The following is a 113,174-nucleotide window of genomic DNA, read 5'->3' as shown; positions in this document are numbered from 1 at the left end:
CCCCGGAGAGCGTGCAGCCGATGGCAGCGCGTACCTTGCTGCGTGCACCGTCCGCCCCCACCACGTACTTCGCCCGCACCCTGCGGGTGGCCCCCTCGTCCCCGCCGGCGGTCCGCTGGAACGTGACCTGCACCGGGTACTCGTGGTGGTCGTCGACCTCCAGACCGACGAACTCGAAGCCGTAGTCGGGCTCCATCCGGGTGGGCGCGTTCTTCATGAACTCGGCGAAGTAGTCGAGCACGCGGGCCTGGTTGACGATCAGGTGCGGGAACTCGCTGATGCCCGCCGGATCGTCCTCGGGACGGGCCGTGCGGATGATGCGCGAGGAGTCCTCGGGGTCGGGCTTCCAGAAGGCCATCTCGACGATCCGGTAGGCCTCGTCCGTGATGCGCTGCGCAAAGCCGAAGGCCTGGAAGGTCTCGACGCTGCGGCCCTGGATGCCGTCCGCCTGGCCGATGGCGAGCCGACCCGGACGGCGTTCGACGATGCGCGTCGTGATGCCGGGGAACTGCGAGAGCTGAGCCGCGGTGATCATTCCCGCGGGTCCCGTCCCGATGATGAGGACGTCGACCACGTCCGGGAGATCCTGCGGGCGGTCGATCCCGACGCCTGCCGCAGGCTGCACGCGGGGATCACCGGAGACGTACCCGTGATGGTGGAACTGCATCGGTATTCCTCACGTCGCTGTGATGGGGCCGTTCGATTATCGAACATGATGTTCTACTATCGTTCGGCGATGGTAGACCCCGACGGCCACGCGCACAAGAAGTGGAGGCGCCGCCGACCACGGCGAGGAACGCGCTCGTGAGCTACGGGGCCGCATGGATCGAGAGCGAAATCAAGGATCAATGAAAGTCGGCGAAGCCATGGACCGGCCCTAGGCTGATCAGTTGATCCATTCGACCGAAGCATCACCTATTTCCTGGAAAGCGGGCTCGAACGTGACTGGGCAAACCGAGACGAAAGCTGCCGGCACCGTCCTCGAACAACTCCAGGACATCCTCCTGGACAGCGAGGACATCCGTCAGTACCTGCGGCAGCTCTCCACCTACGCCGCTGATCTGCTGTCCAGGCACGGTGTCGAAGTTTTCGCGGCCGTGACGCTCATTCGGGACCGGAAACCGACGACGGTCGCCAGCAGCGGGCCGGAGGCCCAGCAACTCGACGAGGTCCAGTACCGGTTCGAGGAAGGTCCGTGCCTCACGGCGGCGCGCACCGGCCAGACCGTGCACATTCCGCACGTCGCCGATCCTTCCGTTCCCTCCCCCTATCGGGAAGCGATGCAGGCGCACGGCATCTCGACGGTGCTCGCCGTTCCCATCCTCCTCGAGGGGTCCGCCGTGAGCGCCCTCAACCTGTACGCGGCCGAGGCCGAGGTATTCGGCGACCGCGTCCTGTCCTCGGCCCAGAAGCTCGCCGAGGACGCCGCGAAGTCCCTGCATCTCGCCCTCCGGGCTGCCACCCTCTCCGAGGCCGGACACGACCTGCGTGCGGCGATGGAAAGCCGGACGACCATCGACATCGCGGTCGGGATCCTCATGGGGCAGAGCCGCTGCTCCCAGGACCGGGCGATGGAGATGCTCCGCTCCGCCTCCAGTACCAGGAACCTGAAACTGCGCGACGTCGCCCAGGCTGTCATCACCTCCGTCACGGAGGAACCCGTCGCGACGCAGTTCGACCACTGACGTTCGCGGGTACCACCAGGACCGTGGCGGTGTGGAGTGCCCGTCCTCCGCGCACGGCCGGCGGGGGTTCCCACGCGCCGGATTGCTGCCTACAGTGGGGAGAGCGGCCAGTAGTAAGTGTGCTGGTTGTTGGGTTGGTGAACTTCCGACGCGTGGTCCAGCCGCACAGGGAAGTGCGCCGACGCACTGTTTCATCGCGTTCGTATCGGGCGTGATCCCACTCGCACAGTGAAGGATTCTGATGAACAAGAGCATGCGACTTCTGACCATTCCCACCCTCGCCCTCGGGGCACTTGCACTGTCGGGTGGTTCCGCGATGGCCGCGGACGCCTCCTATTCCTCGACCCTGGGGCAGCTCAACGGCACCACCGGCACCGGCACGATCACCGTCGACGTCACGGGTGACACCGCCATGGTGAACCTGCAGGTCAACGGTCTGGCCCAGACCTTCATGGACGGGCCCTACCCGCACGTCCAGCACGTCCACGGTGGGGCGCAGGGAACCTGCCCGACGCCGGCCAATGACGAGAACGGTGACGGCATCGTGAGTACGTCCGAGGCGGCAGCACTGTACGGGGGCATCCAGACCACCCTGACCACCAGTGGCGCCACGACGCCGGCCGAGGGCCTGAACCTCGAGCTCGGCGGCCAGGGTGGCAGCTACACCATTCAGCGCGAGATCCCGCTCGACGCCGCGACCAAGGCCTCCCTCGAGTCCGGCACCGCGGTCGTCGTCGTCCACGGACTCGATCCCGCTACTGCCGGTGTGTCCGAAGAGGTCTTCAACTCCCCCAGCGATCTGAACCCGGATCTGCCGCTCGGCGCCACCTCCCCGGCACTGTGCGGGACACTCGTCGCGTCGCAGATGGGCGCGATGCCCGACGGCGGAGCTGATACCGGCGTCGCCCAGGAGACCGGCAGCACCGCAGGCGCCCTCGCGCTCGGTGGCGGACTGGTCCTGGCCGCAGCAGCCGGCGGCACCTACCTGGTCCGGCGGAACGGCGCCAAGGCCTGATCCAGGGCTCCTGACTGGCCATCGCGCCGATCACGGACACCGCGCGACGATGGATCTCCCACGGCCGCTGCTGGAATCTGCCGGTTCCAGCAGCGGCCGCGGTGATTCACACCTGGCTCAGGGCCCGGCAACGACCGGCGCCGCGGGCGAGCTGCCCGGGTCGAGTGCGCCTAGCGGATACGGCGCCGGGCCAGATCCGACCGCGTGCTGAGGATGTCCCTGACGAGCATGTACTCGTAGTGGACGCCGCTGGCGGGATGCGCCCTCTCCAGCGCTTCGTACAGGCGGTCGACTTCGACACGCAGCTCGCGCATCGGCATGCGCAGATAGTTGGGTGACTCGCCCTGGCCGGCGCCCTGGTGCTGCGCGGGCGTGGTGGTCAGGGTCGAGGACGGGGAACGGGTCGCGATCATGATCTCCACCGAAGTACGTAGCTCGGGCCCCCTGCTGAACCACTGACTAGGCATACTACCCAACCGCCCCCGCGCCTGCTCGTCGTGACGCCAGGATGACCACGTTCCACCCTGACGAGCCTGACGAGAACGCGCGCCTCCCTCGAGCCGGCATGACCACCCCACCGTCGACACGGTCGTCAATGCCTTTCCCTCCTCGGATCGGGGATGCGGACCGGTGCGCCGAACCGGTGAACTGGTAGATGCCGGGTCAATGAGGCCTGGAACCTGATCAGCTCCGAGTAGCGAGGAATGTGCCATGGCCCTGTCCGACGGCGACCGCACGGAATGGAACGAACTCGAACGCATCCTTGCGAACGACCTCGCGGGCGCGCCCTCCAGCGCCGCGGTTCCACCGCGCTGTAGAGGTGCCCTCTCCTCGCCGAGGCGCCGCAGAATTGCACTAGCGACGGTGTTCGTGGCAGGCATTGCGCTGCTCATGGCCGGTGCGTTCGCGCTCGTCCTGCCGCTGGCCCTCGCGGGAATCCTGCAAGCCCAGGGCATGCGGTCGTGAGCCGTACCCAGCAGATGACGACGACCCATCCCCGCACCGACGGGACACCGTCCCAGGACCGCCGCCGCATCGCGGCGATCAGCGCCCTCCTGGAGTGCGCGCAGGTGTGCAGCGTGTGCGCCGACGCCTGCCTTGCCGATGACGACCTGCCCCACCTGATCGCGTGCGTCCGGAGGAACCAGGATTGCGCCGACCTGTGCCGGGTCACCGCGGCGATTCTGCTGCGCCGGACCGAGCCCCATGACGCCGTGATCCAGAAACTGGCACTGACCTGCCGCCTTGCCTGCAGTGCGAGCGCCCTCGAGTGCACCGACCACGAGAACCCCCACTGCACACTCTGCACCAAGGCCTGCCGGGAGGCCGAGCGCGCCCTCACGGAGCTCCTCGAGGCCTCTGCCGCCCCAGGACAGTGAGGCACGGCGCAGGGCCACACTCCGGGCTGATCCGCACCTGCCTCGTCGCCCTGGCCATTTCCGTGACGTGGGAACTCCGGGGTGCCTACCGTCGGAGGATGGGACGAAGAATCATGCTCGTCGTGGGCCTTGCCCTGGTCCTCCCGACGACAACCGGATGCACCACGCACTTCCCGGCTGATCCCGAGGGGACCCTGACGAGTGTCGACGGCGGTACGCTGCGTGTCGGCGCATCAATCAACCCGCCTTTCGTCGAGGAGAAGGGCGAGGAGCTGACGGGCGACGAGGTGGAACTCGTCGAGGACTACGCGCTGACGCGGGACGCGGACATCGAGTGGACCGAGGGCGGTGAGGAGGAGCTGATGAGCCGCCTCGGACACGGGGAGCTGGACCTCGTGATCGGTGGACTGACGGCCAAGACGCCGTGGGCCGGCAAGGCAGGCCTGACCCGGCCCTATACCGAGACGACGGACCGCTTCGGCACCCGCCGGAAGCACGTCCTCGCGGTGCCGCTGGGGGAGAACGCGTTCCTGCTGGATCTCGACACCTTCCTGCACCACCGGGACGGCTCGCAGTGAGGGCCGATCATCGCGAGGCAGAAGGCATGCCGGAGGACGTGGAGGGCGCGCTCCGACGGGCCATCAAGCTGGAGTGGGTGACGATCGGTGTGCTGGTCGTGACCGTCAGCATCATCTTCCTCGTCCTCGGCAACTCCCAGGCGATGAAAACGGCGTGGATCGAGGACATGCTGTCCTTCATCCCGCCCATCGCCTTCCTCGTCGGCGTGCAGATCGCCGGGCGCCCGGCTTCCGTCGAGCGACCCTTCGGGCATCATCGTGCCATCGGGATCGCCCATCTTGTGGCTGCGACGGCGCTGGCCGGCATGGCCGTCTATCTGATCATCGACTCGACGATGAAGCTGATAGCTGCGGAGCATCCCACGATCGGCGGCATCACGCTCTTCGGGCAGACCTTCTGGCTGGGCTGGCTCATGATCGCCGCCATGGTGATCACCTCCGTACCTCCCGTCATCCTCGGCAGGATGAAGCTCCACCTTGCCCCACCCCTGCACAACAAGGTCCTCTTCGCCGACGCCGACATGAACAAGGCCGACTGGATGACCGGTGTCGCCGTCATCGTGGGGGTCCTCGGCATCGGGTTCGGACTGTGGTGGGCCGACGCCGCCGCGGCGATCGTCGTCTCCTTCTCCATCCTGCGCGACGGCTGGGTGAACGTACGCGCCGCCGTGAAGGGGCTGCTCGATGCCAGGGCCACCACCTACGACGACACGGAGCCCCACCCGCTCCTCCACCAGGTGCAGGACTACCTCGACGGGCTCGACTGGGCCGAGGACACGGGCGCCCGTGTGCGCGACGAGGGGCAGGTGTTCCAGGTCGAGGCGTTCGTCGTTCCCCGCCCTACGTCCTCCATCGACATCGACGCGTTGGAGAAGGTCCGGACCGGGCTGAAGAACCTCGACTGGAAAGTCAACGACGTCGTCGTCGCTCCCGTCCGGACGATCCCCGACGTGGCCCGGAAGCGTGACAGGACCACCACGTGACGCCGCGCCGATCGCCGGCGTGACTGGTCACCAGAACCCCGCCGGCCTGCTGGACCTGTTCCGCCAGGGCTGAGCTGCGCCGGCATCACCTTCGCAGGCCTGCTCGACGGCGGTAGGTCCTCAGAAATCTTCGGTGCCCGGGTGCTTCGACACGCGACCCAGGTGGATGTTCCGCGAGAGCCGGATGACCGGTCGGATGAGAAGCTCCACGGAGCCGAGAAGGAACAGCCAGGTTCCCGCGGTCGTGGTGCTCTCGTGGAAGAAGAGGATGCTTCCGACGATGAACCAGACGGCGATGAGGGCGTCATTCGCGATCGACAGTGTCTCGTAGCGGTTGTGCAGCACGAGCTTCCGCCCGCCCAGCTCGACGTCCAGATTCTGTCCCATGCAACTCCTTGGTGATGCTCGTCGGCCCGCGACAGGCGCGGGGAGGTCCAGTGATCACGCCCCGGTGAGTGTGGAGCGCCCTCCAGCCAATCATCTCCGACCCCCGGATGTCCGCGCGCGCCACCGTTCGGGCGTTCCTCACCCCGGGGACCGGCCGGGCAGGGCCACGGTCGGGGGCTAGACTGGGCCGCGCAGGGTAGCGCTTCGTCGGGGGCAGACAGTCGTGAGGCCTCGCAGTCCGACGACGCGTCCGGGCACCTCCAGACCGGTCGACGTCGACCTCCCCCGACTCCACCGGTTCCGCGCGATTGCGGCTGGCGTCCTACCCCTCTCCGAAAGCTGGCATCCCGTGCTTCCCTCCCCCGCTGCAGCCGGCCTCACGTCCGTCCAGGCGCTCCTGTTTGATCTCGACGGCGTCCTGACCCCCACCGCCGAAGTGCACATGCGAGCGTGGTCCCGGCTGTTCTCGGAGTACCTGCGCAGCAGGGGCATCGACCAGCCGTACACCGACGACGACTACTTCACGCACATCGACGGCCGACCGAGATACGACGGCGTCCGTGCGTTCCTCGCCTCGCGGGGCATCACGCTGCCCGAGGGGACGCCCGACGACGCCCCGGACCTCGAGACCGTCTGCGGCCTGGGCAACCGGAAGAACCGGACCTTCAACGACACGCTGGAGGAGCAGGGCGTCGCCGCCTATCCCGGTTCGCTCGCGCTGCTCGATGCAGCGCGGGATGCCGGGGTCGCGATGGCCGTGGTCACCAGTTCCCGGAACGGCACCGCCGTCCTCGCGGCGGCCGGACTCACCGAGCGCTTCGGCATCGTGGTCGACGGCGTGCTCTCCGCCGGAAGCGGCCTAGCCGGCAAGCCCGCACCCGACACCTATCTGTATGCGGCGGAACTCCTCGGCCTCTCCGCCGGGGCGTGCGCCGTCATCGAGGATGCCCCGTCCGGAGTCGCTGCCGGGCGCGCTGGCTCCTTCGCCCTCGTGGTCGGCGTGGACCGCGGCGTCGGCCCGGAGACGTTGAAGAGACACGGCGCTGACATCGTCATCGACGACCTCGCCGAGCTGATCCCTTTTCTCCCTGCCGGCTGACGCCCGCACCCTTTTCCGCTCGCCCGGCCCCATCCAGCACAGGACACCGATGATCTTCCCCGCAGCAGACCCCGTTGACCGAAATCACTTCCCCGTCGACGAATGGGCGCTCGTCGAGACCGATTTCGATGCCGCCCAGGCCGGCCGCAACGAGACGCTCTTCACCGTCGGCAACGGGTACCTCGGGCTGCGGGGCAACCTCGACGAGGGCAGGGACGGCTACGATGCGGGCACGTTCATCAACGGCTTCCACGAGACCTGGCCCATCCAGCACGCCGAGGAAGCCTTCGGGTTCGCGCGCGTGGGGCAGACGATCGTCAATGTGCCGGACGCGAAGATCATCCGCCTGTACGTCGACGACGAGCCGTTCATGGTCACCCGGGCGGACATCCTGCGGCACACGCGGCGCCTCGACTTCGCCGACGGCACCCTCACCCGCGAGATCGAGTGGCGGACGCCGTCGGGCAAGCACGTCCTCATCCGGTCCCGACGCATGGTCTCGTTCACCGACCGGCACCTCGCCCTGATCGACTACGAGGTGGAGATGCTCGACGCCGATGCCTCCGTCCTCATCTCCAGCCAGATCCTCAACCGGCAGGACGGCATGGACGAATACCATGTGAGCCCGGCCGGGGACGGCAGCGCCTTCGATCCGCGCAAGGCGGAGTCCTTCCGCGACCGCGTGCTTCAGCCGCGCCTCAAACGGGCCGACGGACCCCGGTACCTGCTCGGCTACAGCACCACGAACTCCCGCATGACCATTGCCTGCGGGATCGAGCACGAGTTCCGCACGGACAACGAGTGGGACCAGAGCTCGCACATCGAGGACGACCTCGCGAAGCACGTGTACCGGGTGAAGGCGAAGCCCGGCCGGCCCGTCCGACTCCTCAAGACCGTGAGCTACCACACCTCACGGAGCGTGCCGGCGCGGGAACTCGCCGACCGCTGCTGCCGGACCCTCGACCGCGCACGCGAGATGACCCTGGAGGAGCACCTCGGCCAGCAGAAGGACTGGCTCGCCGACTTCTGGGGGCGCTCCGACGTCGCGGTCGAGGGTCAGCCGGCCGTCCAGCAGGCAATCCGGTGGAACCTCTTCCAGCTCGCGCAGTCCACCGCCCGGACGGACGGCGGGGGTATCGCCGCGAAGGGCGTGTCAGGTTCCGGCTACGGGGGGCACTACTTCTGGGACACGGAGGTGTACGTCCTTCCGTTCCTGAGCTACACGGCACCCGTCGTCGCGCGCAATGCCCTCCGGTTCCGGCAGGCGATGCTGGACGCGGCCCGGTCCCGGGCCGCCGAGCTCAACCAGCGGGGTGCACTGTTCCCCTGGCGCACGATCAACGGGCAGGAATCCTCGGCCTACTACGCGGCGAGTACTGCCCAGTACCATATCGACGCCGACATCTCCTATGCCCTCATGCAGTACGTGGCAGCAACGGGCGACGACGACTTCCTGTACCGGGGCGCGGTGGACATCCTCGTGGAGACCGCACGCATGTGGGCGGACCTCGGGTTCTGGCGGAGCAACGGCGACGACAACTTCCACATCCACGGGGTCACGGGACCGGACGAGTACACGACGGTGGTGAACGACAACCTGTACACCAACGTGATGGCGCGGGCCAACCTCCGGTCCGCGGTCCATGCCGTCGATTCCCTGCGGGCCGTGGATCCTGCAGCCCACGCCCGCATGGCGGCGCGGCTCAGGCTCGAGGACGACGAACTCGTCGAATGGACGCTCGCAGCGGAGAAAATGTTCATCCCGTTCGACGAGCGCGCGGGCATCCACCCCCAGGACGCGGCCTTCCTGGACAAGGAACTCTGGGACCTGGAGAACACGCCGCCCACCAAGCGGCCCCTGCTCCTGCACTTCCACCCGCTCGTGATCTACCGCTTCCAGGTGCTCAAGCAGGCCGATGTGGTCCTGGCTCTCCTGCTGCAGGGGCACGAGTTCACCATGGAGCAGAAGCGCTCCGACTTCGAGTACTACGAGGCCCTGACCACCGGGGACTCGACACTCTCGGCCGTGGTCCAGTCGATCATCGCCGCGGAAGTGGGCTACCACGACCTCGCACTGCGCTACTTCCTCTCCTCACTGTTCGTGGACCTCGCGGACCTGCACCGCAACACGTCCGACGGAATCCACGTGGCCTCCACGGGCGGGGTGTGGAGCGCCCTGGTGTACGGTTTCGGCGGCATGCGCGACCACGGCGGGCAGATCACCTTCCATCCGCGGCTGCCCGAGACCTGGACGGCCGTCACCTTCCGGGTCATGCTGCACGGCACGAGGCTGCGGGTGGAGGTCCGGCAGGACGCCATGACGCTGACGGTGGAGACCGGCGGTCCCACCACGGTCTCGGTTCAGGGGCGGCCTGTCGCGGTGGCACCCGGGACCCCGGTGACGGTACCCCTCGACGGCCAGGGTCCGCGCCTCACCGGGACGCCCACCACGAGCGACATCGAGGGCAGCCGTCGCGCCGACGGATCACTGGTCACGGCGTCGATCCCCCGGATCACCGTCAATCCCTGACCTCGGGCGCGGTGGCTCGGCTGCCGCGATACCCGGCGTGCGCCCGGCTGATTGCCAGACTCCGGTCAGCTGATCTCGGCCCGGTCACGGGACGGTTGCGTCTTCGCAACGGATGCCGCTGTTCGTCGCCTCCCGGCTGGTAAGCGTGCTTACGGTTGTGGCTGGCGTAGAACCCAACCACACCGAGACGACGGGCCGGAAGGTGCCGCCGGACCTCACCTATCCCGAGGAGGAGTCATGGGAACGATGACCAGGAGCACCTGGATGAAGAGGGCTGGCGCCCTCGCGATCGCGCCGGCCGCAGTGCTGTCCGTTGCTGCCTGCAGCGACACGTCCGGTCCGAGCAAGGCGCCGACGTCGAAGACGTCGTGGAGGCCGACACGGAGGACAACGAGCAGGTCGCCGAAGGGGACGATGCCTATATCGGCGCCTACGACCAGTCCTGGTACGACGACAACGAGTCCTATGTCGGTGAGGAGGTGACGCTCTCGGCTGACGTCAACGAGGTCATCGATCCGACCGCGTTCACGATCGCCGGCTCCGACGACACGACGGTCGATGAACTGCTCATCGTGCACCCGGAGAACCTTCCTGAGGTGAGCCCCGAACTGACGGTCGCGGTCACCGGGACCGTGAAGGAGGACTTCGACCTCGTCACCGTCGAGGAAGAACTCGGCGTCGACCTCGACGATGCCCTGTACGAGGACCGGGACGGCGAGAACTACGTCCACGCCACCGAGATCGACGACTCCGTCGCCTCCGATTCCTGACCCCGAAACCGCAGAATCACTCGGCGCCCGCATCCGGTGCCGGCCACTGTCATCGCGTGGCCGGCACCGCAGTCACGGAGCAGAGGTGGAGTACGGGACGGCGTCGACGGCCTGACGGGCTTCCGGTTCGGAGGGTCGCCGACGAACCGTCTCGAGCGCAAGGACCCACCGCCCGACGACCGATCGGCACGCGCCGCGCACGGCAGAACGACAATTGAGCAGACCGATCCCCTCACAATCACCAGGAGACGAAGCGCATGATGAACCCATCAACCGGGACGACGACCGGACGAAAGCCTTATTTCACCCTCGCAGCTTCGCTCGCTGTTGCTTCGCTCTCCCTGACCGGCTGCTACTCCGCCGCGGAAGAGGACTGGGACGCGATCGCGGTCGGGGAAGACGGCGTCGTCGGCTCCGTGGAGCTGCGCAGCTTCCTTCTCGTCGCCGAGGACGAAGGCCGGCCCGGACGGCTCCTGGGAACACTGAACAACGAATCGGCGGAGCCCGTCGACATCACCATCACCGATGACGACGACGAAGTCCGCATCACGGTGCCCGCTGACAGCCAGTACCCGCTCGACACCAACGAGGTCATCTTCGAAACCGTCGACGATGCACCAGGGGCGCGGACCTCCATCACCGCGACCACCCCGGACGGCACTGAGGCCCTGTCCATCCCCGTCGTGGACGGAACGCTCGAACGCTACGAGCCCTACCTGCCGAACTAGCTGATCAGCATCAGAAATGAAGGAGTAGCCATGAAGCTCGAGAAGAACGCTTTCACCCGCACGATCGCCGCCGGCGCGGTGGGATGTGCCGCGCTCTGGGGAATCAGTGGGTGTTCCAACGGCGATGATGAGCTTCCGGCCATCGTCGACGTGAGCCAGGGGGCTGATGCTCCCTTGGAGGAGGACTCCGGGTCCGTTGATTCGTTTGGCGACTACACGGGTGTCTACGATCGCGAGTTCTACGACGACGTGGAGTTCTACGTGGGTGAGGAGGTCACGGTCGCGGCCATCGTGGGTGAGGTCATCTCACCGAACGTCTTCACCATCGTCGATACGGCCGGGGGCGGGGAGACGGAGGAGCCGGTCGACCTCGACGAGGTCGTCATCGAACCGCTCCTGGTCGTCCACGAGCAGGCCATTCCAGGGCTCGCCCCCGGCGTGCCCGTCGGAGTCATCGGCACGGTGCGTGAGGACTTCGACCGCGCCACGATCGAGCAGGAACTGGGGGTCGATCTGGAGGACGCTGCGGTCGAACAGGAGGAAGAACGGGCCTACATCGAGGCCACGGAGACGGCCGCTCTCACCTCGGCGGGCTGACGGTCAGTGGGGCGTGCCCGGTTCGACCGGGTGCGCGCCGCGACCGGGTTTCTCGTTCCAGGCCTTCACCGCAGCCCAGCTGACGGCGGTGGCAGGGACGGCCAGAACCGCTCCGATCACACCTCCGAGAAGAGCCCCCGCACCGAGCGCGAGGAGGATCACGACAGGATGGAGTTTGACCGCCCTGCCCATGATCAACGGCTGGAGCAGGTTGCCCTCCGTCTGCTGGACGACGACGACGGCGACTCCCACCGCAATGGCGGTACCCGCTCCACTGGTGACGTAGGCGACGAGGACGGCGAAGATCCCGGTGACTGTCGCTCCGATCACGGGGACGAACCCGCCGAGGAAGATGATCATCGTCAGCGGCAGGGCGAAGGGAACACCGAGGAAGAACATCGCCAGGCCGATGCCCGTCGCGTCGATCAGTGCGATGACCGTGGTTCCGCGGAGATATCCACCCAGGGTCACGATCACCTGGTCACCGGTGTGCTGCGTCCGCTCCAGGGTCCTTCCTGTGAGGGGCCGGGTGAAGAAGATCCACATGCTCCGGCCGTCCTTGAGGAAGAAGAACAGGACCACGATCGTCAGCAGGACCGCGGTGAACGCGTTGGCCAGCATGGACAGCGCTCCGAGGGCATCCCCGACGGAGAACCCGCCGAAGAAGGACTCCACCGCGGATTCCCGGGCCCGTCGGAGGTCGTCCTCGGTGAAGGGCAGGGTTGCTGCGAGCTGGCGCTCGATGCGCCCGAACCCGATGTCCGAATTGACCGAGATCTGGCTCCACTGCGAGGTGATCGAGTGGACGACCGCCCATCCCAGCCCGCCGATGAGGGCGATCCCTGCCAGCAGGGAAAGCCAGACAGCCGCCAGCGTCGGAACGTTCCGGCGCCGCAGGATATCGACCAGGGGGTGGATCGCGGAGGCGAGGAGCAGCGCGACGACCACGGGGACGACGATGAGCTGCAGCCGGACCAGGACCGATCCGATCGCCAGGACCGCGATCACGACGAGGGCGATCAGCAGTGCAGCCACGAGGGCTCTACCCGGGCGGGCGGCCCAGACACTGACGGGGCCCTCCGCGCGAGCGCCTGCCGAGGGTCCCGGGTCGCCCGACATCGGCTCCTGCTCCATCGTCCATCTCCGATCAGCTGTCCCGGTGGTCGGAGACACCAGGTCCGTTCCGGACAGGACCGATGATCGCGCCTCCCGCTTCCTTACCAACCTATCCTCCGGCCACGCAGCAGTCGTGGCTACACGATCTTGCCTTGACCCTCGGCCGTCGACCTGTTCGGCTGGCCACACAATCGTCGTCCACTCCTGTGCAGACAGCACACCGATCGAAAGGCCGCCACGATGAGCTCTTCCTCTTCACCGGGCACACGTTCACGCCCCTCACCCCAGCACGATCGGCAGCCGGATGCCTGGGCCGGGCCACTGGGCCGCACGGCCCATAAAGCCGCCCAGGTCCTCCTGCTGCTGGCCCTCTTCACGGTGGTCGTCTACGCGCTCCTCCAGGTCCGCCTGGTGATCATCCCCGTGCTGCTGGCCCTCATCCTCGCCTCGGCGATCGGACCGCTCGTGTCGTGGCTTCGGCGGAAAGGCCTGCCGAGCGCGCTCGCGACGGCGGTCTCCTTCGTCGCGCTCCTCGCCCTCCTGGGCGCCCTGGTGACGGGCGTCGTCTTTGCCGTCATGGGCCAGACGGACACCCTGGTGGCCAGTGCGGTCGAGGGCGTGGACCAGCTGGTGCAGTTCGTGCGGAACGGGCCGCTCCCGATCGACGACGGGCAACTCCAGGCCGCACGTGACGCCGTGGTGGACTTCGCCACCAGCAGCGCCGCCGGCACCACAGCCCTCGCCGGGCTCAGCGCCGCGACGAATTTCCTCACGGGACTTCTCCTGCTGGTCGTGATCCTCTTCTTCTTCCTCAAGGATGGTGAGCAGATCTGGGCGTTCATCCTGCGGGCGTTCACAGGGCAGCGTCTGGTCAAGGCCCGCCGGGTCGGGGACCAGACCGTCGCCGTCCTCGGCGGATACGTTCGCGGGACGGCGATCGTCGCGGCCGTCGACGCCTTCTTCATCGGCCTCGCACTGGTGATCCTCGGGGTGCCCCTGGCCCTGCCGCTGGCCGCCGTCGTCTTCATCGGTGCCTTCATCCCCATCGTCGGCGCAACGCTCGCGGGCGCCGTCGCAACCCTCGTCGCACTGGTGACCAACGGCCCGGGCACGGCACTGATCGTGCTCGTCGTCGTGATCCTCGTCAACCAGCTCGAAGGCAACCTGCTGCAGCCGGTCGTCATGGGCCACACCCTCAGCGTCCACCCTCTCGTGATCCTCGTCGCCCTCACGGCGGGCACGATCCTCGCCGGCATCATCGGTGCGATTCTCGCCGTACCCCTCACCGCCGTCGCCTGGGCCGGCATCAAGGCCTGGAACGCCGACGGCGGTGGGAGCACCGCCGATGATCCCGTGGCGGATGCGGAGACCCGGACCCTGATGGACGAGCACGGGCACGGGCCCAGCAGCACCCCGGGCAGCGATGCCCCGGACGAGGGGATACGCGACGCGGTTCGCAGTAATCTGCAGACCCTGGAGAACCGGGAACCTGTTGCCTCACGGCAGGACACCCTGGATGCTCGAGGCTCGGAGGAGAACGGCGGCAGCACTCCGGAGCACGAAGCGGACGGCGGATCGGATCGCTGAGAGCCGACCGCTGGTACTCGATCCGGTGCGAGGTGGGGCGAGCGCGGTGCCGGTAGCCGGGCCGTCCGCCGCGGGAGCTTCAGCCCGCGTGGTCCTGGTGCCGGCTCCGTCGACGGACCATGAGCCACTGGACGATGAGCAGGACGGCGGCAGTCACTGCGGTGATGATCAGGGTGAACGGGTCGGATTGCGCCCGGAGGAACAGGAACGGCACCAGGACCGCCAGATCCAGGACGATGGCGACGAACGGGACCCACGGCTTCACCTCGATCTCGTGCCTGAGGTGGCGGATGATGCCCCAGTGGATGGCGATGTCCATGGCGAGGTAGAGGATCGCCCCGAGGGACGCGATCTGCGTGAGATCGAAGAATGAGGCCATCACGATCGCGAGTCCGGCCGTGATGAGCAGCGACTGGTGGGTGGAGTGCCTCGGAAGGCCCGGTGCCTGACCCATGTCGTGGAGCATGTCGTAGAGCTTGGACACGGAGAACAGGCTCGCGATCAGGCCGGAGAGCGTGGCGATGATCGCGATGATGACGGTCAGGGTCACGCCCAGGGATCCGAAGGCCGGTTCGGCGGCCTCGGCGAGGGCGTAGTCCCTGGCGTCGACGATCTCGGGGACGGTGAGACTCCCTGTGACGGCCACGGTGATCAGGAGGTACAGGACGGTGCAGAGACCGATCGCGATCATGATCGACCGCCCGACGTTGCGTTCCGGCTTCCTCAGGTCGGCGCCCTGGTTGGTGATCGTGGTGAACCCCTTGTAGGCGAGGATGCAGAGGGTGACGCCGGCGAGGAACCCGAGCCACCCGGACTCGGGTGGAGTCCGGTCAGCCGTGGTGAAGAGCCTGCTGAGGGAGGAGAGGCCGGAGGCGAGGAGCCCGCCGATGGCGAGGACCGCGATCCCGATGATCTTCAGCGCCGCCGTCACCGTCGCCGATCGCTCCACCCACTGGTTGCCGACCAGGTTCACGAGCGCCGCGGCCGCGATGGCCAGGACAGCGAGGACGGGCACCAGGAGTGCGGAGTCCTGCAATCCGAAGGGCCGGAGGACATAGGTGCCGAAGGTCCGGCCCAGCAGGCTCTCGGCGAGAATCATCGACACGTACATGAACAGGGAGAAAGACCCGGCGATCACGCCCGGGCCGTACGCGGCCTTGAGAAGCATCGCGATCCCTCCTGAGGACGGGTTCGCTGCCGAGTACCGGATGTACGAGTAGGAACTGAAGGCGACGACGATCGCGCCGGCGAGGAACGCCCACGGCACCCAGCCGCCCGCCAGTTCCGCGACCTGCCCGACGAGAGCGAAGATACCGGCGCCGATCATCACACCCGTTCCCAGCGCCACCGACCCGACGAGAGAGAGCTTCTGCTCATCGCTGTTCCCAGCTGGTTCGTCTGGGCCGCCGGCCTGCTGGTGTTCCCGCTGGGACTTCTCGGCCATATGCTTCTCCCTGCATCCGGTGCCAGGCCGTGCTCGGACACGCCGATACCTGACGCGATCCCGGGCCTGCGATTGTCGAACCGGCATAAATCGTAAGCAGGCTGACAATTGATAGGCAAACGTCGTCACCGTATTGCAATACCCGGTGGCGTGGAGACGGTGGCGAGTCCCTCCCGGCGTCGACGGTTGCGTCCGCCGGCAGGGAGTACACGGCGTCGGGCCGTCCGGGCACGACGGCTAGAGCTGGTCCTCCAGGTGGAAGACCTCCTCCAGACGCACGAAGCCCTCATCCGGACGACCGCTCAACGCCACGAAGAACGGAGCCATCTCCGCCTGCCACCGGGCGTTCACCTCGGTCGCTGCCATGGCCGCCTGTGCCGCTGCGAAGTCCTCGCACTCCACATAGCCGACCAGGAGCCCGTCAGGGCGGAGGAACAGTGAGTAGTTGTTCCAGCCGGTGTCCTTCAGCGCCCGCGCCATGTCCGGCCAGATCGCCGCATGGCGTTCCCGGTATTCGGCGATGCGCTCCGGACGTACCTGGAGGTGAAAGCAGACGCGTTCCATCAGTTCTCCTTGCTTGATCTGGTGCCCGGTCAGAGGGTGACGTGGCGGTGTCCGACGCCGAGGAGGGACGCGGCCGCCTCGATGTCGGCGGCGCGATGGCCGACGCACAGGGCCCAGTGGTGACCGATCCCGGTCTGGCTCCACTCGTCGACCCAGAGTCCGGGATCACCGCCGAAGTCCACCCGCGAGGTCGTGTTGCCGATCGCGAGCAGCGGCCCGGGCACCACCGTGCCCTCGGAGGTGATGAAGACATAGGAGCCGTCGGGGTCCTGGCCGATCCCGACGGTGGTGACCGGGCCGTGGCGCACATCGAACTCGACCGAGACGCCCCAGCCGCGCTTGCCGTGGAAGACGCCGAGGCCGCGGAGTAACGGATCTGCGGCACTGACGGCAAGGTGCGCCGGCCCGTCGTGCCCCATCTCCACCACGTTGTCGACGAAGTTGAGTGCCTGGATCTCGGTGAAGGACCCGCCCGCTCCCATGGCCTGCGCAGCCAGCATGGCGATCGACGTCCGCAGCTCGTACTCGCCGGCCATGGGGACTCCGCGAGCCGTGAGGATCGAGGCGCCGAGGATCATGCCGGCTCCGAGGCGCTCGTGCTGCTCGCCGGCGAGCCCGCGGTGGTAGTAGGCGAGGGAGTCGAGGTCGAATTCCGCCACGAGCCGGTCGAGCCCGACGGACACCCTGGCGCCCCACGCGAAGTCCTCGTCGTTCACCGACGCGTCCACGGTGAAGAGGCTCCGGGCGAGGGCCATGCGCTCGCGCGCCTGCTCCTCCGTCACCTCACTCACGAACTCGCGCAGGTCGTCGAGCTCCAGGACCTCGACGTGCGAGCCGAACGTGGTGGACACGGTGGTGAGGTCCGTCGAGACGTCGAGCATCCCGGGGTAGACGTGACCCATCAGGCCGTGGCGTGCATGCCGGAGCCTGCCGCGGACCCCGGCGGCATGGACCCACCGTTCGATACGCTGCCATGCGGATTCCTGCGTGAGATGGCCGGAGACGGACCGGAAGGAGATGCCGGCACGTTTGAACACGTTCGCAACCTCGGGGACGGGGCACTGCCCGCAGTAGGCGAGCCATGCGCCGGTGTCGACGTTCGCGTGATCCATGGCCTCCGTGGGCTGCAGGTCGATCACGAGGACCGGGGTCTGTGACCGTTGCGCGATCGGCAGGACCATCGAGGAGGTCAGGTAGGTGGTGAGGAAGATGACGATCAGATCGCAGTCGGTGCGGCGCAGGGTCTCGGCGGCGGCTGCCGCCTCGCGGGCGTCGGAGACGAAACCGACGTCGGTGACCTCGGCATCGAGAGCTTTGAACCGCTTCGTCACGTAGCGAGCGGACTCCCGGAGCTGAGGCAGGAGCCCCGGGAACTGCGGCCAGTACGCACCCAGCCCGCCGGACACCAGGCCGAGGCGGGTGGGCCTGCGGCGGGCCTGCTCGAGGAGACCCGGGAGGGCCGGCGCTTCGATGGGTCCGGTTCGGGCGTCGGCGGTCATGGCGTCTCCTGCAGGGAAGGGAAAGAGGAAGGCGGAACGGGACGGGGCGCCTCGCGGACGCCCCGCCCCGCCCTACGGCTAGAAGTCGTAGTCGTCGATGTTGTCCGCGTTGAACTGCGTGGGCGGACCGACCAGGACGATCCCGTCCTCGCCGATCTCGCGGTCGCCGAGCTCACCGGCTTCGAACGTGTCGCCGGTCTCGCCGGTGATGTCGCCATCGGCCAATGCCTTGCCGGCGAAGGCCGCGACGTAGCCGAGCTGCGCCGGGTCCCAGAGCGCGAACTCGGTGACGGTGCCGTCCTTGACGAACGGGCGCATCTCGTTGGGCAGGCCGAGTCCCGTGAGCGCCACCTCGCCCTTGTACTCGGAGGTGGACATGTAGCGGGCGGTCGCTGCGATGCCGACCGTCGTCGGGGAGATGATGCCCTTCAGGTCCGGGTACGCCTGCAGCAGCCCCTGGGCCTCCTGGAACGACTTCGTGTCGTCGTCGTCCCCATAGACCTTCGCGACGAGTTCGATGTCCGCATAATCCGGGTTGGAGGCGAGCTCCTCCTCCATGTACTTGATCCACTCGTTCTGGTTGGTTGCATTCGCCGTGGCCGACAGGATGGCGATCTCGCCCTCCCCACCGATCTGCTCGGAGATGAGCTCGAGCTGGATGAGGGCTACATCCTTCGCGTTCACCTGGCTGACGAACAGATCGCGGTAGTCGGGATTGGTGTCGGAATCGAAGGCCACGATCTTCGCGCCGGCGGTGCGCGCCTCCTCGAGGGCGGGGCCGACGGCGTCGGGATCGTTCGCGGCGATCACGATCACGTTTGTACCGCGCTGGGTCTCGGCGTTGATGAAGGAGACCTGACTGGACGCGCTGGCGTCGAGCGGCCCGACCACCTCGGAGGACGCAAAGCCGGCCTCCGCTGCGCCGTCCTCGCCGCCCCCGAGCACCACGTCGGTGTAGGGGTTGTTGAGCTGCTTCGGGATGAAGGTGATTGTTTGTTCGCCGTCTGTGCCGCTGCCACCCTCGGTGGCGTCGCCCTCGGACGCGGCGCCCCCGCCACATGCGCTGAGGACGAGCGCGGCACTGGTTGCCAGGGCCGCGAAGGCCGCCCGGCGTCGGGTGGATCCTGAATGGATGAACCTCATTGTTTCTTCCTTTCGATGGGCGCTGGGGACCAGTCGCCGGGTGCGAACCTAGGGGGACGGCCTAGGACAGTGGTGCGGAACGGACACGCCGGGCATGGCGGGCCCGTCGGAGTGCGGTTGGGATGGTGGGAGCCACCACCGACAGGATGAGGAGGGAGCCGGTCACGATGATGAGGACCACCTCGGACACGCGGTCGAGCTTCAGCGCATAGTTGATGGTGCCGATCAGCAGCACACCGGCGAGCACTCCGGGGATGGACCCCTTACCCCCGAAGATCGAGACACCACCGAGCAGCACCGCGGCGATCACCGCCAGTTCCAGCCCGCTGGCGTTGTCGCTGCGGGCACTCGAGTAGCGCAGCGTCCAGTAGATGCCGGCCAGTGCGGACACCGTCCCGGTCGCGAGGTACAGCAAGAACTTGGACTGGGCCACGTCGATGCCGACGAACGTCGCGGCCTCCTTGCTGTACCCGAGGGCGAACAGTCCCCGCCCGAACGGCGTGAAGTGCAGGACGACGGCGAAAGCGACGATCAGCACCACGACCCCGACCATGACGGTGGGGATGCCGGTGCCGCCGAGCTTCGACGTGAAGAACGCCGTCAGGCCGGGAGGGAAGTTCGCCACCGCGTTGTCGCCGATCACCACGAGGGCGAGCCCTCGGAAGAGTGCGAGAGTACCGATGGTCACTGCCAGGGACGGCAGCCCGAGGTAGGCGATCAGCACACCATTGAAGGCCCCGGCGACAAGGCCTGCCAGGACGCAGATCACGAGGACCAGCGCGATCGGCGTTCCCGCCTGCCACAGCACCCCCATGAGAGCACTGGTCAGTCCCGCGATACTGGCGACCGAGAGATCGATCTCGCCCGAGATGATGACGAGCGTCATCGGCAGCGCGATCAGCAGCGTGGGAATGACGTCCAGGAGGAGGAACCCCACCGTGACGGGGGAGGCGAACCGCGGGACGACGATGCACGCGTAGAAAACGACGACGAGCAACAGGTAGATCATCACGGCGTCACGGCCGAGCAGCAGCCGGGCCGCGCCGGTCCGCCCGGTGGGAGCGGCCTGCGTCGTGGTACTGCCCGGGCTGCGCCGACCGGGTCCCGGGCGGCGCTCCGTCCCTGGCCTGGTACTTCCGGGTGCGGCCATGCGTGCGCCTTTCGCTGGGGTCCGCGACGGCCCGTCGCCCGCGGGGAGTATCGTTCGGGCACCGGTGGGGTCAGACATTGCGGGCCTCCGCGATCCTGAGCTTGCGCGCGGCGCGCGCACCGGCAAGACGGTCGATCACGACGGCCGCGAGGATGAGGATGCCGACGATGGCCTGCTGCCAGAACTTGTCCACCCGCAGCGCGGTGAGGGCGCTCGTGATGGTGGTCAGCAGGAGGGCCCCGATCGCTGCGCCCACCACGGTCCCGCTGCCGCCGAAGATCGCGACACCGCCGACCACCGCGGCGGCGACGACGTCGAGCTCGAGGCCCGTCCCCGTCGTGGCACCCACGGAGTTGAAGCGGCTTGCGTACAGGATGCCGGCCAGCCCGGCCAGTGCGCCGTTGACCACGAAGGCCAGGAGGACGCGCCGGGCCACGGGGATGCCGAAGAGTTTCGCCGCTTCCGGCTCGGACCCGATGGCGTAGAGGTCGCGGCCCGGCCGGGTGCCGAGCATGTAGACCGCCACGACGGCCACTACGACGACGGCGATCAGCGTGATCACCGGGAATCCGAGGACGGTGTCCACGGAGAGGTTCCCGAAGGCGTCCGGCCGTTCGCCTGCGAAGTACTGGGTGCCGCCGGCCCACGCGTTGTTGATGCCCCGGAAGATGTACAGGGTTCCGAGCGTGATGACGAGGGCCGGCACCTTCGCGATGGTGATCAGGAGCCCGTTCACCGCTCCCAGCACCGCTCCGAAGGCGATCCCGATGAGGAAGACGAGGATGATCGGCAGCTCCGGGGCGGCCACGAAGACGCTGCCTGTCCCGAAGGCGACCAGGCCGAGGATCGACCCGACGGAGAGGTCGATGTTCCGGGTGATGATGACGAGTGTCTGCCCGACGGCCAGGATCATGAGGATCGTCGCATTGAGCAGCAGATCCTTGATGCCCTGCTGACTGAGGAACAGGGGATTGACGGCCGCCGTGACGGCGACGAGGACCACGAGCGCCAGGATGACCGGAAGCTCGCGGAGCTTCAGGAAGGAGCCGAGGGGAGAGGGCTTCGGGTGCGCGGCCGGCTGGACGGGGGCGGCGCTTCTGCTGTCAAGGCTCATCGCGAGGACTCCAGGGATGCGGTGGCTGCGTGCATGATGGTCTCGGAGGTTGCCTCGGAACGGTCCAGCCTGCCGGTGATCCGCCCCTCCCGCATGACCAGCACGCGGTCGGCCATACCGAGCACCTCGGGCAGCTCCGAGGAGATCATGAGGATCGCGATCCCCCTGCCCGCGAGTTCGGAGATGAGGCGGTGCACCTCACTCTTGGTACCCACGTCGATCCCGCGGGTCGGTTCGTCGATGATCAGCAGCTTTGGGTCCGTCGCCAGCCACTTGGCGAGGACCACCTTCTGCTGGTTGCCTCCGGAGAGCGTCGAGACGGCGTGTTCGGGCGATCCGGACTTCACCTGGAGCCGCCTGCCCCAGGTCTCTGCCGCCTCGCGTTCCGCTTTCCGGCTGATCAGGCCGAACCGGGCGAGCGAGTGGCGGAGCGTCAGGGCGGCGTTGCGCTCGACCGAGAGCTCCATGACGAGTCCCTGCTTGCGCCGGTCCTCGGGCACGAAGCCGATCCCGGCGTCGATGGCGGCCCGGGGGTCCTTGCGTCGGAGCGCTTCACCGGACATCTCCACCGTCCCGGACTCGTAGCGGTCGATCCCGAAGACAGCCCGGGCAACTTCCGTCCGGCCGGCGCCGACCAGCCCGGACAGCGCGACGATCTCGCCGGCACGCACCTCGAAGTCGATGTCGTGGAACACACCGGGCCGCGTCAGGCCGCTCACCCGGAGGACGACGTCGCCCGCCTCCGTCTCTGTCTTGGGGAAGAGGGCGTCGATGTCACGGCCCACCATCTCGCGGACGATCGCCTCGACCGACGTCGCAGCCGTCTCGTGCGTGGCGATGTAGGCGCCGTCCCGCATGACGGTGATGCGGTCACACAGGCCGAAGACCTCATCAAAGCGGTGTGAGATGAACAGGATGCCGCTGCCGGCGTCGCGCAGGCGGCGGGCCACGGCGAAGAGGCGCTCCACCTCGATGCCGCTGAGGGCGGCCGTGGGCTCGTCCATCACGAGAATGCGGGCGTCGAGCGAGATGGCCTTGGCGATCTCGATGATCTGCTGGTCGGCGATCGAGAGACCCTCCGCCACGCGGTCGGGATCGATGGGCACACCCAACTGATCGAACAGCTCCTCGGCCCGCCGGCGCATCTCGACGCGGCTGATGAGGCCGAAGCGGCCTGTGGGCTGCCGTCCGATGAAGATGTTCTCGGCCACGGAAAGGTCGGGGAAGAGCGTGGGCTCCTGGTAGATCACGGAGATCCCCGCAGCCTTGCTGTCGGCGACCGTACGGAAGCTGACGGGCTCACCTGCGACGACGAACTCGCCTGCGTCAGGCTGATGTACTCCCGCGAGGATCTTCACGAGCGTCGACTTCCCGGCACCGTTCTCCCCGACCAGGGCGTGGATCTCACCCGCCCTCAGCTCCACCGTGCCATCCGCGAGTGCCACGACCGGGCCGAAGGTCTTCAGTGCCCCGCGGAGGGAGAGCACGGGTGTCCGGGCCGGATCGATCGGGTCGGTGGCCCCGCTGCCAGGACCATCCAGGTGCGTCATCGCAACTCCTCAGAAAAATGAATCGTTTCAGAGGAACGATCCATTCCGAATAGTAGGCGTGACACAGATCACCGTCAACAGCTCGAGACCGAGCTGTGATCGACCGGTGCGGGGCGTCGGAAGATCACCCGACGGCCCGCACCGCCGCCGTCGTGCTGCCGCGTTCCACCAGCTCGGGGTCGAAGATGACCTGCCGACGTCGGGAGGAAGGGGCCTCGATCTCCTCGAGGAGCAGGTCAACGGCGGTCCGCCCCATCAGTTCCGTGGGCTTGCGGACACTCGTCAGGGGCACCACGGTGGAGGCGGAGAAATCGATGTCGTCGTACCCGATCAGCGCCAGGTCCTCGGGAATGCGGAGCCCGCGGATCAGGAGCACGGCCTGCATGACGCCGATCGCGAGGAGATCATTGGCGCAGAAGATGCCGTCGGGCAGGCCTCCCGCCGCACGGCGTGCGATCGCACCACCCACGTCGCGTCCGGCGAGGACGGTCATGGCATCCGCCTCCACCACCTCGAGCACGGCGTCGTCCTGCTCCTCCACCGCCTGGCGCGCACCCGCCAGCCGGTCGGCCACCTGCCGGAAGTCCGCCTTCGTCCCGACGAACACGATGCGGCGGCGTCCTGCCGCGAGCAGGTGCCGCACGGCCATGTAGCCGCCGGCCACATCATCCACGGAGACCGAACTGCAGCGCCGTTGTGCATCCACGCGGTCCACCAGGACAACCGGCATACCGCGCTTGCGCAGGGCCTCGACGCGCGGACCCACGTCACCCACGGGCGAGATGAGCATGCCCTGGACGCGCTGCTGCTCGAAGACGTCGATGTAGCGGGCCTCGCGCTCGAGGTCCTGCCCGCTGTCGCCCAGCACCACGGTGCTGCCGTTCTCGGCGGCGCAGTCCTCCGCTGCGCGGGCGAGCGACGAGAAGAACGGGTTGCCGACGTCGAGCACGATGAGCCCGATGGTGCGGCTCTGGCCTGCACGCAGCTGGCGCGCGGCGTCGTTCCGCACGAAACCCAGGTGATCGATCGCGGACTGGACCCGCTCACGCGTGGCGGACGAGACGCGTGCGGGATGGTTGAGCACGTTCGACACGGTGCCGACGGCTACCCCTGCCCGATCGGCGACGTCCTTGATGCTCACGGGTCGGCTCTCCATTGATACCTCGGACTCCTCGGTGCTCGGACCCGCCGAACGGACGAGCGGCGGGCTGTTGACACTCGGTCTGAAGCAAGGATAACTTTGAAACGTACCAATGAAACGATTCAAAGGTGCGGCGATTCCACTTCTCCTCCCGAGCCGTCCCCGGGGCGGGGAAGCGACCCGAGAAACTGCTGTCCGGCCTGTGATGGGGCACCCGGACGCCACACGCTGGAGAGAGTACATGACTGTCATCGACGACATCACGCCGGAGCTGGAGCAGCTCGCCATCGAGGTTCCCTCCTGGGCCTACGGCAACTCGGGGACGCGCTTCAAGGTCTTCGCGACGCCCGGCACGCCACGCACGGTGCAGGAGAAGATCGCCGACGCCGGAATGGTGCACAGGCTGACGGGTCTTGCCCCCAGCGTCGCCCTGCACATTCCGTGGGACAAGGTCGACGACTACGGCGCCCTGGCCTCCTACGCGGCCGACCACGGCATGACGCTCGGGACCGTCAACAGCAACACCTTCCAGGACGACGACTACAAGTTCGGCAGCCTCACGCACAGCGACGCCGCCGTGCGGAACAAGGCGATCGACCACATGTACGAGTGCATCGAGGTCATGAACGTCACCGGTTCGCGTGACCTGAAGATCTGGCTGGCCGATGGCTCGAACTATCCCGGCCAGGCGGACATGCGCTCTCGCCAGGACTGGCTGCAGGACTCCCTGCGGGCGGTCTACGACCGCCTCGGCGAGAACCAGCGCCTGGTGCTGGAGTACAAGTTCTTCGAGCCGGCGTTCTACCACACGGATGTCCCCGACTGGGGCACCTCCTACGCCCACTGCCTGCAGCTGGGCGAGAAAGCCCTCGTGTGCCTCGACACCGGACATCATGCTCCGGGCACCAACATCGAGTTCATCGTGGCGCAGCTCATCCGGCTCGGGAAACTCGGCTCCTTCGACTTCAACTCCCGGTTCTACGCGGATGACGACCTGATCGTCGGTGCCGCGGATCCGTTCCAGCTGTTCCGGATCATGGCCGAGGTGGTGCGCGGCGGTGGGCTGTCCCCCGACAGCGGTATCGCCCTGATGCTCGACCAGTGCCACAACCTCGAGGAGAAGATACCGGGGCAGCTCCGCTCGGTGCTCAACGTCCAGGAGATGACGGCGCGGGCGCTGCTCATCGACCGGCCGGCCCTCACCGCCGCCCAGGAGTCCGGGGACGTCCTCGGTGCAAACGCGATCCTGATGGACGCCTTCTACACGGACGTCCGCCCGGGCCTGGCTGCGTGGCGCGAGTCGAAGGGCCTCCCGGCGGATTCGATGGACGCATACCGTGCCAGCGGCTACCAGGACCGGATCAACAGTGAACGACAGGGCGGCCAGCAGGCCGGATGGGGAGCATGAGCGTGACGACGACGACAGGAACGACCACCTCCACCGGTACCGGTGCGAGCGGCGCATCGACGGTCGCCGATCTCATCGGCCGGTCCAACCGCCTCGGTGCCGACAAGCGGAACACCAACTACGCCGGCGGCAACACGTCCGCGAAGGGCGTCGGCACCGACCCCGTCACGGGAGACGACGTCGACCTGCTCTGGGTCAAGGGCTCCGGAGGTGACCTCGGGACCCTGACGGAGTCGGGCCTCGCCGTCCTCCGCCTCGACCGCATGCGCGCCCTGCAGGGCGTCTACCCCGGCCTCGAGCGCGAGGACGAGATGGTCGCCGCGTTCGACTACACCCTCCACGGCAAGGGCGGCGCGGCGCCGTCCATCGACACCGCCATGCACGGCCTCGTCGACGCCGCACACGTGGACCACCTGCACCCGGATTCGGGCATCGCGATCGCCACGGCAGCCGACGGCGAGGCACTCACCGCCACGATCTTCGGCTCGAAGGTTCTCTGGGTGCCCTGGCGCCGTCCCGGATTCCAGCTCGGCCTCGACATCGCCGCCATCAAGGAGGCCAATCCCGAGGCGATCGGCACCATCCTCGGCGGGCACGGCATCACCGCCTGGGGCGAGACGTCCGACGAAGCCGAAGCGAACTCGCTCTGGATCATCGAGACCGCAGAACGGTACATCGCCGAGCACGGCACGGCCGAGCCCTTCGGGCCCGTCCTCGAGGGCTACGGCCCGCTGCCCGAGGACGAGCGCCGGGCGAAGGCCGCAGCCCTCGCCCCGACCATCCGCGGGCTCGCCTCCACCGACAAGGCCCAGGTGGGCCACTTCACCGATGACCCCCGCGTCCTCGACTTCCTGGCCGCCGAGGCCCACCCGCGCCTCGGCGCCCTCGGCACGAGCTGCCCCGATCATTTCCTGCGCACCAAGGTGAAGCCGCTCGTCCTCGATCTCCCGGCCGGCGCCGACGTCGAGAGCTGCCTGCTGCGCCTGCGCGAACTGCACACGGAATACCGGGCCGACTACGCCGCGTACTACGACCGCCACGCCACGCCGGACTCCCCCGCCATGCGGGGAGCCGACCCGGCGATCGTGCTCGTGCCCGGCGTCGGCATGTTCTCCTTCGGCGCCAACAAGCAGACCGCCCGCGTCGCCGGGGAGTTCTACCTCAACGCCATCAACGTGATGCGCGGCGCCGAGGCCGTCTCCACCTACGCCCCCATCGAGGAGAGCGAGAAGTTCCGCATCGAGTACTGGGCCCTCGAGGAGGCCAAACTGGCCCGGCTGCCGAAGCCCAAGTCCCACGCCGGACGCATCGCCCTGGTGACGGGCGCGGCGTCGGGCATCGGCAAGGCCATCGCCACGCGTCTCGCGGCGGAAGGGGCGTGTGTGGTCATCGCGGACCTGAACATCGACAGCGCGGCGGCGGTGGCCGAGGAGCTCGGCGGTGCCGACGTCGCCGTCGGCGTCCAGGCCGACGTCACCGACCCCGCGCAGGTGCGCCAGGCCGTCCAGGCCGCCGTCCTGGCGTTCGGCGGGCTGGACCTCGTGGTCAACAACGCCGGCCTCTCCATCTCCAAGCCGCTCCTGGAGACCACGGAGAAGGACTGGGACCTGCAGCACGACGTCATGGCGAAGGGCTCCTTCCTCATGTCGCAGGCAGCCGCGAAGGTCCTGATCGAGCAGGACATGGGCGGGGACATCATCTACATCTCCTCCAAGAACTCCGTCTTCGCGGGCCCCAACAACATCGCCTACAGCGCCACGAAGGCCGACCAGGCCCATCAGGTCAGGCTCCTCGCCGCCGAACTCGGGGGCTACGGCGTCCGCGTCAACGGCATCAACCCCGACGGCGTGGTGCGGGGCTCGGGCATCTTCGCCGGCGGCTGGGGCGCCAAGCGCGCCGCGGTCTACGGCGTCGAGGAGGACAAGCTCGGCGAGTACTACGCCCAGCGCACCCTCCTCAAGCGCGAGGTACTGCCCGAGAACGTGGCGAACGCCGTCGCCGTCCTCACCTCGGACGAGCTCTCGCACACCACGGGGCTGCACATCCCCGTGGACGCGGGTGTCGCCGCGGCCTTCCTCCGCTGACGTGGACGAGACTGGAACGGCTGTCTTCGCCGCCGTCGACATCGGGGCATCCTCAGGGCGGGTGATCCTCGGACGGCTGACGGAGAAGGGCCCCGAACTCACCACGGTGCACCGTTTTCCCAACGGCGTACAGGTGCTCGACGGCGCACTCCGGTGGGATGTGGATGCCCTGTTCGCCGAGGTGATCGTGGGACTCCGGTCAGCTGCCGAGACCGCGGCGAGCGCCGGCGAGACAGTGCAGAGCATCGGGATCGATACGTGGGCCGTGGACTACGGGCTGGTCGACGGCGACGGCGAGCTGCTGCACCTGCCCTTCAGTTACCGGGACGGGCGGACCGCTGCGACCATCGACGCCGTCCACGCAGCGGCGCCCCAGGAGCAGCTCTACGCGCGGACCGGGCTGCAGTTCCTGCCGTTCAACACGGTGTACCAGTTGGCTGCGGAGCGGTCACTGGACGGGGTGCAGGCCCTGCTGATCCCGGACCTGCTCGCCCATCGCCTGACCGGCGTCCGCCGCACCGAAGCCACCAACGCCTCGACCACGGGCCTGCTCGACGCCGCCACGGGCACGTGGGCCGCCGACCTCTTCGACGCACTGGACCTGCGTCCGGAGGTGTTCCCGCCGCTCGTGGAGCCCGGCACGGTCGTGGGGCAGCTGCTGCCTGACGTCGCCGCGGCGACGGGCCTGCCGGCGCAGACCACCGTCGTCGCCGTCGGCTCGCACGACACCGCCTCCGCCGTGGCGGCTGTACCCGCCACGGGGAGGGACTTCGCCTACATCTCCTCCGGCACGTGGTCGCTCGTCGGCGTGGAACTCGACACCCCGATCCTGACCGATGAGAGCCGCGCCGCGAACTTCACGAACGAGCGGGGCGTGGACGGGACCATCCGCTACCTCCGCAACACGGGGGGCCTCTGGCTCCTGCAGGAATGCCTGCGCGAGTGGAACGCCGAAGGACCGCTGCCGGATCTGGCCGGGCTGCTCGGCGCGGCGGCGGCCCTGCCTGCCGGAGGGCCTGTCATCGACGCGGACAGCAACGACTTCCTGGCGCCCGACGGCATGCCGGCACGGATCCGGAGCGCGGCGGGCGACCTCCCCACGCGGGAAGCCGTGGTGCGATGCATCCTGGACAGCCTCGCCGCAGGCTACGCCCGCACGCTGCAGGACGCGGCGCGGCTCTCGGGTCGCCGTATCGGGGTGATCCACATCGTCGGGGGTGGCTCCCAGAACTCCCTCCTGTGCCAGCTGACGGCGGACCGTACGGGCATTCCGGTCGTGGCCGGACCTGTGGAGGCGACAGCCCTGGGGAACGTCCTCGTGCAGGCCAGGGCGGCCGGCCTGCTCGAGGCGGGGCACGGCCTCGCCGGCATCAGGCACGCAGCGCGCGCCGCGGCGACTACCGACCGCTACGAGCCCGTACCCCGGGCAGCACTGACGACGGCGGGCTAGCCCCGGACCGGAAGCCTGCGGCAGTCCCTGCCAGTGGGCCGGGTGCCGCCGGTCACCGCGGCCGCCGGAGGGTGACCGGGCCCTTCGCGGTGGACGGATCGACGACGACGCCGCGCTGGATCATCTCGGCGAGCCCACGGTTGACCAGGCGGCGGGCCGCGCTCCTCGCCGGCTCATGCAGCGAGCCGGCGTCGCGTTCGAGTGCCGCGGCCGCCGCCGCCGGGTCCACACCGGACCCGCGGGATCCTGCGGAGAGGTGTTCGAGGAGCCAGCCCTCCAGGGCCGAGTCGACGGCACGGATCTTGCGCGCCCTGCACGCATCGCTGCAGTAGGCGATGTCCGCCCAGTGACGCTCCCACTTCTTCCGGTACTCGATACGGCGCCCGCAGGATCGGCACGTCTTCACCTCGCGCGGCGGCTCGGGGGACCTCAACGCCCCGCCACTCCGGCCGCCACCGCTGCTGCCCGCCATCACCCCACCGTCTTCCACCCGCACAGCGCCCGTCGGTCCCCTCGGGCTGCGGGTACCCACCCAGCATAGGCACCTGCGTGTCGGGGCTGGAGGGCGCGCTGCGCCACTGCCGGGGTCGGGGACTCCTGCGTGCTCCCGAGTCGGCGCCGCCAAACCCTTGAGGCTGCGGACCGGACACGGCAGACTGGTCCTGCCGGTCTCACGCGGCACGTCAGCGCAGTCCATGGTCTCCACGGTGGTCTCGGAACAACTGTTTCGCCTCTCGGCGCTGCCACGATCACTGGGAGCGCGCATGACGAAGCTCGACGCCGCCACGGAGGGTGGTTCGCTGCTCCTCGCACAGGAGCGGGACCTCATCGGCGCGCTCGAGGATGCGGAGATCTGCATCGACCTGCCTCGCGCGGTGGCGGAGGCCGCTGCCATCCAGGCCGTCGCGGAGTCGCTGGGGCGAACCGACGTCGCACTGTGGGCCGAGATCACGAAACTGGATGCGCTGGCTCGCAGTGACGGCACACGGGACGCCGTGGCGCGGGGTACGGGCGTTCTCGCGTGGGCCACCGAGCAGGGTGATGCGAGGCTCGCCAGTCGGTGCCACGCGCTTCTCGGAATGATGAACATCATCGCCGGGCTCTCGGGCGCAGGTGCTGAACACGCGACGATCGCCGTGACCCTGCTGGACGGCACCGAGCGTCCCAGGCTGCGGGCCAAACTGCTGACCCGCCAGGCCGTGGGGCTGTTCGCGGCGGGCCTACCCGGGCATGGCTTCGATGTCTCGCGCCGGGCTATGCTCCTCGCCGAAGACCTCGACGATCTCGAACTGATGGCCCAGCTCGCCTCCAATGCCTACCATGCCGCGATGGACGAGCTGATGCAGGACGAGGCGGACAGCTGGGTCGCGACGATCGATCGGGTGATCGAGGCGGCACCGGAACTGGAGGCCGGACTGAGTGACGTCCTCATCCGCAGCCACGTCGCAGCCGGGCGGCCGGAGGACGCCCTGGTGGTCCTCGACCGGTACGGGATGGACGCGACCCCTGCTTCCCAGCCCGAACTCCGGGCCAGCCGCAAGCTCCTGCTCGCGCAGATCCACCTCGGGCTCGGGAACCTCGACCTGGCCCTGGAGTCCCTCGACGAGGCCCAGGAACTGATCGAGTTGCACGAGCTGGAGGACATCGGGGCCTCCGTCCTGGAGGAGCGGGCGACCCTCGCCGCAGCGCAGGGAGACTTCCAGCGCGCCTACGAACTGCATCGCACGTTCCACGGTGCAGCCCGGAGGCGCTGGATCGAGGCCCGCCGGTCCGAGGTGGATCACCGGTTCGCCGAGCAGAACGTCACCGAGGCGATCCTGCGGGCCGAAGAGGCCGAAGCCGCCGTGGCCGTCGACCCGCTCACCAGGATCCCCAACCGGCGGTGGGTCGAGGACTCCCTCCCGGACATCATCAACTCCTGGCAGGTGGACGGTGGCCCCGCCGGCGCCCTCGCCATCCTCGACCTCGACCACTTCAAGCTGGTGAACGACCGCTACGGACACGCTGCGGGCGACGACGTGCTGGTCGCCGTCGCTACGTGCCTGCAGGAGTGCCGCGGGGTCCGCCACGTCGCCCGTATCGGCGGCGAGGAGTTCCTCCTGGTCCTCGACCGCGACGCCGATCAGCAGGGCGTGGTTCTCCAGGTGCTGGACACACTGCGTGAACTCCGATGGCCGCACATCCATCTCGGTCTGTGCCTGACGGCGAGCATCGGTATCGCCCGCTGCACACCGGGCACGCAGACCGCCGGCCTCCTGCGCGAAGCCGACCGGAATCTCTACCGAGCCAAACGGGAGGGCCGGGACCGCGCCGTCGGGCCCTGGTAGGCCTACGCCCCTGGCCGGGGAGTCGGTGTTCCTCATTCACCCCCCCGCCAGCCGCTAGGCTCTTCCAAGGCCCTCGTGAGGGCGCCCGAGCAGGGACACCGACAGCGGTATCGATTGTGACATCGACAGTGACAGTGACAGTGACAGTGACAGTGACAGTGAAGATTGGCGACCAATGACGCAGGGAACGGCAGGCAGAGGAAGCGTGGACGTCGTCGTCCATGAGTGGCGGCGGATCCGGCTCTTCCGGGCGTTCCTCGTCCTGATGGTGCCAGTGACTTTTCTCAGCGTGACGAGCTACCTCTTGTGGAGGGCCATCGCCCAGTCGACTCCCGACACCTACCCTGACATCCAGTTCTGGTTCTACTTCTTCGACGTGGGCCGCGAGATAAACGTTCCCACGTGGTTCAGCGCAGGTCTGTGGATCGTGATCGGACTGATCACCGGCTACTACGCACGGCATGCGGCGCAGTTCCGCCTGTCATGGGGTTTCTTCTCGTTCCTCGCGATCTTCCTGTCGCTCGACGAGACACTCGAGCTGCATGAACGGCTGGATGTGATCGGGAGCGAACTGGCTCGGTACATACCGTTCACCATCGGTTTCACCTGGGTCATTCCCGGCGTACTGATCGCTACGGTCCTGTGCGCTCTCCTGCTGCGGCTCGTCCTCTCGCTTCCCCGCCCTGCCCTGCTGGGGCTGGTCACAGCGGGCCTCGTCTTCGTGGGTGGGTCGGTGGGCGCGGAGACACTGTCCGGCATCGTCATGGCCGACGAGGGGTTTGCGCCGTCGTTCTTCGTGCTCACCCTCGTCGAGGAGACGCTCGAGATGACCGGGCTCGCCCTCTGCGTGGCGACTCTCCTGCATCTTCTCCAGCACAAGCCTGTGGAGGACGGGATCGCCTACCGCCTCGCTGCGACGAAGAGCCCGACCCCTGCCTCGCCGCCGACGACGTCCCGACGAGACGCGCCCCGGGACGCAGGAGCCGAGCACGTCCGGGAATCACCCACCCAGGAGCCGGACACGAACGCCGCAGGCGAAGCTCCGACCGTCAGGTGATCAGCTGTACCAGAACCAGTGCGGCGGACGCCATCCGTCGGGAACCGCGTGGGCAGTGAAGAGGCCGCACTCCGAACAGCTGTAACTGGCGCTCGCGGGCAGGAGTTCCGTCGAATGGTTCGCCTGCCGGGCGGGGATGAACTCCTCGAAGATCAGGAACTCGTCGGTGTGGCACTGGGGGCAGGAGGGGGATTCACCTGTGGCCGTGAGCGTGGGGGCGAAGGCAGTGGTGTGTAGGCCTCGTCCGTGATCGATTGTTGTCATGGGACTCACCGTTTCCGTCTTGCAACCAACGCTGGTCGCAAGTAGTAAGGGTACTGATTCGTCTACGGTAGGCTCTCCGCCCCCCTGAACGGAAGCAGATTCTCAGGGCTGTCCGTCGTTGCCACGCGCCCGCACGTCTGCTGACACAATGGCCTCATGACCGTTCGGGCGCCACGATCCGCAGCAACCCTCCCTCCGGAATCTGCCGGGCAGCTGCGCCGGGCCCTCTCGAACAGCCGCGACGTCACGGTCTTCGTGGACGGAACCGCGCATCGCCTTCCCGCGGAGGCGCAGGCGGCCGTCGTCGACCTCCTCTCTCGCCTGGGCGACGGCGATGCCGTCCAGGTGACGTCGGTGTCCGACGTCCTGACCACCGCACAGGCCGCGGAGGTGGCCGGCATCTCCCACAGCTACCTGCGCAAGCTCACGGATGCGGGCACGCTCCCCGTCGAGTACCGCGGGTCCCACCGCCGCATCCGCCGGGCGGACGTCGAGGAGTGGCTGCGGGAGCAGCGTGACCGCCGTGCCGCGGTGGAGCGCGATGGAGCACCCGACACGGACGCGTCAGGTCTGCTCGAAACGGGGCCGTGAGCGCCAGCGCCGGGACTTCAGCGCCAGGTGCAGATCCAGGCGCACCGGACCGGCCAGCGGGTCGGCGCCGATGACCGCGCGGACCCGCGCGAGCCGGTTGTACACGCTGCTCCGATGGAGATGGAGGTGGGCGGCGACGTCCTGCACCGATCCGTTCTTGTCGTAGAGCAGCTCGAGGACCGGCAGGAGCTCGTCCATGCGATCTGCTTCGGCCAGCTCCTCGAAGCGGCCGCTGACGGCGGCCGGCGCCTGCCAGCCCAGTGCCGCAAGGACCTGGTACACCCCGGTGTCCGCGTACGCGCACAAGCTCTCCAACTGAGGATCGACGGCGGCGGCCTGAACCGCGTACTGCGCCTGCAGGTACCCGGCGGCGAGATCACGCGGATCGGCAACAGGCTCGCTGAGGCCCAGGATCAACCGTCCGGGAGCGCGCCCCGTCCGCTTGACCACTTCCATCCTGAAGCGCTCGAGAACCTGGTCCAGGGCAGCGCGGCCGACCGCGCCGTCGCAGAGCAGCACGGCGGAATCCGGCGCTCCCGCGCTGAACAGGACGGGCGTGACCCCGACCGTCGCCTGCAGGGCGAGGGTGCGCTGGAGGAGAGCTGCCTCGTTCGGGTCCTCGCCGCGATACGGCGCGGCTGCGCCCGGCCCGCGCGCCCCGCGGTCGCCATGCCACCGGGCCCGGTCCGGCTCGTCGGCGTGTTCGAACAGCACGGCGAGCCGCCAGGGGCCGCGGCCCCCGAGCTCCCGCCAGCCCCGGAGTTCCTCGGCGGCCGCAGCAACACCCCGGCACCCCGCCAGGAAAGTCGCCTCGCGCTGCACCCGTCGCTCCGAGGATGCAGTGTCCGTCTCGAGCAGCAGCTCCGCGAGGTGATCGATGACGGGGCGGACGGCAGGCAGGGTCGCGAGGATGCCTGCAGCAGGATCGTCGCTCGAATGCTGCTGGACCCAGAGGTAGCCCACCCGGAATCCCCGGACGAGGAGCGGCACGCAGACCCGGCCCAGCATTCCCAGCTCCTCGTTGGCCGGCACGGCCACCGCCCGAACGGCCTGCGCGATGCCGTGGCGCAGCTGCCATTCGTTCACGTCGGCCGGAACCCGCTTGCTCAGCAGGAACGCGACGCGGACGCGGTCGGCCGACGTCTGGTGACTGCTGTAGGCGAGCAGGACGCCGTCGGGGTCCTCGAGCGAGAGACCGCGGCCCAACCGCTGGGCGATAGTCTCGACGACATCCTCGATGGCCTGGTTCTGCACAGCCCAAGCGTAGGGGCGTACCCGCCGGCCGGGCGACATTTGCCGCCGCTGGACGCGACATCTGTCGATAGCGCCGCCGGTGCGACCCTGCTAGTGGTCCAGGTCACACGTCAGCCGCCTGCACTCCCGGCGCGGTTTCCCACCTCGCCTGCCGCCGCCCGCCCGCTCCCGAAGGAGGTCGGGGATCGCGGCCTCCTGCCGTACGGGACTGAGCGCTCCTTATCCTTGACCTACCCCATCCGCCCGATCGCAGCCTGGAGAGCCCCATGATCATCGGCGTCCCCAAAGAAGTGAAGAACAACGAGTACCGCGTCGCCATCACGGCATCCGGAGTGCACGAGTTCCGCACCCACGGCCACACCGTCCTCGTCGAGCGCGGCGCCGGGATCGGCTCCAGCATCGTGGACGCCGAGTACGAGGCCGCGGGCGCGGAGCTCGTCGATTCCGCCGACGACGTGTGGGCGCGAGCTGACATGGTGCTGAAGGTCAAGGAGCCCGTGGCCGCCGAGTACCACCGCTTCCGCGAGGGTCTGATCCTCTTCACCTATCTGCACCTGGCTGCCGAGCCCGAACTCACGCGGGCGCTGATCGATGCCCGCGTGACCGCCATCGCCTACGAGACCGTGCAGGACGGCCGCTCCCTCCCCCTCCTCGCCCCGATGTCCGAGGTCGCCGGTCGCCTCTCCGTGCAGGTCGGCGCACAGGTGATGACGGCTCCCGCGGGCGGACCGGGTCTGCTCCTCGGCGGGGTTGCCGGGGTTCGACCGGCGAAGGTGGTGGTTCTCGGGGCAGGTGTCGCGGGGACCAACGCCATGGCGATGGCGGTGGGAACCGGCGCGGAGGTCACGATCCTCGACATCGACATCGCGCGACTCCGCGAGATCGATGCCCGCTACGCGGGCCGCGTGAAGACCGTGGCCTCGAACTCGCTCGAGATCGAGACGTCCGTGCTCGAGGCGGACCTCGTCATCGGCTCCGTCCTCATCCCCGGCGCCCGCGCACCGAAGCTCGTCACCAACGCGCTCGTGGCACGCATGAAACCCGGCAGCGTCCTCGTGGACATCGCCGTCGACCAGGGTGGCTGCTTCGAGGACTCGCGCGTCACCACGCACGAGGAGCCCACCTTCGCGGTGCACGGCTCGCTGTTCTACTGCGTGGGCAACATGCCCGGCGCCGTCCCGAACACCTCCACATACGCCCTGACCAACGTGACCCTCCGGTACGCCGTCGCCCTGGCGGACAAGGGCGTACGGGGTGCGTTCGACGCCGACCCCACCCTCGCCCGCGGGCTGAACGTCGCCGCGGGCCAGGTGGCCCACCACTCGGTGTCGGAAGCTCACGGCCTCGATCTCGCGGAGGATCCGGCAGCGCTCGTCTGATGCCTTGGGCCGCGAGGCGCCGGCGTCCGGGGTGCCGCAGGTGGCTGGGTACCGCGGGCGGCTGGGGCGCCGTCAGGCAGGATCGAAGTGCGCCCGGGGAACGGATCCGTTGAGTCCCGCCACCATTCCGGCAGCCAGCACGCGCAGCTTCACATTGCGGGCGTTGGACGCGCGGCGCAGCTTGTCGAAGGCGTCCTTCTGGGAGCAGTTGTCCTGACCCATGATGATCCCGATGGCGAGGTCGATCTCCGTGCGGGTCTGCAACACGGAATGGAGGTCCTCCGCCGTGGCTGCATGCTGGGCCACCCGGACCGCGAGCCTGAGTGCCTGGGACGCCTGCACCGTGAAAGCCCGCGCGACCCTCCTGTACTCCGGGCTGAAGACGGCGGCGTTCTCCGCGTACAGGTTCAAGGCGGCCCGGGCCTGCCCCTCGAGATCCAGCGGGAGGCAGAACATGGCGCTGACGCCGTTCCGGGAGATGTGCTCCATGAACTCGGGCCAGCGCCCCTCGACCTCGACCTCGGGGATGAACACCTCGTCGTGGACACGAAGCGCATAGAGGCACGGGCCGTCGTTGTGTTCGTACTGGACCTCGTCCATGGCGCGGGCCCGATCGCCGCTGCTGGCGACAGTCAGTTGTTCGTTCGGAGAGCGTTGCAGGGTGATGCCACAGAAGGTCTCGCCCTCCGAGCCGAGCGTGCGGGCCGTGAACTCGGCCAGCTCCTGCAGGAAGGCCCGGACGTCGGGGTGATCCACCAGAAGGTCCTGCAAACGGGCGGCGGACTCCGCAGGAGGGAGGGCCTCGACCTCCTGCGCGACCATGTGGAGCCGCCGGTTCGGTGAGCCGTCGTCGTCACCGCGCCTCGACACGCCTCGCATTTCCTCGGGCAGTTCTTCCATGCAATCACCACCTCGGTCCGCGTCCGGCCGGAACCGATGTCCTGCCAGTATACATGTCAGTCTACAAGGACCGTCCCCCGCCGCTCCGCCCGCTCTCCGGAGCGGGCACGAACTCCCGCACGGACAGCTGTCCCCGTCCCTCGATGGAATAAAAGCGGATCGCAGTCCGCTGGGACGTTCGGGCGCTCACACGTGCCCCACACGCCCCGCCGGCCCTGCCGCGAACCCACCACCCCTGGAGATCCGCATGACCACCACAGTCCTCACCCTTGTCGGAAGCCTGCGCGAGGGCTCCATCAACCGCCAGCTCGCAGAGGCCGCTGCCGAGCATGCCCCGGAGAGCGTGGACGTCCTGACCTTCGACGGCCTCGCCGACATCCCGTTCTACAACGAGGACATCGACAACGACGTGGACCGGCCGGCCAGCGCCGAGAAGCTGCGCACGGTCGCGGGAAACGCGGACGCCTTCCTGCTGGTCTCCCCCGAATACAACGGCACCATGCCCGCCGTCCTGAAGAACGCCATCGACTGGTTGTCCCGCCCCTTCGGCGCCGGAGCGCTCTCCAGCAAGCCCGCGGCCGTGATCGGCTCGGCCTTCGGCCAGTACGGCGGGGTGTGGGCCCATGACGAGGCCCGTCGCGCCCTCGGCGTCGCGGGCGCCCTCGTGGTCGAGGACGCGAAGCTCTCGATCGGCGGGTCCATCACGCGTTTCGCCGAGCTGCACCCGAAGGACGACGCCGAAGTGGTTGGCCAAGTGACGGACGTGCTCGAAGCGCTGGCGGGCGCGGCAACTCCGGCAGGAGTCTGACCCCGCTGCATCAGAGGCCAAGAAGGACGCCGGGCAGCGCGCCGGCGTCCTTCTCTGCTATCGGCGTCCTTCACTGCTATCGGGGATTGAGCGGACGGCTGCACCCTCCGGCCGGTCAGTGCCAGAGGCTGTCCGCCCAGGCGGCGTCGCGCAGGTAGTCCCGTGCCGCGCCGATCTCCCAGAGCTGTCCGTGCGGCTCGAGCACGCCGCTGTCCTGCATCGACGCGACCGCCTCCGACGAGCATCCGAGGGCCTCGGAGAGATCGGCGGGGTCCGTGGCCAGTACGAGGGTATTCCTGGGATTCATGATGGGGTCCTTCGCTCGTCGGTTGCTCGGGAAGCTTCGTCCTCGCACTACAGCGGGTGCCGCGTCGCGGTATGGTCCGCCCCGGGTGTCCAGGTCCGGGCGTACAGCCCGAGTGCCGCTTCCTCGCGCGCCACGAATCCGAGACGGTTGAGGGCCATGTGCGCCTGGTACACCGTCAGATGCTGTGCACTGCGACTGACCCTGACCTTGTCCGCACGGTAGAGGTAGGTGTCGAGCGCGCGGTACCAGCGCCGTCGCCAGTTGTGGACGGCCGATTCCGAGGCCGTGGCGGCCATGAGGGCGTGGAAACCAGTGGCCTTCGAGGCCACCTGGGCCGTCATCGCCTCGCGCACGCTCGCAGCACGGGGGCCGACGTCGGCCGTGCAGGTCCTCAGGTGGCTGTCCCAGTAGAGGTCCCAGGTCAGACGACGGCGATCGGGCCAGCCGGCCGAGCGCGGTCCGCGCATCATGCCCTGGGCCGCGTCGAACAGCACCAGGGCTCCGAGCGCGGAGCGGCTCTGCATGCGGGGGAATCGCTGGTTGGCCCAGAGGGCGAGTTCGGAGCTGAGTTCGAAGACTTCTTCCGCGAGGTGCAGTCCCTCGACTCCACCGTATTTCACCAGGTTCGACTCGAGCTGGGGGTCGGCCATCTCCGACCCACCGGAGTAGTAGGTGTTGCTGGCCGGCGCGGTGTAGTGCTGGCGCACTGCCAGGAGCGGGCGGGCCGTTGCACTGCCGGCCTCGAGGACCCGCTCGAAACCGCGGAGCCGCTCGAGAACACGGGGGTGTGCATGGATGCTGAGTCGGATCTGGCTGACGATCCCCGTGGAGGCATCCTCGCCCCGGGTGAAGTACCAGCGTTTGGCGCCGAGCGCCTGCGCCTGCGCCACCAGCGGGGTGATCAGCTCTTCGACGATGCCGTCCGCTACATCGAAGCCACCCGTGGAGAGGGAGAGATGCCACCACTGAGTGCTGACGACCGTCCGTGAGGCGGTTCGCACGGCTGTCAGCTGACTCATGGCACTCTCCTTCAGGGTCTGTGATCACCCCCGCTGGGGCGGGCTCTGAATGCGGCGTCCGGGCTCTAGTCCGGCGCCGCGTGTCTTACTTGGGCCAGTCCCAGCTGCTCGCCGAGACCGACGCCTTAGGCCAGTCCCAGCTCGCGGCACTGACGGAGTGACCTGCCGGCGCAACAGTTCCTACAAGGATCAGCAGTCCTGCAGTTGTGCCGAGTACCTTCTTCATGAGGATCCTTCCGTGCCCGTCTCCAAGAGGTCGAGCTGCCCACACTGCTGTTCCGCAGCGACCGTGTCCGTCGGAGTCCGTGGATTCCTGGTGACCGGCTCCATCAGAATGTCCGCCTGGTACAGGTAGTGTCCAGCTGTACGAGTGGCCGTTTGCGGACATGACGCGTAGAGGACTCGGAGCGGACGAGGCAGGAGGCGGCGGTCCGACCGGATCGGGTTCCCGGGCCGGTAGATCCGCGGAATTGCACGGAGATGACGGCAATCCTGCTGAGGAGAATTGCCAGGCCGTCCTGGGTGTCATTAACTGGACATGTCATGTTTTTCACCACCTCGTCGGCTGCCGGCGGGTAGGCGGACAGGGAGAGTTCATGCTGGATGCGACGTCGCTCGAGGTCTACCGCTACGCCGTGGGCCATCCGGGCTGGACGCGCTCCGAGGTCTCGGAGGCACTGGGCTTGACGCTCAGGCGCATCGACGACGCCGTCGGCGAGCTGCGCGCCCGCCGCCTCCTCAGCCCGCAGGCCGGCAGCGACGACGGCCTCGTCGCGGTGTCACCCGACGTAGCCCTCGCGGACCTCGTGGATGCCGACGAGCGCGAGATGCAGGACCTCAAGGCACGCATCAGCAGCCAGCGGCGTGAACTGTCGAGCCTCCTTCCCACGTTCCTCGACGCCCGGAAACACGTGCTGGCGAGTACGTCGGTGGAAACGCTCGAGGACCCGCACCTGATCCACCGTGTGCTCATCGACTACGGCCGCGACGTCGCGGAGAAGGTCTACATCGCCCAGCCGGGCCAGGGGTCGACGGCGGACGTCCACGAGGAGAGCGTCCGGAAGGACCTCGAACTGCTCGAGAAAGGCGTGCGACGCCGGACGCTGTACGACACGAGCACGCGCGACCACGTCCCCACACGCAAGGCCGTCGAAGCCATCGCCCAGGGTGGCGGCGAGTTCGGCGTCCTGCCGTTCATCCCGCTGCGCATGCTCATCTTCGACGAGAAACTGGCGCTGGTGGGGCGCCAACTGTCCCGGGAGGACAAGGCTGCCCTGGTCATCAGGGACCACAGCCTCATCAACATCTTCACGCAGCTGTTCGAGATCGCCTGGGAGATCAGCGAGTCCTTCCTCGCGCCGGTGCAGGTGGAAAGCCCACTCAGCAGCCTGCAGCGCTCCATTCTCCAGGGACTCGCGAACGGCCTGTCCGACGAGTCGATCGCACGCCGCCTCGACATCAACGTGCGGACGTGTCGTCGGCACATCGCCTGGATGCTCGAGACGCTGCGCGCCGACAGCAGATTCCAGGCCGCGCTGAAGGCCCGCGATGCCGGCTGGGTGTGACGCGGCACGCAGGTGAAGGCAACAGCCGTTGCCTCTTGGTCAACCCCGGCCTAGACTCTGGGCGTGACGACCTCCCGCGAATCCTCCGACCTCCTGCCTGCCGAGACCGAGACGGCCCTCGATCGCGCCATCGACTCCGCAGCGCGCCACGAAGGCCTGTTCTCCCTGCGCGCGGCCAACATCAAGCAGTCCGCCGTCCGCGACGTGTTCGACATCTCCATTCGCCCGGGGCTCGTGTCCCTCGCGGGAGGCAGCCCCTATCTGAAGTCCCTGCCCCTCGAGGACCTCGGCCGCACCGCCCAGAGGATCATCGCGGAGCACGGGCTCGAGGCCCTCCAGTACGGCGGGGGCCAGGGCATGGAGGAGTTGCGTCGGCTCGTCTGCGACGTCATGGCCGCGGAGGGCATCGAGGGAGCGAACCCCGAAGACATCGTGATCACCACGGGCTCCCAGTCCGCGCAGGATGTCGCGGCGAAGGTCTTCTGCAATCCCGGAGACGTGATCCTCTGTGAGGACCCGACCTATGTCGGCGCACTGAACACCTTCGAGGCGTACGAGGTGGATGTCGTCACCGTCCCGATGGACGAGAACGGCCTGATCCCGGACGAGCTCGAACGGATCATCGGCGAACTGCAGGAGCAGGGCCGCACGATCAAGCTGCTGTACACGATCCCCAGCTTCAACAACCCGAGCGGCATCACGCTGGCCGCCGACCGCCGCCAGCGCGTGGTGGACATCTGCCGCGACAACACCATCCTGGTCCTCGAGGACAACCCCTACGGCATGCTCCGCTTCGACGGCGAACCGCTCGAACCCATGCGGGCCCACAATCCCGACGATGTCATCTACCTCGGGTCCTTCTCCAAGATCTTCGCACCCGGCGTGCGCCTCGGCTGGGCACTGGTACCCAAACACCTCTACCGCCGGTTCTACCTGGCCTGCGAGGCCGTGGTGCTCTGCCCCTCGCCGCTCACCCAGATGCTCGTCACCGCGTACCTCACCGACTACGACTGGCGCGGCCACCTGCAGGCGATGCGCAGTCTGTACCGCGAGCGGTGCGACGCCATGCTCGGCGCTCTCGCCGAGGAGTTCCCCGACGGCGTCCACTGGACCACTCCCGACGGCGGGTTCTTCGTCTGGGTCACCCTGCCCGAGGGAATCGACACCTACCCGCTGCTGTACACGGCGATCGACGCCGGCGTCGTCTTCATCCCGGGCGCCGCCTTCTCACCGTCCGACGAACCCTCGAACAAGCTGCGGCTCGCTTTCAGTGCTGTCTCCCCCGAGGACATCGTGGAGGGCGTGCGGCGTCTGGCACCGATCCTGCGGAGCGCGATCGAGGAGAACCGGGCCTGACCTCCAGCGGCGGCTCGACCGCGGCACTCCGGCCCGCACGGCGACGTCGGGCACCCGCACAGCACCGATCTCGCGCACCCGGCCCGGCAACCCGTCCCGACGACCGCGCCGAGCCCGGACGCTCCCTCAGCGGGATACCCCGCTGGTTCCTGCACGCACTTCTTCGGCCTCGCGGCGTGTCACCCTGCGACACGCCTGGTTTCCGCTCGGTCGGCGTCAAAAGCCGTGCGCGACGACGCAGGCCGCACCACGTGCACGACGACGCGGGCGGCGCCACGTGCACGACGCGAGGCGTCAGCGAGGCGGCCGGCGCTGCTGACGCGCCGTGACGGCGAGGGAGATCAGGGCCGCGATGATCACCAGGATCGACAGGCGAGCCACGGTGCCGAGTCCCGGGAAAGCGATCTGCAGCAGGCTCGACGCGACGAAGCCGATCGCGATGACGAGCAGCAATCGACTCATCGGGTAGCGCGGTCCGGCTCGGCGCTGCGGCTCCTCGCCGGGCGACTGCTGGTTCATGCAACCACCCTAGTCGAGTAGCAGCGCCGGCTCTTCGAGGATGGACGCGACGTCGGCCATGAAGCGGGCACTGAGGTCCCCGTCCACCACACGATGGTCGAAGGACCCTCCCAACGTGGTGATCCAGCGGGGAATCACCTCGCCGTCGAGTACCCAGGGTTTCTGCTTGATGGTGCCGAACGCCACGATGGCCACCTCGCCCGGGTTGATGATGGGCGTACCGGTGTCGATGCCGAGGGCCCCGATGTTGGTGATCGTGAGCGTCCCGCCCTGCATCTGTGCGGGCTGCGTCTTCCCTGCCCGCGCCGTCGTCGCCAGCTCGTTCAGTGCGAGGGCGAGTTCCTTCAGCGAAAGATCCTGGGCATCCTTGATGTTGGGCACCATGAGACCGCGCGGGGTCGCGGCGGCGATGCCGAGGTTCATGAAGTGCTTGACCAGGATCTCCTCGTCCGACCACGTGGCGTTCACCGATGGGTTCCGTGCGGCAGCCCAGATGACGGCCTTCGCGAGGATCAGCAGGGGCGAGACCCTGATGCCCTCGAAGTCGCGGCTCGCCTTGAGCCGCTTGACGAACTCCATGGTCCGCGAGGCGTCGACGTCCACGAAGATGCTGACGTGCGGCGCCGTGAACGCACTCTGCACCATGGCCCGGGCCGTGGCCTTGCGGACTCCCTTGACCGGAATGCGCTCGATCCGACCGCCCCCGAGGAGCGAACGGTCCTCCCAGAAGGAGTCGGCGCCGTCCTGCTCGGCCTCACGCTGGGCCTGGTAGCTCATGAGGTCCTGCTTCGTCACCTCACCCGCGGACCCGGTGGCCGGGACGTCGGCGAGGTTGATCCCGAGATCGCGCGCCGCCTTGCGCACCGGGGGCTTCGCGAGCACGCGGTGGATCAACTGGTTCAGCGGATTGACCCGCCCCGGCGCGCCGGTGCCTGCTGACGACGGCGTCGCCTGCGTCGCGGGTGCGGCCTGCGACTGCGCGGCGGCCGGCTGGGTGGTACTCGGCTGCATGGTCCTCGACGCCCGGTTCGCCGTCGCCGTCCGGCCGGACCCTGCGGTCACCCGCGCATTCCCGTCGGCCGGGGACTGCAGCGTTTCCGGGACCGGGCGATCCGACTCGGCGGCGCGGGCGGGCGACAGCGGCGTCGGAGAGGGCACTCCTTTGCGGGGGCGACGCTTTACCGCGTCAGCCTTGGGGCCGGTGCCGACGAGGGGGCCCGGCGTCGTCTCTGCGGAAGCCGAACCGGGCGCAGTCGCCGCGTCCGGGGTGTCATCACCCGCCTGGGGCCCGGCCATTTCTCCCGGCATCTCCGGCACGGGGACCGGGTCGTCACTGCCGGTCCGGCGGTCGGCAGCACGAGTCCGGGAGCCGTCGCCAGCGCCGTCCGTGGCGCCGTCGTTCCCAGTCTCGGCGGTGCCACCACTGTCGGCGGTGTCACCGGTGCTACCGGTGTCCGCACCGTCCTCGACGGAGATGATGGGCGTGCCGACCTCGATGGTCTCACCCTCGGGCACCAGGAGCTCGGCGACGGTGCCCGCATAGGGCGAGGAGAGCTCCACCAGGGACTTCGCCGTCTCGATCTCGCAGATGATGTCGTTGACGGACACAGCCGCACCGGGCGCGACCCGCCACTGCACCACTTCCGCCTCGGTGAGGCCTTCACCGACATCGGGCAGGTTGAACGTCTTGAGCGTCATGGTGTCCTTCAGTACGCGAAGGCACGGTCGAGTGCCTCGAGGATGCGGTCGATGTCCGGCAGGTACTGTTCCTCCACGCGGGCCACCGGGTAGGGCATGTGGAAACCGCCCACCCGGATCACGGGCGCTTCGAGGGACAGGAACACCCGTTCGGAGATACGCGCCGCGATCTCGCCGCCTATCCCTCCGAAGGTGGGCGCTTCGTGGGCGACGACCAGGCGACCCGTGCGCGTCACCGAACGCTCGACGGTGTCGAAATCGATGGGTGAGATGGACCGGAGATCGATCACCTCGATGCTGCGGCCGTCCTCCTCGGCGGCTGCGGCCGCCGCGAGTGCAACGGGCACGAGCGGCCCGTAGGCGACGACCGTCGCATCGGTGCCGTTCCTGAGGACGTGGGCGGAGAACGGGTCACCGGCCGGGGACGTCGTGTCCACTTCGCCTTTGAGCCAGTACCGGCGCTTGGGTTCGAAGACGATCACCGGATCCTCGCACGCGACGGCCTGCTGGATCATCCAGTAGGCGTCCTGTGGGTTCGACGGCGTGATGATGCGGAGCCCCGCGGTGTGCGCGAACAACGCCTCGGGCGACTCCGAGTGGTGTTCCACGCTCCCGATCCCGCCGCCGTAAGGGATCCGGATCACCACCGGCGCGCTCAGCATCCCGTCGCTGCGGGTCCGGAGCTTCGCGAGCTGCGTGGTGATCTGGTTGAACCCGGGGAACACGAAGCCATCGAACTGGATCTCGCACACAGGCCGGTATCCACGGATTGCCAGGCCGATCGCGGTGCCGATGATGCCTGACTCGGCGAGGGGCGAATCGACGACCCGCAGGGCACCGAAATCCCTTTTCAGACCATCGGTGACCCGGTACACGCCGCCGAGTTCACCGATGTCCTCCCCCATGAGGAGGGTCTTCGGATCGGCGTCCAACGCGGCCCGGAGCCCCTCGTTGATGGCCTTCGCGATGGTCATGGTCGCCATCAGGCATTCTTCCCTTCGTCGGCGAACCCGGCCTCGTACTGCCGGAAGAATCCCAGCTCCTCCTGCACGAGTGCGTGCGGCTCGGCATAGACGGCGGCGAACCGGCTCTCGAGATCCGGAGCCGTCATCGTGAGAACGGCGTCGCGCAGACCGGTGGCCATGACTTTCGCCTCGGCGGCGAGGTCATCGAAGAAGGCCTCGTCCGCGCCTCCCGCAGACCGCAGGTGGGCCTCGAGGCGCACCAGCGGATCGCGCGGCTGCCAGTCCTGCTCCTCGCCGGTCAACCGGTACTTCGTGGGGTCATCCGCCGTGGTGTGGGCGCTCATCCGATAGGTGTACGCCTCGATGAGCACGGGGCCCCTACCGGACCGGGCGTGGTCGAGGGCCCAGCGCGTCACGGCCTCCACGGCGACGACGTCGTTGCCGTCCACGCGGACACCCGGGAAACCGTAGCCCTCGGCACGCTTGGCCAGGGGAACCCTGGTCTGCACCGTGGCGGGGACGGAGATGGCCCACTGGTTGTTCTGGCAGAAGAACACCACCGGCGCGTCGAAGGAGGCGGCGAAGACCATCGACTCATGGACATCGCCCTCCGAACTGGCTCCGTCTCCGAAGTAGGCGATCGATGCTCCAGGGTCGAGGGCGGGGTCCGCAAGCTGGTCCCGCTGCATCCCCATCGCGTAGCCGACGGCGTGGAGGGACTGCGCGGCGAGTACGAGGGTGTACAGATGGAAGTTGTGCTCGCGCGGATCCCAGCCACCGTTCGTCACTCCCCTGAAGAGCCGCAGGATGTCCGCCAGCGCCACGCCCCGGGTCAGGGCCACCCCGTGCTCGCGGTACGTCGGGAACGCGTAGTCCTGGGGCGCCATGGCGCGGCCCGATCCGATCTGCGCTCCCTCCTGCCCGGCGAGCGGCACCCACAGCGCCAGCTGACCCTGGCGCTGGAGAGCAGTGGACTCCTGGTCGAAGCGACGAATGAGGTACATGTCGCGGTACAGCGAGCGGAGGTGGGCGGGATCGGAGGAGAGGTAGGGGGAGAAGTCGACCGGCGCACCGCCGATCTCCGCAGTCAGGCCTCCTGCCATCGAACCGTCAGGACGAAGGACCTGCAGCATGCCACCCTCGGGTTCCTGCTGGCTGAAGCCGTCCTGATGCGCAGCCTGGGCTGTTCGCACCACGTCCTCGACCTCGAACTCCGCTGCCGGCAAACGGCTGCCGCTCATCCCTCGCTCCTCACCCGACCCTGTACATTCCCCGCGAGGAATGTCTGTCGAAACCCATACACCGGATCACATATCTTCCGGTGACATACTGACCAAGACTAGTCAGCGCGGGGCCCCCCGCCTATTTAAGACAGTCTCAGCGGGCGGCAGGACGGTGCGTGTACTCTCCGCACAGCGCGAGGAAGCGACTGTTCGCCTCCTCCTCGCCGATGGAGACGCGCACCCCCTCGGACCCGAAAGCACGAACGGACAGAGCGTGCTCTGCAGCCCGCGCTGCGAAATCCTGCGTGTGCTCGCCGAGCGCCAGCCAGACGAAGTTCCCCTCCGCCTCCGGGATGGTCCACCCCAGCGCCCGAAGACCGGCGACCACGCGCGTGCGTTCGTCGACGATGGACTGAACACGCGCCTCGACCTCTCCGACGTGGCGCAGCGACGTGACGGCTGCATGCTCGGCAACCTGCGACACCGCGAAGGGCACCGCACCGACCCGCAGATGCTGGGTGAGGGTCTGCTGCGAGACGGAGTAGCCGACACGCAGGCCGGCCAGTCCGTGGGCCTTCGAGAACGTCCGCAGCACGATCACGTTCTCGAAGTCCCGGTAGAGCCCGATGCCGTTGACCGCGTCCGGTCGTCGCACGAATTCCTGATACGCCTCATCGATGACCACGACCACGTCCGTGGGCACCTTCGCGAGGAACTCCAGCACCTCGGAGTGCGTGAGGATGGGACCCGTCGGATTGTTCGGCGTGCACAGCATCACCACCCTCGTGCGCTCGGTGATCGCGGCCGCCATGGCGTCGAGATCGTGGGTGCCATCGGCGCGCACCGGCACCTGGACGCCGGCCGCACCCGCCAGGCCCACGCTGATCGGATAGGCCTCGAAGGATCTCCAGGCGTAGACCACTTCGTCCGGCGCCCCGAAATCGTTCTGGCCGGCGAAGGTCGCGAGGATCTGGTTGAGGGCTCCGAGGCTCCCCGCCCCGGTCACGATATCCGTGGCGGGGACGCCGAGGTACCCTGCCAGTTCGGTGCGCAGGGCGGTCGTCATGGGGTCGGGGTACCGGTTGATCGATGTCTCGGATGCGATCGCCTCCAGCACGGCCGGCAGTGGCGGGAGTGGGTTCTCGTTCGATGACAGCTTGAAGCTCTCCAGCCCCTCCACCACCACCGGCGGCTTCCCCGCTGCGTACCGCGGCAGCTTGCCGAAGACCCCGCGGGGTCGGAGCCCCTCATCAGTGGTGGCCGGAGCACCCGACGGGTCTGCTGGGAGGTCGGTCCTGGCGCGCACGGACGCCCCTGCGGAAAGGTCATCGATCGAAGTCATGCGCATAGCCTAGACCCGGGCGCGGGGCGTCCGTGCGCGCCCCGGGATTCACGCTCGGGGACGGGCCGGGAGCGGGACTCGGGCTCGGGGACGGGCCGGGAGCGGGACTCGGGCTCGGGGACGGACCGGGAGCAGGACGCGGACCGGGACGTGGATTCGGCGTGGGCCCGACGTTACCCCGACGCATCGCCGCCCCGCCGACGCCGCTCCCTCCTGCGCCGGGGCGCCGTACGGCGGTGAACGCGTATCTGCGCGCCACACCGGTGGACCCCGCCGTCGCGAGCAGCGCTGCTGCGGGGACCAGGGATGCGGCATCGCTCGTGTCCACGAGCCGGGCACCGACCCTGTAGTTCTCCAGTTTGTGCGGCGGGCCGAGGCCCCACGGCTCAGAGGTGCCGTCGGCGGTTCGCCCGAGCGGCGGGACGGCATGATCCAGGGTCACGGTGGTACGACGCCGGTGGTCGTCATTCACGGTGGTGTCGAGTTCGGGAACCGCGTCCGCGCCGTGTTCGAGGTGCAGATATTCGCCGCTGCCCGTCGGGTGCCACCCTGTCGGCGACCCGGCGGTCACGACCAGCTGGACGTCGTACTGCCCGCCCAACCGCTCGTCGCCGGCAAGGTTCATCGCGTGGAGTCCGCCCTGGCTGTATCCCGCGATGATCAGCGGGCTTCCGGGCTCGGCTCCGGCCTGCTCCAGGGCCTCCCCGACCGCGGCTGCCGTGAAGCGGCTGTCTTCCGCGAGCGCCTCGGCGATACCGGCGACGTCGAAGGGGTTGCTGCCCTGCGCTCCGTCCGTGCGCCCCGCCTGTGTGCCGGGAAGAACCAGCACGTAGACGGGGTGCGCTCGTGTCCCCGCGGCCAGCACCTCGAAATGACCACCGCCCTCGGCCTCGATCACGGCCACGCGGTCCAGGAGGCCCTCGACGCTCCCGTCGAACACGACGTCCGATGCGTCCCGTCCCCGCAGGTCCAGCGGGCCGACGGGCAGGGCACCGCGGTCGACGGCAGCCTGCGCCACGGCCACCGCTGCGGCGCCGGTCAGGCTTCGGGCAGCGTCCGTGGCCGCCCGCGCCGCGTCATCGGCGAGGTGGTAGGCGCGCAAGCCGGCGCGGAGCCGTTGCGCCGTGGCGTGCAGACCCCCGGCATCCTCCCTCGCCGAGATCCATGCGGACTCGAGCTCGGAACGCGCAACCTCGTAGAGCCGGCCGGCCCCTGCGCCTGGCATCTGCAGCAGCAGGACCCGCCAAGGAAGCTCGCCGAGGTCGACGTCGAGAAGGCCCAGAGCGACGGCGACCGCTCCGACGTCCGTGCCGAGGACTTCGAGGACACGAGCGGCTTCCTCAAGCTCCTCCCACTGGAACCGGACACCTCCGACGCCACCCCGGAGTGCCACCACTCCCCCGCCCTCCGGCACGGGCCGCAGATCGTCCGTCATGGCGGGCCCACCGCGCGCACAGTCGCCTCGGCCTCCTGCACGAGCAGGCCGTAGCTCCGGAGATCGCGTGCCGCTGATTCGAGCAGGTCTATCGTGCGCGACAGGTCGGCGCACCGTGCCGCGAGGTAGGAGCGGAAAGCGGCGCCCGCCGGGGACTCCCAGGACAGCAGCGTCACGGACAGTGCATGCCGCTGAACGTCGGTCAGCCGCGCCACGTGCCAGGCCAGCGCGGCGACCATCGCATCGATCTCCTCGCCGACCTGGCCGCCCGTCCGACACCCTGCTCGCGGACCCGCCCATGCCTCCGCGCCATCGTCCATGTCCACCTCCTGTTCCTGTTCCTGTTCCTGTTCCTCCATCGAGGCTAGGAGTCCGGCGCCGAAGGGCCGGGGCGGTGGTCGCCTATGTGGATTTGATTTCGTCGGGTGGGGTGTCGGCTCCGTGAAAGGATGGAGCCATGGCTGACTCCGCGCTCTCCCGGGTTGAATTCGCTGCTCTGTCCCGAGGGGAGGGAACGTCGCTGACGCTCGGTCCCCTGGACGGTCGGTACCGCGAGTCCGTGGCCCCCCTGATCGACTTCCTCTCGGAGGCCGCCCTGAATCGTGATCGCGTGCACGTCGAGGTCGAGTGGCTGATCCATCTCACGCGCCACGCCGTCCTGCCCGGCACGCAGCCATTCACCGAGGACCAGGAAACGCAGCTCCGCTCGGTGGTCACGTCCTTCGATGCCGCCGCGGTGGCGGAGCTCGGCGAGATCGAGGCCGTGACCGTGCACGACGTCAAGGCGGTGGAGTACTACATCGGCCGGCGCCTCGAAGGCATCGGCATCGAACACCTGAAGCCCCTCGTCCACTTCGGCTGCACCTCGGAGGACATCAACAACCTCTCCTACGCCCTCGGCATCAAGGGCGCCGTCGTCGACGTCTGGCTGCCGGCTGCGCGCGCCCTCGTCGGGTCCATCGCGGAGCTGGCGCGCTCGTCGCGCGATACCCCGATGCTGTCGCGCACCCACGGTCAGCCCGCGACGCCGACCACGCTCGGCAAGGAGATGGCCGTCGTCGCGCACCGCCTGACGCGGCAGCTGGACCGCATCGAGGCGACCGATTTCCTCGGCAAGATCAACGGCGCCACCGGCACCTACGCCGCGCATTACGCGTCCGCTCCCCGCACCGACTGGGAGGACGTCGCGCGGTCGTTCGTCGAAGGACTCGGCCTGACGTGGAACCCGCTGACCACGCAGATCGAATCGCACGACTGGCAGGCCGAGCTGTACTCGGACATCGCCCGCTTCAACCGCATCCTCCACAACTTCTGCACCGATGTGTGGAGCTACATCTCGATCGGCTACTTCGCGCAGATCCCGGTTGCGGGGGCCACGGGGTCCTCGACCATGCCGCACAAGGTGAACCCGATCCGCTTCGAGAACGCGGAGGCCAACCTCGAGATCTCCTCCGGGCTGCTCGACGTCCTGGCCTCGACACTCGTGACGTCCCGCTGGCAGCGGGACCTGACAGACTCGTCGAGCCAGCGCAACATCGGCGTGGCGCTGGGCCACTCACTGCTCGCCATCTCGAACGTGGCCAAGGGACTTGCGCGGCTCGACGTCGCCGAGGCGGTCCTGGCGGCCGACCTCGACGGGAACTGGGAAGTGCTCGGCGAGGCTGTGCAGATGGTCATGCGCGCCGAGGCCATCGCGGGCGTCCCCGGCCTCGACGACCCGTACGAGCGCCTCAAGGACCTGACCCGGGGGCATCGGGTCGATGCCGCCCGCATGCGCGAGTTCGTCGGCGGGCTCGGGCTCAGCCCGGAGGCCGAGCAGAGGCTCCTCGCCCTGACGCCGGGGAGCTACACAGGAATCGCGGCGAAGCTCGTGGACCACCTGGACTGATCCTGCTCCGGCGCAGCGCCGGGCAGCAGCCACGATCCCCGTGCCGCACCTGAAAGGCGCCATGCCCCGCACATCAGCAAAGACCCCGCTCATCAGGTGCGGGCGCTCATCCCTCCACGTGATGACGTTCAACATCCGGTACGACCGGCCGGCGACGCAGCCCGGCGACCCCGACTACTGGCCCGACCGCGCACCGGCCCTGCAGGACGTCGTCCGCCGGGAAATGCCTACCGTCCTCGGCGTGCAGGAGGCACTGCACCACCAGCTGGTGGTCATCGAAGCAGCCCTGCCCGCGAGGTACCGGATGATCGGCTCCGGCCGGGACGGCGGCAGCCGGGGTGAATACTCCGCCATCTTCTACGACTCACGGCGCCTCCAGCTCGTCGAGTGGGACCAGTTCTGGCTCTCCGACACCCCGAAACTCATCGGCTCCTCGACCTGGGGCAACGGCGTGCCGCGGATCGTCACGTGGGGCCGGTTCCGCGATACCACCACGGAGCAGGAGCTCCTCCTCGTCAACACCCACTTCGACCACGAATCGGAGAACGCGTGCCTCCGCAGCGTGCACGCAGTGCTGGACCTCGTGAGGTTCTTCCACCCGAGGCTGCCCTCGATCGTCATGGGCGACTTCAACTCCGACGCCGGCACCTCGCCGGCGTACCGGAGATTCATGGAATCGGGAGTGCTCGGGGACGCCTGGACCCTCGCCGGCGAGCACCGCACGCCGGACTACGGCACCTACCCGCGGTACAGCCCGCCGGTGGACGGCGGTCGCCGCATCGACTGGATCCTCACGACACCGGACGTGCTGGTGCGCTCGGCCGCCGTCAATACCTCCACCCTCGACGGCAGGCACGCCAGCGACCATTCGGCGGTCCAGGCGTTGGTGGAGATCCCGCACCCCGACTCCCCCTGACGGGCCCAGCCGTCCTACCATCCGGGGCCGCAGTGATGCGTACCGATACTCCCGGGCTCCTCCTTGACGTCGGTTCGCGGACAACAGGACGCTGGAAGCATGGACTGGGTGGGCGAGGCCCTGACGGCCGAGGGCTACGAGGTGGGCCGGCAGATCGTGCAGCGCGGGGTCGCAGCCGTGTACCTCGTTGCGTTCGTTTCCGCCCTGAACCAGTTTCCCGCACTGCTCGGGGAGAAGGGGCTGTTACCCGTCCCGGAGTATCTCGAGCGTGCAGGGCGGCGCCCCGGACCGACCCTCTTCCGACGCGGATACACCGACCGCCGGTTGCGTGCCGTCGGCTGGACGGGCGTGGTGGTCTCGGCGGCCCTGGTACTCGGCGGACCGCAGGCGGGGCCACCCTGGCTTCCGCTCGTGGCGTTCCTCCTCATCTGGTGGCTCTACACGTCGATCGTGAACGTGGGGCAGGTGTTCTACGGCTTCGGCTGGGAGAGCCTCCTCCTCGAGGCAGGCTTCATCGTCGCCTTCCTCGGCTCGGACGAGGTAGCGCCGCCCTTCCTCGTCCTCCTCATGCTCCGCTGGCTCGTCTTCCGGCTGGAGTTCGGAGCCGGGATGATCAAGATGCGGGGCGATCGTTCCTGGCGGGATCTCACCGCGCTGAACTACCACCACGAGACCCAGCCGATGCCGAACCCGGCCAGCAGGTTCTTCCATCTCCTGCCGAAGCCCCTGCACCGCGTCGAGGTCGCCGGGAACCACATGACGCAGCTCCTGGTGCCGTGGTTGCTGTTCGCTCCCCAGCCCGTTGCAGGTTTCGCAGCCCTCGTCATGATCCTCACGCAGGGCTGGCTCGTGCTCTCGGGCAACTTCGCCTGGCTGAACGTCCTGACGATCATCCTGGCTTTCGCCGCCGTCCCCGATTCCTTCTACTCCGCACTGGTTCCCGCCCTGTCGCTGGGAGACGCCTACGCGCCGACCCCTCCCTGGTTCACCGGCGTCGTCGTCCTCGCAATGCTCCTGCTCGCCTACCTGAGCTGGCCGTCCCTCCTGAATCTCTTCGCCAGGCACCAACTCATGAACGCCGGCTTCAACCGATGGCACCTCGGCAATGCCTACGGTGCCTTCGGCAGCGTCACCAAGGTGCGCTACGAGGTGGTGATCGAGGGAACGCTCGACGACATGGGCCCCGGGGCGCAGTGGCGGGAGTACGGGTTCAAGGGCAAACCGGGTGACCCGGCCCGGAGGCCGCGCCAGTTCGCGCCCTACCACCTGCGGCTGGACTGGATGATGTGGTTCCTCGCCCTCGGCTCGGAGCGTGGATGGTTCACGCCGCTCCTCGTGAAGCTCCTGCAGGCCGATCCTCAGACCCTGGGACTTCTGCGGGACGACCCGTTCGACGGCGCACCGCCGCGCTACATACGTGCACGGGTCTTCATCTACCGTTTCTCCACCCGGCAGGAGAAACGCGACACCGGCCTCTGGTGGATCCGGGAACCGCAGGGTGTGCTGGTCCACCCTGCTTCACTGAGGGCCGGAGCCCGCTGACAGCACGGCGGTACCACCACCGAGCAGGATGAGGCGCTTTCCGCCGGCATCCCACCGGCGCACGATTCCGGCGGTCAGTCGCGCGGGTGGACGCCCCCTGAGGACATCGAGAGCGGTTGCGAGCTGCTCGGCGGTGAGACCATGGCCGAGGGTGATGTGCGGCGTCCAGGCGCCCCTGACGGTGGTGGGCACGGCCTCCGGGACTCCGTCGAGGGCGAACCAGACGCGCCGGTGCAGCGCCGTCAGCTCGGTGTGCGCGACGACCTGCCGCGCGAGGACGAACCTGCGGCGCGTGGGGAAGACGAGGAACCCGGCCGTGACCAGGTCGACGGCAGGTCCCGCGGCGGCGTCCGCGAGGTCGTCGTCGTACCGGTCGTCGATGCGCGCGGCCGCGGCGAGCGTGATGTGCGGTGCGTTGCTGAAGGACTGGTGCCGCGACTGATTGGGCAGCCCGGCGGCTTCGAGCGCCGCCCAGTCCTCCAGCAACTGCAGGTCGGATGCCGGCTCCAGCAGGAGCTCCACACTATCCGCCATGCCGCGCGGCCCCTCTCGCCGGCTCCACGGTGACGATCCGCCCGGCCCTGTGCTGTCCGATCAGCGCGGGTTCCGGCGGAAGTCGCCCACGCCCTCCGAGCCGTCCGTCTCCGTGGCGCCCGTGCGCGGGTTGCGTTGCGGGCGCTGGTAGGAGAGCTCGCCGCCGTTGCGACCACCGAAGGGCCGCCCGTGGTCCGCGTACTCCTCCCGGAAGAAGGCCAGAGCCCATTCACCGAGCTGGATGCGAGCGCCGGTGCGGAGGATCGATTCCTCCTTGCCGTTGACGCTCCCCGTGATGACGCCGTGGGGCACCAGCACGTATTCGTCGTCCTCCGTATGGATGACCTCCGCGTGGAGGTCATCCAGGCCGGAGAGCTGGAGCAGGGCCTCATCGCCGCTGCCGATCGTGGTGCGGTCGCCGAGGAGTTCGAATTCCCTCGGCACCTGGCCGTTCCACGTCTCGGAGTTCTGCACGAAGATCAGTCGCGGGCGGCCGCTCCCGGGCAGATAGTGCGTCGTCGTGATGGTGCGCTTGATCCGCCGATTGACCGTCGGCACCAGCGGGAACGGGGTACCGGGCGGCAGGAGCGACGGCGAATCGCCCTTCTCCAGCGCCCGGCGACCGATCCCGAGCAGCGGCGCGAGGGTCCCGGGAGACCCGAGGCGGATGTGCGGGGATCGGGTGATGAGCCGCTGGGTCATCGACGACTGCACGGCGCCGATACTGACGAGCAGACCCTTGGGCCCGCTCACCGAGATCGCCAGCCCACGATCCGCCAGCTCCTTCGCGATGGTCCGCACCTGGCCGATCCCGGGCAGATTGTCGCCCCGGAACGCGGTGGGATCATCCACGAACACCTCGACGGTGGTGCCGGCAGCCTTCACCGTGCCTGAGAGTCGAGCCTCCGGCTTACCGTCGAGTGCCGGCTCTCCCAGGGAGAAGTCGATGTCAATGTCGAGCCTGAGTGATGAGGCCATGTCGCTCGGGTCGGCTCAGCCCGTGTAGGGATCGGAGCCGCTTGCAGCGTTGTCACTCGTGGTGATGCGCAGCGTTCCGTTGAACTTCCAGGTGGCACGCGGTGCATCGGGGCCGATATCGCGCGGCACCTCGATGGTCATGTCCTGGAGGGTGTAGTTGATGGCTGCGCCCCGACCCGTCAGGTAGGACCACATCTCCTCGGCGAGGTCCGTCCAGTCGCGGATGGTGTGGGACTCGCCGGCGCCAACGCTTGAGGTGTTTTCAGTCATGTCGATTCCTTCGTCGGTGATCTAACAATGACAGACGTCCTCTAACTCCGTCTGACGTGGGTGTTCCCCACCCTAGCCGAGGGCCGGGTCGACCGGAACCCGCCTTGTGCAATCGGCGGACCCCGGTCGCGCGCCTACCACTTCGGGTGCACGGTGGCCCTGAAATGGCGGTCGTAGATGGCCGCGACGGCGTCGCTCATGTCGTCGGCCTGATCGACGAAACCGGCGGCGGCGGCGTTGGAGCGCGCCTGCTCCGGGGTGCGCGCACCGGGGATGACGGTACTGAGGCCGTCCTGGGCGATGATCCACGCGAGCGCGGCCTGCGCCGTCGTGATGCCCTCCGGCACCAGCTCGGCGAACTCACGGGCTGCCTGCAGTCCGGTCTCGTAGTCGACGCCGGAGAAGGTCTCGCCGACGTCGAAGGCGGCACCGTTCCGGTTGTAGTTCCGGTGGTCGTCCTCGGCGAAGGCGGTGTCCTTCGTGTACTTGCCGGAGAGCAGGCCCGACGCGAGCGGTACCCGCGCGATGATCCCGACGCCGGCAGCCTTCGCAGCCGGCAGGACCTCGTCGAGCGGCTTGAGGCGGAACGCGTTCAGGATGATCTGCACGCTCGCGGTGGTGCCGCGGGCTATGGCCGCCAGTGCCTCGTCGGTCCGCTCCACACTGACGCCGTAGTTCCTGATGACGCCGTCGGCCACGAGGGTGTCCAGGGCGTCGTAGACCTCGTCGGAGCTGTAGACGGCGGTGGGCGGGCAGTGGAGCTGCACGAGGTCGAGGGAATCGACGCCGAGGTTGGTGCGCGAGCGGTCGATCCACTGCCGGAAGTTCGACAGCGTGTAGTTCTCGGGTGTCTGGTCCACGCGGCGGCCCATCTTGGTGCCCACGAAGACGTCGAGGTCGGGATTGTCCTTTAGGAAGCCACCGATCGTCGCCTCGCTCCTGCCGTCGCCGTAGACGTCGGCCGTGTCGAAGAAGGTCACGCCCGCCTCGACCGCTGCATCGAGCACCGCGACAGCGTCCTTGTCCTCCACCTCGCCCCAGTCCGCACCGAGCTGCCAGGTGCCGAGGCCGACGACGGAGACGGGACGGCCGGTTCTTCCGAGAATTCTCTGTTCCATGCTTGAAGACTATAGGCCGGGCAGCGTGGCCTCCGTCATCGGCTTCGCCTCCACCATCCGGCGCTCGACCGCGGACCGCTCCCCGGGCGACGGTTCCTCCTCGAGGGGTGCGCGCGCCTTCGTGGGCGTCCGCGCCGGCTCCGGCCCGGCGTCGTTCCCGGCCCCTGCGCCGCCGTTGCCCGCAGCCGATCCTGACCCCCTGCCCGGGATCCAGCGGGCGGCCTCGCCGCGCAGGGACGTCCGCCGTTCGGGGTCCATCCTGTCCAGCAGATTCACGCTCATGCGCGAGCGTGGGTTGCGGGCAAAGAGCTCGCGGTGGTCGGCGACGAACTCCCAGTAGAGCGCGTCCCAGCTGAACCGCCACGGGCCCTCGCCGAAGTCGCTCATCTTCCGGATGTAGTTGCTGCCGCTGACGTAGGGCTTCGTGGTGATCATGGTGCCGGCGGCGTACTGACTCATCGCGTAGACGTTGGGCACCATCACCCAGTCGTAGGCGTCGATGAACATCTCCATGAACCACTCGTAGACGGCGTCGGGCCGGGCGCGCATCAGCAGGGCCGCGTTGCCGAGGATCATGAGCCGCTCGATATGGTGCGCATAGGCCGTGTCGAGGATGCGCGTGATCACGGAATCGACGGGCTCGAGCCCCGTGTCTCCGGTCCACCAGCGCTCGTCGAGATCCGCCGTGAAGCCGAGAGTATTGCCCACACGCATCTCGCGCCCACGCAGTACGTAGGATGCCCGGATGTACTCGCGCCAGCCGATCACCTGGCGGATGAATCCCTCCACGCTGGCGATCGGCGTACCGTGCCGGCCGGCGAAATCCAGGGCGAGGTCCACCACCTCGGTCGGATTGAGCAGCCCCGAATTCATGCTGGAACTCAAGGCCGAGTGGAAGAGCCAGGTCTGCCCGACGGCGATCGAGTCCTCGTAGGGCCCGAACAGCTCGAAGCGTTCCGCGAGGAATGCTTCGAGGGCGTCGAATGCCTGGCGATGCGTCACGGGCCAGTTGAAGGACCCCGCGTTCCCCGGATTGTCCGGGAACTCCCTCCGCACCCAGTCGATCGCGTCCTCGACCTCCGGGAGACGCTCGAACTGCGGGAGGTCCGGCAGCACGATCCGCTTCGGCAGTTTCTTGCGGTTCTCTGTGTCGAAGCTCCAGCGGCCGCCTTCCGGGGACCCGTCGGGCTCCACCATGATGCCGAGCCGCTTGCGCTGCCATTCGTAGAACGTCTGCATGCGCCAGTTGTGCGAGGCGAAGTAGGTGGCGACGACCTCCTGGGGCGTGATGAACTGCGGCGTCTCGAGCACGCTGGTCTCGACACCGGCAGCAGCGAGGGTCCGGGTGAGGCGCCGGTCGAGCCAGTCGTCCACGACGTCGAAATAGCTGACGGCCGTCGCCTCGCATTCGACCAGAACGGCGAGGAGTTGCTCCTGGCTGGGGGTCTCCGCCGAGGTTTCCACATAGCGCACGCCGTACCCGGCAGCCCCGATCCTGCCGGCGAAGATGGTCATGGCGGCACGGTGCAGGACGAGTTTCTGCTGGTGGAACCGGAGGCTGCGGAACAGGAGGTCGTCCTCGAGGAACACGAAGAGCGTGCCCTCAGGCGCCTCCAGGTGCTCCTCGAAGAGCTGGTGCGGGAGGACGAGCTGCACATGCACGGCGGTACCTTCCTGGCGGTGGGCGGTCGATGGACGCCACGGTAGCGCCCGCTTCCGACAGGTCCCGGAATGCTTGACTGTAAGTAGGCTTAGTGGTTCGGTGGAAACACCGATCAGCTCTGAAGGGACCCCTCATGAGATCGCTCTGGCTCGATACCGCTCCGTCCATCCCGTCGGACTCCCTGCCGGCGGGGAGCGCCTTCGACTCCGTCGTGGTGGGAGCCGGCCTGACCGGACTGACGACCGCGCTGCTGCTGGCGCGGGCCGGTCACCGTGTGGCGGTTCTCGAGGCCCGGACCACGGGAGCGGTCACCACGGGCAACACGACGGCGAAGCTCTCCCTCCTCCAGGGCACCACGATCTCGACCATCCTCAAGCATCACGACGCAGAGCTCGCCCGTGCCTACGTCATGGGCAACAGGGAGGGCCAGAGCTGGCTCCTGCGATTCTGCGACGAGCACGGCATCGCCTACGACAGGCGCGACGCCGTCGACTACGCGACCACGGACACCGGAGCGCGACTGCTCGTCGCCGAGCACGAGGCCTGCACGGAGGCCGGGCTGGACACCCAGCTCGGAAGCGCCGCCACCCTGCCGTTCCCCGTGCGGAAAACACTGCGACTCAAGGACCAGGCGCAGTTCCACCCGCTCGAGGTCCTCGCGGGCCTCGCCTCGGAGTTCAGGCGGCACGGCGGGGTGCTCGTGGAGGGCGTCCGCGCCCAGGGAGTGGTCAAGACCGGATCCGCCGGGGTCGAGCTGGCCACGACCGCGGGGCCGGTCTCCGCGTCGAACGTGGTGCTGGCCAGCGGAATCCCCATCCTCGACCGCGGCGGATACTTCGCCGTGCTGCAGCCCATGCGCTCGTACTGCGTGGCGCTGACGGTTCATGACGCCGTCCCCGAAGACATGTACCTGAGCGCCGATTCACCCACCAGGTCCCTGCGGACCGCCGTCGTGAACGGCGCGAAGTACCTGATCGTCGGCGGCAACGGACACAAGGTGGGCCACAGTTCGAACACGCAGTCCAGGGTGGACGACCTGACGCGCTGGGCGCAGGAGTACTTCCCGACGGCGACGCCCGCCTTCGCCTGGTCGGCCCAGGACTACGCGCCCGCGGCCGCGGTCCCCTACGTCGGGAAGGTCCCGGCGGGAGGTGGACACATCTACGCGGCCACCGGCTACAACAAGTGGGGCATGACCAACGCCGTGGCCGCATCGCTCGCCCTGTCGAGCGAGATCCTCGGCGGCAACATGCCGTGGGCCGGCACGCTCTACCGCACGCGGGTCAGCCCGGCGGACGCCCTGCAGACAGCACAGACCAATGCGATGGTGGGCATGGAGATGGTGACCGGGTGGCTGTCCGGACTGGCGAAGAGCGGCGCCTCGGCACCCGGAGAAGGAGAGGGCCGCGTGGTCCGCGAGGGCGCGAGGCCGGTCGGCATCTGCACGGTCGACGGCGTCCAGCACCGGGTGTCCGCCGTGTGCCCGCACCTCAAGGGCATTCTCACGTGGAACGATGCCGAGCGGTCCTGGGACTGCCCGTTGCACGGCTCACGGTTCACCGCGGACGGAAAGCTCCTCGAAGGGCCGTCCACTTCCGACCTCGCGGACACGAGACGATGAGGGCTCTTCAGGTCCCGTCGCGCAGCGTCGCCCGACGCTGCCCCAGGACGGGCCCGAGGGGCGGGACCCGCCGGCTGACGAGGATGATGAGCGCACCGAAAGCCGCGAAGGCCACGGCGATGCCGAGCACATGGGCCAGCACCGATGCGTAGCCGGAGGCCGGGTCGAGGAACGGGTACGGCACCCAGCCATCGGTGGCCCCCCGAATGAGGACCACGACGGCCCAGACCAGTGGGTACACGAGGATCAGCCGGATGACGCGGTAGGACAACGGCCTCCGATCGGCTGCGACCATCCAGTCCAGGACGGCGTAGACCGGGAAGGCCACGTGCAGGACCCAGTTGGCCCAGGCGAGTTCCACTCCGCCGGCCAGCCCGGCGAGCAACAGGTTGTAGACCACCCCGACCACGAACATGTAGGTGGTCGTGGCCGCCCGGACGGGCGCGAGCCATGCCGGGCCCCCCGCGCCGCGCACCTGCAGCACCGCTGTGGCCAGCAGGACGGCCGCAGCCATGATGTTGCTCTGCATGGTGAAGAACCCGAAGAAGTTGAACGGATTGACGGCGGCCCGCGACGCCGTGTCCAGGAAGGTGGCGACGACGGCGAGCGCCACGATGGCGACGACGCCGAGACGCACGCCTGCGCGCAGCTGAACCGGCCGGCTCGAGCCTCCTGCGAGCGCCGCCGCGCCGGTCACGGGCGTGCGTCCCTGGCTGAGATCTCCTTCAGGAGATCCCGCATCTCGGTGAGCAGGGCGATGTCCACGGGGGTCGGCTCCTCCTCCGGCTCCTGGGATGCGGAGAGCGAGCGCAGCCGGGCGTTGGCACGGTTCATCGGCACCACGAAGAGGAAGTACACGACCGCCGCGGTGATGAGGAACGTGATGATAGCCGTGACCAGCGCCCCGATGTCCACGAAGGTGGCGTCATTGCCCGGCCGGACCGGGAACCCCCAGCCGGAAGCGTCGACGCCTCCGGCCGCGGCGAGCACCGGGCTGATGATGTTCGTGGTGAACGCTCCGACGAGCGCGGTGAAGGCACTGCCGATGACCACCGCGATGGCCAGCTCGATCACGTTGCCGCGCAGGATGAAATCCCGGAATCCATGAATCATGCGATCGTCCCCTGTGCTGCCGTACATCGGAAAGAGCGTGCACGGATCACCCTAGTGGCCCACAGGCCGGTCCCGCCGTGCGACCGGCGGTAAGTCGGCGGACCGCAGCTCAGGGCCCGACGGCTCCACCGGCACCGGCACTGACGATGAGATCGACGACGTCCAGAAGTCGGGCGGTCTCCTCCTCGCCGCCACGACCGGATCCTGCCGAGGCGAAGAAAGCGGCGTCGTAGTACAGGCCGTCCCCGAGGAGCTTCACGGCGCGAGCCGTGGTGCGGTCGCCGAGCTGCGCCTCGAGGGCGTCGAGCCACCGTTCCTGGATCTCGGCGAGGGCGCCTTTCGCCGTCGGGTGCCCCTGCTGCGCAAGGCGTGCCATCGAGACGAGGGCACGATCAAGGGGACTGTCCTCGAACACCGAGGTCCGCACGTAGTACCGGGCCGCTCCATCGGGAGCCTGCGTCATGGCCTCGCGGTCTCGTTCGGCGAGGGCGAGCAGGCGTGCCGCGAGCCCTTCCACGAGCGCTTCCTTGGACGGGAAGTGGTAGAGGAGCCCACCCTTGGAGACGTCGGCGGCCGCCGCGACGGCCTCCATGGTGGCAGCCCTCTCACCATCGCGGATCAGCGCGTTTTCGAAGCTGTCGAGGATGCGCTCACGGGAACTGGACACCTCCCGATGATACCCGTCACGTTTGTTGTACTGTACCGGCTGGACGGTATAGCTTTGAAGCATGACCACGACATCCTCTTCAGCACGTCGGTCCGGGGTGAACCCGCGTGCCGTTCAGTCCTCCCCCCGCCCGACCGCTCCCGGGGCGGACCGCCGCGCCTGGTTCTCGCTGGCCGTGCTGATGCTGCCCGTGCTCCTGGTCTCCGTCGACAACACGGTGCTGAGCTTCACCCTCCCCGAGATCTCGCGTCATTTCGCCACCAGCGGCACCATGCTGCTCTGGATAGTCGACAGCTATCCGTTGGTACTCGCCGGCCTGCTCGTGGCGATGGGCAGTTTCGGCGACCGCTTCGGCCGGCGCCGGATGCTCATGATCGGCGCGGCGGGTTTCGCCCTGTTCTCCGTCGCCGCCGCCTTCGCGCCGACGGCGGGCCACCTCCTCGCCTCCCGCGTGGGACTCGGCGTCTTCGGCGCGATGCTCATGCCCTCCACGCTCTCCCTGATCCGCAACATCTTCACCGACCGCAACCAGCGGCGCATCGCCATCGCCGTCTGGGCCGCCGGGTTCTCGGCCGGCGCCGCGCTCGGTCCTCTGCTCGGCGGGATCCTCCTGGAACACTTCTGGTGGGGATCGGTGTTCCTCCTCGCCGTTCCCGTCCTGGCGCTCATGCTCGCCCTGACGCCCGCGATCGTGCCCGAGTCGAGGGACGCCAACCCCGGACGCGTGGACTACGCCGGCATCATCCTGTCCATCGCCACCATGCTCCCGATCGTCTACGCCATCAAGGACTTCGCCAAGGGCGGGCCGCTCCTGGTCTCGGTCACGGCCGCCTTCATCGGCATCGCTGCCGGGACCGCCTTCGTGACGCGTCAGCTGCAGCGGCGTGACCCCATGCTGGACGTCCGCCTGTTCACGGTGCGCGCCTTCTCCGGCGCCGTCCTGGTGAACCTCCTCGCGATCTTCTCGCTCGTCGGGTTCCTGTTCTTCGTGTCGCAGCACCTCCAGCTCGTCCTCGGCTACAGTCCGCTCGATGCCGGCCTCGTGCTTCTCCCCGGCCTCCTCGTGACGATCATCGCCGGACTCGCCGTCGTCCCGCTCGCCCGTCGCGTGCCGCCGCACGTGGTGGTCCCTGTGTCCCTGCTGTTCTCGGCCGTCGCCTACGCGATGATCGCACTGCTCGGTGAGGGCGGCAGCGCAACCTTCCTCATGGTGGCGTTCGTCGTCCTCGGCGTCGGGGTGGGGGCATCCGAGACGGTCTCCAACGACCTCATCCTCTCCACCGTCCCCGCGGCGAAGGCCGGCGCGGCCTCCGCCGTGTCGGAGACCGCCTACGAGGTGGGCTCCGTCCTCGGGACGGCCGTGCTGGGCAGCATCCTGCTCGCCTCCTACCAGCGGGACCTCCTGCTCCCTGCGGGCCTCAGTTCCGCCCAGGCGGAATCGGCCACGGAGACACTCGGTGGTGCGGTCGAGGTGGCCACCCAGCTCGGGGCGACCGGCGCATCCGCGCTGCGCGACTCCGCCTTCCACGCGTTCGACAGCGGCGTGGCGGTCACCTCCGGCATCGCCGCGCTGCTCATGGTCGGCGCCGCCGTCCTCGCAGCGTGGAGCCTCCGGCCCTCCGACGCCGGATCAGGGAGCACGACGACGGCGGAGGCAGCCGGGCGGTAGGGCTGCACCCGGTTCAGCGCGGGCGGCTCTCCGAGCGCGACCGATGCGGGCCACTGCTCATACCGCGGGATGACCTCCGCCCGGCAGACCCGGAACCTGGTACTGATTCGCCGGGCCGTGCGCCTCTTTAGCGTGGACTCATGACCATTTCCACGAATTCTCCTGTGAATCTCCCGGGCAGCCCGGCCGATACCCCCGTTCCGACGAACACCGCCGTCTCTGCGCGCAATGTGTCCAAGCACTACGGCCGGGGTGAGACGGCCGTGCACGCACTGAGGGATGTCTCCCTCGACTTCGAGAAGGGGCGCTTCACGGCGATCATGGGGCCGTCCGGGTCCGGCAAGTCCACGCTGATGCACTGTCTCGCGGGACTGGACAGCGTGGATGCCGGCAGGCTCTGGATCGGCGGGACGGACATCACCGGCCTGGCCGACGCGGATCTCACCCGGCTTCGACGCGAGCACGTGGGATTCGTGTTCCAGGCCTTCAATCTGGTGCCCACCCTGACCGCCGAACAGAACATCACCCTGCCGGTCGCGCTGGCCGGAGGGAAGGTGGACTCGGCGTGGCTGCAGCAGATCGCCTCCACGCTCGGGCTGACGGACCGCCTCTCCCACCGCCCCCATGAACTCTCCGGCGGACAGCAGCAGCGGGTCGCCGTCGCGCGGGCCCTCCTCACGCGGCCCGATGTGATCTTCGGTGACGAGCCGACCGGCAACCTCGACTCGACCACGGGCGCGGAAGTGCTCTCCCTCCTCAGGCGCAGCTGCCGCGAGATGGGCCAGAGCATCATCATGGTCACCCACGATCCCGTGGCCGCGTCCTATGCCGACCGCGTCGTCCTCATGAAGGACGGCGCCCTTGTCGGCGAACTCCAGCAGTCCACCCCCGAGGCGATCCTCGGCGCCCTCGCCACGCTGGGGGCCTGACGTGCTGCAGGTAGCCCTCGCCCAGGTGCGCGTCCATGCACGCCGCTTCATCGCCGTCGGCCTCGCGGTGATGCTCGGCGTCGCCTTCCTCGCGGCGACCCTCATGGTCGGCGCCACCACCAATGCGAGCCTCCGGCAGAGCGTCGGCGCGTCCTACGCGACGGCGGATCTGGTGGTGACGGCCGACGACGGCTCAGGGGTTCCGGCCGACGCCGTCGAATCGCTCGGCTCCCTTCCCGGTGTCGACGCCGTCTACGGACTCGAACGCTCCTTCACCCAGCTGACCACCGGCTCCGAGACGTCGTACGCGGTCCTCACGTCGGTGGCCCCGCCGGAACTCGAGGGTGCGGTGATCACCAGCGGTTCCGCACCCCGGGCGCCGGGCGAGGTCGTGCTCGACGAGACGTCCGCTGAACGGCTCGGAGTCGTCCCGGGTGACACCGTCGCCATCGATGATGCCGCGGCGTCGGCTGCCGGCCCCGACGCGACATCGCTCGGGAACGCCCTCACGGTGACCGGACTCATGGCACCCAGCGCCGACCCGGGTCTTTCGGGCGCCGTCCAGGTCCTTGCCTCGCCGACCATCATCCGCGCCCTCAGCGGCGGAGAGACCTATGTCCGCAACGTCCAGCTCAGCCTCGCCCCCGGCGCCGATGCGGGAGCGACGCGTGACGCGGCGACCACGGCTGTCGCTGCCGCCACCCCGTCCGTCGACGGAGCAGGCGCCCTGACGGTGCGCACCGCCGGCGAGCAGACGACGGCGGACGTCGCAATGCTCTCGAACGGCAGCGATCTCCTCACCGGGATCCTGCTCGCCTTCGCCGCGGTCGCCGTGATCGTGGCCGGCCTCGTCATCTCCAACACCTTCTCCGTCCTCGTCGCCCAGCGCACGCGGGAACTCGCCCTGCTGCGGTGCATCGGCGCCGAACGGAGGCAGGTGCGGGCGTCGGTCCTGGTCGAAGCGGCGCTCGTGGGACTCGTGTCGTCCGTCCTCGGCGTACTCCTCGCCGTCGGCGTCATGGCTGCGCTCGTGGGGCTCGCGAGGCAGACCGAGTTCGGCTCCTTCGCCACCCTGGCGGTCCCAGCGTCAGCCGTCCTGATCGCCCTCTCGGTGGGTATCCTGATGACCCTCCTCGCAGCGCTCGTTCCGGCACGGGCGGCCACCCGCGTAGCACCGCTGGCAGCGCTCCGACCCACGGAGCCGCCGGCCGCGGGCACCCGGAGCGGCCGGATGCGGCTCGGTGCCGGGCTCGCGGCCCTCGCCGTCGGCGTCGTGCTCCTGGCGTTCGGAGCTGCGACCTCGGCGATCCTCCCGGCCGTCGCGGGCGGAGCCGTCTCGTTCCTCGGGATCATCCTCCTCGCGCCGTTCTTCGTCCCGGCGAGTGTCGCCGCGATCGGGCGGATCGCCCGCCCCCTGGGCGTTCCGGGCAACCTCGCGTCGGTGAACGCGATCCGCAACCCTGGCCGCACCACCGCCTCCTCGGCCGCCCTGATGGTCGGCGTCACCCTCGTGACCATGATGATGGTCGGCGCACAGACCGCGCGCACCACCTTCGATCGCGAACTCGACGAGAACTACGCCGTCGACCTCCAGGTCAGCGGCCCGGGAACCCTCTCGGCGGGTGACACGCCGGCGGCATCGCCCGTCGACGAACCGACGCTCCTCGCCATCGACGGTGTGGAGAGCGCCGTCGAGATCACCCCCGTCATGCTGACCAGCCCCGAGGACGGCGCATGGCTGGTCTACGCCGCCGACCCCGTCCAGCTCGCACAGGTCCTCAGGCTCTCCGGCGTCGAACTGACGGACGGAATGGTCCTGGCACCGCAGACCTGGGAGCAGGACCAGGTGACCCTCGAGGGCGGGAACGGTCCGGCGGACCTGCCGGTCGTCGCGACCGATGCGGGCTTCTTCCAACCCCTCATCACCACGGCGACGGCGGAGCGACTCGGCGGGACTCCGCCGGACGCCCTCGCCAGTTATCTCGGCGATACCGACGACACCGGACCCGGCATCACCGGTGAGAGCCTGTCCGCCTACCTCGGGGCCACGGTGTGGCTGAAGCTCGACGACGGCCTGGACGGGAACGGGGTCGCCGAGGTGCAGTCGCAGATCGTGGCCGCCACCGGCATCTCGGAGTACAACGTGACGGGGGCGGCGATCGAGCGGCTCGCGTACAACCAGATCATCGACGTGATGCTGCTGATCGTCACGGCCCTGCTCGCCGTCGCCGTGCTGATCGCGCTCATCGGCGTGGCCAACACGCTGTCCCTCTCGGTCCTCGAGCGGCGCCGGGAGAATTCCCTGCTGCGAGCGCTCGGGCTGACCCGTGGGCAGCTGCGCGGGATGCTCGCCGTCGAGGCCGTGCTGATCGCCGGAGTGGCTGCCCTCCTCGGCTCGGGCCTCGGCGTCCTGTACGGCTGGCTCGGGGCGCAGTCGGCCCTCGGTGGCATCGCGTCCGTTACTCCGTCGATCCCCCTGGGGCAGATCGGGGCAGTGCTCGCGATCGCCGTCGCGGCCGGCTTGCTGGCGTCCGTCCTGCCAGCCCGCCGCGCGGCGAGACTCTCCCCTGTCGCGGGCCTGGCGGCGGACTGATCTGGGGAACCAAGCCGGCTCGCCCGCCCCCAGCACGCCGGGGCGGGCGAGCTGCGCCGGGCGGGCAGTACCGGCGCTCAGGTCGCCCTTGAAGAAGAACGTCACGTCCCGTACTCTTCGTATACAATCTTGTATACGATGCGGTAGGGACATGGGATGACAATGAAGCTCCTCGACAGCAGCGGCCTCCGGGCGGCCGGTAAGGTCATCGCCGTGCACATCAATTACCCCAGCCGGGCCGCACAGCGCGGACGCACACCCCAGCAGCCGTCCTACTTCCTGAAGCCGTCGTCGTCCCTCGCCCTGACCGACCTGGCGGTGGAGCGGCCGGCGGGCTGTGAGCTGCTCGCTTTCGAGGGCGAGATCGCACTGATAATCGGAACCCCTGCGCGCCGGGTATCCATCTCGGATGCCTGGAAGCACGTGGCCTGGGTGACGGCGGGCAACGACCTCGGGGTGTACGACCTCCGGTACGCAGACAAGGGCTCCAACCTCCGCTCGAAGGGCGGAGACGGCTTCACGCCCGTAGGACCGGGGCTGATTCCCGCGGACGAGGTTGATCCTGCTGCGCTGCGCATCCGCACCTGGCACAACGGCGCCCCGGTCCAGGACGACACCACCGCGGATCTGCTGTTTCCTTTCGCGCGGCTCGTCGCCGACCTGTCCCAGCTCCTGACGCTCGAGACCGGCGATATCATCCTCACCGGCACCCCGGCCGGCGCGTCGGTCGCCGTGCCGGGCGACGTCGTCGAGGTCGAGGTGACGACCACGGACGGTCGGCTCGCCACGGGTCGCCTCGCAACCCGGATGACCGACGGCACACGACCGCTCGAGGGCTTCGGCGCCCAACCGAAAGCCGACGACGTGCAGCGCGAGGAAGCCTACGGTTCCCCGGAAGCTGCCGGACTTTCCCCCCGCACCTCGGCGCTGACCCCCGAGCTGAAGGAAAAGCTGGAGAGGGTTGCCACGGCGACGCTCTCCTCGCAGCTGCGCAAACGTGGGCTGAACAACGTCAGCATCGACGGCCTCACCTCGACCCGCCCCGACCGCCGCGTGGTGGGCCTAGCGCGCACACTGCGGTACGTCCCCAATCGTGAAGACCTCTTCCAGGCACACGGCGGGGGCTACAACGCGCAGAAGCGGGCCGTCGACTCGGTCAACGAGGGCGAGATCCTCGTGATGGAGGCACGCGGGGAGAAGGGCACGGGCACGATCGGGGACATCCTCGCGCTCCGGGCCCAGGTCCGCGGTGCTGCTGCGATCATCACAGACGGCGGAGTGCGTGACTTCGCTGCCGTGGCCGCCATGGAGATCCCCACCTACTACGCCAACCCCCACCCCGCCGTGCTCGGCCGACGCCACATCCCCTGGGACATCGACATCACCATCGCCTGCGGCGGCACCACCGTCCAGCCCGGCGACATCATCGTCGCGGACGCCGACGGCATCCTCGTCATCCCACCGGCCCTTGCGGAGGAACTCGCGGAGGATTCCCTGACCCAGGAACGCGAGGAGGAATTCATCGCCGGCATGGTCCGGGAAGGGCACTCGGTGGACGGCCTCTACCCCATGAACGCCGCATGGCGGGCCCGCTATGAGGAACAGGACGCCGGGAGTGCTCATGGGTGATGCGGGCACGGCTACGAGCAGCAAGTCCGAACGAGCCTACAACTCCGTCAAGGCACGCATCGCCGACGGCACGTACTCCCCGGGATTCCGCCTGGTCCTGGCGAAGATCGCCGAGGAGCTCGGCATCAGCGTGGTGCCCGTCCGCGAGGCCATCAGGAGACTCGAAGCGGAAGGACTCGTGACCTTCGAGCGGAACGTCGGCGCGACCGTGGCCGGTATCGACCCGATCGAATACCTCTACACGATGCAGACCCTGAGCATCGTCGAGGGAGCGGCGACTGCTCTCTCCTCCCCCCTGATCGGCCCGGCAGACATCGCCCGGGCCCGCGCGGTCAACGAGGAGATGCGCGAATGCCTGCAGCACTTCGACCCGCCGCGCTTCACCCTGTTGAACAAGGACTTCCACAGCGTCCTGTTCGAGAACTGCCCGAACCCCCACATCCTGAACCTCGTGCACCGGGGCTGGGGACGCCTGGCCTCGATGCGTTCCTCGACCTTCCGCTTCGTCCCCGGCCGCGCCCATGAATCGGTCGAGGAACACGAGGCACTCCTCCAACTCATCGAATCCGGAGCTGACGCCGCAGACATCGAACGCGCCGCCCGCCTCCACCGCAGTGCCACCCTCGACGCCTACCTCGCCCAGACCGGCGCACACCCCAGTTAGGACCACATCATGACCAGCCCTGGCGATCTGACGACCAGGCACTACGTGCCCGAGAATCTGCCCACCTCCATCCAGCACTACATCGGCGGCCGGTTCGTCGACTCGATCGGCGGGGCGACCTTCGACGTCCTCGACCCGGTGTCCAACACCACCTACGCCACCGCCGCCGCGGGTCAGCAGGAGGACATCGATGCCGCCGTCGCCGCCGCCCGCGACGCCTTCACCACCGGGCCGTGGCCGCGGATGAAACCCCGCGAGCGTGCCCGTGTGCTCAACCGGATCGCCGATGCCGTCGAGGCCCAGGAGGAACGGCTTGCAGAACTCGAGACGTTCGACACCGGGTTGCCCATCACCCAGGCGAAGGGCCAGGCCCTGCGGGCCGCGGAGAACTTCCGCTTCTTCGCGGACCTCATCGTGGCCCAGTTCGACGACGCCATGAAGGTCCCCGGATCGCAGATCAACTACGTGAACCGGAAGCCCATCGGGGTCGCAGGGCTCATCACCCCGTGGAACACGCCGTTCATGCTCGAGTCCTGGAAACTCGCGCCCGCGTTGGCCACCGGCAACACCGTGGTCCTCAAACCGGCGGAGTTCACCCCCCTTTCCGCCTCCCTCTGGGCGCAGATCTTTCGGGACGCCGGCCTGCCCGACGGCGTCTTCAACCTCGTGAACGGCCTGGGCGAGGAAGCCGGCGACGCCCTCGTGAAGCACCCCGACGTCCCGCTGATCTCCTTCACCGGCGAGACGACCACGGGCCAGACGATCTTCCGGAACGCCGCCGCGAACCTGAAGGGCCTGTCCATGGAGCTCGGCGGGAAGTCGCCCTGCGTCGTCTTCGCCGATGCCGACCTCGACGCCGCCATCGATTCGGCGCTCTTCGGTGTGTTCTCCCTCAACGGTGAACGCTGCACCGCGGGCTCACGCATCCTCGTCGAACGTGGCGTCTACGAGGAGTTCTGCGAGAAGTACGCAGCGCGGGCGAAGGCCATCGTCGTCGGCGACCCGCACGACCCGAAGACCGAGGTCGGCGCGCTCGTGCACCCCGAGCACTTCGAGAAGGTCGCCTCCTACGTGGAGATCGGGAAGACCGAGGGCCGCCTCCTCGCCGGCGGCGGCCGCCCGGAGCATCTCCCGCACGGCAATTACATCGCCCCGACGGTCTTCGCGGATGTCTCCCCCGATGCGCAGATCTTCCAGGAGGAGATCTTCGGCCCCGTCGTCGCCATCACGCCCTTCGACAGTGACGAGGAAGCCCTGGCTCTTGCCAACAACACGCGCTACGGGCTCGCGGCGTACCTCTGGACGCAGGACCTGACCCGCGCCCACACCTTCGCCGACAACGTCGAAGCCGGCATGGTCTGGCTCAACAGCCACAATGTCCGCGACCTCCGCACCCCCTTCGGCGGCGTCAAGGCCTCCGGGCTCGGACACGAGGGCGGCTACCGCTCCATCGACTTCTACACCGACCAGCAGGCCGTGCACATCACCCTCGGCACCGTCCACACCCCGAAGTTCGGCAGCATCGAGGACTCAGCAGCCAACGAAGGCTAGAACCAGCCCTCCGCCCTTTCCCCACTCACTCGAAGAAGAGAGACTCCCGTGACAGATTTCGTCCCCACTCCCACCCTGCCCGCGCCGGATATCGTGCGCTGCGCCTACATGGAGATCGTGGTCACCGATCTCGCCCGGTCGCGGGAGTTCTACGTCGACGTCCTCGGGCTGCACGTCACCGAGGAGGACGGGAACGCGATCTACCTGCGCTCCCTGGAGGAGTTCATCCACCACAATCTCGTGCTGCGCCAGGGACCGGTCGCCGCCGTCGCCGCCTTCGCGTACCGCGTGAAGTCACCGGCCGAGGTTGACGCCGCCGAAGCGTATTACCGGGAGCTCGGCTGCCGCACGGAACGCCGTGCGAACGGTTTCACCAAGGGTGTCGGTGATTCCGTGCGGGTCGAGGACCCGCTGGGCTTTCCCTACGAGTTCTTTTACGACGTCCAGCATGTGGAACGCCTCACCCAGCGGTACGACCTCTACTCCGCCGGGGAACTGGTGCGCCTGGACCACTTCAACCAGGTCACCCCCGACGTGCCCCGGGGGCGGGCGTACCTGGAGGATCTGGGCTTCCGGGTCTCCGAGGACATCCAGGATTCCGACGGCGTCACCTACGCCGCCTGGATGCACCGCAAGCAGACCGTGCACGACACCGCACTCACCGGCGGCAACGGACCCCGCATGCACCACGTCGCCTTCGCCACCCACGAGAAGCACAACATCATCCAGATCTGCGACAAGATGGGCGCCCTGCGCATCAGCGACCGCATCGAGCGCGGACCCGGACGCCACGGCGTCTCCAACGCCTTCTACCTCTACATCCTCGACCCCGACGACCACCGCATCGAGATCTACACGCAGGATTACTACACCGGGGACCCCGACAACCCGACCATCACCTGGGACGTGCACGACAACCAGCGCCGCGACTGGTGGGGCAACGCCGTCGTCCCGTCCTGGTACACCGAGGCATCCCTCGTCCTGGACCTCGACGGGAACCCGCAGCCCGTCATCGAGCGGGAGGAGAAGAGCGAGATGGCCGTTACCGTCGGCGCCGATGGCTTCTCCTACACCCGTAAGGACGGCGAGGACGCGGAGGGCTTCAAGCTCGGCGCGCAGCTCTAAGCCGCACACCGTGGTGCCGGTCCCGCCCGATCGAGGTGCGGGACCGGCGCCGGACGTTTCTGAACCGCCCGATCATCTGAGGAGTATGCGCATGCTCGACCCCGCGACCATCGAGGCCATCGCCGATGAACTGCTGGAGGCCGGCCGGAGCCGGGTCCCGGTACCCCTGCTGACCGCTCGGCACCCGGACATGACGGTCGAGGATTCCTATGCGGTCCAGCGGTTGTGGCGGCAGCGGAACGAGGACGCCGGGCGCAGGCTCGTGGGCCGGAAGATCGGGCTCACCTCGCGGGCCATGCAGGCTGCCACCGGCATCACCGAACCCGACTACGGTGCCATTTTCGACGACATGGTCCTGGAGACCGGGTGCTCGGTGGAGTGGAGCCGGTATTCCCATCCCCGGGTCGAGGTGGAACTGGCCTTCGTGCTGAAGGACGATCTCAGCGGGCCGGGCTGCACGATCTTCGATGTCCTGAATGCCACCGACTACGTGGTGCCCGCCCTCGAGATCCTGGACTCCCGCATCGAGATGGAGGGACGCACCATCGTGGACACCATCTCCGACAACGCCGCCATGGGCGCCATGGTCGTCGGCGGGCGCCCGGTGCGGCCCGACGCCGTCGATCTGCGCTGGGTGTCCGCGATCCTCTACAAGAACCAGGTGGTCGAGGAAACAGGGGTCGCCGCCGGGGTCCTCGACCATCCCGCCGCGGGCGTGCACTGGCTCGCCAACAAGATCGCAGCCCACGGGGACAGGCTGAAGGCCGGGGACATCATCCTCGCCGGGTCCTTCACGCGGCCCATGTGGGTTTATGCGGGGGACACCGTCCACGCCGACTTCGGACCGTTGGGAGCAGTGACGTGCCAATTCGTCTAGCACCCACCTTCGCGGACGTCCTCGGGGCCGCCGATCGCCCGCTCACCGGCATGTGGATCTGCTCGGGCAGTCCCCTGGTCGCCGAGATCTGCGCCGGATCCGGGCTCGACTGGTTGCTGGTCGATGCCGAGCACAGCCCGAACGGCCTCGAATCCATCCTCGCCCAGCTCCAGGCCATCCACGGCCATCCCGTGCAGACCCTCGTCCGCCCGCCGGTCAACGACACCGTCCTGATCAAGCAGTACCTGGACCTCGGCGTCCAGAACCTCCTCATACCGATGGTGAATTCCGTGGACGATGCGCGGGCGGCCGTCGCCGCCACCCGCTATCCTCCCGAGGGCGTCCGCGGAGTCGGTTCCGCACTGGCCCGCGCGGCCCGCTGGAACCGCATTCCGGACTACCTCGGCTCCGCTGCCGGGACCATCAGCGTCACCGTGCAGATCGAATCGGCAGCCGCCGTCGAGGCGGTGGAGGACATCCTCGCGGTCGACGGGGTGGACGCCATCTTCGTGGGGCCCTCCGACCTCGCCTCGTCCATGGGACTCCTCGGCCAGCAGGAGCACCCTGACGTCCGTGCCGCCGTCGGACACTGCCTCACGGCAGCTTCCAAGGCGGGCACACCAGCGGGTGTCAACGCGTTCAACCCGACGACGGCCCGGCACTATCTCGACGCCGGTGCCCGCTTCATCCTCGTCGGAGCCGACGTCGCCCTCCTCGCGCGTGGTTCCGAAGCCCTGGCCTCCGAGTTCATTCCTCCCGCCGTCTCCGACGACGGCCCCACACCCCCCGTCAGCTATTGACCAGAGAAGAGCACCCCTCATGACCAGTACCGTCCTCGTCGCCGGCGCCACCGGAGACCTCGGGCATCGGATCGTCCGCGAACTGCTCACGGCGGATCCTGGCATCTCCCTGCGTGTCCTGACCCGTCCGGGCAGCGGGACGGCGGACGGGATGTACGCCGACGAGGAGCGCGTGGCGGTCCATGAGGCCGCCTACGCGGACCACGCCGCACTCGTTGCCGCGCTCTCGGGTGCCGACGTCGTGGTGTCCGCGCTGAGCGGGGCCCGGTCCGTCATCGTCGACGCCCAGCGGGCCCTGCTCTCGGCCGCCGTCGAGGCCGGGGTACGGCGTTTCATCCCGTCGGACTACTCGGCCGACTACCGCCGCATCACCCCGGGAAGCAACCGGAACTTCGACCTCCGCCGCGACGTCGCGGCCGAGCTCGACGCAGCCCCCCTCCGCGTCACCTCGGTGCTGAACGGGGCGTTCACGGACATGCTCACGGGCCAGGCGCCCATGATCCTGTTCAGGCGGCGACGCGTGCTCTTCTGGTCCTCCCCGGACCAGACGCTGGACTTCACGACCAAGGACGACGTCGCGCGCGTGGTGGCACTCACGGCACTCGACGACACCGCCCCGCGGGTCATCGAGGTGGCGGGCGACAGCGTCACGGCGCGCGATATCGCGCACACCCTGACCGACCTCACGGGCACACCCTTCAGCACCCAGTGGGCGGGGACGACCGGAATGCTGTCCGGCATGGCACGGATCGGCCGCCGGGTGTCGAGGGACGAGGACGCCACGTTCCCCGCCTGGCAGGGCATGCAGTACTTCGTCAGCATGTTCAGCGGTGAGGCGGAGCTGCGCCACACGGACAACGACCGCTACGGGACGCATCGCTGGACGTCCGTCCGGGATGTCCTCGCAGCACACCTGGGCGGCGCCCCAGCCTGACCCGGCCCCGGGCGGCCTGCCGGCAGGGCAGGCCACCCGGCCTCGCAGCGAACGCGGCGCGTGGCCGTCCCCGATCCCCACGCGCACAGCGAACTCCTGCACGCCCCGACGATCCGCCGTGCGGGATCGGGGACAATGGAGGGGTGGCCCTGTTAACCGAATCCCCCGTCCTCGACGCCGATGCCGTCCGCCGCGAAGCCGGACGCCGTCGCACCTTCGCCGTGATCTCCCACCCCGACGCCGGCAAATCCACGCTCACCGAAGCCCTCGCCCTGCTCGCGAGGGCCATCCAGGACGCCGGCGTGACGCACGGGAAGTCGAGCCGCCACGCCACTGTGTCCGACTGGATGGGCATCGAGCAGGAGCGCGGCATCTCGATCAGCTCGGCCGCGCTGCAGCTGACCTACCGGGACACCATCCTCAATGTCGTGGACACCCCCGGCCACGCCGACTTCTCGGAGGACACCTACCGCGTCCTCGCCGCCGTCGACTCCGCCGTCATGCTCATCGACGCCGCCAAGGGCTTCGAGCCGCAGACCGTGAAGCTGCTCGCCGTCTGCAAGGCGCGCAACATCCCTATCATCACGGTGATCAACAAGTGGGACCGCCCGGGTCTCGACGCCCTCGGCCTGATCGACGACGTCGGCGAGCGTACCGGGATGACCCCCGTCCCCCTCACCTGGCCGGCCGGCATCGCCGGTCACTTCCAGGGCCTCCTGGACCTCCGCGCCCAACGTTCCATCGCCCTCGAAGCGGTCGACGCCGGAGCGCAGGCCGCCGCCGAGACGGAGGTGGACATCGATGCCCTCGACCCGCGCGACGCCGGCCCGTGGCTCGAGGCCCGCGAGGAGTCCGGCCTCGTGGAGTCCTCCAACGGATCGTTCGATCGCGAGGAGTTCGAAGCGGCACGGCAGACGCCTGTCCTCTTCGCCGCCGCGGCCAAGAACTTCGGCGTCTCCCAGCTGCTCGACATCCTCGTGGATGTGGCTCCCTCACCGTCGCCCAGACCGTCCCGTGAGGACGAGCCGCGGCCGATCGAGGCACCGATGTCCGGCTTCGTCTTCAAGGTCCAGGCCGGCCAGGACAGCGCGCACCGCGACCACATCGCGTATCTGCGCATCTGCTCCGGCACCTTCGAACGCGGCATGGTCATCACGAACCAGCGCACCGGCAAACCTTTCGCCACGAAATACGCGCACCGCGTCCTCGGCCGCAGCCGCGAGGTCGTGGACACCGCGTGGCCGGGCGACGTCGTCGGGCTGGTCAACGCCACGAGCCTCCGCGTGGGCGACAGCCTCTTCGCCGAGGAGCCCGTCCAGTTCCCGGACATCCCCCGGTTCTCCCCCGAACTGTTCGCCGTCGCGCGCGCGAAGGATCCGGGGCGCTACAAGCAGTTCCGCCGCGGGATCGAGCAGCTCGAACACGAGGGTGTGGTGCAGGTGCTGCGCTCGGACCTCCGAGGTGATCAGGCACCGGTGCTCGCCGCCGTCGGGGCGCTGCAGTTCGAGGTCGCAGCGCAGCGCCTCGGGACCGAGTTCAACGCCCCGACGTCGCTCGACAACCTGTCCTACACCCTCGCGATGCGCGTGGCGCCCGAGAGCCAGGGCGTCCCCGAGACGTTCCGTGGCGGCGAGATCATGGTCCGGGCCGACGGCGAGAAGGTCGCCGTGTTCGGTGACAAGTGGAAGGTCGGGCACTTCAGGAAGGACTATCCCGACGTGGTGCTGGAGCCGATCGGTGCTGCCGTCGACCTGTAGGGCTCCCGGCGGGTAGGAAGCGCACTTCCCCTGCCTTCCAGCTCGGGAAAAATTGTGTCGTACTCGCCCCGAGTCTGTCCTAGGGTTGACGAACGCCATCAGGAAGGGGAATACGCATGGCCTGCAAGGGCTGCTCGTCGTCGTCGGGGCTCGACTTCGACTTCAGCATGGCTTTCCAGCCGATCTACGACGCGGTCGCTGAACGCGTCTGGGGCTACGAGGCCCTCGTCAGGGGTACCTCGGGTGAGGGCGCCGCCGAGATCCTGTCCAAGGTCTCGCCGGAGCAGAAGTACCGCTTCGACCAGGACTGTCGCGTCAAGGCGATCGAACTCGCCGCGCGCCTGTTCCCCGTGGGCGAGGATCTGATGCTGTCCATCAACTTCATGCCGAATGCCGTCTATGAACCGGCCGCATGCTTGCGGGCCACGCTGCAGGCGGCGAAACGGTACAGCTTCCCGACCTCCTCGATCATGTTCGAGTTCACGGAGAACGAGGAGGTATCGGACACCGCTCACCTCATGAACATCATCACCGAGTATCGGCGGCAGGGGTTCACCACCGCCATCGACGACTTCGGGGCCGGTCACGCAGGGCTCGGGCTGCTCGTCGACTTCCAGCCCGATCTGATCAAGATCGACATGAAGCTCGTCCGGGGCGTGGACTCAAGTGCGGCCCGCCGCATCGTCATCGCCGGCATCGTCGCCATGAGCCGGGACCTCGATCTCGTCGTCCTCGCGGAAGGAATCGAGACCGAGGCGGAGTTCCTCGCCCTCAGGGCGGCCGGCATCCGCCTGTTCCAGGGGTACTGGTTCGCGAAGCCCGCCTTCGAAGAACTCCCGCAGCTCCAGGCGGGCCCATCGCCAGCCATCGTCGCCTCCTGACTCAGCTGTTCCGTCCCCGCGCCGCCACCGACCACAATCCCTCGACCACGCCGTTCCGCACCACGTACACGCTGTCGACGAGGTTGATGGTGAGGCATACGTGGTTGGGAACCACGCGCAGGCGCGATCCCAGCGCGGGAAGGGGCTGACCTGCGGGCAGCTCGACCGTCGCGTGGTGCTCGGACAGAGCGACGATGCGGGCGTCGGGGTTCTCGAGCAGACGGCCGTGCCCGGTGGCCCATGCGGCGCGGTCGCTGCCGAGGACCTTGCTGCCGGCGTCGACAACGAAGCGGTCGGGCGCTCCGTCCGTGCCGGTCCTGCGGCTGACGACCGTACTCTCGACGCTCAGGGCGATGTCCTCGGGCCCGCAGTGCCCCAGCTCCCGCTGCTGCGCGTCCCCGAACACGTACACCCCCGGCCGGAGTTCGGTGAGCACCCCGGCCGGGCCGAGGCGCGCGGAGGGGGTGGACCCGCCGCTGATCTCGAGGGATGAGAATCCTGCGTCCCGCAGGTCGGCTGCTGCCTCTGCCAGGGCTTCCTGCTCATCGACAGCGGCCTGCGCGGCGAGGTCTGGGCCGTAGCTGTGGCCCGGAAACGTGAACAGTCCGGTGACCCTGAGTCCCGCAGAACGCGCTGCGAGGGCGACAGTGACGGCCTGGTGCGGGAGAACACCGCTGCGATGGTGGCCGCTGTCCACTTCGACGCGGACCGCCACGCGTCCGGCACCCGACCCGAGGCTCCGGGACAGTTGCCGCACCCCCTCCACCGAGTCCACGCCGACGGCGAGGCGGAGTCGCTGCGCCAGTGCGAGGAGGCGCAGTGCGGCCGGCCCGTCCACCCACAGTGGGTAGGCGATGAAGACGTCGCCGATCCCCGCGTCCGCGAAGACCTCGGCCTCGCCGATCGTCGCGACGGTGAGTCCTGCCGCGCCTGCTTCCAGCTGCAGGCGGGCGATCTCCGGGATCTTATGGGTCTTGGCGTGTGGCCGGAGCTGGAGTCCGCGCACGCGGGCGGACTGCGCCATGGAAGCGATGTTGCGCTCGAGGACCGCGGCGTCGATCACGACGGTGGGCGTCGGGACGTCGAGCGGAGGGGGCATCTGGTACCTCAGGAGTCGAAGTACGTCTCGGGGAGCGGTTGCCCGATCGACGTGACGACGGCCGCCGCGATGTCCGCCAGCTTCCGGTTCCGGCCGTTGGAGGCGGCCTTGAGGATGGTCATGGCGGCGTCATGGCTGCAGCGGTTCTGCCCCATGATGACCCCGGCGGCCACATCGATGATCGTGCGGGAGCTCATCGCGGCCTTCAGCTGCTCCCCCGTGTCACTCAGGTGGGCGATCCGCACCGCCATCCGCAGGGACTTCGAGGCCTCGCGAGCGAGATCGACGGCGGCGGCGACGGACTCGTCGTCGAAGGCATGCGGCTGCGGGGAATACAGATCGAGCCCGGCCGCGGCCAGCCCGTCGAGGGGGATCGGCACGCCGATCGCGGAGCGGATCCCGTGATCCGAGATGGCGGCGGTGTACTCCCCGAAACGGTTCTCGTTCAGGAAGTCGTCGACCCTGTAGACCTGGCCGTCCCGGGCCGCTCGAATGCAGGGACCGTCGTCGAACTCGTATTGGACCTCGTCCATGAGTCTCGCCTGCTCGCTGCTGCTCGCCACCGTCCCCTTCGACCGGGGACGCAGGAGGGTGATGCCGCACAGCATCTCGCGTCCGCCCGTGGAGAGGGTATCGGCAGAGAGCCTCGCGAGACCCTCGAGGAAATCATTGATGTCGGAGCTGTCGAGCACCATGTCCTGCAGCATGCCTGGGAGGGACAATTCCCCGAGAATCTGGTCGTCGGTCACGGTTCCCTGCTTTCCGGTCGCGTCCGGCCACCGGTGGGCCGCCCTGCAGTCCCACGTTACCCATCAGGTGGACCGGCGGAAAGCGATACATCTCGCTGACCGTGGTACCCGCTCCGGCGGACGACGGCGGGGTCGGTGGAGGAACGCCGACCCCGCCGTCGATCATCGCCCGGGTCGATCAGGAGGCGAGGCCCTCCGGGGTGATGCCTCCGGAGCAGGCCGCGCCGGGCTCGCGGGTCTGTTCGCCCTGGATGTACTTGTCGAGGAAGGTCGCGAGCCGGGAATCGTCCGCGGAATCGACCTTGAGCTGGAGGCCCCAGGCGCTGGCCGCGATCGGGGTGTCCAGGTCGGGGTACGGGCTGAGCAGCACATACGAGCGGTTGCCCACGAGTTCCGTGAGCTTGTCGATCTCGGCCTGGCCGATCTCCGAGTTGTACGTGATCCAGACGGCGCCATGCTCCATGGAGTGGACCGAGTTCACGTCCGGAACGGGTTCGGTGTAGATGCCGCAGTTCGTCCAGATGGGGTTGTGGTCGCCGCCCACGGGAGGCGACTGGTCGTATTCGACGTCGCCCTCCACGTGGTTGAAGGTGACGTCCGGGTACTCCTCGATCCCCTCGATCGGCTGGGACGCCGCCGCGTCACGCTCCTGGTTGACCTGGATCTGGTTCACGATCACCAGGGTCACGGCGATGATGACGGCGAGGATCACGGCGCCGATCCCTCCGAAGATCAGGGCGTTGCGCTTCCGTTCACCCTTGCGCTGCTCGGCCTGGATGGCCGCGAGGCGAGCCTGGCGGTCCTGGTTCTCCTGTGATCGCTTCTTGTTCAACGGTCATCCTTCAGTGCTGGGGGTCCGCGGCGCTGGCCGCGGATCGGGCGGTGCCGGATCCAAATGTACCGGCGGGTGCTGTCGGTCCCCGAACCGTGGATCACGGCCGTGGACCTGGGGGCTAGAGCTTGTCGAGCAGCGACCGCATCAGGGCGATCTCCGACTGCTGTCCGGCCTGCATCTTGAGGGCGAGGTCCCGGACCTGATCGGTCGTCCCCAGTTCGGCGCCGGCCTTCGCCATGTCCACACCGGCGAGGTGGTGCGTGATCATCAGGTTCAGGAAGAGCCGTGCGGCGTCGTCGCCCGATGCCGCCCGCAACTGGTCGAGCTGCTCGTCGGTGGCCATGCCGGGCATCCTGCCGTCCGATTCGAGCATGGAGCCGCTCGAGCCGGCCGCACCCATGTCCATCCCTCCGTGGTCACCCGATCCCGCGCTCATCCATTGCATACGGGGTTGGGAGCTGCTCTGCGACAGGCCCCACTCCTCGAGCCAGGCGTACATCTGCCCCGCCTGCTGCTGCTGCGTCGTCGCGATGTCGTACGCGACGGCACGCAGGGTCTCGTCGTCCACCTTGTCCCGCACGATCAGGGACATCTCGACGGCCTGGTTGTGGTGGGCCTGCATGTCACGCGCGAAGCCGGCATCGGCACTGGTGGTATCCGGGTACGTGGGGGCTGCGGACATGCGTCCCGTCGAGAACGCGAGGGCGAACAGCGCGACGACGGCGAGCGCGGACAGGATGAGGAGGAGGCGTTTCTGCCAGCCCGGCAGCGAGAGCGTCATGGAAGTCCTTGGGTTGGTGGTGGGCCGGTTGACCAACGTACGGCATGCTGCTGGACGTTCCCGCAACGTCCTGCGGCGGGACCGGGAATAAGCATACGGGTTCCGCCGCTATACCCCCCACGGGTATAGTCGAGACCATGCGAGGACCACGATGACCACGGAGACTTACAGCGGTAACACCGCGCCCTACGGCTATACCGCCGAGAAGGACGCCTACCTCAAGCGCCTGCGACGCATCGAGGGCCAGGTGCGCGGGATAGCCCGCATGGTCGAGGAGGACAAGTACTGCATCGACATCCTCACGCAGGTCGCTGCGGTCAACAAGGCCCTGCACGCCGTCTCCATGGGCCTGCTCGAAGAGCACATCTCACACTGCGTCGTCGGCGCCGCCCAGGAGGCGCAGGCCTCGGGCGACGACTCCGCGGTCGAGGAGAAAGTCCGGGAAGCGACGGCCGCCATCGGCCGCCTGCTCCGCTGAACCACACACCGCCACCGAAGGAGAACATCATGACCACCACCACGATCGCCATCACCGGGATGACCTGCGGCCACTGCGTCAGCGCGGTCACGGAGGAACTCTCGGACCTCGCCGGTGTCCAGAACGTCGACGTCGACCTCGTCAAGGGCGGAACCTCCACCGCCACCATCTCCTCCTCCACGCCGCTGGATGCCGCATCGATCGACGCCGCCGTCGCCGAGGCCGGATACACCGTGGTGCCGGCGGGAGCCTGACATGGCCACCCAGCAGATTCCGGGCCAGGCCTCCGCACCGGCCTCCGGTGGCGACCAGCGCGTCGTCGAACTGTCCATCCAGGGCATGACCTGCGCCTCGTGCGTGGGACGCGTCGAACGGAAGCTCGGCAAGCTGGCCGGCGTCGAGGCGAGCGTGAACCTGCCGCTCGAGAGCGCCGTCGTCCGCGTTCCGGCGACCGTCAGCGACCAGGACCTGATCGACACCGTGGTCGCCACGGGCTACGGCGCCCACGTGGTGCGCCCCGAGCACGACGGCGACGGCGGCCAGGACCACGACCACGACCACACGCCGTCGCGGCTGGGCGCCCGGCTGGTCCTCGCGGCCGTCCTCTCCGTGCCCGTCCTCCTGATCTCGATGGTGCCGGCCCTGCAGTTCGCGAACTGGGGCTGGGTGGTGTTCGCTCTGTCCCTGCCCGTCGTGACGTGGTCGGCATGGCCGTTCCACCGGGCGGCGGCCGTCAACGCCCGCCACTTCGCCTCCACCATGGACACCCTGGTCTCGATCGGCGTCACCGCCGCATTCCTCTTCTCGACCTGGCAACTCGTCGCCGACCCCGCGCTGACGGAGCACGCCGGCATGGCCGGCATGGACATGACGGAGCACTCGCTCTACTTTGAGGTGGCCGCCGTCGTCGTCACCTTCCTGCTGCTGGGCCGCTTCCTCGAGGCGTCCGCCAAGCAGCGGGCCGGGAGCGCCCTGACCGCCCTCCTGAGCCTCGGCGCCAAGGAGGCACACGTGCTCCGCACGGTCGACGGCGAGCGCACCGAGGTCACGCTTCCTGCGCACGCGCTGATTCCCGGTGACGAGTTCGTGGTGCGCCCCGGCGAGAAGATCGCGACCGACGGCGTGGTCACCGAGGGCACCAGCGCCGTGGACACCGCCCTCCTGACGGGCGAGAGCGTCCCCGTCGAGGTCTCCCCCGGCGATGCCGTCACCGGCGCCACCATCAACACCTCCGGTCGGCTGGTGGTCACGGCGACACGGGTCGGCTCGGACACCGTGCTCTCCCACATGGGGCGCCTGGTCAGCCAGGCGCAGAGCGGCAAGGCGCGGATCGCCCGGCTCGCGGACCGCATCAGCGCGGTCTTCGTGCCTGTGGTCCTCGTGCTCGCGGTGCTGACCTTCGTGCTCTGGCTCGTCCTGACAGGAGACCTCGACGCGGCCTTCACGGCGTCGGTGACCGTCCTCGTCATCGCCTGCCCGTGCGCGCTCGGCCTCGCGACGCCGACGGCGCTCCTGACCGGGACCGGCCGCGGCGCCCAGCTCGGCATCCTCATCCGCGGGCCCCAGGTCCTCGAGGACACCCGCACAGTGGACACGATCGTGCTCGACAAGACCGGCACGGTCACCACGGGCACCATGGCCGTCGACGACGTCGTGGTGCAGGGCGAGGGCTCCACCGCCACGCTGCTGCGGCTCGCCGGAGCCGTGGAGGCGCAGAGCGAGCACCCGATCGCCCAGGCCATCGCGCGGCATGCTGCCGGTACCGGGCGCCTGCCGGACGCGCAGGGCTTCTCGAGCGCACCGGGCGGTGGCGTACGCGGAACGGTCGACGGCTCGACCGTCACGGCGGGTCGCGCCTCCTGGCTCGAGCAGAACGGCATCCGCCCTTCCGCAGCTCAGGCCCGCGCCTTCGGTGCAGCAGAGGATGCGGGCACGACGGCGGTGTGGGTCGCGGTCGACGACGTCGTGGCCGGCTTCGTGACGCTGTCCGACACCGTCAAGGACGGCTCGGCCACCGCGATCGGGCGGCTCCGCGATCTCGGGCTTCGGCCCGTCCTGCTGACGGGCGACAACCGCGCCGTCGCCCTGCAGGTCGCGGCGGCGGTCGGCATCGATCCCGCCGACGTCCACGCCGGCGTGACACCCGAGGGCAAGGTCGATGTGGTGCGCGGCCTCCAGGCGGGGGGTGCGACCGTTGCGATGGCGGGAGACGGCGTCAATGACGCGGCAGCACTGGCACAGGCCGACCTCGGGATCGCCATGGGGTCCGGTACCGACGTGGCCATCGAGGCCGCGGATCTCACCGTCATGGGCAACAGCCTCGAGCAGGTGGCCCAGGCCATCGAGCTCTCGCGGCGGACGCTCGGCACCATCAAGGGCAACCTGTTCTGGGCGTTCTTCTACAACGCCGTCGGTATCCCCGTCGCGGCGTTCGGCCTGCTGAACCCGATGCTCGCCGGAGCCGCCATGGCGGCGAGTTCAGTCCTCGTGGTCCTCAACTCGCTGAGGCTGCGCCGCTTCGGCAGGTAGCCGCCGCACCCGGCGTATGGCAGGGTCTGCTCATGACTGCTGACGCCGTGTCCAGGGGCGAGCGCGATCGCTCGCCCCTGGGGCAGCCCTACTGGCGGCTCTGGACCTCCTCCGGCCTGTCCAACCTGGCCGACGGCGTCTTCAAGATCGCGCTTCCACTCCTGGCCATCCAGTTCACGCAATCGCCCACCCTCATCGCCGGGCTGTCCGTCGCCGCGACACTCCCCTGGCTCCTCTTCGCGCTCACAGCAGGAGCCCTCGCCGACCGCCTCGACCGTCGCAGGCTCATGCTGTGGGCCAACGTGGCCCGCGCCCTCCTGCCTGCGGCGCTCGTCGCCGTGATCCTGCTAGATCTCGGCTCGTTGTGGGCGCTGTACGTGGTGGCTCTCGCCGTAGGGGTGGCCGAGACCTTGTACGACACCTCGGCGCAGTCGATCCTGCCGCAACTCGTCCGCAGGTCCCAGCTCTCACGGGCCAACGGAAGGCTCTACGCGGTGGAGCTGACGACCAACCAGTTCATCGGTCCGCCGCTGGGCGGCCTGCTCGTCGCGATCGGCGTCGTCGCGGGGTTCGGCGTGCCCGCCGCCCTCTGGCTCGCCGCCGTCGGGAGTCTCCTGCTGGTTCCCGGGGCGTTCCGCATCGAGCGTGAGCTGAAGACCACGCTGCGGGCCGACATCGCGGAGGGGCTGCGGTTCCTCGGGAACCAGCGGGTCCTTCGCACGCTGGCCGTGATGACGGGGGTGTCCAACTTCGCGTCCAGCGGGGCGTTCGCGGTGCTGGTGCTCTTCGCCGTCGGGCCCGCCTCACCGCTCGGGCTCACCGAGGTGGGGTTCGGTGTGCTGCTGACGGCGTCCGCGCTCGGGGCACTGGTCGGATCCTTTACCGCGGAGAGACTGGAGGCGGCCCTCGGACGATCGCGGGCGCTGGCCGTGGCCGTCGTCGGGATAGCCCTGTTCGTCGGCGCTCCGGCCGTGACCACCAACGCCGTCGTGCTGGGCGTGATCTTCTTCGCGGGTGGTGTGTTCATCGTGCTGTGGAACGTCATCACCGTCTCCCTGCGCCAGCGCATCACCCCTGACCGGCTGCTCGGGCGGGTCAACAGCGCCTACCGGTTACTGGCATGGGGCACCATGCCGCTCGGGGCCGCCGCGGGCGGGCTGCTCGCGCAGTGGCTGGGGTTGCAGATCATGTTCGGGATCATGGGCGTGCTGAGTCTGGCGCTGCTCGCACTCATGCCCCTCCTCACGGACCGGGCGATCGACGCCGCAGAGGCCTGAGCGGCCGCATGCGGGGCTGCCCTCTCCGGAACGGCCCATGAGGCATTTCCCCGACGGAGGGCGGCGCCGCGCGTACACTCGTTCGTACTTCGAACCAAAAGGTGTGCGGACCGGAGGTCCGCCGCAACGGCTTCGACGACGGCAGCTGCACCAGCGGCCGGGACCACCGCGGTTCCGCACGGCCGCGCTCAATGAGGAGGCACCATGTCCGGCGAGAACACCCTGCCGCCCGGGAAGCTCGATCACGCCGACCGCGTGGACGACGACGGCGGCAAGCCCGCCAAATGGAAGATCGTGGGGCCCGGCCTCGTGGTCGCCGCCACCGGCGTCGGAGCTGCGGACATGGTCGCCACGCTCGTGGCCGGCTCGCGGTACGGGTACGGCCTGCTGTGGGCCGTGATCCTCGGCGTCTTCCTGAAGATCGTCCTCGTCGAGGGCGCGGGCCGCTTCACGCTGGCCACGGGATACACCATCTTCGAGGGCTGGCGCTCCCTGGGCCGCTGGACCACCTGGTACTTCGCCCCGTACGTGATGATCTGGGGGTTCGTCTACGGTGCGACGGCGATGTCTTCCGCTGCACTCCCCCTCGCGGCCCTGTTCCCCGCCCTCCCGCTGTGGGGCTGGGCCATCCTCATGGGCCTCCTCGGTTTCGTGATGGTGTGGTTCGGCCGCTACGCCGTGTTCGAGAAGATCACCGCCGCCCTGGTCGGCATCATGTTCATCACGGTCGTGGGACTGGCGATCATCGCCGCCCCGAACATCCCCGACATGGTGGCCGGGCTGGTCCCCCTCATCCCGGAGGGCGGCATGCTGTACACGCTGGCGCTCGCGGGAGGGGTGGGCGGCACCATCACGCTGGCCGCCTACGGCTACTGGTTGCGCGAGAAGGGCTGGTACACGCCGAAGTGGATGAAGGTGATGCGGATCGACAATTCCATGGCGTACGTCATGACCGGCATCTTCGTCATCGCCATGCTGATCGTCGGCGCCGAGGTGGTCCGTTCCGCGGGCGTCACGCTCAGCGCGGGGGACGCCGGCCTGCTCGATCTCTCCACGGTGCTCCGTGACGAGTACGGCGACGTCGTGGGGGTCGGCTTCCTCATCGGCTTCTGGGCGGCGTCGTTCTCCTCGATCATCGGCGTGTGGAACGGCGTCTCACTCATGTTCGCGGACTTCTGGGGCAACATGCGCGGCAAGGAGTCCGGCCACCCCGATACGCGCGTGGGCGGCAAGTACTTCCGGTTCTACGTGCTCTGGCTGACCTTCCCTCCGATGATCCTCTTCGCGCTCGGTCAGCCGATCGGGCTCATCCTCGCCTACGGCGTGCTGGGCTCGCTCTTCATGCCCTTCCTCGCCATCACGCTCCTGGGTCTGCTGAACGGCAAGCGGATACCGACGAAGTACGCGAACAAGCTGCCGGGCAACGTGGTCCTCGGGATCATCACGCTGTTGTTCGTGGTCCTCGGGATCAACCAGCTGGTGAGCTCCCTGCAGCCGCTCCTCGGGGGCTAGCTGATTCCGTCCGGGCCGTATGCGCTACCCTCCCCGGGACAGCGCTAGGAGTCCGCCTCGTCCTTCGACGGGCGGTGCCCCGCGACGGCGGCGCGGAAGTCGCCCGCCTCGTGCCCGCCCTTGTCCTTGCCGAACGGCAGCACCTTCAGCAGTGGGAGCACCACGGCCATCACGATGCTGCCCCAGGCGAGGCCCAGGACGGCAGAGCACAGGGTGTTGACGAGCCAGGCGAGGACGCCGCCCATGACGGCGATACCGGCGAAGGGCTCCTCCAGGAAGTGGACGATGTCGTAGGGCAGGTGCCAGCCGAGTTCGTAGGCCCCCTGCAGCATGATGTGCCCGCCCACCCACAGCATGGCGACAGTCCCGACCACCGTGATGGCGGTGAGGACGGCGGGCATCCCCGTGACGAGCAGTCGTCCGATGCGCTGGGCGCCGGCGGAATCCTTCGTCGTCAGGTGCAGCCCGATGTCGTCCATCTTCACGATGAGCGCCACGGCGCCGTACACGCCGATCGTGATGCCGATCGCGACGATGACCAGGATCAGGGCCCTCGACCAGACGGATTCGGCGGCCACCTCGTTGAGGGAGATGACCATGATCTCGCAGGAGAGGATGAAGTCGGTGGTGATGGCACCCTTGGTGACCTTCCGCTCCGCCTCCGGCCCGCGGTCCACCGCCGGCTCGTTCGCCTCCTCATGGTGACCGCTGAGCTTGTGCCACACCTTCTCGGCGCCCTCGTAGCAGAGGTAGGTGCCGCCGAGCATGAGGATGAACGGGATGACCCCGGGCACGAAGGAACTGATGACCAGCAGCGCCGGGAGGATGAACAGCAATTTGTTCCGCAGGGAGCCCCAGAAGATCTTCTTGATCATGGGAAGCTCGCGGGAGGGGTCCGCGCCGGAGACGTACTGGGGAGTCACGGCGGCATCGTCGATCACGACACCGGCGGCCTTGACACCCGCCCTGGCGGCCCCGGCGGCGACGTCGTCCGCCGACGCGGCAGCGATGCGGGCGAGGGCTGCGACGTCGTCGAGCAGCGCGACGAGACCGCCGCTCACAGTGCGCCCCCGCCCTGCTGGGGGGTGCACGCGCGTGCTCGGCAGTCCTGGATCGGGAGAGATGTCGGCATTCTCGGATTATACGGCCGCCCGCCTCCGCGCCGGCAGTACTCGTGCACGGCGTCGGAGGAGACCGCTCATACCCGGGGCAGCGGCTCCACCGGATGGGGCTGATCGAGCACGACGGCGTCCTCGTGGCCGGGCGCCGAGCGCAGCTCGTCGAGGCGGACGCAGATCACCCCGGCCACGATCAGGAGACCACCCATCAGCTGGACGACGGCGGGCAGCTCGCCGAGGATGAGCCAGGCCGCGAGGACCGCGAACATGACCTCGGTCAGCGCCACGAAGCTCGCCACCTTCGAGCCGAGGCGCCGCGCAGCGAGGATCCCGGTGACGTATGCAGCCACCGTGGCGACGAGCACCAGGACGGCCACGGGGACGAACCAGCTGTAGGTCCGGCCGGCCAGCTGCACATCGGTGAAGACGAACCGGAACGGCATGATGTTCGTCAGCCCCAGGACCAGGATCACCGCGGACGCCACGAGCATCCCTCCCCCTGCCATGACGATCGGCGGCAGGGACTCGTCGACCCTCGCCGACATCAGGAAGAACACCACGAGGCAGACGGCGGCGGCCAGCCCGAACAGCACACCCACGGGGTCCAGGCGCGTGTCGCCGGCGAGGTCGAGCACGAGGAGGAGCCCGAGGATCGCGGTGACGGACCCGACGATGGTGAGGAGCCGGGGGGCCCTGCGCGAGGTCAGCCAGAGGAACCCCACGAGCAGCACGGGCGCCAGGTACTCCAGCAGCAGTGAGACACCGACGGACATGCGCTGAACGGCGTTGAAGTAGAAGAGCTGGCACAGGGCGATCGCCGTCGCCCCGTAGATCGCGACGGTGAGCGCGTTGCCTCGGACGGTGGACCAGCGGCCACGCAGGGCGAGCAGCACCGGGACGAGCAGCACCAGGGCAGCCCCGCCGATGCGGAGCCCGACAGCGGCACCGGGGCTCCAGCCGATCTCCAGCAGGGGCTTGGCGAAGGGGCCGGAGACACCGAAGGTCGCGGCGGAGACGAGCGCTATCCAGAGGCCGGCGGCGGGGCGCAGGGTCACGTGCGTCTCCTTCGGGTCGAGGTGGTGTCATGAGTGTCTGGTGACTATGGTGATGACACTAGGGGCGCGATCTGTCAGGAGTCAAGATGTCTTTTACCTATGACACGGAAGTGGCGCTCGCCTCTGCCGCGGCACTGATCAATACGGCGAAGCACGACGTCGACCCGCTGGACACTCTCGAGGGCCTGGACCGGTTCCTGGAGGAACAGCGGTTCACCGGCTCACGGACGCACACCGCAGCCGAACTCGAATCCGTCCGCACACTGCGGGGCGAACTGGACGTCATCTGGTTCGCGGAGGAGGACGACGCCGTCGCGCTGGTCAACGCGATCCTCCGCCGCGCCAACGCCCTGCCCCAGTTGGTCCGGCACGACGAGTGGGACTGGCACCTGCACGCGACGGCGCCGGAGGCACCCCTCGAGGAGCGGATGGCCACGGAAGCGGCCATGGCGCTGGCGGATGTGATCCGCGGCCACGAGCTCGACCGGCTGCGGTCCTGCGCTGCGGAGGACTGTGGAGGGGTGGTGCTGGACCTCAGCAGGAACCGATCGAAGCGCTTCTGCGACACCGGGAACTGCGCGAACCGCACGCACGTGAAGGCCTACCGCGCGCGCAAGGCCCGCTCCGCCTGAGGGATCCTGCCCGGGGGCTCCCGGACGGTGAGCGGCTAGCCGTCCTGCTTCGGGAGGCGCTCACCAAAGCGCGGTTCGTCGTCGGATCCGGACCCGGGTCCGGTTGCCGGCGGTGTCTTGGCGGCCGTGGTGTCGGGTGTGTCCCCGGGCTTCCGGTCGGGATTCGCCGAGGACCGGTTGATGCCGGACCCCTTGCTGAGGTGCTCCGCGTTCGGCGTCTCCGCCATCATGAGCATCGCGCAGATCACCAGCGAAGCAATGAACGCGATCCCTGCGGCCGTCAGGCCGAGGTCCACCCGCAGCTCGCGCGTTCCCCCGCCGGTCGCGAAGATCGAGGTGGCCACGCCGGCCACGAGGGCGAGCGCGGCGGAGAAGACGAGGGGAGCCTTGATCCCGTAGCGGAATCGTCCCTGCATGGGTTTCCCCGGCTGGCGCTTGGCCACGGGCGCTCCTTCCGAGCAGTGCGTCTTTTCTACGAGTGGTAGAGGTTCTAGTTTACGGGCTCGGACTCGCCCTGGGCGCCGGAAGCGTCGGGTGCGCTCAGCGCTGAATCGTGCCGGTAGCTGAGGGCCGCGATTCCGAGCACGACGGCGGACAGCAGCGCCCCGCCGCCGGTGACTCCGAGGAGGGCGTGCGCCCCCAACGGCTCGACGAAGGGCAGGATCACTCCGGTCCCGATGCCGACGACGCCGAGGACCAGGAGGTCCCGTGCCGCCGCATGGCCCCGGAGGGTGAGGCCTCTGACGAGTTCGGCCACGCCGGCGACGGCCAGCGCCACGGCGCCGGCGATCGCATAGCTGCGGTCGTCGACGAAGACGAGGCTCGCGATCCCCGCGCCGAGCAGCAGCCCTCCGCCGATATCGGCGAGCAGTGAGCTGTGCCGCCACTGCCTCACGCGGTGCAGCCACAGGTAGACGACTCCGGTGAGCAGGAGATAGAGGCCACCTGCCACGGACATCACCAGAGTCGAGGGCTCACGCCAGAAGATGGTGACGAGGCCGAAGACCGCGGCAATGACCGCGCGGGCCAGGAACGGCCTCCAGAGCGCGGACCCGGAGGGTCCGGCGTCCGGGTCGGGCGTTGCAGCAGCCATCAGGGACCTCTCCGGGAAGCGTCGGCCGGAGGGCCTCCGGCGGATCCAGTCTAAGTCCGGCGAGCGCTGCTGCCGGCCGTCGGCCGCCTGGGTCGCACCGTCCTCCCCTGCTGTCACCGCTCGGCGGACGGCGCTCCCTCTAGCCTGCAGGGGATGCGGTGACGACGACGTTCTTGCCCCACGGGTCCTCGGTATAGCAGCTGATGATGACGAGCCTGTTCGGGACGATCTCCCAGATATCGCTGTCCTTCAGCGAGTTCTTGTCATGCGTCACCACGGCATCCACCACGTACTCCAGGCGGCCGGACGCTGTGTCGACGACGACGCCGTCGCCGGGGTGGACGTCGGTACTGAACAGATCGAACGGCGCCTCGCTGCCTTCCCAGCTGTGCCCGGCGATATAGGTGGTGTCGGTGGAGGTCGGGCCGGGCGATCCGAACGAGGTCAGCCAGTACCCGTCGTACGTGAGCGGGGGGACGATCGACTGGGACGCCAGTTCGTTCTCCGTGGGAGCCAGGGGGAGGACCGGTACGTCGATACCGGCCGCCGGGACCGTGATGCGGGTGGGTGCAGCACCCTGTGGCGATGCGGATCGCGCCGGCTCAGCGGCCGGTCCGGCGGAATCACCTCCGTCGGGTGCGACCGATGTCCCCGGGGCCGGCTCAGTGGACGTCGGGCTGTCGGAGGTGCGCATGGGCGGCAGGACGCTCACCGGCGTCGCATTCTCCGTCCCACCGACAGGGGCCGCCTCGGAAGACTTCCCGAACCCCGGGATGAGGACGACCATCGCCGCCACGAATGCAACCACGGCGAGGGGCAGCAGCAGCCGGCGGAGAATGCCCGCGAAGCGCTGCACCGACGTCAGCGGGACGTCACGGGCGCCACCCGGTGCGTCGGGTCCGGGAGGTTCTTCTGTCGTCATGATGTGTCCTTCGGAAGTGAGCAGGGTGCCGGCCCTGTGGACCGGCACCCTGCGTCATTCGGTGTTCAGGGTTTCCCCTTGCGGATCAGTGCTTGCGCTGCGCCTTGCTGCGCAGGCCGACGGTCACTGCTCCGACTCCGAGTCCCGCAGTCATGAGGCCGAGAAGCCCGAGCCCCGCAGCGCTGGTCGAGTCGTTCGCCCCGGCTGCGGTCTGGACGTTCACCCCGCGGTTGGTACCCGCGGAGACGACACCCTTGACCTCCGAGCCGCCGACCGCCGTCACGACGCCACCGGTCCCGCCGCCGACGACCACGCCGACGTTCCCATCTCCGTCGATGTCGATATCGACGACGACGGTGGTGGTTCCGGAGCAGGCGACCACTGCGGCGTCGAACAGATCCTCGAGGGCGTCGAGATCGGCGTCGATCGCATCCGCGTCGATCCTGATCTCATTCGCCGTCTCGATGGCAACGCCGAGGCGTGCGTTCGCTGCGATGATGGCGTCGAGGTTCGCAGCCGCGAGCAATGCGGCACGCGCCTCGTCAACGCCGTCCTGCGCTGAGGCGAACGCGAGGAGTGCCGTGTCGAGGTCGGCCTGGGCCGCGTCCACGAGGAGCTGTCCCGCTGCTGCTGCGGCGGTCGCCGTGGCAACGTCCTCCCGGAGCGCAGCGATGTCGATCCCGGCGGCGATGTCGGCCTGCGCCTCGCGAGCGTCGTCGATGTCCTCCTGCAGAGCATCGAGGTCGATCCCGGCGGCGATGTCGGCCTGCGCCTCGAGGGCGTCGTCGAGCGCGTCCTCCAACTCCTCGAGGGCCGAGGCCGCGGCGTCGCGGTCATCTTCGAGGCCGCCGAGGGTGGCCTCCAGCTCGGCGATCAGAGCCAGACCGGCATCCCGATCATCCTCAGCCTCATCCAGGGTGACCTGCAGCCCGGCGACCACAGCCAGACCGGCATCCCGATCATCCTCAGCCTCATCCAGGGTGACCTGCAGCCCGGCCAGCACAGCCAGACCGGCATCCCGATCATCCTCAGCCTCAGCCAGGGTGACCTGCAGCCCGGCCAGCACAGCCAGACCGGCATCCCGATCATCCTCAGCCGCACCCAGGACGACTCGGAGGTCGGCGATCGCCTGCTGGTTGGCTGCAGCTGCCCCGACTGCGGCCTCGAGCTCATCTTCCAGGGACTCGACCAGCGTCACATTCGCGGCAGCGGCACCGATCGCGAGATCCAGGTCGATCCGAAGCTGTGCCGCACGGGCCTCAGCGGCGTTGCCGGCCTCGACCGCCGCGATGAAGGCGGCCTGCAGAGCGGCGAACGTGGCCTGCGCATCGGCGAGGGCAAGCGTGGCCTCCGCGAGTTCTGCCCGGGCGGCCACAACCGCTGCTGACTCCACGGAGACCGCGACGAGATCGGCCTGCGCATCGGCGAGGATACCCAGCGCAGCGTTGTTGTTCGCGATGGCGAGCGTGAGTGCGGCCGCCGCGGCCACGTCATCGGCGGGATCCGGAGTCGCCACCGCTACATCCACGGCGATACGCGCGGCAACCAGCGCTTCTCCGGTACGGACAGCTTCGGCGGCTGCGGCGTCGACCACACCCTGCGCCTCGGCGATGAGCTCGTTCTGGGCCACGACGGCGCCGTCGAGAGCAAGCGTCGCGTCGTTCACCCGGATCTGCAGAGCGGCAACAACTCCGTCCTGCGCCGTCAGGTCTGCTGCGGCGCCCTCCTCTGCGGCCTCGAAACCGGGCAGGGCAGCAATTGCTGCCTCCAGGCTGATCCCGAGGTCGACGACGGATGCATCCAGGCCATCCTGGGCAGCAGCAGCCGCACCCAACCGGGCAGTGAGGTCCGCGACCGCCGTGTCAAGGGCTTCCTGGGCGGTGATCGCAGCAGTGAGATTGGCGTCGGCGGCGACGACGGCGTCTTCCAGGTCGATCTGAGCCAGCAACACCACGTCGACGGCGGCCTGCGCCTCGACAACCGCGTCCTCCAGCGGAACCTGGTCGACCAGCGCCGCATCGACGGCGGCCTGCGCCTCGACAACCGCGTCCTCCAACGGAGCCTGAGCGGCCTCGGCCGCCTCGAGAGCGTCCTGCGCGGCATCGACATCGGCATTGAGATCGGCGAGCACCACGACCGCTGCCGCGACGTTGTCCTCGGCGAGGTCCACGGCTGCCTGGGCGTCGGCCAGAAGAGCCTCGGCATCGGCCAGTGCCTGCTCGGCGGCGTCGACATTGGCCTGGGCGTCAGCGAGGGCGCCGAGCGCGGCATCCAGCTCGAACTGGGCGTCGACCACGGCTTCGTCCAGCGGTGCCTGAACCTGCTGGGCCTCCTCCAGTGCCTCTTGGGCGGCGTCGACGTCGGCCTGGGCGTCAGCCAGCACGATGAGTGCTGCGTCGAGGTTCGCCTGCGCAGCCGCCGTGTCTCCGGGAACTGCCGCCACCAGGGCGTCGCGCTCGGCCAGGGCAACCAGGACGGCCTGCAGCGCGGCTCCCAGCTCGTCCGAGACGGACTGGTCCGCCTCGGCTTCAGCCAGGGCTGCGCGGAAGAGGTTCTGGGCCGCAAGGCATTCTGCTGAATTGGGAGCGGCGGAAGCGGGCGCTGCGGTGAAGAACAGGCCGCCCGCCACGAGAGCGGCGGTAGAGCCTGCGGCAAGAAGTCGAGTGTGCTGAGCCATGACAGATTTCCCCTTGAAAGAGCTGAGTGGATGAACTGATCGAGCAGGGGCATCGATGACCTGACACTGCACGAGACCGCGCCCTGTTCTCTATGCCACACCACCCCCGAAGCCCGCGCTACGGCTGCCCGGCTACACTTTCCCTGCCCTACGAGCCAGTAAGCGCACTGAGTATTTTCTGGAAATTCTCCGAGAGGCCAGTCACACTGGACAGGTAGCCAATGGGGGCTCCAGGGGGAGTAGGGGTTTTTCAGTGCGTCTTACAGTGCGGTCTCACACTGCGATAAAAGTTCATCTGGCGTCGTGCGACGTGCTGACGATCGCCGGCTTGCGGCAGCTGCTCAAGCCCTGCGGCTTCATCACCGTCGTGGGTACGACCTCGGACGACGACGCCACCATCGCCGCCGTGGCCGCGAAGTGTCCGGACGTCCTGGTGCTCCACGTGAGCGATGCTGACGCCCTCCACTCCCTGGCGACCTCAGCGCGGGAGGCGTGCCCCGATCTCAAGATCGTGCTGCTGACGGACGAGGATGTCGCGATTCCGCTGATCAAGGCCAGTGTGACCCGCCTCGAAGCCGTCCTCATCAGGGGAGGCGACTGCCTCGAGGACATCGGCGCGATCCTCAGGATCGTCCACCGTGGGGGTGCGGTGACCTCGGACTACCGGGCGGCTGTCGCGGAGCGGGAGCCGACGGTCACCCCACGGAAGGCAGCACGGTTGATGTCACTTTCGGACCGCGAGACGATCGTCCTGAAGGAACTGGCCCGCGGGTGCACGAATGCGGAGATCGCCAAACCGCTGCATCTCAGTGTCGCCACGATCAAGAGCGATCTGACCCGCATCATGAACGTCACCGGCGCTTCCGGGAGGGTCGAACTCGCGGTCCTCGCGGTGCGTTGCGGTCTCGTCGACGACGACGGCCCCTGGCGGGCGACGACGTCCTGACGCGCCCTACCCGCATGCATGCATCGCCTGCAGCACGCACGCCGCCGTGGCTACGCCCGCTCACCCGGCCTTGCGGGCCACGATCTCCCGGATCCACACGGGCGCGAAGGGCGAGGTGCACCCCGGTGGTGTCGGGTAGTCCTCGAGGACGCGCAGGCGCTCACCGATGTCGATGGCGCGGGCTCGATGCTCCTCGTGCTCTATGCCGATCTGCGCCAGGGTGTGATTCATGGCCCACTGCAGCCGCGCTGGAGCACCGGACAGGTCGCGCTCGATGGTGTCCAGCAGTTCGGCCAGGTCGAGCCCCTGCGGCTTCCTCGCACGGTCCGTGGTCAGGGCCCACCCTGCGCTCGCAACGACCGGGTCCGAATCGTCGAACCATCGGAGCCGCAGTGCCTCCGCGAGCGGACTCCTGCGGACGACGTAGTTCACCAACCAGTCGTTCACCTTGGGCGACCGGGCATGGCGCAGCATGTCATCGAGCTCCTGCTCCCCCAGGTCCCGCGGGCGGCAGATCAGGACGGCGACCAATTGCCCCGCCGTATCTCCCGCCCCCCACAGATTCCGTGCGAGCTCCTGCTGCGTCCCGAGGCCCTTCGCCAGGGAGCGCAGGGCCGCGAGTTTCACGCCGTGGTCGTCGCCGTGCCGTTCGTTGACCGCCCGCACCTTCGGGTCGTCGAGCTCGGCGATCCGCGCGAGCACCTCATCGACCGTCATGCCGCCCGCCTTCGTTCGTTCGTTCGTTCGTTCGTTCGTGGGACGAGCATGCGCCCGTCGGCGGGCTCTTGGCCAGCGGCCGACGAGGATCACGGGTCAGGCGACGGCGGCCGTGGGCAGGGTCAGGATCTCCGCTCCGGAGTCGGTGATGGCAATGGTGTGCTCGCTGTGCGCGGTCCGCGCGCCCGTGGCGCTGCGCAGTGTCCAGCCATCCGGATCGGTCACGAGCTTCGCGGTGTCCGCCATGATCCAGGGCTCCAGCGCGAGCAGCAGGCCGGGCCGCAGCACGTAACCGCGCCCGGGCCGTCCCGTGTTCGTGATGTGCGGGTCCTGGTGCATGGTCGATCCGATCCCGTGCCCACCGAAATCGGTGTTGATCGGGTAGCCCGCACCGCTCAGCACCGACCCGATGGCGTGGGACAGGTCACCGATGCGCGCACCGGGTCGTGCTGCGGCGATCCCGGCCTGCAGCGCGTGCTCCGTGGTGGCGATCATCGCGGCGTCCTCCGGGGACTTCGGCCGGCCGACGATGAAGCTGATGGCCGAGTCCGCGGCGATCCCTCCCTTCAGCACGGCGAGGTCGAGCGTCAGCAGATCGCCGTCGGTCAGTGCGTAGTCGTGCGGCAGGCCGTGGAGCACGGCGTCGTTCACGGCAGTGCAGATGTAGTGGCCGAATGGTCCCCGGCCGAAGGACGGAGCGTAGTCCACGTAGCAGGACTGGGCGCCTGCGCCCAGGATCATCTCCTGCGCCCATCGATCGATGTCGAGCAGGTTCGTACCCACGGCGGCGCGCTGCCGGAGGGACTGCAGGATGTCGGCGACGAGCGCACCCGTCACCCGTGCCCGCGCCACTTCTGGAGGAGTGAGGATCTGCGGCGAGCGCTCCATGCTGGACACGGCCCTCGATGCGGGGGTCTCGCCGGAGACGCTGCGGAAGATCGAGTCGGGCCGTGTCGCGACTCCGGCCTTCCCCACCATCGCCGCCATCGCCGTCGTCGTCGGGCTCTCCCTCGACGCCGTCTGGGCGGAGATCAGCGCGGCCGGCCAGGGACGCGGCGCGACGTCGGAACGCCAAGCCGCGCAGGAGCCCCTGGCCTCCTGACGCCTACCTGACCCCTACGAGACTCAGCTCCGCGTCGCACCGGTGACCATCCACCGGTCATCGCGTACACGCCAAGCGAGGGTCGCGGCGCGCGCCAGCATGTACCCGACACCGAAGGCGAGCCACAGCCAGACGATGCCGGTCGCGCCGGTCAGGTCTGCACCGGCCACGAGGACCAGCAGCGGCACGTACACCACGAGATTCACGACGCCGGCGAGCGCCAGGTAGCGGGCGTCCCCGGCGCCGATCAGTACGCCGTCGAGCACGAACACGAAGCCGCAGACCGGCTGGGCTGCGGCGAGAACCCAAAGTCCCGCGGCGAATGCGGCCTGCACGGCCGGATCCGTGGTGAAGATCCAGCCGACGAAGGGTGCGGCGGCGGCGAGCAGGGCGCCGGTGATGACGCCGAAGCCCACTCCCCAGCCGAGCATGCGGCGTGTGAGGGCACGCGCCAGCGCCGTGTTCCCTGATCCCAGTTCCTTCCCGATCAGGGCCTGCGCGGCGATGGCGAGGGCGTCGAGGGCGAAGGCCAGAAAGGTGAAGACCGTCATGACGAGCTGGTGGGAGGCAAGGCTCAGCGGGCCCTGCGCGGTCGCGACGAACACCGTGGCAAGGATCGCGATGCGCAGGGAGAGCGTCCGGAGCATGAGCCAGGACCCCACACCGGCAGTGCCTCGGATACCGCGCAGCGTCGGGCGGAGGGTCACCCGCTCCCGCCGGGAGGACCGGGCGATCATCACCAGGTACACCGCGGCCATGCCCCACTGGGCGAGGCTGGTGCCGAGCGCCGAGCCGGCCACTGACATCCCCGCCCCGTACACGAGCAGGTAGTTCAGCACGATGTTGACGCCGAAACCGGCGCCCGCGACGACGAGCGGTGTCCGTGTGTCCTGCAGCCCGCGCAGCACGCCCGTCGCGGCGAGCACCACGAGCATCGCGGTGAGCCCGGGCATGGACCAGCGGAGATAGTCGACGGCGAACGCGTGCACGGCCCCATCCGCACCCAGCAGCGATGCGAGGTGTGGCGCGGTGGTCCACCCCGCGATGGACAGCACCACCCCGAGGACGACGGCGAGGCCCACGCCGTCCCGCCCCGCGGCGAGCGCCTCGGGCAGTCTCCCGGCGCCGAGGAGGCGGGCGACGGCCGGCGTGGTCGAGTAGGCCAGGAAGACCATGAGCCCCACGGCGGTCTGCAGCACCGTGGACGCCAGCCCCACACCGGCGAGTTCGGCCACGCCGAGGTGACCCACGATGGCCGAGTCGGCCAGCAGGAACAACGGCTCGGCGATGAGTGCTCCGAGGGCCGGCACGGCGAGCCGAAGGATACTGCGGCTGAGCCGTCGATTGCTGGGCAGTGTCTCGCGCACCAGTCCAGCGTAGGGGTGTGGGCCGCAGCGCCTAAGCTGGGTATCCAGCGCGACGGAACCGTACCGCCGCGCGTCGACGCCCAGGGGAGTCATGAAGCTCGGCACCAAGCAGTACCTGGCAGGGCTCGTCCTGCTGTTCGTCAGCACCCTCTTCGTCCCGCAGGCCGTCTCCGATTTCGCGCGCGCCGCCTCCACGGGCACCGCGGTCCCGTCCGAGGCCCCCCTGCTGCTGGCCATCGGGCTCCTGATCATCCTGGCCGCGGCCGCCTGCATCGGCTGGGGATACTGGCTCACGCACCGCACGGGCGCACCCCGCCGGGCCAATCCGGAGGACGATCCCGACGAGCCGATGCTGAGGCCCGGTTACGGCCCGCCCACCCCTCCGCAGGACCCGTGGCGCGACCACCCGCTGCGCAAGCCGAAGCAGGGACCCGACAGCGGCACCTAGCTCCGCATCCCTCGTGCACCCTGCTTCCGGCCTTGTCCAGTGCACGATGGCGTTCCACCCCTCCTTGTCCGTACCGGGCGACGATTCGTACCGTCGAAGGACAGCGGCCCGCTCCCGACGGCACGTCCGTCCTCGTGGTCGCCCTGGAAACGTCCCTCGAGGAGGACCCCATGGATCGTCACCATCACCATCACCATCACCAGGCGCTTCACGCTGCCGCACTCGGCTGCGCCGTTCTCGTGGCCGTCGGCGGCTGTACCGCTGAGAACGGTACTCCGGGAGCGGAGGCCTCCGCGCAGGTGCAGGGCGATGACTCCACGACGGCGTCAGCCTCTGCTCCGGCCTCTGCAGCTTCGGGTGGAGGCGCGCAGGGCGAGGCCGGACAGGGCCAGATGAGCATCCCGGACATCGTCGAAGCCGTCGAGCCCTCGGTGGTGACGATCTTCACCGACGAGGGCCTCGGCAGCGGCGTCATCTATGCGGAGGACGGCCTCATCCTCACCAATGAGCACGTGGTCAGGGGCAACGACAACGTCGAGGTGGCTTTCGCCGACGGCCAGCGCGTGTCGGGGACCGTCGAGGCGACCGATACCGTCTCGGACCTCGCGCTCGTCCGCGCGGACCGGTCCGGCCTCCCGGCAGCGACCTTCCAGGAGGGACTGCCCCGCATCGGCGAGCTGGCTGTGGTCATCGGGTCCCCACTCGGTTTCGAGAACACCGCGACCTCCGGCATCATCTCGGGGCTGCACCGCGAGATCCCGGGGTCTGCTGCCACCAACCAGTCGCTCGTGGACCTCATCCAGACGGACGCTCCCATCAGCCCCGGCAATTCGGGCGGCGCCGTGGTCAACGGTCGCGGGGAGATCATCGGCATCAGCGAGGCCTACATACCGCCGGCCGCCGGAGCCGTGGCGCTGGGCTTCGCGATCCCCTCCCCCACGGCCGTCCAGGTTGCGGAGGAGTTGCGGGAGGACGGCCGGGCGGAGCATGCGTTCATGGGCCTGGCGCCGGGTGCCATCACCCCGGCCATCGCGGAGCAGCTCGATCTGGGGGACATCTCGGGCGTGGTGGTCCTCTCGGTCTCGCCGGGAGGACCGGCCGATGACGCCGGCATCCGACCAGGCGACATCCTCACGAGCATCGAGGGCGAGCAGCTCTCCGCGCCCGAGAATCTCCTCACCGCACTACGGCAGCGGAGCCCGGGTGAGAGCGTCTCCGTCGACCTCCGACGCGGCAACGACACGAGGACCGTCGACGTCGAGCTCGCGGACCGCCCGCCCGCCGACCGCTGACCTCACACCGGGAGCGCCGGAACCCTCCGTGGTCAGGCCTTCGCGGCCTGGGCGGCTCCCGTCATCGCCGAGCTCCCGAGGTCACTTCCCTGCAGCGGACGGCCGGCGTCGAGGGCCGACACCCACGTGCCCGTCTCGGCCACGGCGGCCCAGTTGGAGTTGAGTACGGCCATCAGGGTGGTGTGCACGGTCCTGGCATCTGCGAAGCCGGCGTCGTTGGCGATGTTGATCGCCCCGCTCGCATCCGAGAGGACCTCGGTGTGGAAGCCGAGGGCCTCGGCCTCCACGGCTGAAGCAAGGATGCAGTTGTTGGTCATGTAGCCGACCAGAGTCACGGTGTCGACACCCTGGTCCCGCAGCCACTGGGCCAGATCGGTGTCCGCGTAGACCGAGCCGTACTGCTTGACCACACTCTTCCAGTCGCCGGTCCGGCGACTCTCGACCTCCGGATGCAGCTCGAACTCACGCGTACCCGGAGCGAAGACGGGAGCTCCTTCACCCGCGGTGTGCTGGATGACGGCGATCGGCGTGCCCGTGGCGGCCGCGGCGTCGATGGCTGCGGTGATCCGCGCGAGGGACTGGGCGTGGGGTGGGTACTGGATCTCGAGGAGTCCGTCGAAGTACTGCTGCTGGATGTCGACGAGGACGAGGGCGCGGCGTGGGGTGCTCACAAGGGTGCTCCTGGGTGGTGGGTCGGACCCCCGATCAGGGGATCCATCTCATTCTCGGCGTCGTGGCCCGGCCTGAACCAGTGGCACGAGGACCCATTTACAATGGATTCGGGCCAAAAGGGAGGGGCGGAGAATGCGCATCGCGGTATATGCCTTCGACGGCATCACCATGTTCCACCTCGCGGTCCCGCAGATGGTCTTCGACGAGGTGAGGCGGCAGGGGATCGCGGACTGGACCACCGCGCTGTTCGGCGATACCGCCGGGCCTGTGCGCACGGCGGAGGGGTACCAGCTCGCCGGGATGGGCGGGCCGGAGACCGCGGAGTCGGCCGACATCGTGGTCATCCCGTCCTGGTTCGACGACGGGCGCGGACCCGGCGAGACGCTGCTCGCCGTGGTGCGCGCCGCCTCCGAGCGACGGGCAGCAGTTCTCGGCCTGTGCCTCGGCGCCATCGCCGTCGCGGACGCCGGGCTCCTGGCCGGGCGGAAAGCCGTCACGCACTGGCAGGCATTCGCCGCCATGGCCGAGCGGCATCCCGATGTCCCGCTCGATCAGTCCGTCCTGTACATCGACCACGGCGACGTCCTGACCAGTGCAGGAACAGCGTCCGGGCTGGATGCCTGCCTCCACGTGGTGCGCGAGCGGCTGGGAGCTGACGCGGCGAACCAGGTGGCGCGCAGCCTCGTCGTCGCCCCGCACAGGGAGGGCGGCCAGGCCCAGTACATCGACCGGCCGGTCCCGCCGCGGTCCGAGGACGATCCCATAGCGCCCCTGCTCGACTGGGCCCTGGAACATCTCGCCGAGCCGCTCGACGTCAACCGCCTCGCGCTGCAGGCTCACATGACCCGCAGGACGTTCGTCCGCGCCTTCCGCGCGGCGACCGGGACATCACCGTCGGCTTGGGTCCGGTCGCAGCGTCTCGACGCCGCCCGACGCCTCCTGGAGACGACGGATCTGGGGATCGAGCGCGTTGCCGCGGACAGCGGGTTCGGCCATGTGGTGACCCTCCGCGAGAACTTCGCGGGAACCTTCGGAACAACACCCACCGAGTACCGTCGGCGCTTCACGACGCGTCCGAGAGCCTGACCCGGACCCGGGCCCCGGCCCCGGCCCGGGTCCGGGTCCGAGGGCCTACTCGAAGTGGGTGGTCGCCGGCCCCTGGCCGAGGGACTCGAGGACCGACGCCGCAACCTCCCGCAGTTTCACGTTCCGCGTGCTGGACGCCGCCTTGAGAATGGCCATCGCGGCGTCCTGCGAGCACCGGTTCTGGCCCATGATGACGCCCACCGCCAGGTCGATCGTGGTGCGGCTCTCCATGGCGGAGCGCATATCGGCGCTGGACTCGGTGAGCCCGGCGATGCGCACGGCGAGTCGGAGCGAGGCCGAGACGTCCGCCGCGAACCGCTCGGCCGCCTCGATCGCATCCTGGCTGAAGGCATCGACGAGCGGCGAGTAGAAGTTCAGGGCGGCTGTCGCCTCACCCTCCAGGGGAATGGGCACGCCCAGCGCCGACTTCATGCCGTGCTCGGCAATGGCCCTGCTGTACTCCGGGAAGCGCTCCTCCGTGTCGAAGTTGCAGACGTACTGCACGGCACCCTCCCGCGCCGCGCGCAGGCACGGGCCGTCGTTGTACTCGTACTGCACCTCGTCCATCTTCTGGGCCTCGGGGCTGTTGCTCGCGACCGTCGTCTTGCTGCGCGCACGCAGGAGCGTCACGCCGCACAGCACTTCGTCGTCCGCCGCTGACAGGCGATGACCCGCGATGGTCACCAGCTTCGCCAGGAACTCCTCGACGTCCTCGCTGTCGAGCACCATGTCGTGCAGGAGGGTCGAGACCGCCGTGCCCTTGTCTTTCTCGTGATCAGCCACCACGCAAACCTTCGCGTCGATCCCCTGCCGGTCACGCGCGATGCTGGGCAAGGAGAAGGAGAGTGGTTGCCTGCTGCTAAACAACCTAGGAAAGCTTACCCAACGGAGAGCGATGGTGCCGACCGCATCGAGGTGGCCCTACGCACGCCACCCGGCCGGACGGTACCGGGAGCAGTACCCGGCAGCGGTACCCGCAAGCAACCCACACACGCGGCTAGGGCTGCTCCTCCCGCCCGTAGGGGGCGCGCCTGTCAAGCTGAAGGGATCTTGATCCGGCTCACGCCACGTATTGAGGAGCGCGGCGCACACTGGAAAGACGCAGCATATGGCCCGGACTTGTCCGCGGACTGACGTTGAATACATCGATGTGCATGCACGGACATGGGGCATCGGTCAGGGGTCAAGCAGCCGGCCCCTGGCCGATCGCTTGCCCGTCCGCGGCGTCGTGCAGTCCCGGCTCCGGGTGCAGACCGCGGTAGATCGCGGTACGCAACTCGATCGCGTAGGCCCCGAGCGCCGGCATTCCCCGGGCCGCTGCGACGGCGATCTCCGCTTCGACGTCATAGGCCACGCGCACGAACTGGATGCCGAACGGCTCAGTACGATCACCGTCGGGCTCGCCGTCGAGGATCACGTAGCAGGCCTGTGGTTCGTCGAGCGGGTTCCCGACGCTCCCCACGTTCACGAGGGTCCTGCTGCGGACGGTCGAGACGTAGGCGTCATGGATATCGCCGTAGCAGACCACGTCCGGGGTGGGACCAGGACCCGTCAGCCCGGTCGCCTGGAACATGCCCTCGAAGTCATCCTCGCTGTGCCTGCGGTGCACGCGGTGGTACACGCTCCTGGCCGACGCATGGACCATGCGGATGCGCCGACCGCTCAGTGTGATGTCGTGGACCAGGGGCAGCATCTGCAGCCACTGCCGGTCCTCCTCCGTGAGCTCGTTGTGCCACCACCAGCCGGCGTCGTCGCGCCATTCGGGGGTGCTCGTCGGCAGGAAGTCGTCCCAGTTGCCGCGCACCGTAACCGCGCAGTGAAGGCGGCTCAACCGCACGCACTCGGAACCGCGCGGGCCTTTCCCCGCGACGTCGCCGAGGTTGTACACGGTCCTGATGCCGCGGCGCCGGAGATCCTCGAGGACGGCCTCGAAGGCGGTGACGTTCCCGTGGAGGTCCGAGATCACGGCGACGCGTTCCATGCCGTCAGGCTATCCCAGGCGCAGGACGACGATCGGCGCCTTGCCCGCCGCTCCGCCGTGGGGAATCATGACCCGGCAGGAGCCGCGTCGCGGAACTCCCGTCCCCCGTCGCCGTCGTGGGGATGATCCTGTCCCCGTCCCACGGGGCCATGAATCGGGAGGAAGGTGGTCCGCAGGTGCACGATCCCAACCGGGGTTCCGCCGGTCCTCTCGAGGTGGCCCTCGTCCTGCGCCTGCGCGCAGCGGGCTGCGTCTTCGCCGAGGACGAGGCCCGGTTGCTGGTCGGGAGCGGTTTGCGCGGCGCGGAACTCGAGCACCTGGTACAACGGCGCGTCATGGGAGAACCGCTCGAGCACATCCTCGGCTGGGTCGACTTCTGTGGCCTCCGGCTCGCTGTAGGTCCGGGGGTCTTCGTGCCCCGGCAGCGGTCCGCTCTCCTCGTCGAGTGTGCCGCTGAGGTGACCCCCGAGGGCGCGACCGTCCTGGACCTGTGTTGCGGGTGCGGGGCTCTCGGGGCCGCCCTCGCTTACCTGGTCGGGGGCATCGCCCTGCACGCCACGGACATCTCGCGTGACGCCGTCGGACTGGCCCGGGAGAACCTTCCCGCCGGGGCCCAGTGCTACGAGGGCGATCTGTTCGGAGCCCTTCCCGCAGCGCTGCGGGGCACGGTCCACACGCTGCTCTGCAACAGTCCGTATGTGCCGTCCGACCAGCTGCGGACGCTGCCTCCCGAAGCACGACTGCACGAGCCACGTGCCACGCTCGACGGCGGCGCTGACGGGCTGGACATCCACCGGCGGGTTGCCGCGGAAGCGCGCGCCTGGCTGCGTCCGGGCGGGCACCTGCTGTTCGAGGTCTCCGACGAGCAGGAGACTGCCGGTCTCGGGCTCCTGCAGGAGCAGGGATTCCGGGCGTGGTCGCGCGATCGGGCCGAGATGGGCGCGACGGTCGTCATCGGGCGGGCACCTGCCTGACTCTCCTGAAAGGTACGCGCCACGCGGGCGGCGTCGGCCCCGGGCGGCAAGATGGTGCCCGGGTCGCTCGCGCTGGCCCGGGCACCATCAGGGGGTTTGCTGCACCAGCCGGCTTCTTGACCGATCAGTAAGCCCACTTACTAGTGGACCACGCCGGACGGGCTGCGCCAACACCGACGCCCGACCCGGTGGAAAAACTGCGGGACCGCTCGCTCACGCGTCGAGCTGGTGCTGTGCCTCGAGGGCGAAGGAGTGGAAGTCGGCCTCGTCGTCGGCGTCGAAGACCCGTGGCTCCTGATCGATGACGCACAGGGTCCCCACGGCCCACCCCTCGGGACTTCGAAGCGGGTGGCCCGCATAGAACCTGATGAAGGGCTCGCCCAGGACGAGGGGATTCCACCGGAAGCGGGGGTCGTCGAAGGTGTCGGGGACCACGACGGGCACGGGCTCGCCGATCGTGGTGTTGCAGAAGGACCTCGCCCGCGGCATGTTCTGCTCGACCGGCCCGATGGCGGACTTCAGGAATTGCCGATGCTCGTCGATGAGGGTGACGATGACGGAACTTGTGCGGAATCGTCCCTGGGCCCGTCGGGTGATGGCATCGAACCGTTCCTCCTGATCCGTGTCGAGCAGCCCGGTCCGGCGGACCGCCGCAAGGCGCTGCCCTTCCTGTTCCTCCGCGGTGAGCAGGAAGGCCGTGTCGGCCCGCAACCCCTGTCCGGGATCGTCCCCGCGCAGATCCGCGGCGTCCTCGGCCAGGGGCGACACGACGACGTCGACTCCGCGCTTGCGCAGAATGGCATTCACGGCGACCGCCAGGATGTCACTCTCACGCGCCTGGAGGTCGAGCCGCCTCTGGAGGTACGCGCGCACGCCGGCCAGCGGTGTGGTGCCGCCGAGCAGTAGGCCCGTCCGCCAGACGTCCTCGGCACCGAGACCCGCGCGCTCGAGGGCCTCGATCATGAGCGCGCGCTGTGGCCGTCCATCCATTGCCGTCATACCGTCCTGTCCCCCGTCGTCCTGCTCGGTGTCGCTCACCTTATTGAACCGCACCGGTGCAACCGTGGTCCGTTCCACGCGGTGGTTCTTCCTTCCGGCGCGTGGGACGCTGGACCGACCGCGGGGCACAGGCTACATTCAGGGCACAGGCTCAACCCTGTGTCCTCAGGGAGGCGGCACTGCCGATAGCGGCAGAGCGGTCCTCGCCCACTCCCGCACCCGCGGTGGGGATGGCTTCATCCCGGTCTCAGCCAGAAAGCCTCGCCATCACCTCCTCTCTCCAGGCGGTCGCGCTCCCGCCCTCCACCGCACCCGATCAGCGGACGCAGCTCGGATCGTCGTCCGACGTCGCATCCCCCGAGGCAGGGCCTGATCTCACCGCACTGCTGATCTCCGCGGGCATGAAGGACGAGGCAGCCTTCCGCGACCTCTACACCGCCTGCTCACGCCGCGTTTTCGGGCAGGCCCGCAGGGTCCTCATCGATCCCGACATCAGCGCGGAGGTGACGCAGGAGGTCTTCCTCCTCGTGTGGGAGCAGGGGGACCGCTACAATCCGGAGCTCGGTCATCCGCTGACCTGGCTGAAGACCCTCACGCATCGGCGCGCGATCGACCGCCTCCGGTCGGAGGTGTCACGCGGTGCCCGCGACGAGAAGTGGGGCCGGCGCCATCATGCGACACCTGTCGACGAGGTCTCCGAGGTCGTGGTCGGGCGTGACGAGGCATCCCGGGTGCACGCCAGCATGTCCGTCCTCTCGAACGCCCAGCACGAGGCCATCTCGCTGGCCTTCTTCTCGCACCTCACGTACGCCGAGGTCGGGGAGCGTCTGGGCATCCCCGTCGCAACAGCCAAGACCCGCATCCGGGACGGGCTCAAGAAACTGCGGAAGGCCTTGGAGCCGCACGCCCGGGAGTGACCGCCCCCGACCATCCGGGCGAGGCCCCCACCCTCAAGATTCGCCAGCCCGGCGATCCGGCGACGGGTACACCGGGCAGTACCGGCGATCAGGCGTCGGTCACCGGTCCCGCCGCACGGCTCGGCGGACGGGCTGCAGGAGCGCCTGCCGGGGCGCACGACGGCTCGTGAACACGGGAGGCTCCGGAACGACGAGGTCGGGGCGGGCCAGGTCGTGGAGCGGCGTTTCCGCTCCGGGCCGCACGGCGCCTCGGCGGCAGACAGGGAGAAGCGAGTGGTCGGGGAAGCCCGCCCCGCGACGCGACGGGCTGTAGGGCGCCCGGCAGCAGGCGAGCGGACCCGTCATCGCGCGATCGTCGAGCAGCTCGTTGACGGCCTGGGTCACGCAGTCGCCGTCGTCCGCGGGAAGTGCGAGCAGCCCGTGCAGGTAGGCGTCCACCTCGAGCCGCTCCACGCAGCCGCCCATGTTCATGAAGTGGTCCCACACCATCGCGAGGGAGAGGTCGGCGTGCTTCATGGCTGTGTGGGTGTGCAGGCCTTGCATTGGACGGGTTCCTCCGGGCGTTCCTGGACAGGAAGCCGGACGGACTTAGCCCCACCGAGGGTACGGCGACGTGCGGCACGCGAGAAGCCGGCTTCGTGACTCCTCGGGGGTGTCCCGGAGATTCCGGGCTTCCGCTCCTACCATTCTGGCACCAGGTGCGCCGAACAAGGAGGCTGACTTTCACCCGACCCGGCAGCTTGCATCCCGCGAGGAAGGTCAGGTCACGGGGTGGAGCGCCGACCTCACGACGACGGCGTCGGTCCCGTAGTCGTCATCCATGCGCTGCTGGAGGGAGCCGTCGTCGTAGACCACCCTCACATTGACGAGGCCCTGCTCCACCCAGACCTCGAGCACGCCGGCCAGGTTCTGGTCGACAATTTCCTGCTGGAGACGGTCGAGCTCCTGCCGGCTCGTGGTGCCCTGCCGCCCGGCGAGCGGATCCTCGAACGGCATGGCGTCGTAGAGGGACAGCGGGATCGGCGCCGCCGTCGGGGTGAACATCACACCGTCCCACGTGCCCGTGACCGCATAGGTTCCCCACGTGACGCCCGACGCCGTCTCCTCCTGCTCCGCGAGTCCCCAGTCCCACCCGAGGATCTCCGGGCCGGAGCACTGGGGAGGGTAGGACTCCGCCACCGCACCGAGGCAGAACTGCGGGAGCGCGTCGCCGGCCTGCAGGACAGTGCCCTGACCCAGAACGGCGCCCTCGGCCGCCGGAAGTGCTGACGGGGTGGGGGTCGGCGGGAGCGGTGGGTCGGACGAGTCCGACGGGTCCGATGGGTCGGTGGCGGAGGTTGCCACGGGTTCCGCGACGGGCTCGGGAGCCGGCGCTCCGGGGTTACCCGGCGTCGCGCACGCGCTGAGGACAACTGCCGTGAGGGCTGCGATGCCCATCCATGCTGACCGCGTCATGCACCCATCATCAGCGCCTCGTCCCCGCGACACCACAGCATCCGGCGGATCAGCGCCGAACCGTGACGCTTGATCAGGCCGATCGCGGCGCCGCGCGCGAGCGGTGGCGCCGGACGGCGGCCCGGTTGGCGCACCGGACCGAGCAGTATCGCTGCCGGCCGTTGCGCGTGACGTCGACGACGACCTGGCGGCACGGCTCTGCGGCGCACCGACCGAGGCGGTGCATGCCCCGCGTGACGAGGTGCAGGGACGTGCCGACGCTGATGACGGCCATGAGCACCGACGGCAGCGACTGGTCATGATCCCGGTAGTGCAGGTGCCACCCCTCGCCATCGTGGTCGGTCAGGCGAGGGTAGGCCGTCGCGGCCGCCATCTGGTTGTTCAGGATGGCTGATCGGGCATCGGGATCGCCGGTGTCCACCACGGCGAGCCACGCGTCGATGACCTCACGGACGCGGGCATGATCGTCCTGCACCACGGGGAAGTCCATCGTCATGCCGAAATCACGGGTGCGCCCGACGATCGCCGGCCGGTCCTCCGGCCACGCGTTGGCCAGGGACGCCGCGAGGAGCACCGCGTACTCGCCGTAAGGGTTGAGATGCACAAGGGCATTACATCAGGGTTGAGCCATGACCTCCAGCCCGACACCCCTCGCTCCCCGTACCCGATCCACGGCCGGCCACGCACGCCATGAGCACTCGTGGATCACGATGTCCGAGCACCCGGTGTCCACCGGCACCGCGCTCTATGTGCGCTGTTCGCAGTGCGAGTGCTGGCGCGTCGACACGAAGGGGCAGGAGGACGTCGCTCCGCACGCGGACAGCCGCACCGTCGTACGGGCAATTCGGACGGCCTGATGTCAGTCACTCCTCGCCGGAGGGTTCGCTCTCGGCCGGCAGGACCAGGATTTCCGCGATGCGGCGGCGGTCCATGCTCGTGACCTGGAGAGTGGCGCCGTCGACCTCGACGACGTCCCCCTGGTGGGCGAGCCGGCCCAGGCGCTCGAGGACGAAACCGGCAACGGTGTCCCAGGTCCCGTGGGGCAGGTCGATCCCCGTGGTCTCCGCGAAGTCCTGCAGGTTGAGCCGGCCATCGACAACCCCTCCGCCCTCCGCCAGTTTCACGGGGGCCGCATCGGTGTCGTACTCGTCGAAGATCTCGCCGACCACTTCCTCGACGAGGTCCTCCAGGGTGACGATCCCGTCTGTTCCGCCGTACTCGTCGATGACCACGGCGATGTGCGTGTTGCGCGCGCGCAGCATCGTCAGCGTGGGCAGGACACGGGCAGTCGCCGGCAGATACGGGATCGGCCGGATGACGTCGGTCACCGGAGCGCCCGGCTTGTGGGACGCAGCCTCGTAGAGATCGCGGACGTGCACGAAGCCCGTGATGTCGTCGATCGACTGGTCCACCACGGGATACCGGGAGAACGGCAGATCCGCAATCTGCGCCACGGCGTCGCCGACCGTGTCACCGCTGGTGACGGTGATGACCTCGGGGCGCGGTCGCATGACCTCGCTGACCTGCCGGCCCCGCAGCGACAGCACGTCATCGAGGATGCGGCGCTCGTCCTCGGGCAGTCCCTCGTGACTGGTGACGATGTCGCGGAGCTCCTCCTCGGACATGCCCTCGCTCGTGCGGGTCGGATCCCCTCCGAGGAGTCGCACCACCGCGTTGGTCGACACGGACAGCAGCCAGATCACGGGCCTCATGATCCGGGCGAAGGTATTCAGCACGGGCGCCACCGCGTAGGCGAACTGCGCGTTGCGCTGGATCGCGAGGCGCTTCGGGGCCAGTTCCCCGAGGACGAGCGACAGATACGCGACCACCAGGGTGAGCAGGATCGTCGCGACGGTCAGGGCTGCCTGCTCGCCGAACCCGAGCCCCACGAACAGGGGCGCGACGGACGGGGCGATCGACGAGGCACCGTAGGCGGCGGATGCGAAGCCGGCGACGGTCACGCCGATCTGGACGGCGGACAGGAAGGTGTTCGGATTGCGTGCGAGCGCGGCGACCTTCTCGCCCCTCCTGCCGCGTTGGGCGATCGCGTTGACCTGGCTGTCCCGCAGGGTCACCAAGGCCATCTCCGTCGCCGCGAAGACGCCGCCGATCAGGACGAACACCACGACCAGCGCGATGTTCAGGAGCAGCTCCCCGTTCATCGGGCTCCGCCGGAAACAGGGTGGTCGCCCGGCCGCCGGGTGCGGGGTCTGTCGCTGTCGGAGGAGATCTCAGGGGAGCGGCTCATGCACCCACTCTAGAAGGTGTGGTGCGGGCCGGCTCGGGAGTCCCCGACGAGGAAGCGCCCCTCGTCCAGCCTGATCGTCCGGTCGGCGGCCCCGAGGACGGCGTCGTCGTGCGAGACGCAGACCACCGTGGCACCCCGCGCCTTCTCGAGTGCGAGGAGTCCGACGACGACGTCGCGCGTTCCCGCGTCGAGGCCCGTGGTGGGTTCGTCCAGCAGCAGCAGGTCGGCGCGCTGGGCGAGGCCCTGCGCCAGGAAGGCGCGCTGCCGCTGACCGCCGGACAGTGCCCGCAGGGGCCGCCCCTCGAATCCGGTGAGTCCGACGGCGGCGATACTCTCCTCGACGATACGCCGGTCCCCGGCTCGCAGGCGGCCGAAGAGTCCGGCACGCGCCCACCTGCCCATCGTGACGGCGTCGTGCACCGTGAGCGGAAGGCGGTCCGGGACGTCGCTGCGCTGCACCACGAGTGCAGTGCTCGCGGGGTGCGGGAGCGAGACCGATCCCCTCCTGGGGACGAGCAGGCCGGCAAGGACGGCGAGCAGTGTCGACTTCCCCGAGCCGTTGGGGCCGGCCACCACCGTGAGGGCCCCCGGCTGGACGGCCACCGACACACCACGCAGGGCATCGACGCCGTCGTGGTCCAGCCAGACGTCGTCGAGCAGCAGCGAGGGCGCACCGGGTGCGGAGGAAGAAAACACTCGTCGAATCTAGCATGTTGAGAATGATTGTCGTTTAAGCTTAGTGTTGGCGCGTGCCCCTCCTGCTCGAGCCCTTCGCCTCCGATTTCATGCTGCGCGCCCTCATCGGCGGCTCACTCTGCGCAGCCATCTGCGCCGTCGTCGGAACCTGGGTGGTGATCCGGGGCATGGCCTTCCTCGGTGAGGCGATGGCGCACGGCATGCTGCCCGGCGTCGCACTCGCCACCCTGGCCGGCGTGCCGGTGATCCTCGGTGCGACGGCGAGCGCAGTGGTGATGAGCCTCGGTGTCAGCGCCCTCGCGCGGCGGGGGCGTCTCTCCCACGACACGAGCATCGGGCTCTTCTTCGTCGGCATGCTCGCCGCGGGGGTCATCATCATCTCCCACTCACGCAGCTTCGCCACGGACGCCACCGCCATCCTGTTCGGGGACGTCCTCGCCATCGAGGGGAGCGGCGTCCTCCTGCTCGCCGTCGCACTCGTGGCGACCGTCCTCGTCGCAGCGGCGTTCCACCGCTCCTTCGTGGGGCTCGCCTTCGACCGACGGGTCGCCGAGGTGATGGGGCTCAGGCCGCGTCTCGGGCAGATCCTCCTCGTCGCACTGGTGACGCTCGCCGTCGTCGCCTCCTACCAGGCGGTCGGCGCGCTGCTCGTGATCGGGCTGCTCCTGGCTCCCGCCGTCGCGGCGTCCTCCTGGACCGTGCGCATCCCGGTGATCATGGCACTCGCGGCGGGGGTGGGTGTGCTCTCGGTGACCCTCGGGCTGCTCGCGTCCTGGCACCTGGGTACTGCGGCCGGCGCCTCGATCGCACTGGCCGCCATCGCCTGCGCCGCCGCGTCCGGCCTGCTGCGCGGCGTCATCCGCCGCAGCCCGTCCATCTCGCTCCCCAGTCCGGGGGACCGCCTCCCCGCCCCATCGTCACAGAAAGCAGTTCGTGCTCACGCCTAGATCCCTGCCCGCAGCCCTTCCCCTCCTCGTCCTGACCCTCGCCTCCTGCTCCTCGACAGCACCGATCGGCTCCGCAGCGGACAGCACCGCCCCGTCGGCCGCATCGTCGGCCGCCGGGCTCGGCGACGGACACGGTGCCATCGCCGGCTCCGAGGAAGTGCCGGATCCTCCCCTGCATCTCGTGACGGTCGACCCGGCCGGCTCCGTGGACATGCTCGACCTCGCCGACGAGACCGTCGAGACCCTCGCCGGGGTGCAGGGCGTGACCGCGATCGCCACCGATGGCCGGTATGTGTTCGCCTCCGCGGCAGCCACCGGGTCCCTGACGGTCATCGACACCGGCATGTGGACGTGGGACCACGAGGACCACTTCCACTACTACCGAGGCCCGTCGAGGCTCGTCGGCACCGTCGAGGGCGAGGGGGAGGCCGTCGTCACCCCCGGATCGACGACCACGGGCGTCTTCTTCCCCGACAGCGGGGACGCCCAGGTGCTCGACAACGACGCGCTGGCGCGGGGTGAGCTGGACGTCGTCACGGAGATCACCATGCCTCCCCATGACGGTCTCGCGGTGCCGCTCTCCGGGTTCACACTGCTGACCGTGCCCGGTGCGGACGGCGTCGCGGCCTCGGTCCAGGCGCACGACGGCGACGGCGCGCCCGTGGACGGAGCGTCGGCGCCCTGCGCAGCTGCCGGCGGGACCATCACGACGACGGTCGGCGCGGTCATCGGGTGCGAGGACGGCGCCCTGCTCGCCACGCACGACGGCGGCACCGTGACCTTCGAACGCATCCCGTACCCGGACGGGGCGGATGCCCCGCGAGCCACCGCGTTCCGGGCCCGTGAAGGCCGGCCCACCGTCGCCGCCACGGCGGGAGACCAGGGCGCCTGGCTCCTCGACACGCGCCGGCGGGCCTGGCAGTTCATTCCCACCGACGTCCCCCTGCTCCGCGTGTCCTCCGTCGACGACCGCGAGGGGCACGTCGTCGCCCTCGCGGCGGACGGGCGCGTCCTCGTGCTCTCGGCCACGACGGGAGCGACCCTCGCCGCCACCGAGCCGCTGCTCACCAGCACACCGGCCGGCCCGGCACTCCCCGACGGCGTGGACCTCATCGCGGACCAGCAGCGCGCCTACCTCAACGCACCCGCCGAACGGACCCTGTTCGAGATCGACTTCGCGGACGGTGCCCGGATCGCCCGGACCTTCGAGACGGCTACCGTGCCGGCCTTCCTCGTGGAGACCGGCCGATGACGGCGGTCACCCGGGCCCTCGTGCTCGCGCTGACCTCGGCCGCCGTCCTGACGGGCTGTTCCGCGCCCGCATCGGACCGGCCGGTCATCGTGGTCACGACCAACATCCTCGGCGACGTCGTGCAGAACGTCGTGGGCGACGAGGCGGAGGTCCGCGTCCTCATGCAGCCCAACGCCGACCCGCACTCGTTCGAGATCTCCGCGCAGGACGGAGCCATGATGCGGGACGCCGACCTGATCGTCACGAACGGGCTCGGCCTCGAGGAGGGGCTGCAGCAGCACATCGACAGCGCACAGCGCGCAGCGGTACCGGTCCTGGTGGCGGGGGACGTCATCACAGCGCTCGAGTACGCCGATGGCGGGTCCGCCGGGACGCAGGATCCCCACTTCTGGACGGACCCGCCCCTCATGGCCGACGTCGTCGACGAGCTGGAGCAGCACACCGCAACCATCCAGGGCATCGACGAGGCCTCCGTCGCCGACTCCGCGGAGAGCTACCGCACGGAACTGACCGAGCTCGACGCCACCATGACGGAGGCCTTCGGGAAGATCCCCGCCGCGCAGCGGAACCTGGTGACCAACCACCACGT

Annotated in this window: 111 protein-coding genes (2 of these 111 cut by a window edge); 55 read left to right on the top strand and 56 right to left on the bottom strand. The window is 68.9% G+C overall.

Features of this window, described 5'->3' with window-relative positions; genetic code table 11:
- On the bottom strand, positions 1-667 hold the start of the coding sequence (locus tag FJV46_RS06710) for an FAD-binding monooxygenase (protein WP_087028747.1). The gene continues 1,250 nt to the left of window position 1, outside the view; 667 of the gene's 1,917 nt are visible here — the first part of the coding sequence; its start codon is at positions 665-667; the stop codon falls past the left edge of the window.
- 274 nt (positions 668-941) lie between these two features.
- Between FJV46_RS06710 and FJV46_RS06705 the strand changes: the two genes are divergently transcribed.
- The gene (locus FJV46_RS06705; protein WP_158250144.1) at positions 942-1,685 is read left to right on the top strand and encodes a GAF and ANTAR domain-containing protein; all 744 of its coding nucleotides are present in this window, start codon (positions 942-944) and stop codon (positions 1,683-1,685) included.
- A gap of 241 nt (positions 1,686-1,926) precedes the next feature.
- A complete protein-coding gene (locus tag FJV46_RS06700; protein WP_087028750.1) occupies positions 1,927-2,700 on the top strand; it encodes a CHRD domain-containing protein in 774 nt (257 codons plus the stop codon).
- A 170-nt stretch (positions 2,701-2,870) separates the two neighbouring features.
- Here the strand turns inward: FJV46_RS06700 and FJV46_RS06695 are convergent, their stop codons facing one another.
- Positions 2,871-3,113 carry a hypothetical protein gene (locus FJV46_RS06695; RefSeq protein WP_087028752.1) on the bottom strand — a complete coding sequence of 81 codons (243 nt, stop codon included), beginning with the start codon at positions 3,111-3,113 and terminating at the stop codon, positions 2,871-2,873.
- Positions 3,114-3,411: 298 nt separating this feature from the next.
- On the opposite strand from FJV46_RS06695, the gene FJV46_RS06690 reads away from it, so the two are divergent.
- The 4 genes from FJV46_RS06690 to FJV46_RS06675 all read left to right on the top strand — a co-directional run bounded on the left by FJV46_RS06690 (position 3,412) and on the right by FJV46_RS06675 (position 5,640).
- Positions 3,412-3,666, top strand: a complete 255-nt coding sequence (locus FJV46_RS06690; RefSeq protein WP_087028753.1) for a DUF3040 domain-containing protein — start codon at positions 3,412-3,414, stop codon at positions 3,664-3,666.
- The gene (locus FJV46_RS06685) at positions 3,663-4,079 is read left to right on the top strand and encodes a four-helix bundle copper-binding protein (protein WP_087028755.1); all 417 of its coding nucleotides are present in this window, start codon (positions 3,663-3,665) and stop codon (positions 4,077-4,079) included. The genes FJV46_RS06690 and FJV46_RS06685 overlap by 4 nt, the downstream gene beginning before the upstream one ends.
- A 98-nt stretch (positions 4,080-4,177) precedes the next feature.
- A complete protein-coding gene (locus tag FJV46_RS06680; RefSeq protein WP_126130652.1) occupies positions 4,178-4,657 on the top strand; it encodes a transporter substrate-binding domain-containing protein in 480 nt (159 codons plus the stop codon).
- 26 nt (positions 4,658-4,683) lie between these two features.
- Positions 4,684-5,640, top strand: coding sequence for a cation diffusion facilitator family transporter (locus FJV46_RS06675; protein ID WP_087028757.1), 957 nt, complete (start codon positions 4,684-4,686; stop codon positions 5,638-5,640).
- A gap of 120 nt (positions 5,641-5,760) precedes the next feature.
- Here FJV46_RS06675 and FJV46_RS06670 read toward each other — a convergent pair whose 3' ends face one another.
- Positions 5,761-6,027: a YrhK family protein gene (locus FJV46_RS06670; RefSeq protein ID WP_087028758.1), complete on the bottom strand. Its 267-nt coding sequence runs from the start codon at positions 6,025-6,027 to the stop codon at positions 5,761-5,763.
- 349 nt (positions 6,028-6,376) lie between these two features.
- Here FJV46_RS06670 and FJV46_RS06665 point away from each other — a divergent pair, with 349 nt between their 5' ends.
- The 5 genes from FJV46_RS06665 (at position 6,377) to FJV46_RS06645 (ending at position 11,751) form a co-directional block, all read left to right on the top strand.
- Complete coding sequence (locus FJV46_RS06665) at positions 6,377-7,126, top strand: HAD family hydrolase (RefSeq protein ID WP_087028760.1); 750 nt, start codon at positions 6,377-6,379, stop codon at positions 7,124-7,126.
- Between the two features lie 49 nt (positions 7,127-7,175).
- Complete coding sequence (locus FJV46_RS06660; protein ID WP_087028762.1) at positions 7,176-9,656, top strand: glycoside hydrolase family 65 protein; 2,481 nt, start codon at positions 7,176-7,178, stop codon at positions 9,654-9,656.
- Positions 9,657-10,024: 368 nt separating this feature from the next.
- Complete coding sequence (locus FJV46_RS06655; RefSeq protein WP_087028764.1) at positions 10,025-10,426, top strand: hypothetical protein; 402 nt, start codon at positions 10,025-10,027, stop codon at positions 10,424-10,426.
- A 257-nt stretch (positions 10,427-10,683) separates the two neighbouring features.
- Positions 10,684-11,154: a hypothetical protein gene (locus FJV46_RS06650; protein WP_087028766.1), complete on the top strand. Its 471-nt coding sequence runs from the start codon at positions 10,684-10,686 to the stop codon at positions 11,152-11,154.
- Between the two features lie 30 nt (positions 11,155-11,184).
- Complete coding sequence (locus FJV46_RS06645; protein WP_087028768.1) at positions 11,185-11,751, top strand: hypothetical protein; 567 nt, start codon at positions 11,185-11,187, stop codon at positions 11,749-11,751.
- Positions 11,752-11,754: 3 nt separating this feature from the next.
- Here FJV46_RS06645 and FJV46_RS06640 read toward each other — a convergent pair whose 3' ends face one another.
- Positions 11,755-12,885, bottom strand: coding sequence for an AI-2E family transporter (locus FJV46_RS06640; protein WP_087028770.1), 1,131 nt, complete (start codon positions 12,883-12,885; stop codon positions 11,755-11,757).
- Positions 12,886-13,107: 222 nt separating this feature from the next.
- On the opposite strand from FJV46_RS06640, the gene FJV46_RS06635 reads away from it, so the two are divergent.
- Positions 13,108-14,454 carry an AI-2E family transporter gene (locus FJV46_RS06635; protein ID WP_087028771.1) on the top strand — a complete coding sequence of 449 codons (1,347 nt, stop codon included), beginning with the start codon at positions 13,108-13,110 and terminating at the stop codon, positions 14,452-14,454.
- A 79-nt stretch (positions 14,455-14,533) separates the two neighbouring features.
- On the opposite strand, the gene FJV46_RS06630 is transcribed toward FJV46_RS06635, so the two are convergent.
- The 8 genes from FJV46_RS06630 to FJV46_RS06595 form a co-directional block, all read right to left on the bottom strand.
- Positions 14,534-15,898 carry an APC family permease gene (locus FJV46_RS06630; RefSeq protein WP_087028773.1) on the bottom strand — a complete coding sequence of 455 codons (1,365 nt, stop codon included), beginning with the start codon at positions 15,896-15,898 and terminating at the stop codon, positions 14,534-14,536.
- Positions 15,899-16,135: 237 nt separating this feature from the next.
- Positions 16,136-16,462: an L-rhamnose mutarotase gene (locus tag FJV46_RS06625; RefSeq protein ID WP_087028776.1), complete on the bottom strand. Its 327-nt coding sequence runs from the start codon at positions 16,460-16,462 to the stop codon at positions 16,136-16,138.
- Positions 16,463-16,491: 29 nt separating this feature from the next.
- Positions 16,492-17,961, bottom strand: coding sequence for an L-fucose/L-arabinose isomerase family protein (locus FJV46_RS06620; RefSeq protein ID WP_087028778.1), 1,470 nt, complete (start codon positions 17,959-17,961; stop codon positions 16,492-16,494).
- Positions 17,962-18,039: 78 nt separating this feature from the next.
- Positions 18,040-19,104, bottom strand: a complete 1,065-nt coding sequence (gene rhaS, locus FJV46_RS06615) for a rhamnose ABC transporter substrate-binding protein (protein ID WP_087028780.1) — start codon at positions 19,102-19,104, stop codon at positions 18,040-18,042.
- Positions 19,105-19,165: 61 nt separating this feature from the next.
- Positions 19,166-20,254 carry an ABC transporter permease gene (locus FJV46_RS06610; protein WP_087028782.1) on the bottom strand — a complete coding sequence of 363 codons (1,089 nt, stop codon included), beginning with the start codon at positions 20,252-20,254 and terminating at the stop codon, positions 19,166-19,168.
- A gap of 70 nt (positions 20,255-20,324) precedes the next feature.
- Positions 20,325-21,368 (bottom strand): ABC transporter permease, encoded by a 1,044-nt coding sequence (locus FJV46_RS06605; RefSeq protein ID WP_087028784.1) that lies wholly within the window; start codon positions 21,366-21,368, stop codon positions 20,325-20,327.
- Positions 21,365-22,918 carry a sugar ABC transporter ATP-binding protein gene (locus FJV46_RS06600; RefSeq protein ID WP_087028786.1) on the bottom strand — a complete coding sequence of 518 codons (1,554 nt, stop codon included), beginning with the start codon at positions 22,916-22,918 and terminating at the stop codon, positions 21,365-21,367. Before FJV46_RS06600 ends, FJV46_RS06605 begins: the two co-directional genes overlap by 4 nt.
- A 124-nt stretch (positions 22,919-23,042) precedes the next feature.
- Complete coding sequence (locus FJV46_RS06595) at positions 23,043-24,074, bottom strand: LacI family DNA-binding transcriptional regulator (RefSeq protein ID WP_087028787.1); 1,032 nt, start codon at positions 24,072-24,074, stop codon at positions 23,043-23,045.
- A gap of 226 nt (positions 24,075-24,300) precedes the next feature.
- Here FJV46_RS06595 and rhaI point away from each other — a divergent pair, with 226 nt between their 5' ends.
- The 3 genes from rhaI to FJV46_RS06580 are packed head-to-tail and all read left to right on the top strand — an operon-like array spanning position 24,301 to position 29,001.
- Complete coding sequence (gene rhaI / locus FJV46_RS06590) at positions 24,301-25,467, top strand: L-rhamnose isomerase (protein WP_087028789.1); 1,167 nt, start codon at positions 24,301-24,303, stop codon at positions 25,465-25,467.
- A gap of 2 nt (positions 25,468-25,469) precedes the next feature.
- Positions 25,470-27,551 carry a bifunctional aldolase/short-chain dehydrogenase gene (locus FJV46_RS06585; RefSeq protein ID WP_239961540.1) on the top strand — a complete coding sequence of 694 codons (2,082 nt, stop codon included), beginning with the start codon at positions 25,470-25,472 and terminating at the stop codon, positions 27,549-27,551.
- A gap of 1 nt (position 27,552) precedes the next feature.
- Entirely contained in the window at positions 27,553-29,001 is a 1,449-nt protein-coding gene (locus FJV46_RS06580) for a rhamnulokinase (protein WP_232008518.1), read from the top strand.
- A gap of 52 nt (positions 29,002-29,053) precedes the next feature.
- Here the strand turns inward: FJV46_RS06580 and FJV46_RS06575 are convergent, their stop codons facing one another.
- Positions 29,054-29,473, bottom strand: coding sequence for a DUF2256 domain-containing protein (locus tag FJV46_RS06575; RefSeq protein ID WP_087028794.1), 420 nt, complete (start codon positions 29,471-29,473; stop codon positions 29,054-29,056).
- A gap of 292 nt (positions 29,474-29,765) precedes the next feature.
- Here FJV46_RS06575 and FJV46_RS06570 point away from each other — a divergent pair, with 292 nt between their 5' ends.
- Together FJV46_RS06570 and FJV46_RS06565 are read left to right on the top strand one after the other, a co-directional pair.
- Positions 29,766-31,328: a GGDEF domain-containing protein gene (locus tag FJV46_RS06570; protein ID WP_158250145.1), complete on the top strand. Its 1,563-nt coding sequence runs from the start codon at positions 29,766-29,768 to the stop codon at positions 31,326-31,328.
- Positions 31,329-31,503: 175 nt separating this feature from the next.
- Positions 31,504-32,385, top strand: a complete 882-nt coding sequence (locus FJV46_RS06565) for a DUF8692 domain-containing protein (protein WP_126130653.1) — start codon at positions 31,504-31,506, stop codon at positions 32,383-32,385.
- Here FJV46_RS06565 and FJV46_RS06560 read toward each other — a convergent pair whose 3' ends face one another.
- Positions 32,386-32,649, bottom strand: a complete 264-nt coding sequence (locus tag FJV46_RS06560) for a hypothetical protein (protein ID WP_087028798.1) — start codon at positions 32,647-32,649, stop codon at positions 32,386-32,388. It lies immediately after the preceding gene.
- A gap of 156 nt (positions 32,650-32,805) precedes the next feature.
- Between FJV46_RS06560 and FJV46_RS06555 the strand changes: the two genes are divergently transcribed.
- Positions 32,806-33,240, top strand: a complete 435-nt coding sequence (locus tag FJV46_RS06555; RefSeq protein WP_087028800.1) for a helix-turn-helix domain-containing protein — start codon at positions 32,806-32,808, stop codon at positions 33,238-33,240.
- Here the strand turns inward: FJV46_RS06555 and FJV46_RS06550 are convergent.
- Positions 33,214-34,494, bottom strand: coding sequence for a PucR family transcriptional regulator (locus tag FJV46_RS06550; RefSeq protein ID WP_087028801.1), 1,281 nt, complete (start codon positions 34,492-34,494; stop codon positions 33,214-33,216). The two genes, FJV46_RS06555 and FJV46_RS06550, sit on opposite strands and share 27 nt — an antisense overlap.
- A 266-nt stretch (positions 34,495-34,760) precedes the next feature.
- Between FJV46_RS06550 and ald the strand changes: the two genes are divergently transcribed.
- A complete protein-coding gene (gene ald / locus FJV46_RS06545; protein ID WP_087028803.1) occupies positions 34,761-35,873 on the top strand; it encodes an alanine dehydrogenase in 1,113 nt (370 codons plus the stop codon).
- A 72-nt stretch (positions 35,874-35,945) separates the two neighbouring features.
- Here the strand turns inward: ald and FJV46_RS06540 are convergent, their stop codons facing one another.
- The gene (locus FJV46_RS06540; protein WP_087028805.1) at positions 35,946-36,773 is read right to left on the bottom strand and encodes a GAF and ANTAR domain-containing protein; all 828 of its coding nucleotides are present in this window, start codon (positions 36,771-36,773) and stop codon (positions 35,946-35,948) included.
- 247 nt (positions 36,774-37,020) lie between these two features.
- Here FJV46_RS06540 and FJV46_RS06535 point away from each other — a divergent pair, with 247 nt between their 5' ends.
- The gene (locus FJV46_RS06535; protein WP_087028807.1) at positions 37,021-37,581 is read left to right on the top strand and encodes an NAD(P)H-dependent oxidoreductase; all 561 of its coding nucleotides are present in this window, start codon (positions 37,021-37,023) and stop codon (positions 37,579-37,581) included.
- Positions 37,582-37,696: 115 nt separating this feature from the next.
- On the opposite strand, the gene FJV46_RS06530 is transcribed toward FJV46_RS06535, so the two are convergent.
- The 3 genes from FJV46_RS06530 to FJV46_RS15200 all read right to left on the bottom strand — a co-directional run bounded on the left by FJV46_RS06530 (position 37,697) and on the right by FJV46_RS15200 (position 39,133).
- Positions 37,697-37,888, bottom strand: a complete 192-nt coding sequence (locus FJV46_RS06530; RefSeq protein WP_087028809.1) for a hypothetical protein — start codon at positions 37,886-37,888, stop codon at positions 37,697-37,699.
- A 47-nt stretch (positions 37,889-37,935) separates the two neighbouring features.
- The gene (locus tag FJV46_RS06525; protein WP_087028810.1) at positions 37,936-38,907 is read right to left on the bottom strand and encodes a lantibiotic dehydratase C-terminal domain-containing protein; all 972 of its coding nucleotides are present in this window, start codon (positions 38,905-38,907) and stop codon (positions 37,936-37,938) included.
- Between the two features lie 85 nt (positions 38,908-38,992).
- Complete coding sequence (locus FJV46_RS15200; protein ID WP_158250146.1) at positions 38,993-39,133, bottom strand: hypothetical protein; 141 nt, start codon at positions 39,131-39,133, stop codon at positions 38,993-38,995.
- 370 nt (positions 39,134-39,503) lie between these two features.
- On the opposite strand from FJV46_RS15200, the gene FJV46_RS06520 reads away from it, so the two are divergent.
- Positions 39,504-40,472 carry a helix-turn-helix transcriptional regulator gene (locus FJV46_RS06520; RefSeq protein WP_087028812.1) on the top strand — a complete coding sequence of 323 codons (969 nt, stop codon included), beginning with the start codon at positions 39,504-39,506 and terminating at the stop codon, positions 40,470-40,472.
- 63 nt (positions 40,473-40,535) lie between these two features.
- Positions 40,536-41,828, top strand: a complete 1,293-nt coding sequence (locus tag FJV46_RS06515; protein ID WP_232008519.1) for an aminotransferase-like domain-containing protein — start codon at positions 40,536-40,538, stop codon at positions 41,826-41,828.
- A 294-nt stretch (positions 41,829-42,122) separates the two neighbouring features.
- Here the strand turns inward: FJV46_RS06515 and FJV46_RS06510 are convergent, their stop codons facing one another.
- The 7 genes from FJV46_RS06510 to FJV46_RS06475 form a co-directional block, all read right to left on the bottom strand.
- The gene (locus tag FJV46_RS06510; protein WP_126130654.1) at positions 42,123-42,347 is read right to left on the bottom strand and encodes a hypothetical protein; all 225 of its coding nucleotides are present in this window, start codon (positions 42,345-42,347) and stop codon (positions 42,123-42,125) included.
- Between the two features lie 9 nt (positions 42,348-42,356).
- Positions 42,357-44,045 carry a dihydrolipoamide acetyltransferase family protein gene (locus FJV46_RS06505; protein ID WP_087028814.1) on the bottom strand — a complete coding sequence of 563 codons (1,689 nt, stop codon included), beginning with the start codon at positions 44,043-44,045 and terminating at the stop codon, positions 42,357-42,359.
- Between the two features lie 8 nt (positions 44,046-44,053).
- Positions 44,054-45,028, bottom strand: a complete 975-nt coding sequence (locus FJV46_RS06500; protein WP_087028816.1) for an alpha-ketoacid dehydrogenase subunit beta — start codon at positions 45,026-45,028, stop codon at positions 44,054-44,056.
- Entirely contained in the window at positions 45,028-46,251 is a 1,224-nt protein-coding gene (locus tag FJV46_RS06495; protein WP_087028818.1) for a thiamine pyrophosphate-dependent dehydrogenase E1 component subunit alpha, read from the bottom strand. The genes FJV46_RS06500 and FJV46_RS06495 overlap by 1 nt, the downstream gene beginning before the upstream one ends.
- Positions 46,252-46,387: 136 nt before the next feature.
- Positions 46,388-47,575, bottom strand: coding sequence for a histidinol-phosphate transaminase (locus FJV46_RS06490; RefSeq protein WP_087029346.1), 1,188 nt, complete (start codon positions 47,573-47,575; stop codon positions 46,388-46,390).
- A complete protein-coding gene (locus FJV46_RS15195; RefSeq protein WP_158250147.1) occupies positions 47,559-49,010 on the bottom strand; it encodes an alpha/beta hydrolase family protein in 1,452 nt (483 codons plus the stop codon). The genes FJV46_RS06490 and FJV46_RS15195 overlap by 17 nt, the downstream gene beginning before the upstream one ends.
- A complete protein-coding gene (locus FJV46_RS06475) occupies positions 49,007-49,369 on the bottom strand; it encodes a hypothetical protein (protein WP_087028825.1) in 363 nt (120 codons plus the stop codon). Before FJV46_RS06475 ends, FJV46_RS15195 begins: the two co-directional genes overlap by 4 nt.
- A gap of 98 nt (positions 49,370-49,467) precedes the next feature.
- Here FJV46_RS06475 and purB point away from each other — a divergent pair, with 98 nt between their 5' ends.
- The 3 genes from purB to FJV46_RS06460 all read left to right on the top strand — a co-directional run bounded on the left by purB (position 49,468) and on the right by FJV46_RS06460 (position 53,356).
- Positions 49,468-50,898, top strand: coding sequence for an adenylosuccinate lyase (gene purB, locus FJV46_RS06470; protein WP_087028827.1), 1,431 nt, complete (start codon positions 49,468-49,470; stop codon positions 50,896-50,898).
- Between the two features lie 61 nt (positions 50,899-50,959).
- A complete protein-coding gene (locus FJV46_RS06465) occupies positions 50,960-51,814 on the top strand; it encodes an endonuclease/exonuclease/phosphatase family protein (protein WP_087028829.1) in 855 nt (284 codons plus the stop codon).
- Positions 51,815-51,913: 99 nt separating this feature from the next.
- The gene (locus tag FJV46_RS06460; RefSeq protein ID WP_087028831.1) at positions 51,914-53,356 is read left to right on the top strand and encodes a lipase maturation factor family protein; all 1,443 of its coding nucleotides are present in this window, start codon (positions 51,914-51,916) and stop codon (positions 53,354-53,356) included.
- Here FJV46_RS06460 and FJV46_RS06455 read toward each other — a convergent pair.
- From FJV46_RS06455 to FJV46_RS06435, 5 genes are all read right to left on the bottom strand, one after another.
- A complete protein-coding gene (locus tag FJV46_RS06455) occupies positions 53,333-53,890 on the bottom strand; it encodes a 2'-5' RNA ligase family protein (RefSeq protein WP_087028833.1) in 558 nt (185 codons plus the stop codon). The genes FJV46_RS06460 and FJV46_RS06455 overlap by 24 nt on opposite strands.
- 60 nt (positions 53,891-53,950) lie before the next feature.
- Positions 53,951-54,868, bottom strand: coding sequence for an FHA domain-containing protein (locus FJV46_RS06450; RefSeq protein ID WP_087028835.1), 918 nt, complete (start codon positions 54,866-54,868; stop codon positions 53,951-53,953).
- Between the two features lie 15 nt (positions 54,869-54,883).
- The gene (locus FJV46_RS06445) at positions 54,884-55,138 is read right to left on the bottom strand and encodes a hypothetical protein (RefSeq protein ID WP_179195215.1); all 255 of its coding nucleotides are present in this window, start codon (positions 55,136-55,138) and stop codon (positions 54,884-54,886) included.
- Positions 55,139-55,272: 134 nt separating this feature from the next.
- On the bottom strand, positions 55,273-56,256 hold the full coding sequence (locus FJV46_RS06440) for an aldo/keto reductase (RefSeq protein WP_087028839.1): 984 nt from the start codon (positions 56,254-56,256) through the stop codon (positions 55,273-55,275).
- A gap of 9 nt (positions 56,257-56,265) precedes the next feature.
- The gene (locus FJV46_RS06435) at positions 56,266-57,918 is read right to left on the bottom strand and encodes a cryptochrome/photolyase family protein (RefSeq protein ID WP_087028842.1); all 1,653 of its coding nucleotides are present in this window, start codon (positions 57,916-57,918) and stop codon (positions 56,266-56,268) included.
- Positions 57,919-58,052: 134 nt separating this feature from the next.
- On the opposite strand from FJV46_RS06435, the gene FJV46_RS06430 reads away from it, so the two are divergent.
- Positions 58,053-59,540: an FAD-dependent oxidoreductase gene (locus tag FJV46_RS06430; protein ID WP_087028844.1), complete on the top strand. Its 1,488-nt coding sequence runs from the start codon at positions 58,053-58,055 to the stop codon at positions 59,538-59,540.
- A 7-nt stretch (positions 59,541-59,547) separates the two neighbouring features.
- On the opposite strand, the gene FJV46_RS06425 is transcribed toward FJV46_RS06430, so the two are convergent.
- The 3 genes from FJV46_RS06425 to FJV46_RS06415 form a co-directional block, all read right to left on the bottom strand.
- Complete coding sequence (locus FJV46_RS06425; protein WP_197715700.1) at positions 59,548-60,237, bottom strand: Pr6Pr family membrane protein; 690 nt, start codon at positions 60,235-60,237, stop codon at positions 59,548-59,550.
- Positions 60,234-60,653 carry a large conductance mechanosensitive channel protein MscL gene (mscL, locus tag FJV46_RS06420; protein WP_087029348.1) on the bottom strand — a complete coding sequence of 140 codons (420 nt, stop codon included), beginning with the start codon at positions 60,651-60,653 and terminating at the stop codon, positions 60,234-60,236. Before mscL ends, FJV46_RS06425 begins: the two co-directional genes overlap by 4 nt.
- 109 nt (positions 60,654-60,762) lie before the next feature.
- Complete coding sequence (locus tag FJV46_RS06415) at positions 60,763-61,320, bottom strand: TetR/AcrR family transcriptional regulator (RefSeq protein ID WP_087029350.1); 558 nt, start codon at positions 61,318-61,320, stop codon at positions 60,763-60,765.
- 61 nt (positions 61,321-61,381) lie between these two features.
- On the opposite strand from FJV46_RS06415, the gene FJV46_RS06410 reads away from it, so the two are divergent.
- The 12 genes from FJV46_RS06410 (at position 61,382) to FJV46_RS06355 (ending at position 76,729) form a co-directional block, all read left to right on the top strand.
- The gene (locus FJV46_RS06410; RefSeq protein ID WP_087028846.1) at positions 61,382-62,989 is read left to right on the top strand and encodes an MFS transporter; all 1,608 of its coding nucleotides are present in this window, start codon (positions 61,382-61,384) and stop codon (positions 62,987-62,989) included.
- Between the two features lie 140 nt (positions 62,990-63,129).
- Positions 63,130-63,918 carry an ABC transporter ATP-binding protein gene (locus FJV46_RS06405; RefSeq protein WP_087028847.1) on the top strand — a complete coding sequence of 263 codons (789 nt, stop codon included), beginning with the start codon at positions 63,130-63,132 and terminating at the stop codon, positions 63,916-63,918.
- Between the two features lies 1 nt (position 63,919).
- Positions 63,920-66,511 carry an ABC transporter permease gene (locus FJV46_RS06400; RefSeq protein ID WP_087028849.1) on the top strand — a complete coding sequence of 864 codons (2,592 nt, stop codon included), beginning with the start codon at positions 63,920-63,922 and terminating at the stop codon, positions 66,509-66,511.
- A gap of 162 nt (positions 66,512-66,673) precedes the next feature.
- Positions 66,674-68,140, top strand: a complete 1,467-nt coding sequence (locus tag FJV46_RS06395) for a fumarylacetoacetate hydrolase family protein (RefSeq protein WP_087028851.1) — start codon at positions 66,674-66,676, stop codon at positions 68,138-68,140.
- A complete protein-coding gene (locus FJV46_RS06390) occupies positions 68,106-68,804 on the top strand; it encodes a GntR family transcriptional regulator (RefSeq protein WP_232008520.1) in 699 nt (232 codons plus the stop codon). Before FJV46_RS06395 ends, FJV46_RS06390 begins: the two co-directional genes overlap by 35 nt.
- A gap of 9 nt (positions 68,805-68,813) precedes the next feature.
- On the top strand, positions 68,814-70,355 hold the full coding sequence (hpaE, locus tag FJV46_RS06385) for a 5-carboxymethyl-2-hydroxymuconate semialdehyde dehydrogenase (RefSeq protein WP_087028853.1): 1,542 nt from the start codon (positions 68,814-68,816) through the stop codon (positions 70,353-70,355).
- A gap of 48 nt (positions 70,356-70,403) precedes the next feature.
- A complete protein-coding gene (gene hpaD, locus FJV46_RS06380; protein ID WP_087028855.1) occupies positions 70,404-71,480 on the top strand; it encodes a 3,4-dihydroxyphenylacetate 2,3-dioxygenase in 1,077 nt (358 codons plus the stop codon).
- A 91-nt stretch (positions 71,481-71,571) separates the two neighbouring features.
- Entirely contained in the window at positions 71,572-72,357 is a 786-nt protein-coding gene (gene hpaH, locus FJV46_RS06375; protein WP_087028857.1) for a 2-oxo-hept-4-ene-1,7-dioate hydratase, read from the top strand.
- The gene (locus tag FJV46_RS06370; RefSeq protein ID WP_179195216.1) at positions 72,342-73,157 is read left to right on the top strand and encodes an HpcH/HpaI aldolase family protein; all 816 of its coding nucleotides are present in this window, start codon (positions 72,342-72,344) and stop codon (positions 73,155-73,157) included. The genes hpaH and FJV46_RS06370 overlap by 16 nt, the downstream gene beginning before the upstream one ends.
- Positions 73,158-73,176: 19 nt before the next feature.
- Complete coding sequence (locus FJV46_RS06365) at positions 73,177-74,091, top strand: aromatic alcohol reductase (RefSeq protein ID WP_087028861.1); 915 nt, start codon at positions 73,177-73,179, stop codon at positions 74,089-74,091.
- A 143-nt stretch (positions 74,092-74,234) separates the two neighbouring features.
- A complete protein-coding gene (locus FJV46_RS06360; RefSeq protein ID WP_232008521.1) occupies positions 74,235-75,848 on the top strand; it encodes a peptide chain release factor 3 in 1,614 nt (537 codons plus the stop codon).
- A 116-nt stretch (positions 75,849-75,964) separates the two neighbouring features.
- Complete coding sequence (locus FJV46_RS06355) at positions 75,965-76,729, top strand: EAL domain-containing protein (protein ID WP_087028863.1); 765 nt, start codon at positions 75,965-75,967, stop codon at positions 76,727-76,729.
- Between the two features lies 1 nt (position 76,730).
- Here FJV46_RS06355 and FJV46_RS06350 read toward each other — a convergent pair whose 3' ends face one another.
- The 4 genes from FJV46_RS06350 to FJV46_RS06335 form a co-directional block, all read right to left on the bottom strand.
- Complete coding sequence (locus FJV46_RS06350) at positions 76,731-77,828, bottom strand: alanine racemase (protein ID WP_087028864.1); 1,098 nt, start codon at positions 77,826-77,828, stop codon at positions 76,731-76,733.
- Positions 77,829-77,836: 8 nt separating this feature from the next.
- On the bottom strand, positions 77,837-78,577 hold the full coding sequence (locus tag FJV46_RS06345; RefSeq protein WP_232008524.1) for a GAF and ANTAR domain-containing protein: 741 nt from the start codon (positions 78,575-78,577) through the stop codon (positions 77,837-77,839).
- 178 nt (positions 78,578-78,755) lie between these two features.
- The gene (locus tag FJV46_RS06340; RefSeq protein WP_087028866.1) at positions 78,756-79,409 is read right to left on the bottom strand and encodes a thioredoxin-like domain-containing protein; all 654 of its coding nucleotides are present in this window, start codon (positions 79,407-79,409) and stop codon (positions 78,756-78,758) included.
- Positions 79,410-79,530: 121 nt separating this feature from the next.
- A complete protein-coding gene (locus tag FJV46_RS06335) occupies positions 79,531-80,193 on the bottom strand; it encodes a DUF305 domain-containing protein (RefSeq protein WP_087028868.1) in 663 nt (220 codons plus the stop codon).
- Positions 80,194-80,344: 151 nt separating this feature from the next.
- Between FJV46_RS06335 and FJV46_RS06330 the strand changes: the two genes are divergently transcribed.
- The 5 genes from FJV46_RS06330 (at position 80,345) to FJV46_RS06310 (ending at position 85,989) form a co-directional block, all read left to right on the top strand.
- Positions 80,345-80,671 (top strand): metal-sensitive transcriptional regulator, encoded by a 327-nt coding sequence (locus tag FJV46_RS06330; RefSeq protein WP_087028870.1) that lies wholly within the window; start codon positions 80,345-80,347, stop codon positions 80,669-80,671.
- A gap of 29 nt (positions 80,672-80,700) precedes the next feature.
- Entirely contained in the window at positions 80,701-80,925 is a 225-nt protein-coding gene (locus FJV46_RS06325; RefSeq protein WP_087028872.1) for a heavy-metal-associated domain-containing protein, read from the top strand.
- Position 80,926: 1 nt separating this feature from the next.
- Positions 80,927-83,200: a heavy metal translocating P-type ATPase gene (locus tag FJV46_RS06320; protein ID WP_087028874.1), complete on the top strand. Its 2,274-nt coding sequence runs from the start codon at positions 80,927-80,929 to the stop codon at positions 83,198-83,200.
- A 32-nt stretch (positions 83,201-83,232) separates the two neighbouring features.
- Positions 83,233-84,477, top strand: a complete 1,245-nt coding sequence (locus tag FJV46_RS06315) for an MFS transporter (protein ID WP_087028876.1) — start codon at positions 83,233-83,235, stop codon at positions 84,475-84,477.
- 204 nt (positions 84,478-84,681) lie between these two features.
- Entirely contained in the window at positions 84,682-85,989 is a 1,308-nt protein-coding gene (locus FJV46_RS06310; RefSeq protein WP_179195217.1) for an Nramp family divalent metal transporter, read from the top strand.
- 44 nt (positions 85,990-86,033) lie between these two features.
- On the opposite strand, the gene FJV46_RS06305 is transcribed toward FJV46_RS06310, so the two are convergent.
- Both FJV46_RS06305 and FJV46_RS06300 read right to left on the bottom strand, forming a co-directional pair.
- The gene (locus FJV46_RS06305) at positions 86,034-87,050 is read right to left on the bottom strand and encodes a DUF808 domain-containing protein (protein ID WP_087028878.1); all 1,017 of its coding nucleotides are present in this window, start codon (positions 87,048-87,050) and stop codon (positions 86,034-86,036) included.
- 137 nt (positions 87,051-87,187) lie between these two features.
- Positions 87,188-88,162, bottom strand: coding sequence for an EamA family transporter (locus FJV46_RS06300; RefSeq protein ID WP_087028880.1), 975 nt, complete (start codon positions 88,160-88,162; stop codon positions 87,188-87,190).
- Between the two features lie 86 nt (positions 88,163-88,248).
- On the opposite strand from FJV46_RS06300, the gene FJV46_RS06295 reads away from it, so the two are divergent.
- On the top strand, positions 88,249-88,794 hold the full coding sequence (locus FJV46_RS06295; protein WP_087028882.1) for a CGNR zinc finger domain-containing protein: 546 nt from the start codon (positions 88,249-88,251) through the stop codon (positions 88,792-88,794).
- A gap of 35 nt (positions 88,795-88,829) precedes the next feature.
- On the opposite strand, the gene FJV46_RS06290 is transcribed toward FJV46_RS06295, so the two are convergent.
- From FJV46_RS06290 to FJV46_RS06275, 4 genes are all read right to left on the bottom strand, one after another.
- The gene (locus FJV46_RS06290) at positions 88,830-89,237 is read right to left on the bottom strand and encodes a hypothetical protein (RefSeq protein WP_232008525.1); all 408 of its coding nucleotides are present in this window, start codon (positions 89,235-89,237) and stop codon (positions 88,830-88,832) included.
- Positions 89,238-89,284: 47 nt separating this feature from the next.
- The gene (locus tag FJV46_RS06285) at positions 89,285-89,887 is read right to left on the bottom strand and encodes a DUF308 domain-containing protein (protein WP_087028884.1); all 603 of its coding nucleotides are present in this window, start codon (positions 89,885-89,887) and stop codon (positions 89,285-89,287) included.
- A gap of 139 nt (positions 89,888-90,026) precedes the next feature.
- Positions 90,027-90,809: a class F sortase gene (locus FJV46_RS06280; RefSeq protein WP_232008526.1), complete on the bottom strand. Its 783-nt coding sequence runs from the start codon at positions 90,807-90,809 to the stop codon at positions 90,027-90,029.
- A gap of 85 nt (positions 90,810-90,894) precedes the next feature.
- Complete coding sequence (locus FJV46_RS06275; RefSeq protein WP_126130657.1) at positions 90,895-93,486, bottom strand: coiled-coil domain-containing protein; 2,592 nt, start codon at positions 93,484-93,486, stop codon at positions 90,895-90,897.
- A 310-nt stretch (positions 93,487-93,796) separates the two neighbouring features.
- Between FJV46_RS06275 and FJV46_RS06270 the strand changes: the two genes are divergently transcribed.
- Positions 93,797-94,432, top strand: a complete 636-nt coding sequence (locus FJV46_RS06270) for a helix-turn-helix transcriptional regulator (protein ID WP_087028887.1) — start codon at positions 93,797-93,799, stop codon at positions 94,430-94,432.
- A gap of 60 nt (positions 94,433-94,492) precedes the next feature.
- Here FJV46_RS06270 and FJV46_RS06265 read toward each other — a convergent pair whose 3' ends face one another.
- Positions 94,493-95,149, bottom strand: coding sequence for a DNA alkylation repair protein (locus FJV46_RS06265; RefSeq protein ID WP_087028889.1), 657 nt, complete (start codon positions 95,147-95,149; stop codon positions 94,493-94,495).
- A 96-nt stretch (positions 95,150-95,245) separates the two neighbouring features.
- Complete coding sequence (map, locus tag FJV46_RS06260) at positions 95,246-96,037, bottom strand: type I methionyl aminopeptidase (protein WP_087029366.1); 792 nt, start codon at positions 96,035-96,037, stop codon at positions 95,246-95,248.
- On the opposite strand from map, the gene FJV46_RS06255 reads away from it, so the two are divergent.
- Complete coding sequence (locus FJV46_RS06255) at positions 95,961-96,251, top strand: helix-turn-helix domain-containing protein (protein WP_087029369.1); 291 nt, start codon at positions 95,961-95,963, stop codon at positions 96,249-96,251. The two genes, map and FJV46_RS06255, sit on opposite strands and share 77 nt — an antisense overlap.
- A 23-nt stretch (positions 96,252-96,274) precedes the next feature.
- On the opposite strand, the gene FJV46_RS06250 is transcribed toward FJV46_RS06255, so the two are convergent.
- Positions 96,275-97,621 (bottom strand): MATE family efflux transporter, encoded by a 1,347-nt coding sequence (locus FJV46_RS06250; protein ID WP_370684680.1) that lies wholly within the window; start codon positions 97,619-97,621, stop codon positions 96,275-96,277.
- A gap of 88 nt (positions 97,622-97,709) precedes the next feature.
- Between FJV46_RS06250 and FJV46_RS06245 the strand changes: the two genes are divergently transcribed.
- Complete coding sequence (locus FJV46_RS06245; protein WP_087028891.1) at positions 97,710-98,066, top strand: hypothetical protein; 357 nt, start codon at positions 97,710-97,712, stop codon at positions 98,064-98,066.
- A gap of 170 nt (positions 98,067-98,236) precedes the next feature.
- Positions 98,237-99,358: a S1C family serine protease gene (locus tag FJV46_RS06240; protein WP_087029372.1), complete on the top strand. Its 1,122-nt coding sequence runs from the start codon at positions 98,237-98,239 to the stop codon at positions 99,356-99,358.
- 32 nt (positions 99,359-99,390) lie between these two features.
- Here FJV46_RS06240 and FJV46_RS06235 read toward each other — a convergent pair whose 3' ends face one another.
- Positions 99,391-100,029: an isochorismatase family protein gene (locus tag FJV46_RS06235; protein ID WP_087028893.1), complete on the bottom strand. Its 639-nt coding sequence runs from the start codon at positions 100,027-100,029 to the stop codon at positions 99,391-99,393.
- 133 nt (positions 100,030-100,162) lie between these two features.
- Here FJV46_RS06235 and FJV46_RS06230 point away from each other — a divergent pair, with 133 nt between their 5' ends.
- The gene (locus FJV46_RS06230) at positions 100,163-101,116 is read left to right on the top strand and encodes a GlxA family transcriptional regulator (RefSeq protein ID WP_087028895.1); all 954 of its coding nucleotides are present in this window, start codon (positions 100,163-100,165) and stop codon (positions 101,114-101,116) included.
- Positions 101,117-101,161: 45 nt separating this feature from the next.
- Here the strand turns inward: FJV46_RS06230 and FJV46_RS06225 are convergent, their stop codons facing one another.
- Both FJV46_RS06225 and FJV46_RS06220 read right to left on the bottom strand, forming a co-directional pair.
- Positions 101,162-101,899 carry a GAF and ANTAR domain-containing protein gene (locus FJV46_RS06225; protein ID WP_232008528.1) on the bottom strand — a complete coding sequence of 246 codons (738 nt, stop codon included), beginning with the start codon at positions 101,897-101,899 and terminating at the stop codon, positions 101,162-101,164.
- Between the two features lie 400 nt (positions 101,900-102,299).
- Positions 102,300-103,097: a metallophosphoesterase family protein gene (locus tag FJV46_RS06220; RefSeq protein ID WP_087028897.1), complete on the bottom strand. Its 798-nt coding sequence runs from the start codon at positions 103,095-103,097 to the stop codon at positions 102,300-102,302.
- Positions 103,098-103,273: 176 nt separating this feature from the next.
- Between FJV46_RS06220 and FJV46_RS06215 the strand changes: the two genes are divergently transcribed.
- On the top strand, positions 103,274-104,071 hold the full coding sequence (locus FJV46_RS06215; protein ID WP_232008529.1) for a putative protein N(5)-glutamine methyltransferase: 798 nt from the start codon (positions 103,274-103,276) through the stop codon (positions 104,069-104,071).
- Positions 104,072-104,284: 213 nt separating this feature from the next.
- On the opposite strand, the gene FJV46_RS06210 is transcribed toward FJV46_RS06215, so the two are convergent.
- Positions 104,285-105,148: a GAF domain-containing protein gene (locus tag FJV46_RS06210; RefSeq protein ID WP_087028899.1), complete on the bottom strand. Its 864-nt coding sequence runs from the start codon at positions 105,146-105,148 to the stop codon at positions 104,285-104,287.
- A 152-nt stretch (positions 105,149-105,300) separates the two neighbouring features.
- Here FJV46_RS06210 and FJV46_RS06205 point away from each other — a divergent pair, with 152 nt between their 5' ends.
- The gene (locus tag FJV46_RS06205) at positions 105,301-105,987 is read left to right on the top strand and encodes a sigma-70 family RNA polymerase sigma factor (protein ID WP_087028901.1); all 687 of its coding nucleotides are present in this window, start codon (positions 105,301-105,303) and stop codon (positions 105,985-105,987) included.
- Between the two features lie 99 nt (positions 105,988-106,086).
- Here the strand turns inward: FJV46_RS06205 and FJV46_RS06200 are convergent, their stop codons facing one another.
- The 3 genes from FJV46_RS06200 to FJV46_RS06190 all read right to left on the bottom strand — a co-directional run bounded on the left by FJV46_RS06200 (position 106,087) and on the right by FJV46_RS06190 (position 108,046).
- Entirely contained in the window at positions 106,087-106,503 is a 417-nt protein-coding gene (locus FJV46_RS06200) for a hypothetical protein (protein WP_126130658.1), read from the bottom strand.
- 243 nt (positions 106,504-106,746) lie between these two features.
- Positions 106,747-107,442, bottom strand: a complete 696-nt coding sequence (locus FJV46_RS06195; protein ID WP_126130659.1) for a hypothetical protein — start codon at positions 107,440-107,442, stop codon at positions 106,747-106,749.
- A 73-nt stretch (positions 107,443-107,515) separates the two neighbouring features.
- Positions 107,516-108,046 carry a CGNR zinc finger domain-containing protein gene (locus FJV46_RS06190; protein ID WP_087028908.1) on the bottom strand — a complete coding sequence of 177 codons (531 nt, stop codon included), beginning with the start codon at positions 108,044-108,046 and terminating at the stop codon, positions 107,516-107,518.
- Between the two features lie 25 nt (positions 108,047-108,071).
- Between FJV46_RS06190 and FJV46_RS06185 the strand changes: the two genes are divergently transcribed.
- Positions 108,072-108,299 (top strand): hypothetical protein, encoded by a 228-nt coding sequence (locus tag FJV46_RS06185; RefSeq protein ID WP_087028910.1) that lies wholly within the window; start codon positions 108,072-108,074, stop codon positions 108,297-108,299.
- A gap of 6 nt (positions 108,300-108,305) precedes the next feature.
- Here FJV46_RS06185 and FJV46_RS06180 read toward each other — a convergent pair whose 3' ends face one another.
- Together FJV46_RS06180 and aztA are read right to left on the bottom strand one after the other, a co-directional pair.
- Complete coding sequence (locus FJV46_RS06180) at positions 108,306-109,604, bottom strand: hemolysin family protein (RefSeq protein WP_087028912.1); 1,299 nt, start codon at positions 109,602-109,604, stop codon at positions 108,306-108,308.
- Between the two features lie 95 nt (positions 109,605-109,699).
- Complete coding sequence (gene aztA / locus FJV46_RS06175) at positions 109,700-110,386, bottom strand: zinc ABC transporter ATP-binding protein AztA (RefSeq protein ID WP_232008530.1); 687 nt, start codon at positions 110,384-110,386, stop codon at positions 109,700-109,702.
- Between the two features lie 53 nt (positions 110,387-110,439).
- Between aztA and aztB the strand changes: the two genes are divergently transcribed.
- The 3 genes in view from aztB to aztC are tightly spaced (each overlapping or abutting the next) and all read left to right on the top strand, a layout consistent with a single transcriptional unit that may run on beyond the window.
- Positions 110,440-111,333: a zinc ABC transporter permease AztB gene (aztB, locus tag FJV46_RS06170; protein ID WP_087028914.1), complete on the top strand. Its 894-nt coding sequence runs from the start codon at positions 110,440-110,442 to the stop codon at positions 111,331-111,333.
- Positions 111,320-112,585: a hypothetical protein gene (locus tag FJV46_RS06165; protein ID WP_087028916.1), complete on the top strand. Its 1,266-nt coding sequence runs from the start codon at positions 111,320-111,322 to the stop codon at positions 112,583-112,585. Before aztB ends, FJV46_RS06165 begins: the two co-directional genes overlap by 14 nt.
- Positions 112,582-113,174, top strand: partial view of a zinc ABC transporter substrate-binding protein AztC gene (aztC, locus tag FJV46_RS06160; RefSeq protein WP_087028918.1) — the 5' portion only. The gene runs 319 nt beyond the window's last position; 593 of the gene's 912 nt are visible here — the first part of the coding sequence; its start codon is at positions 112,582-112,584; its stop codon lies beyond the right edge, outside the window. Before FJV46_RS06165 ends, aztC begins: the two co-directional genes overlap by 4 nt.

Source organism: Arthrobacter agilis, from assembly GCF_006494655.1.
In the GTDB taxonomy this organism is placed as follows: Bacteria; Actinomycetota; Actinomycetes; order Actinomycetales; family Micrococcaceae; genus Arthrobacter_D; species Arthrobacter_D agilis.
Note: the sequence above shows the minus strand (reverse complement) of the source record. Positions and strands in the feature narration are given on the sequence as shown.

Excerpts from the sequence above, each read along its gene's own strand:
- FJV46_RS06700 (WP_087028750.1), top strand. The coding sequence starts at position 1,927 with ATGAACAAGAGCATGCGACTTCTGACCATTCCCACCCTCGCCCTCGGG.
- FJV46_RS06695 (WP_087028752.1), bottom strand. The coding sequence starts at position 3,113 with ATGATCGCGACCCGTTCCCCGTCCTCGACCCTGACCACCACGCCCGCG.
- FJV46_RS06690 (WP_087028753.1), top strand. The coding sequence starts at position 3,412 with ATGGCCCTGTCCGACGGCGACCGCACGGAATGGAACGAACTCGAACGC.
- FJV46_RS06680 (WP_126130652.1), top strand. The coding sequence starts at position 4,178 with ATGGGACGAAGAATCATGCTCGTCGTGGGCCTTGCCCTGGTCCTCCCG.
- FJV46_RS06675 (WP_087028757.1), top strand. The coding sequence starts at position 4,684 with ATGCCGGAGGACGTGGAGGGCGCGCTCCGACGGGCCATCAAGCTGGAG.
- FJV46_RS06670 (WP_087028758.1), bottom strand. The coding sequence starts at position 6,027 with ATGGGACAGAATCTGGACGTCGAGCTGGGCGGGCGGAAGCTCGTGCTG.
- FJV46_RS06660 (WP_087028762.1), top strand. The coding sequence starts at position 7,176 with ATGATCTTCCCCGCAGCAGACCCCGTTGACCGAAATCACTTCCCCGTC.
- FJV46_RS06650 (WP_087028766.1), top strand. The coding sequence starts at position 10,684 with ATGATGAACCCATCAACCGGGACGACGACCGGACGAAAGCCTTATTTC.
- FJV46_RS06645 (WP_087028768.1), top strand. The coding sequence starts at position 11,185 with ATGAAGCTCGAGAAGAACGCTTTCACCCGCACGATCGCCGCCGGCGCG.
- FJV46_RS06640 (WP_087028770.1), bottom strand. The coding sequence starts at position 12,885 with ATGGAGCAGGAGCCGATGTCGGGCGACCCGGGACCCTCGGCAGGCGCT.
- FJV46_RS06635 (WP_087028771.1), top strand. The coding sequence starts at position 13,108 with ATGAGCTCTTCCTCTTCACCGGGCACACGTTCACGCCCCTCACCCCAG.
- FJV46_RS06630 (WP_087028773.1), bottom strand. The coding sequence starts at position 15,898 with ATGGCCGAGAAGTCCCAGCGGGAACACCAGCAGGCCGGCGGCCCAGAC.
- FJV46_RS06625 (WP_087028776.1), bottom strand. The coding sequence starts at position 16,462 with ATGGAACGCGTCTGCTTTCACCTCCAGGTACGTCCGGAGCGCATCGCC.
- FJV46_RS06620 (WP_087028778.1), bottom strand. The coding sequence starts at position 17,961 with ATGACCGCCGACGCCCGAACCGGACCCATCGAAGCGCCGGCCCTCCCG.
- rhaS (WP_087028780.1), bottom strand. The coding sequence starts at position 19,104 with ATGAGGTTCATCCATTCAGGATCCACCCGACGCCGGGCGGCCTTCGCG.
- FJV46_RS06610 (WP_087028782.1), bottom strand. The coding sequence starts at position 20,254 with ATGGCCGCACCCGGAAGTACCAGGCCAGGGACGGAGCGCCGCCCGGGA.
- FJV46_RS06605 (WP_087028784.1), bottom strand. The coding sequence starts at position 21,368 with ATGAGCCTTGACAGCAGAAGCGCCGCCCCCGTCCAGCCGGCCGCGCAC.
- FJV46_RS06600 (WP_087028786.1), bottom strand. The coding sequence starts at position 22,918 with ATGACGCACCTGGATGGTCCTGGCAGCGGGGCCACCGACCCGATCGAT.
- FJV46_RS06595 (WP_087028787.1), bottom strand. The coding sequence starts at position 24,074 with ATGGAGAGCCGACCCGTGAGCATCAAGGACGTCGCCGATCGGGCAGGG.
- rhaI (WP_087028789.1), top strand. The coding sequence starts at position 24,301 with ATGACTGTCATCGACGACATCACGCCGGAGCTGGAGCAGCTCGCCATC.
- FJV46_RS06575 (WP_087028794.1), bottom strand. The coding sequence starts at position 29,473 with ATGGCGGGCAGCAGCGGTGGCGGCCGGAGTGGCGGGGCGTTGAGGTCC.
- FJV46_RS06570 (WP_158250145.1), top strand. The coding sequence starts at position 29,766 with ATGACGAAGCTCGACGCCGCCACGGAGGGTGGTTCGCTGCTCCTCGCA.
- FJV46_RS06565 (WP_126130653.1), top strand. The coding sequence starts at position 31,504 with ATGACGCAGGGAACGGCAGGCAGAGGAAGCGTGGACGTCGTCGTCCAT.
- FJV46_RS06560 (WP_087028798.1), bottom strand. The coding sequence starts at position 32,649 with ATGACAACAATCGATCACGGACGAGGCCTACACACCACTGCCTTCGCC.
- FJV46_RS06555 (WP_087028800.1), top strand. The coding sequence starts at position 32,806 with ATGACCGTTCGGGCGCCACGATCCGCAGCAACCCTCCCTCCGGAATCT.
- ald (WP_087028803.1), top strand. The coding sequence starts at position 34,761 with ATGATCATCGGCGTCCCCAAAGAAGTGAAGAACAACGAGTACCGCGTC.
- FJV46_RS06540 (WP_087028805.1), bottom strand. The coding sequence starts at position 36,773 with ATGGAAGAACTGCCCGAGGAAATGCGAGGCGTGTCGAGGCGCGGTGAC.
- FJV46_RS06535 (WP_087028807.1), top strand. The coding sequence starts at position 37,021 with ATGACCACCACAGTCCTCACCCTTGTCGGAAGCCTGCGCGAGGGCTCC.
- FJV46_RS06530 (WP_087028809.1), bottom strand. The coding sequence starts at position 37,888 with ATGAATCCCAGGAATACCCTCGTACTGGCCACGGACCCCGCCGATCTC.
- FJV46_RS06525 (WP_087028810.1), bottom strand. The coding sequence starts at position 38,907 with ATGAGTCAGCTGACAGCCGTGCGAACCGCCTCACGGACGGTCGTCAGC.
- FJV46_RS15200 (WP_158250146.1), bottom strand. The coding sequence starts at position 39,133 with ATGAAGAAGGTACTCGGCACAACTGCAGGACTGCTGATCCTTGTAGGA.
- FJV46_RS06520 (WP_087028812.1), top strand. The coding sequence starts at position 39,504 with ATGCTGGATGCGACGTCGCTCGAGGTCTACCGCTACGCCGTGGGCCAT.
- FJV46_RS06510 (WP_126130654.1), bottom strand. The coding sequence starts at position 42,347 with ATGAACCAGCAGTCGCCCGGCGAGGAGCCGCAGCGCCGAGCCGGACCG.
- FJV46_RS06505 (WP_087028814.1), bottom strand. The coding sequence starts at position 44,045 with ATGACGCTCAAGACGTTCAACCTGCCCGATGTCGGTGAAGGCCTCACC.
- FJV46_RS06500 (WP_087028816.1), bottom strand. The coding sequence starts at position 45,028 with ATGGCGACCATGACCATCGCGAAGGCCATCAACGAGGGGCTCCGGGCC.
- FJV46_RS06495 (WP_087028818.1), bottom strand. The coding sequence starts at position 46,251 with ATGAGCGGCAGCCGTTTGCCGGCAGCGGAGTTCGAGGTCGAGGACGTG.
- FJV46_RS06490 (WP_087029346.1), bottom strand. The coding sequence starts at position 47,575 with ATGACTTCGATCGATGACCTTTCCGCAGGGGCGTCCGTGCGCGCCAGG.
- FJV46_RS15195 (WP_158250147.1), bottom strand. The coding sequence starts at position 49,010 with ATGACGGACGATCTGCGGCCCGTGCCGGAGGGCGGGGGAGTGGTGGCA.
- FJV46_RS06475 (WP_087028825.1), bottom strand. The coding sequence starts at position 49,369 with ATGGAGGAACAGGAACAGGAACAGGAACAGGAGGTGGACATGGACGAT.
- purB (WP_087028827.1), top strand. The coding sequence starts at position 49,468 with ATGGCTGACTCCGCGCTCTCCCGGGTTGAATTCGCTGCTCTGTCCCGA.
- FJV46_RS06465 (WP_087028829.1), top strand. The coding sequence starts at position 50,960 with ATGCCCCGCACATCAGCAAAGACCCCGCTCATCAGGTGCGGGCGCTCA.
- FJV46_RS06460 (WP_087028831.1), top strand. The coding sequence starts at position 51,914 with ATGGACTGGGTGGGCGAGGCCCTGACGGCCGAGGGCTACGAGGTGGGC.
- FJV46_RS06455 (WP_087028833.1), bottom strand. The coding sequence starts at position 53,890 with ATGGCGGATAGTGTGGAGCTCCTGCTGGAGCCGGCATCCGACCTGCAG.
- FJV46_RS06450 (WP_087028835.1), bottom strand. The coding sequence starts at position 54,868 with ATGGCCTCATCACTCAGGCTCGACATTGACATCGACTTCTCCCTGGGA.
- FJV46_RS06445 (WP_179195215.1), bottom strand. The coding sequence starts at position 55,138 with ATGACTGAAAACACCTCAAGCGTTGGCGCCGGCGAGTCCCACACCATC.
- FJV46_RS06440 (WP_087028839.1), bottom strand. The coding sequence starts at position 56,256 with ATGGAACAGAGAATTCTCGGAAGAACCGGCCGTCCCGTCTCCGTCGTC.
- FJV46_RS06430 (WP_087028844.1), top strand. The coding sequence starts at position 58,053 with ATGAGATCGCTCTGGCTCGATACCGCTCCGTCCATCCCGTCGGACTCC.
- mscL (WP_087029348.1), bottom strand. The coding sequence starts at position 60,653 with ATGATTCATGGATTCCGGGATTTCATCCTGCGCGGCAACGTGATCGAG.
- FJV46_RS06410 (WP_087028846.1), top strand. The coding sequence starts at position 61,382 with ATGACCACGACATCCTCTTCAGCACGTCGGTCCGGGGTGAACCCGCGT.
- FJV46_RS06405 (WP_087028847.1), top strand. The coding sequence starts at position 63,130 with ATGACCATTTCCACGAATTCTCCTGTGAATCTCCCGGGCAGCCCGGCC.
- FJV46_RS06395 (WP_087028851.1), top strand. The coding sequence starts at position 66,674 with ATGAAGCTCCTCGACAGCAGCGGCCTCCGGGCGGCCGGTAAGGTCATC.
- FJV46_RS06390 (WP_232008520.1), top strand. The coding sequence starts at position 68,106 with ATGAGGAACAGGACGCCGGGAGTGCTCATGGGTGATGCGGGCACGGCT.
- hpaE (WP_087028853.1), top strand. The coding sequence starts at position 68,814 with ATGACCAGCCCTGGCGATCTGACGACCAGGCACTACGTGCCCGAGAAT.
- hpaH (WP_087028857.1), top strand. The coding sequence starts at position 71,572 with ATGCTCGACCCCGCGACCATCGAGGCCATCGCCGATGAACTGCTGGAG.
- FJV46_RS06365 (WP_087028861.1), top strand. The coding sequence starts at position 73,177 with ATGACCAGTACCGTCCTCGTCGCCGGCGCCACCGGAGACCTCGGGCAT.
- FJV46_RS06355 (WP_087028863.1), top strand. The coding sequence starts at position 75,965 with ATGGCCTGCAAGGGCTGCTCGTCGTCGTCGGGGCTCGACTTCGACTTC.
- FJV46_RS06350 (WP_087028864.1), bottom strand. The coding sequence starts at position 77,828 with ATGCCCCCTCCGCTCGACGTCCCGACGCCCACCGTCGTGATCGACGCC.
- FJV46_RS06335 (WP_087028868.1), bottom strand. The coding sequence starts at position 80,193 with ATGACGCTCTCGCTGCCGGGCTGGCAGAAACGCCTCCTCCTCATCCTG.
- FJV46_RS06330 (WP_087028870.1), top strand. The coding sequence starts at position 80,345 with ATGACCACGGAGACTTACAGCGGTAACACCGCGCCCTACGGCTATACC.
- FJV46_RS06325 (WP_087028872.1), top strand. The coding sequence starts at position 80,701 with ATGACCACCACCACGATCGCCATCACCGGGATGACCTGCGGCCACTGC.
- FJV46_RS06320 (WP_087028874.1), top strand. The coding sequence starts at position 80,927 with ATGGCCACCCAGCAGATTCCGGGCCAGGCCTCCGCACCGGCCTCCGGT.
- FJV46_RS06315 (WP_087028876.1), top strand. The coding sequence starts at position 83,233 with ATGACTGCTGACGCCGTGTCCAGGGGCGAGCGCGATCGCTCGCCCCTG.
- FJV46_RS06310 (WP_179195217.1), top strand. The coding sequence starts at position 84,682 with ATGTCCGGCGAGAACACCCTGCCGCCCGGGAAGCTCGATCACGCCGAC.
- FJV46_RS06295 (WP_087028882.1), top strand. The coding sequence starts at position 88,249 with ATGTCTTTTACCTATGACACGGAAGTGGCGCTCGCCTCTGCCGCGGCA.
- FJV46_RS06285 (WP_087028884.1), bottom strand. The coding sequence starts at position 89,887 with ATGGCTGCTGCAACGCCCGACCCGGACGCCGGACCCTCCGGGTCCGCG.
- FJV46_RS06280 (WP_232008526.1), bottom strand. The coding sequence starts at position 90,809 with ATGACGACAGAAGAACCTCCCGGACCCGACGCACCGGGTGGCGCCCGT.
- FJV46_RS06275 (WP_126130657.1), bottom strand. The coding sequence starts at position 93,486 with ATGGCTCAGCACACTCGACTTCTTGCCGCAGGCTCTACCGCCGCTCTC.
- FJV46_RS06265 (WP_087028889.1), bottom strand. The coding sequence starts at position 95,149 with ATGACGGTCGATGAGGTGCTCGCGCGGATCGCCGAGCTCGACGACCCG.
- FJV46_RS06255 (WP_087029369.1), top strand. The coding sequence starts at position 95,961 with ATGTCGGCGACGAGCGCACCCGTCACCCGTGCCCGCGCCACTTCTGGA.
- map (WP_087029366.1), bottom strand. The coding sequence starts at position 96,037 with ATGGAGCGCTCGCCGCAGATCCTCACTCCTCCAGAAGTGGCGCGGGCA.
- FJV46_RS06245 (WP_087028891.1), top strand. The coding sequence starts at position 97,710 with ATGAAGCTCGGCACCAAGCAGTACCTGGCAGGGCTCGTCCTGCTGTTC.
- FJV46_RS06240 (WP_087029372.1), top strand. The coding sequence starts at position 98,237 with ATGGATCGTCACCATCACCATCACCATCACCAGGCGCTTCACGCTGCC.
- FJV46_RS06230 (WP_087028895.1), top strand. The coding sequence starts at position 100,163 with ATGCGCATCGCGGTATATGCCTTCGACGGCATCACCATGTTCCACCTC.
- FJV46_RS06220 (WP_087028897.1), bottom strand. The coding sequence starts at position 103,097 with ATGGAACGCGTCGCCGTGATCTCGGACCTCCACGGGAACGTCACCGCC.
- FJV46_RS06205 (WP_087028901.1), top strand. The coding sequence starts at position 105,301 with ATGGCTTCATCCCGGTCTCAGCCAGAAAGCCTCGCCATCACCTCCTCT.
- FJV46_RS06200 (WP_126130658.1), bottom strand. The coding sequence starts at position 106,503 with ATGAAGCACGCCGACCTCTCCCTCGCGATGGTGTGGGACCACTTCATG.
- FJV46_RS06195 (WP_126130659.1), bottom strand. The coding sequence starts at position 107,442 with ATGACGCGGTCAGCATGGATGGGCATCGCAGCCCTCACGGCAGTTGTC.
- FJV46_RS06185 (WP_087028910.1), top strand. The coding sequence starts at position 108,072 with ATGACCTCCAGCCCGACACCCCTCGCTCCCCGTACCCGATCCACGGCC.
- FJV46_RS06180 (WP_087028912.1), bottom strand. The coding sequence starts at position 109,604 with ATGAACGGGGAGCTGCTCCTGAACATCGCGCTGGTCGTGGTGTTCGTC.